Source organism: Noviherbaspirillum sp. ST9, from assembly GCF_048799745.1.
Lineage (GTDB): Bacteria > Pseudomonadota > Gammaproteobacteria > Burkholderiales > Burkholderiaceae_D > Noviherbaspirillum.
Genome location: NZ_JBLWFR010000007.1, coordinates 1 through 111,878 on the forward strand (window position 1 = coordinate 1; position 111,878 = coordinate 111,878).

Below are 111,878 nucleotides of genomic sequence, written 5' to 3' on the forward strand. Positions count from 1 at the left end.
ACGCCCGGCACATTGGCCTGGCCGCCGAGCTTGCCTTCGGTACCCACTTCGCGCGCCACGCGCGTGACTTCCGAGGCGAACGAGGAGAGCTGGTCCACCATCGTGTTCGCCGTCGATGCCGCCCGCAGGAACTGGCCCTTCAACGGCCGGCCATCCACGTCCAGCGCCATGGTCTGCGACAGGTCGCCTTTCGCTACCGCGCCGATCACGCGCGCCATCTCCGTCGTCGGGCGGACAAGATCGTCGATCAGCGTGTTGACGGATTTCACGATGGTTGCCCAGCCGCCGGCGGCGCTCGGCACGGACGCACGCTGGGTCAGGCGACCCTCGCGTCCGACCACGCGGCTGACCTCCGTGATCTCGCGGGTCAACTGTTCGTTGGCCTCCATGATGTCATTCAGCGTATCGGCGATCTTGCCGGCGAGGCCGGTCAGGTCCGAGGGCATCCTCGCTGAAAAATCGCCCTTCTTCAGCGCGGTCAGTACGCCAAGCAGCAACTTGTCGTCCAGTTCATCCCGCAGCTCTGTCCTGGTGTCCATCATGTTGTCTCCATCCGTGATTCAAAAATTCCCCGCCGGTCCTTTTCCGTTTGCATGGCCGCGCAAGATGCCCGTGCCGCAGCACGGCACCGGTCGCTCAATACAGGGTAGATGCAAACGTATGGCGAAAACCACACGCTTATTTACGCAGAAAAGGCCGCCAGGTGAAAGCGCTCGGGGCGCTATTTCCAACGAGAAATTAGAAGGCTATTGTGGTCCAAACGACATGCGCGGGCAACAAGGGAAAGCGGGGGAATTCACTTACCGAACGTACCGTTGATAATTCTCAATTCGCTTGAACCGGACGCAACATCGCATGCAAAGAACAGGGGATTGCGCCTCTTGCGCTAGTCGCGTGAGGTGTCGGCGGAGAGCGACTTCGCGCGCCGCGTTGACAGCGGACGTTTGGGCGTTGCAACGTTCTTCTTCACCGTGTCGGTCGCCCTGCGTTCCATGAGGACAGGCGTTCCGGACTCGCACTCAAGACGTACCGGCGCCCCACCCATTTCGACGAGCGGCAAGGGAACCGCAATGGTCAGCGCGGTTCCCGAATCCGGCGCTGTGTCGATGTAAAGCTCGCCACCCAGCGTGCTGATGCGCTCCTTGATGCCGACCAGCCCGAACGAATTCGCTTTGCGCCTGCATCCCGGGAAAATGCCGACACCGTTATCCGAGACCGACATGAGCAGGCGCTCGCCAGTCATCTGCAACTCGATCTTTGCCCGCGTCGCCCGGGCATGACGGAACACGTTATTGAGCGATTCCTGAAGGACGCGGAACAACGCCGTGGCGCGATTGTCGTCCACGACCACTTCTGCCTCGGGCATCAGCAGCTCGCACGCGATGCCGGTACGGCGCTGGAATTCCTTGACTTGCCATTCAATCGCGGCATTCAGACCGAGATCGAGCACCGTGGGGCGCAGGTTATTGATGATTGCCCGCATCGCCTTCATCGTGCTGTCGATATGCTCGAGCACGGCTTGCACCTTCTTGTTGAGCTTGGGATGCGAGGTACCGGTGCGCGCATGCAGCATCGCGATGTCGATGCGCAGCGCAAGGAGGTTTTGCCCGAGCTCGTCGTGGATTTCCCGAGCGATGCGTTTGCGCTCGTCCTCCTTGATGCGCTCCTGGTAGCTGGCGAGCTGGCGCAATTCTTCCTGCGACTGCCGCAGCGCTTCTTCCGCCTGGCGGCGTTCGTTGATGTGATCCAGATCCTGCTTGCGCTGTTCCTGCAAGTCGTGATTCAGCTTTTCCAGTTCCAGTTTCTGACGCTGCAGCTGGAGATTGTTGCGTGCAAGTTCCACGAACACCGAGACCTTGGTCTGCAGGATCTGCGGGATGATGGGTGTAAAGAGATAATCCACCGCGCCCTTCTGGTACGCCTTGAGTCGGTTCATCTCATCGGCGTAATGCGCGGTAATGAAAATGATCGGAACCGATGCCGAACGCGGGTGGGAGTGAATCGCCTCGGCCGTCTCGAAGCCGTCCATGCCCGGCATGCTGACATCGAGCAGGATGACGGCGAAATCGTTGTTGAGCACCTGGCGCAATGCCTCTTCACCGGAGCGCGCGGTCATGACCCGATAACCTGTTCCATCCGTGTCGAGCAGGCTCGCCAAGGCCAGCAGGCTCGCGGCATCGTCGTTGACGAGCAGGACTTTTGGAGTAAACACAGTGCTGTATAAAGACTTTACTGAAAGAAAAGCGGCCCGGTTGCCGCTCCCCGCGCCGCTTGCTTTTCCCGAAGCGCGCTACCGGAGCCCGAAGGCCGCTTTGAGTTATCAATGTACTACTGGATGACCCATCCTGCTAACGGAGGCTTCTTGCCGTGAAGCAGCGTCGGATTACGGGTGTTTCCCAAACCAATGTAACACAGAAAAATAAAGCCGGCTGCGCAGTACTTGCACAGCCGGCATGCATACAACGTTGGCCCTGCCCGACAGCAACATCTGGGTGTCAAGGCCGTCTGTTTTCAGTTGCGTGGTATCAACCCTCGCGGGCGGCCAGCGGCGTCGCCGCCTGGGGTCGTGCAACCTCGAGCCACTTGCGCACACGGCCGGCATCGGCCAGGCGCGTGTCCTTGCCCTTTGAGTCCAGGAAGACCATCACGACTGGCCGGCCTTCGATCCGGGCCTGCATGACGAGGCAGCGCCCCGCTTCCGCGATGTAGCCGGTCTTCTGCAGTCCGATCTCCCAGCCGGGATTCTTTACGAGGCGGTTGGAATTCATGTAGTTCAGGTGGTATCTGCCCGCGCTGACCTCATATTCCGGATCGGTGGAGTAGTCGCGAATGACCGGGTGCTGATACGCCGCTACCACAAGCTTTGCCAGGTCGCGCGCACTGGCTACGTTCTGGCTGGACAATCCGGTCGAGTCGACAAAATGCGCATCCTTCATGCCCAGCACCCTCGCCTTGGCATTCATTGCGGCAACGAATGCCGGCAGGCCGCCCGGGTAATTCCGGCCGAGCGCGGATGCCGCCCGGTTCTCGGAGCTCATCAGCGCGATATGCAGCATGTTGGCGCGCGTCATCTGGGAGCCGACGCGCAGGCGCGAGCTGCTGTTCTTCTCGCGGTCGATGTCGTCGGAAGTCACTTCGAGGACTTCATCCATACTCTGGCGCGCCTCGACCACGACCAGGGCCGTCATCAGCTTCGTCAGGGAAGCGATAGGCAGCGCGAAACCGGCATTCTTTTCAAACAGCACCTTCGAGGAGGCCTGGTCGATGACAAAGGCGGCATTGGATTTGAGTGAGAGCGCATCGCGCGTCTGGTGCAGGCCCGCCATATCGCCGGCAGTCAGCACCGAAGCGGAATCATGAGGGGACGGAGTGAAGGCGACGCGCTGGACAGCTGCTTTTTGTTTCGCGACCACCGCTTTCCGGGAAGCGGTGCTTCGCTTGGCGACCGCCGGAGCTTTGGCGGCTTTCGAGACTTTCGACGCTTTGGCCGGGGTCGATGCAGACCGGCGCGCTGAAGATGTTTTCGCCTTGGCCGCCGACTTCTTGACGACCGACTTCTTCGTCGACGACTTGCTTGTGCTTGCCGCCTGCACCGCAGGGGCGGCCACGGCCAACGCCAAACATGTCACGACGATTCCCAGCGCTGACCTGAGCATCTGCACCCCTCCCTAATTCTTGCGAGCCGGAATTATATCTTGCAGTCTAGCAAAATAGTGAAAATCGGCAAGCGAATTAAGTAGTTAGCGCAGAAATTTAAACAATTTTCTTACTGATAATTGAGGTTGCACAACTGCCATGCCTCCTTGCAACCCGAACCGCGTTTAAAGGTGACATGGCTGGCAAGCTTATCCAAGGAATTTCGCGAATTGGCCGGCCGGGACGCGCTCGGTAACCAAGGTGTTTTCAATCTTGCTCATGTCGGCAAACCCGAGCGACATGCCACATACCACCATTTCACTTTCCGGCAATCCCAGTTCCTTCGCGATGATCTTGTGGAACTGGGTGAATGCCGCCTGCGGGCAGGTATCCAACCCGCGCCCGCGCGCCGCAACCATGATGTTCTGGAGGAACATGCCGTAGTCCAGCCACGACCCCTGCTCCATGATTCGGTCGATAGTGAAGATCATGCCGACTGGCGCATCGAAGAAGCGGTAATTGCGTCCGTGCTGGGCATGCATGCCGGCCTTGTTTTCCCGCGAGAGGCCGAGCAACGAATACAGGTCCCAGCCTACCTTGCGGCGCCGGTCGATGTAGGGCGACACCCATTCTCGCGGGTAATACGCGTATTCCTCGCTGTGCTCCTTGCCGAGCGCCGGATCGTTATGGGCGCGCAGGACTTCCGCCGACAGCCTGTCCTTGGCGTCGCCGGTCAGCACATAAACTTTCCATGGCTGGGTGTTAGTCCCCGATGGGGCGCGCGCCGCAACTTCAAGGATCGCCTCGATGTCCTCACGTGCGACGGGTGTCGGCAGGTAGGCGCGGATCGAGCGGCGCGACGTGATCGCCGCGTCGACCATTTTCTGTTCGTTGGATTCAATCATTCTGGCACCGTGATGGTTTGCAAAAGGGCACGCATGGGTTCGGGGATCGCACTGGGGCGACGCGATTCGCGGTCTACATAGACGTGGACGAAGTGGCCTTGCGCTGAAGCCGACTCCTCGTCCTCGCGGAAGATGCCGACCTCGTAGCGCACGCTGGAATTGCCGAGCTTGGACACGCGCACGCCGGCCGTGACGCGCTCCGGGAAGGCAACCGAGGCAAAATAATTGCACTGCGTCTCGATCACCAGGCCAATGACGTTACTGTGCTCGATGTCGAGCACGCCGTTGGCAATCAGGAACTGGTTGACCACCGTGTCGAACCAGCTGTAATAAACCACATTGTTGACGTGCCCATAGGCATCGTTATCCATCCATCGCGTCGTGATGGTATGGAAGTGCTTGAAGTCACTGCGTTTCTTCGCTTCCGGTCGCATTGTTCACTTTCTCACAACAAGAGCCACTCCAATGACGGCCAGCACCATGCCAAGCATGCCCACGATGCTGAACGCCTCCCCAAACATCCCCCACGCCATGACTGCCGTCGTCGGCGGGGTCAGATAAAGCAGACTGGTCACCTGCGTCGCCGCACTCTTGCGAATAAGCGCGAACAGCAGGAAGATCGCGCCGATCGACAGCGCAAGGATGGACCAGAGCAAGGCGCCGATGAAGTTCGGCGTCCATTGCACATTGCGCAGGCCTGCATCAAGGTGTTCGAACGCCACCGCGAACGGCAGCAGGACCGCAATGGATGCAGCGAACTGAATAATCGTCCCGGTGCGCAAGTCGAAGCTGGGACAATAGCGCTTCTGGTACAGCGTCCCCACCGTGATCGACATCAGCGCGAACACGGTCAGCGCAATGCTTTGCCATGATAAGCCGGCTACTGAAATCTTGTTGGCCACGACCAGCGCGACGCCGCACAGCCCGAACATCAGCCCGACCCACTGCCTTCCTCGCACCCTTTCGCCCACCAGTGGCGCGGCGAACGCAGTCAGGATGGGCTGCAGGCCGACGATAAGCGCCGACAGTCCGGCTGGCATGCCCAGCTTGATCGCACACCACACGCCGGCCAAATATCCCGCCTGCACCAGCATTCCCGCCACCGCAATATGGCGCATCCGTCCAACCGGCCATGGCGCTTTCATCAGCCATACCAAGGGAAGCAGGACGACCAGCACGCCGGTAAATCGCAGCAGGAGAAAGGTGAGCGGATCGGCATACGGCAGGCCGAACTTGGCCACGATGAATCCGGTGCTCCAGATGAGCACAAAGATAAAGGGCATGGAGGAGATCCATGGGCTTTGCGGCCGCTGATCGGCGGCGAGCGAGCCGGATAGGGAGGATCGGGTGGCGACGGTCATGCGTGGTCTCGACAATATGCGGATGCAATGCCGATAGTCTGGATGTGCACGTCCACCGTGTCTTGGATGTTTTTGCCATAGCCGCCCGCCATGGTGACCGCCACCGGAATGCCGCGCGACCTCGCCTGGTCAAATACCATCCGGTCGCGCGCGGCCAGCCCCGCCATGGACAGTTTCAGTCTGCCGAGCCGGTCTCCTTCATGCGGATCCGCGCCCGCAAGATAAATGATGAGGTCAGGATCGATACGCGCGAACATCGTCGCCAGCGCCTCCTGCAAGGCAGCGAGATAGACCGCGTCATCCGTTCCATCGGGAAGCGGCACATCCAGGTCGCTGCACTCCTTCGAAAACGGAAAGTTGTTTTCCGCATGGAGCGAAAGCGTGAAGACAGAATCGTCGCGCGCGAGGATGGAGGCCGTGCCATTCCCCTGGTGGACATCCAGGTCGACGATCGCCACGTGGCGCGCGCGGCGTTCTGCCTGCATCAGGCGAGCGGCGACCACGGAATCGTTGAATACGCAAAATCCTTCGCCGCGGTCCGCATATGCATGATGCGTTCCCCCTGCCAGATTGGCCGCCACGCCCGACACGAGGGCAGCGCGGCAAGCCGCAATCGTTGCACCGGCCGAACGCCGGGAGCGCTCCACCATTTGCGTCGACCAGGGGAATCCGACCGCCTTCTGCTCCGCCGGCGCAAGCAGGCCGGCGGAGACGCGATGAATGTAATCCGGATGATGGGCCAGGGCCAGCACCCCGTCCGTCGCCGGCGGCGCTTCATGCACTTCCAAGGCCGGAACCGCGCGCAGGGCGCCTTCCCTGACGAGGCGGTATTTCTGCATCGGAAACCGGTGTCCTTCCGGGAGCGGCAGCACGAAATGGTCGCTGTAGAAGGCTTTCACGTTGACGTTTACGTAAAGGGCGGGACAGCGCAGTTTAGCATGCGCTGCGGCGCGGCATGGTACGGCACAACTTCGGCCCATAACTTGCTGAAAATCAATAACTTGACGCAGATGCTGATTTTTGACGCTCCGCAACAAAACTTATTGACACAGCAAAATTTCTCCTTAAAATACGATTTGTTGCGACGCACAAAAGAAGTCTGATGGTTGCGTCCCACGCATTTACTTGACCAATCATTGCCCTCTTGAGGAGCCGAACATGTTTGCAATCCCCGAGCAATTCTCCGCCGCTTCCAAAGCCAACTTCGAAGCCCAACTGTCCCTGATCTCCGCCCTGACCAACAAGGCATTCGAAGGCGTCGAGAAGGTCGTCGACCTGAACCTGAACGTTGCCAAGGCATCCCTGGAAGAGTCCAGCGCCGCTGCCAAGCAGTTCCTGGCTGTCAAGGACGCACAAGAATTCCTGAGCCTGGCCGCTGCACAAGCACAGCCGAACGCCGAGAAGGCACTGGCCTACGGCCGTCACCTGGCAAGCATCGCTTCCGGCGTGCAAGCTGAATTCACCAAGGCCGCAGAAGCCCAGATCGCCGAAACCAGCCGCAAGGTCCTGGAACTGGTTGAAGAAGTTTCGAAGAACGCACCGGCCGGTTCCGAGAACGCCGTTGCCATCCTGAAGACCGCGATCGGCAACGCCAACGCAGGTTACGAGCAACTGAGCAAGACCACCAAGCAAGCCGTCGAAACCATCGAAGCCAACCTGAACAACGCCGTTGGCCAGTTCACCCAGGCTGCTCCGAAGGCAGCACGCGCAGCAAAGAAGTAATTCAGCTCCGGCTACCCGGATTCGATCCGGGGTAGCCAACAGCGATCAAATCGGTACCCAAGCCTCCTCCTCTACAGGTACCGCTTCGAATGCCCTGGTTTCCAGGGCATTTTTTTCGTCCGTACTATTTATTTGCTTCCCTTGGCAATCGCCCGCGCCAGTACGATCACGGGGATAAAGGCGATCATCACGATGGTGAACGCCGGCAGGGCTGCCTCGCCCAAGCGCTCATCGGAAGCAAGCTGGTGCGTAATCACCGCCAGCGTATCGAAATTGAAGGGGCGCACCGTCAGTGTCGCGGGCAATTCCTTCACCACGTCCACGAATACCAGCAGACCCGCCGTCAGTACGCTTCGCCACAGCAGAGGCGCGTGCACGCGCAGCAGCATCGCACCCAGGCCATGGCCGAGGATGCGTGCACTCGCATCCATGCTCGGCGTGATCTTGACCAGGCCCGCCTGCACGCTCTGGTAGGACACCGCGAGGAAGCGCACGAGATAGGCGTACACCAAAGCCGCGACGCTGCCAGTCAACACAACGCCGAAACCGCGATCGGCGCTCCAGGTGTCAAGACGGGACAGCGGAATCAGAATACCTACAGCAATGACGGCGCCCGGCACCGCGTATCCCATGCTGACCACCCGGTTGCACGCAGCCTGCAATTGGCTCTTCGTCACCCGGGCGGCGTAGGCGAGCAGGATACAGATCAGCACGGCAATGAACGCGGTGACGCCGGCCAGAAGCACGCTGTTCTTCAGCCACTCCAGGTAGCGCGTGCCAAAAACGACAGACTCTTCCCGCAGAATCAAGCGCAACAGGATCGCCAGCGGAATCACGAACCCGAGCAGTACAGGAACGAGACAAAACAGCGTCGATCCCCAGCCGCGCAGGCCACGCAGCGGCATCGGCAACTGCATCTTTGTCCGGCTGCCCACCGCGTAATAACGGGCGCGTCCACGGCTTTTCTGTTCCAGAAGCATCAACACGGTGACCGCGATCAGCAGCACCGCGGCGAGCTGCGCGGCTGCCGTCCGGTCTGAAAACGTGTACCAGGATTTATAGATGCCGGTCGTCAGCGTCGGCACGCCGAAATAGGCGACCGCGCCGTAATCGGCCAGGGTTTCCATCAGCGCAAGCGCAATGCCCGCCACCGCAGCTGGTCGGGCGAGCGGCAGGCTGACCTTCACGAAGGCGTGCCATGGCCCCATGCCCAACGTGCGCGCCGCATCCCACATGCGCGGGCTGCGTTCAAGAAAAGCATTCCGAGCGAGCAGGTAGACATACGGATAGAGAACCATCGCGAACAGGATGCCCGCACCACCCACGGAGCGGATTTGCGGGAACCAGTAATCGCTCGCCTGCCAGCCGAAGCTGGCGCGCAACGCCGATTGCACCGGACCGGAATACTGCAGGAAATCGGTATAGGCGTAGGCGACCACGTAGGCCGGCATGGCCAGCGGCAGGACCAGTGCCCATTCAAACAGGCGCTTGCCGGGAAAGTCGAACACGGCGACCAGCCATGCACACCCCACCCCGCCCGCACCCGCGAGCACGGCGACGATGGCCGCAATCGCAAGGCTGTTGAACACATATTCGGGAAGCACGGTGGACGCCAGGTGGGCGAAGGTCGAGCTGGTTTCCGCACTTTGGCCGGCGAGCAGGTTGGATAGGACGCCAAGAATCGGCACGCCCACCAGGATGGCGACCGCAAGCGACGCGACCAGCAACACCTGGCTGCTGCCCTTGCACAAATGGCAAGGGCGCAAGGGGGGATTACGCATGGAATTCCACTATGAAGTGTACGGTTTCTCTGAATGAGAATTATAATCAATATCGAATTACGCCCATGCAATTATTCGCCACGGTCCATGAACGCTCCATTCCCGCTCCGCAGCCATCTCAAAGTCGACGCCATCAAGGTGGGATATCCGGTCGGCCGGCAGATTCAGGAAATCGTGCACGGCCTGACGTTCGCTTTGGCGCGAGGCGAGATCGGATGCCTGCTCGGTCCCTCCGGCTGCGGAAAGACAACCGTGCTGCGCGCCATCGCGGGCTTCGAATCGCTGCTGGCCGGCCAGATTTCACTTGGCGGCCGGGAGTTGAGCCGTGAGGGCTTTACCGCTTCCCCGGAAACCCGCCATGTCGGCGTTGTCTTCCAGGACTATGCGCTGTTTCCGCACCTCTCGGTCTGGGACAATATTGCATTCGGCCTGCGCAAGCTCACGATGGGAGAACGCAAGGCACGCGTCGACAAGCTTCTCTCTCTGGTTGGCCTCGGCACGCATGCTCGCCTGTACCCGCACGAACTTTCCGGCGGCCAGCAACAGCGCGTGGCCCTTGCCCGAGCCCTGGCGCCGCAACCCGACCTGCTCCTCCTCGACGAGCCCTTCTCCAACCTCGACGTCGACCTGCGCGAGCGCCTGGCGCTCGAAGTGCGCGATATCCTGAAGGAACTGGGCACGACCGGAGTGCTGGTCACGCACGACCAGCACGAAGCGTTCGCCATTGCGGACCATATCGGCGTCATGCAGAACGGCCAGATCGTGCAGTGGGACACCGCCTACAACCTCTATCACAAGCCGGACAATCGCTTTGTCGCGGATTTCATTGGCCAGGGAGTATTCACGCCCGGCACCATCGACCTGCCCAACCAGCAGGTCAATATTGAGCTGGGCAGCCTGCCCCTCTGGCAGGGCGTCGACGTCTGTGCGACCGACGAGAAGAATGCCCACCAGGTCGACGTGCTGCTGCGCGCGGATGACGTGATCCACGATGACGGCAGCCCCCTGCAGGCAGAGGTCGTGCGCAAGGCATTTCGCGGCGCGGAGTTCCTGTATACATTGAAGCTTCCAAGCGGGCAGATGCTGCTTGCGCTCGTACCCTCCCACCATAATCACGCGATCGGCGAGAAGATCGGCATCCGCCTGGGTGCCGACCACGTAGTGACCTTCCCTGCCGACCGCTAACGCCGGCTCACTGCCATCGAACGACCCGCCGTATCCCTCCAGCAGCGAGAGGCGTACGCATGCCCGCCGGCACGCACACATAAAGTGCCTCTCAGCAGATAAACGCACCGTCTTTCAGCGCGCCCGCCCAAATGCGGCGCGCGTCATTCACCACACTTGCGCAGACCGCACCAGAACAGTACGACCGGACGAAAAAAGGACGTCATCTCGTCCGCAAGTTGATTGGCATACAACCTGCTAAAGATTGCCCGCGAGCCATCGCACTCCGATTAAACCCATAACCGTAGGAGTTACACATGTCCCGTCGCACAATCCTGAAAGCGACCGCTGCTGGCGCTTTGACTCTCGTTGCTTCGGCCTGGATGCCTCAGGCACTGGCCGCCGACACCATCAAGGTCGGTATTCTTCATTCGCTGTCGGGCACGATGGCGATCTCCGAAACCTCGCTCAAAGACGTGGCCTTGATGACGATCGAAGAGATCAATGCAAAAGGTGGCGTGATGGGCAAGAAGCTCGAACCCGTGGTTGTGGACCCCGCTTCCAATTGGCCGCTGTTTGCCGAAAAGGCGCGCCAGCTGGTCACCCAGGACAAGGTTGCCGTCGTATTCGGCTGCTGGACCTCCGTATCGCGCAAGTCCGTGCTTCCGGTCTTCAAGGAACTGAACAGCCTGCTGTTCTACCCGGTCCAGTATGAGGGCGAAGAGCTCGAGAAGAACGTGTTCTATACCGGCGCCGCGCCGAACCAGCAGGCAATCCCGGCGGTGGAGTACCTGATGTCCAAGGATGGCGGCGGCGCCAAGCGCTTCGTCCTGCTGGGCACCGACTACGTCTACCCGCGCACCACCAACAAGATCCTGCGCGCCTTCCTGAAGTCCAAGGGCGTGAAAGAATCCGATATCGACGAGGTCTACACCCCGTTCGGTCACTCCGATTACCAGACCATTGTCGCCAACATCAAGAAGTTCTCGGCGGGCGGCAAGACGGCCGTGATCTCGACCATCAACGGCGACTCCAACGTCCCCTTCTACAAGGAACTGGGCAACGCCGGCCTGAAGGCCACCGATGTGCCGGTCGTCGCCTTCTCCGTGGGTGAAGAAGAGCTGCGCGGCGTCGACACCAAGCCGCTGGTCGGCCACCTCGCCGCATGGAACTACTTTCAGTCCGTGAAGAACCCGGCCAACACCGAGTTCATCAAGAAGTGGAAGGACTACGCCAAGGCCAAGAAACTGCCGAATGCTGATACCGTCGTCACCAACGACCCGATGGAAGCGACTTACGTCGGCATCCATATGTGGAAACAAGCCGTCGAAAAGGCCAAGTCCACCGACACCGACAAGGTCATCGCGGCGATGGGCGGCCAGACCTTCAAGGCACCGTCAGGGTATGACCTCGTGATGGACAAAACCAACCATCACCTGCACAAGCCCGTGATGATCGGCGAGATCAAGCCGGATGGCCAGTTCAACGTCGTCTGGAAGACCAAGGGCCCGATCCGCGCGCAACCGTGGAGCCCGTTCATTCCGGGTAACGAGAGCAAGCAAAGCATGTAATGCCCTCCCCTCCGCTTGACCGCGGAGGAACAGGATGAAGCTTCCTTGCAGTACGAGCCGGAGCGTGGCTCCTCCTTCCACACTCCGGCTTTTTTGCGTCCGCAGTTTTGCCTTGGCAGGAATCGCCATGACCTTATTCAGACAACTGCTCGTCATCGGGATGCTGTGCGTCCAGCCGCTTGCGCATGCGGCCATCGATGCCGAACTGCTCAAGCCGATTGCGGGGGACGATCCCGATGCGCGCATCGAATCCGTCAACAAAATCGCTACACTCGCCAATGAAGACGCGCTAAGGTTGCTGAATTCCCTGAAGAACGAAACGCTATTTGCGACGCCTGAAGGCCAGGTAGTCATCATCGAAGGCGACACGGCCTTCGATCCCGCAACCGATTCCACTGTTCCCGTTCCGGATGGCGTGGACGGCATCACCATCAACAACCGCCTGCGCGGTGCAATCGACGGCGCACTGTCCGGCTTCCGGTTGCTTTCCGAGAATCGCAACGAACGCCTCGCGGCCGCGCTGGAGATGCAAAAGAGCGCCGATCCGGGCCAACTACCCCTGATCAACAAGGCACTGGACAAGGAAACGGACGCCGAGATCAAATCCATCCTGAGACTCGTCGCCGCCACTGCAAACCTGCAATCTCCCGATCCCGCAGTGCGCAAGGACGCGGTCATCGCGCTTGCCGAAAGCAGTAACGCCAGCCTGAAGCCGATGCTGATGCAAATGGTCGAGAAGAACGCGGAAGGCCAGTACAACGAACCGGACGAGGCCGTACGCATCGCCGCCGTCGGCACCATCAGTGCCATCAATGCCCGTCTCGCCCGCACCGAGTTCATCGGCAACCTGTTTTACGGTGCGTCGCTGGGCAGCGTGCTGCTGCTGGCCGCGCTCGGCCTTGCCATCACTTTCGGCCTGATGGGAATCATCAACATGGCGCACGGCGAACTGCTGATGATCGGCGCCTATACCACCTACGTCTGCCAGACACTGTTCCGCGCTTACCTGCCGGGCGCCGTCGATCTCTATCTTGTCGCCGCTCTGCCGGCCGCCTTCCTCGTTGCCGCCGCCGTCGGCATTGCATTGGAACGCACCGTCATCCGCTGGCTCTACGGCCGCCCGCTCGAAACCCTCCTGTGCACTTGGGGCATCAGCCTCGTGCTGATGCAGCTCGTGCGCTCCATCTTCGGCGCACAGAATGTCGAGGTCGCCAATCCCTCCTGGATGTCGGGCGGCGTCACCGTGATGGGCTCGCTGGTACTGTCGTACAACCGCATCGTGATCATTTTCTTCGCGCTGTTCGTGGTTGCCGCCGTCTGGGTGATTCTGAACAAGACACGCCTCGGCCTGTTCGTCCGCGCGGTCACGCAGAACCGGCGCATGGCCGATTGCGTCGGCGTGTCGACCGGCAAGATCGACATGATGACCTTCGGCCTCGGCTCCGGCATCGCCGGCCTCGGCGGTGTCGCACTGTCCCAGTTAGGCAACGTTGGCCCCGACCTCGGACAGGGCTATATCGTTGACTCCTTCATGGTCGTCGTTCTTGGTGGCGTCGGCCAGCTCGCGGGCACCGTGATCGCAGCAATCGGGCTCGGCGAAGTCAACAAATTCCTGGAACCGGTTGCCGGCGCTGTGCTGGCGAAGATCGCGATCCTCGTCTTCATCATCGTCTTTATCCAGAAACGGCCGCAGGGCTTGTTCGCCATGAAAGGCAGGAGTGCAGAATGACGCCGTCCCTCTTCTCCCGTCCGGCCTGGACCGGCATCCTGGTCTGTGCCGCGATCCTCGCCTTGCTGCCGGCGCTGAACCTTGCCTTCGAACCCGCCCATGCACTGCATGTGTCGAGTTACACGGTGGCGCTAATTGGCAAGTTCATGTGCTACGCCATCGCCGCCCTGGCGCTCGATCTCGTCTGGGGCTATACCGGCATCCTGTCGCTCGGCCACGGCCTGTTCTTCGCGCTGGGCGGCTATGCACATGGCATGTACCTGATGCGGTCGATCGGCAAGGACGGCGTGTACCAGAGCCATCTGCCTGACTTCATGGTCTTCCTCGACTGGAAGGAATACCCGTGGTACTGGTCGTTCACCGACAACTTCTGGTTTGCAATGCTGCTGGTTGTCCTGGTGCCAGGCGCTTTGGCCTTCGTGTTCGGCTACTTCGCTTTCCGCTCGCGGATCAAGGGCGTGTACTTCTCAATCATTACCCAGGCCATGACCTTCGCCTTCATGCTGCTGTTCTTCCGCAACAACACCGGCTTCGGTGGAAACAACGGCTTCACGGATTTCAAGCGCATCCTCGGTTTCACCATCACCGCGCCAGGTACCAAGGCGGCGCTCTACCTGCTCACGCTGGCGGTGCTGGTCGGCTCACTCTTCCTCTGTCGCTGGATCGTCACCTCCAAACTCGGACGCGTGCTGCAGGCGGTGCGGGATTCGGAATCGCGCCTGATGTTCATCGGCTACAACCCGCTGTGGTTCAAGCTGTTCGTCTGGACGCTCTCCGCCATCCTGTGCGGCGTGGCCGGCGCACTCTATGTGCCGCAGGTCGGCATCATCAACCCGTCTGAAATGTCCCCGGGAAATTCGATCGAAATGGTGATTTGGGCCGCCGTCGGTGGGCGCGGCTCCCTGCTCGGTCCGATCATCGGCGCATTCTCGGTCAACGGGCTGAAGAGCTGGTTCACGGCAGCCTTCCCGGACCTGTGGCTATATGCGCTTGGGGCAATTTTCATTCTGGTGACCCTGTTCATGCCGCAGGGCATCCTGGGTCTCGCTGCCCGTTTCCGCCAGACGAAGGAGCCAGCATGAACGACACGACGAAGGCCTACCAGTTTGTCGAGGAAAACAAGCATGCCGAATACGGCACCTCCTACGGCAAGGTCAAGCCGGAAGGCGTCGACACGTCGCACGGGGCAATCCTCTACCTGGAAGACATTACGGTTTCCTTCGACGGCTTCAAGGCCATCAACAAGCTGACCCTCGACATCTCCGTCGGCGAACTGCGCTGCATCATCGGGCCCAACGGCGCCGGCAAGACCACGATGATGGACGTCATCACCGGCAAGACGCGCCCGACTTCCGGCACGGCCTTTTTCGGCCAGACGATCGACCTGACGAAGATGACCGAGTATGAAATCGCCCATGCCGGCATCGGCCGCAAGTTCCAGCGGCCGACCGTGTTCGAGCAGCACACCGTGTTCGAAAACCTGGAACTGGCAATGAAGATGGACAAGCGCGTCAAGCCGACGCTGTTCTTCCGTCTGACCTCGGAGCAGAAAGGCAAGATCGACGAGATCCTGAAACTGATCCGCCTGAACGGCCAGGAAACGCGACTTGCCGGCCTGCTATCGCATGGCCAGAAGCAGTGGCTGGAGATCGGCATGCTGCTGATGCAGGAACCGCAATTGCTGCTGCTGGATGAACCGGTCGCGGGCATGTCCGATGCGGAAACCGCGCGCACTGCCGAGCTGCTGAATGAATTGCGCGGCAAGCATTCGATCATGGTGGTCGAACATGACATGGCATTCGTTACCGAGATTGCGCAGGACGGCAAGGTCACGGTGCTGCATGAAGGGTCGGTGCTTGCGGAAGGCACAATGCAGCAGGTGCAATCCGACGAGCGCGTCATCGAAGTCTACCTGGGGCGCTGACATGCTGAACGTCGAACAACTGAACCAGTATTACGGTGCGGCGCATACACTGCGCGGCGTCTCGCTCTCGCTGCAGAAAGGCGAATGCCTGGCCCTGCTCGGCCGCAACGGCGTCGGCAAGACGACCCTGCTCAAATGCCTGATGGGCGTGCTGCCCGTTGCCAAGGGCCATGTGCAGCTGGACGGGAAGGACATCACCAGGCTCAAGCCGCATGAACGGGCCGCACTCGGTATTGCCTACGTGCCGCAGGGCCGTGAAATTTTTGCGCGCCTGACGGTCGAGGAAAACCTGATGATGGGCATGGCCGTCAAATCCGGCAGGCAAGCCGCGAAAATCAAGGGCGAAGTCTTCGAACTCTTCCCGGTGCTGAAGGAGATGCTGCACCGGCGCGGTGGCGACCTCTCGGGCGGCCAGCAGCAGCAACTCGCCATCGCCCGCGCCCTGCTGGCGGATCCCAAACTGATCATCCTTGACGAGCCCACCGAAGGCATCCAGCCGTCCATCATCAAGGACATCGGCAACGTCATCCGGCTACTGCGCCAGCGAGGCGACATCGCGATCCTCCTGTGCGAGCAGTACTTCGACTTTGCCCATGAACTGGCGGACCGGTTCGTCGTGCTGTCGCGCGGTGAAGTGGTTGCATCCGGAACGCAGGACCGGATGAATGGCGAGGACGTGAAAAGACACTTGGCGGTATAGTTTCCCGATGCGACTCGTCGACGCTCCCGTACTGAAAGCAGGAAATGCCACCGAGCCGTGGGAGGCATGGCTTGCCCTCGGTTTTGCCCGGCACAGCGACGCAACACGTCTGGTCGAACGTTCTCACTACGGCCCGCTTCGGGTGCAGAAACCGCTCTATCCCGAGGGCAGCGATATTTGTCACGCCATCGTGGTTCACCCTCCCGGCGGCGTGGTGGGCGGCGACCAACTCGACATCCATGCCTGCGTCGGCCAGCAGGCCAGGGCGTTTATCACCACGCCCGGCGCGGCAAAGTGGTACAAGGCAAACGGCCGTATCTCCCGCCAAAGCATTCACCTGAATGTCGGCGATGCCGGCGCGCTGGAATGGCTGCCGCAGGAAACCATCTTCTTCGATGCGGCCGACGTGCAACTGGACACCACCGTCGAACTCGGCAGCGAGGCAAGCTATCTCGGGAGTGAAATCCTTTGCTTTGGACGGACCGCATCCGGCGAGCGGTTTTCTTCTGGCCGCGTCGCACAGAGAACGAGCATCAGGCTGGACGGCAAGCTGGTCTGGTTCGAACAAGGCGAACTTATCGCCGGCGCGGCGACGGAAAATCCATTGGGACTGGCCGGAAAAACGGTATGCGCAACGCTGATCGGTGTCGGCAAGCCTCTTCCTTCCGGTGCCATCCAACACCTTCGTGAAAGCTGCAGCGCCGGCCTGAGTGACACCGGCTCGTTCGGCGCCACGCAGATGAAATCAGTCGTTGTCGTCCGCTACCTCGGCGATTCCAGCGAAGTAGCCAGACAGATCATGGCTGCGGCATGGCGCACGCTGCGTCCGTTTCTGATCGGACGAGAAGCCATCGTCCCCCGTATCTGGAACACATGAACAAGGAGAATCCATGGAGCTGACGCCAAGAGAAAAAGACAAACTCCTGATCTTCACCGCCGCGCTTTTGGCCGAGCGGCGCAAGGCACGCGGGCTGAAGCTGAACTATCCGGAAGCGGTGGCCCTGATCACCGCCGCAATCATGGAGGGCGCGCGCGATGGTAAAACCGTTGCCGAGCTGATGTCTGAAGGCACAAAGATCCTCGCGCGAGAAGACGTCATGGATGGCATACCGGAAATGATCCCGGAGATCCAGGTGGAAGCCACCTTTCCCGACGGCACCAAGCTCGTCACCGTCCATCATCCGATTCCCTAGGAGGGCCGCCATGATTCCAGGTGAAATGCTAGTCGAGGCAGGGGAAATCGAACTGAACGTGGGGCGTACGACGGTCACGGTGACGGTGGCCAACAGCGGCGACCGCCCCATCCAGGTCGGTTCCCATTTCCATTTTTTCGAAGTCAACCCGGCGCTGCAATTCGACCGCCAGCTTGCCTATGGCATGCGCCTCAATATCGCGGCAGGCACCGCGGTCCGTTTCGAGCCCGGACAGGAGCGCACCGTCGAACTGGTTGCGCTCGCAGGGGACCGGAAGGTCTACGGCTTCAACGGCAAGGTCATGGGAGAACTCAAATGACAAGAATTTCCCGGCAAGCCTACGCCGAAATGTTCGGCCCCACCATTGGCGACCGCGTGCGGCTGGCCGACACCGAACTGTTCATCGAGGTCGAAAAAGATTTCACTGTCTACGGCGAGGAAGTGAAGTTCGGCGGCGGCAAGGTAATCCGCGACGGCATGGGCCAGTCACAGCGCAACCATGCGGACGTGATGGACACGGTGATCACCAATGCGCTGATCCTCGACCACTGGGGCATCGTCAAGGCCGACATCGGCATCAAGGCCGGACGGATCGCCGGCATCGGTAAGGCCGGCAATCCGGACATCCAGCCGAATGTGACCATGGCCATCGGCGGCGCGACCGAAATCATCGCAGGGGAAGGCATGATCGTGACGGCGGGCGGCATCGACTCGCACATCCACTTCATCTGCCCGCAGCAGATCGAGGAGGCGCTGATGTCGGGCGTCACCACCATGCTCGGCGGCGGTACCGGACCCGCCGTGGGTACGGCCGCAACGACTTGCACGCCGGGGCCGTGGCACATCCATTCCATGCTGTCCGCGGCCGATGCCTTCCCGATGAACCTCGGCTTTCTTGGCAAGGGCAACGTCAGCCTGCCCACGCCGCTGGAAGAACAGATCCGCGCCGGCGCGATCGGGCTGAAGCTGCACGAAGACTGGGGAACGACACCGGCAGCGATCGACAACTGCCTGTCGGTCGCGGACCGCATGGACATCCAGGTGGCGATTCACACCGACACGCTCAACGAGGGCGGCTTCCTTGAACACACACTGGCCGCGTTCAAGGACCGCACCATCCACACCTTCCACACTGAAGGCGCCGGCGGCGGGCATGCGCCGGACATCATCGCGGCCGTGGGACAGGGCAATGTGCTGCCCTCGTCGACCAACCCGACACGGCCGTACACCGTCAACACGCTGGACGAGCATCTGGACATGCTGATGGTCTGCCATCACCTCGATCCCGCCATCGCGGAGGACATCGCCTTTGCCGAATCCCGCATCCGGCGCGAGACGATCGCCGCGGAAGACATCCTCCACGACATCGGCGCGATTTCCATGATGTCGTCGGACTCGCAGGCAATGGGCCGCGTCGGCGAAGTCGTGATGCGGACATGGCAGACGGCGCACAAGATGAAAGTGCAACGTGGTGCGCTGCCGGAAGATTCGTCCCGCAACGACAATTTCCGCGCGAAACGTTACATCGCCAAGTACACCATCAACCCGGCAATCACCCATGGCATTTCGCACGTGGTCGGCTCGCTGGAAGTGGGCAAGATCGCCGATATCGTCATCTGGAAGCCGGCCTTCTTCGGCGTCAAACCCTCGATGATCCTCAAGAGCGGCATGATCGCCGCGGCGCAGATGGGTGATCCGAACGCATCCATTCCGACGCCGCAGCCGGTGCACTACCGGATGATGTTCGGCGCGTATGGCGGCGGGTTGAAGACCTCGTTTACCTTTGTGTCGCAGCTTGCCTTTGACGCCGGCATTGGCGACACCCTCAGGCTGAACAAGCCCTTGATCGCCGTGAAGAATACGCGCAACGTGCGCAAGTCCGACATGATCCACAACGGCCTGGCGCCAAAGATGGAAGTCGATCCGGAAACCTACGAAGTGCGCGCGGACGGCGAACTGCTTGTCTGCGAGCCGGCCAGGGTCCTGCCAATGGCGCAACGCTATTTCCTGTTCTGAAAACATGCTGACACTCCATACGAAAATCGACAGCGCCGAAAAAATCGACGGTGAACTCATCCTTCCTTACGAACTGCGCGAGAAAAGTCGACTGCGCGCCCTGCTGCTTTCCGGTGAAGAAGTGGCGGTATTCACGGTGCGGGGAACTGTGCTCCGCAACGGCGACCTCCTCAAGGGCGACGACGGTCGCGTCGTGAAAATTGTCGCCGCCAAGGAAGCCACCTACCGGGTCGAATGCACGACTCCGCGTGACCTGTTGCGATGCGCCTTCCATCTCGGCAATCGTCATACACAGGCCCAGGTCGACGGCACGCAGGAAAAAGGCTTCCTGCGCATCCGCAAGGACACGGTCCTGAAGGAGATGCTGGAAGGACTCGGTGCGAACGTGACGGAAGAACAGGCGGCCTTCGAGCCTGAATCGGGCGCGTACGGAGGCGGCCATCACCATCACGGCGATGACCATCACCATCCGCTCGCGCCAATCCCGCTGCGGCAGAAAATCCATCGTCCGTCGGACAAATCCTGATGCAGGCCACCGCCCTTCTCCACTTGCTCCAGCTTGCCAGCCCATCGCTGCCGATCGGCGCGTACAGCTATTCGCAGGGCCTGGAAGCGGCAATGGAAAAAGGGCTGGTGAGCGACGAGGCATCTGCCCGGAAATGGATTACCGCCACCCTGCACCACGTCGTCGCAAGATTCGAGGCGCCTGTCCTGTGGCGCCTGCTGCACGCTTTCGCCGCACGCGATCTTGCCGCAGTCACGCTGTGGACCGAACGTTTCGTTGCCGCGCGCGACACGGCGGAATTCCGTGCCGAGACAATACAGATGGGCTACTCGCTCGCAAAGCTTGCCAACGAACTCGACGTGGCGGATGGCACACTGCTCAGCTTGCTCGAAGCGCAGCCGGAAGTACCGCTGCCCACCGCTCTCGCCTATGCCGCGGTTGGACTGGACGTGCCGCACGAAGCCGCCCTGCTCGGCATGCTGTTTTCCTGGGCCGAGAATCAGGTGCTGGTCTGCGTGAAATCCGTACCGCTCGGCCAGGTCTCCGGACAGCGCCTGCTGCTGTCCCTGCAACCCGAGCTGGAACGTGCGGCGCAAACCGCCATGTACCTCAGCGACGAAGAATTATCCAACTGGTCCCCCGGACTGTCCCTGCTCTCCATGCAGCATGAAGTGCAGTACAGCCGTTTGTATCGATCCTGAACCCAACAATTATGACTACCACTTCCAATCCCCTGCGCGTCGGCATCGGCGGCCCCGTCGGTTCCGGCAAGACGGCCTTGTGCGAAATGCTGTGCAAGGCCATGCGCGACCATTACGACATGGCCGTCATCACAAACGACATCTACACCAAGGAAGACATGGAAATCCTGCTGCGCGCCGATGCGCTGCCGGCAGAGCGGTTGATGGGTGTCGAGACCGGCGGGTGCCCGCATACCGCCATCCGCGAAGACGCGTCGATCAACCTGGAAGCCATTGCTCGCATGAGCGCCGATTTCCCCGACCTCGACCTCATCCTGGTCGAATCGGGAGGCGACAACCTTGCCGCCACCTTCAGCCCGGAACTATCCGATCTCACGATCTACGTCATCGACGTGGCGGGCGGCGAAAAGATTCCGCGCAAAGGTGGACCGGGCATTACGCGCTCCGACCTGCTGATCATCAACAAGACGGATCTCGCGCCGTATGTCGGCGCCAATCTCGACGTGATGGCGAGCGATGCGAAAAAGATGCGCGGCGACAGGCCGTTCATTTTCACGAACCTGCGCAGCGGCGACGGCGTGGAGAAGGTGGTCGATTTCATCCGCAAGCAAGGCCTGCTGGACGAGGTAAAGAAAAAGTAATCAGATGCGCTGGATCTCGGCCTTGAACCGGTCCAGCCCCTCCATCAACCTGCCGAAGGCCGCTTCGACCTGCGCCGGATCGCCCTTCACTCCCAGCTCGATATGACGGCGTATCGTCGCATCGCCGACGCTGGGCAGGCTGAATACTTTCACCAGCGGGAATTCGGCCTCGATCGCTTCCATCATTGGCGTCAACGTCGACTCGGCCTGCCCGAACACCAGCACCGCCTTCTCCAGGCGGGCCACCTTGCTGAAGAGATGCGCGTAATGCGTATCGAGCACCCACTCGATCATCGGCCACGCCATCACAGGAAATCCCGGCACGAAGTAATGCGCGCCCTTGCCATGCCGAATGGCGAAGCCGGGAATCTTGTTGTAGGGATTCGGGATGATGGAAGCGCCTTGCGGAAACTCGCCCATCCTCAGGCGATGCGCGTTTTCCGGGGCGTCAAGGTGCGGCTCTCGCCCCTCTTCCCGCGCCACGTCGGAGATACGCTCCTGGATCTTTGCCTTCGCCTCCGGATGCAGTTCCAGCGGCACGCCCAATGCGGCCGCTGCACACTGCCGCGTATGGTCGTCCGGCGTGGCGCCGATGCCGCCGCACGAAAAAACGATGTCGTCGCTGGTGAAGGTGCGCTTCAAAATGCCGGTGATGCGGTCGCGGTCATCGCCAGCGTATTCCGCCCAGGACAATTGCAAGCCGCGCGCGGCAAGCAGTTCGACCACCTTGGGAAAGTGCTTGTCGGTCCGCTTTCCGGACAGGATTTCGTCGCCGATGATGATGAGTCCGATGGCCATGGATGCGTCCGTTTTGGCAAAAGGACATTATGCCGCAGCGCGCGGAATCCTACTTTTCAGTTGATATCCTTCATCTGCGGTGCGTCTGTGACGACGGCCCGGCCGACCGCGCGATGGGCGGCAAGCGCGCCAAGGCAATAGTGCTGGAACCACAGTCCGGTAAACACGAAGACCAGCACATAGAGCCAGATCGCCCCCGCTGCCAGCAGCGGAAAGAGAATCACCGACAGTGCTCCACCGAGCCACAGCAACGTCGGTGCTGCACCCATTGCGCCGCCAATGGCACCGATCAACAGCAAGGGCCAGCGATGGATGCGCATGATGTCCCGGATTTCCTGGCGATCCGCATGCTCGGCAAGCGCGTCGTAGGCCATCACCTTGTAAGTCAGCCATCCCCACAACACGGGCTGGATGACAAAGGTCAGCGGCGGAAACAATGAGAGCGGCAGCGTCACCAACCACAGCACGGCAAAGACGATGAAGGAGTAGGTCGCAATCCACAGGCTCCCCGCGATACTGCCGCCGCGGCGCTTGTCCAGGTCCGGATAATGCCGGCCGCCGACATGCCGCACGATCATCGGCATGGCCAGCACGCCGACGAAGACGAGGGCGGTCAGGATCATCAGCGGCAGGAGGACCCACATGGCAATAAGCGGCACGAGCACCGAGGTAATGGCCCCAAGGTTGAACCAGCCGAGCACGTTGGCGGCGACGCCGAATCCGTCGTTCGCCGTGAACCATGCGTGCAGCCAGTCGATCATTGGCTGCAGGCCCAGCCACAGCAGCACGCCCCAGATGACGAGGGACACAACAAATGGCATGACTGTCAGCAACAGCATCCTGAAATGCAGTTGCGACAAGAGCGCGCGTCCAAAGGCGATCAGTACGGGCCGCATGGGGTCGCGTTCCTTGCAAGATTATTCATCCGTTTCATTTCCGTTCATTACCTGATTGCCAACCGTGACCGCGATGATAACGCGATGGGCGCTTTTGAGACTGCACGCTGTCTAATCGAGCAGTTAACATTTCTGCCATGCCATGCAGCTCATCCAGCTCTTCCTGCCCCTGTACGACAACGACGGCGCGGCCCTTCCGCATGCCCTGTTCCGACAGGTGCGCGATGAATTGGTTGAACGCTTCGGCGGACTCACCGCCCATTCCCGCGCACCGTTGAGCGGGCTATGGCAGGAACCGGAAGGGGAAACCGTACGGGACGATCTCGTCGCGTACGAGGTCATGGCGGACACCGTCGACGAGGTCTGGTGGCGCAATTACCGCCAGATGCTTGAGCAACAATTCCGCCAGGAATCGATCGTCATCCGCGCGCAGCCCATACGCTTGCTGTAGCGGGTACGGGAAGCGCGCTGCCACTGCTACAATGCCGCTCGGATCAACCAGACAACAAAGGAAAACCATGTCCACCATCATGACGGCCTCCGGCCTCCAATACGAAGACGTCACCGTCGGCTCCGGCGAAGAAGCGAAAGCCGGCCAGCATGTCACCGTGCATTACACCGGCTGGCTGCAGAACCCCGATGGCACCGCAGGCAGCAAGTTCGATTCGAGCAAGGATCGCAACGACCCGTTCGATTTCCCGCTGGGTGCTGGCCATGTGATCAAGGGCTGGGATGAAGGCGTGCAAGGCATGAAGGTCGGCGGCGTGCGCAAACTGATCATTCCGTCATCGCTGGGCTACGGCGCGCGTGGCGCGGGCGGCGTCATTCCGCCGAATGCCACCTTGATTTTCGAAGTGGAACTGTTGGGCGTCTGAGCTTTATTTTTCCCTCGGGAATCCTTCCCGGCTGGAGCAGTGTTACGATGAACACCGATGCCGCTTTCCTCGCGGCATCGGCATGTTCAACACCCGGGATGCCGACGCATCCGCTCCAAGCTTCATGTTCAAGAAACAATTCTCCCTCGCTGCCCTTTGCGCAGCCATCCTTGTCTCGACTTCCGGTTGTGCAGTGATCAGTGTGGCGGGCGCCGCAGTGACGGTTGCCAGCACCGCCGTCAGCGTCGGTGTCACCGCGGGTTCGGTTGCCGTCAAAGGCGTGACCGCCGTCGGCGGCGCGGTGCTGGGCGGCGATGACGACGACTGATTACCACGCCGACATCAACGCAAGCAGCACCAGCTTTTCAAATTCCGGCGCAAAGCGCTGGATGATTTCGTGCGGATCGGTGGCAATCGCATCGTCCGTCACCAGTCCGAACTGGACACCGCCGTTGTAGCTCAAGATCGACACGCCCACGCCGATGTCACCTGACTGGGGCACCCAGAACATGATCTGGTCCAACTGGCTCCCCGCCAGGTAGAGCGGCGACTGCGGGCCCGGCACATTGCTCATGACCGCCGTCGCCTTGCGCGCGAAGTAATTCTGGATTTCATTCTGCATCTGCTTCGGCGTTGCGCCGAGCACGCCCAGCACCGCCATGGCCACCAGCGCCTGGTACCCGCCCTTCAGCTCATCCATGCGGTGCCGCACCTCGTCCAGGCGAGCGATCGGATCTTCGATGCCGACGGGCAGCACCAGGGGCACCAGGCCGAAGGCATTGCCGAGTTTCTGCTCGTTGCCGGCCTTGCGCAGGTTGACCGGCACCATGGCGCGCAGTTCGGTGTCGTGCGGCACTTCGTCGCCTTTGGCGCGCAGGTAGGCGCCGATGGCGCCAGCGACGCTGGCCATGAGCACATCGTTCACCGACCCGCCCAGCGCCTTGCCCACTGCCTTGATCTCGTCCAGCGGCAGCGGTTCGCTCCAGGCCACGTGCTTGGTGCCGTGCGGCGTTCCCTTCAGACGTGTACGTGAATCGTCCGGCATGGCCAACAGCTTGACGGCGTCCATGGTCAGCCGGCCCGCCATGCCTCCCATGTCGGCGATGCGGCCGGGGAGCTTGTTGGAATCGGCCAGCATCCATATGTATTTCGTCCACAGTGCCGTGGACACGTTGATCGCGGAAATCGTGGCCTTGGTCACCGGCTGCATCAGGTCCAGCCATGGGTTGCCCTCTTCCAGGACAAAGGGATCGGCCGGTGCGTCCGCCGTGCCTTCGGGAGTAGTGTCGAACATCGACAGCAACACGCCCACCAGCGCCATGCCATCAGCGATGCAGTGGTGAATGCGGATGATCACCGCCTGGCGTGTCTTGCCGTCCTCGCCGACGCAGTTGTCGACGACATGCATTTGCCAAAGCGGCTTGGAGAAATCGAGCGGTGTGCCCGACAGCTCGCTGACCATGCGCTCGAGCGCCTTCTTGTTCCCCCGCTTGCCCGGCGCCGGAAGGTCGCGATGGACGATGTGATGGTCGAGATCGATTTCCTCCGGCTGCCACCATGCGCTGCCGGTCATGTCCTGCGTGACGCGGCTGCGGAAGCGGCTGAATTTCAGAAAACGCGTTTCCATCGCGCGCCGGAAGCGCGGCATGTCCATCGGCTTGTCGAACATCAGCACGGCCACGATCATCATCAGGTTGCCGTCCGAATCCATCCGCAACCAGGCGGTATCGACGGTGGACATTTTTTCGCGGTGCAGCGCCGGCGCAGCTTCGGACAACATCGAGCATCCCCTCTAGAGCTTTTCTTTTGTGGCTGTTTTTTCTATGTTATTTTGGGTGTCATCGTGTGCATGGGATGCACATTTTCACGACACTATCACAGCATCTGACAGGAGAAAAGCATGAGCCTGCAAAGTCAATTCAACCAGGCGGTCGCCGATTCGAAGAACCTTCCGGAGCGTCCGGACAACATGACCCTGTTGAAGATCTATGCGCTGTTCAAGCAGGCGAGCGCCGGCGATGTCGATGGCAAGCGCCCCGGCTTCACCGACATGGTCGGCCGCGCCAAGTACGATGCATGGGATGCGCTCAAGGGCACATCGAAGGACGACGCCATGCAGCAGTACGTCGACCTGGTCAATGGGTTGAAGGGCTGATCGCGCCGAGGCCGGCGAGAGCCGGCAAGTAACGGGTGTTCAAGCTTTTGCGCTGAACACCTTTTTCATTTTTGCGGCGACCTTTTCCTCGATGGTCGAGGAGAAAGCCTTAAAGAGGAAACCGAGGCTGATCTCGAGATGCGCCTCCTTCTCCAGGACGACCAGCTTGCCGGACACGCCGCTACGCTTGAACTTCAGCACGTCGCCGTCCCATTCCGAACTCATCTCGTATTCCTCGGCCATCTGGTCGGCGACCTTTTGCGCGGCGGCCTTTGCTTTCTTGTGCGGCAACTTGTGCGCCTGTGTGATTCTGATATCGGCCATGCCCTATCCCTTGATGACGCCAGGATTAAGGATATTCGGTGGATTGCCGCCGGTCAACGCCGCGATCAGATTGTCCGCGGCGCAGTTCGCCATCGCGCGGCGAGTCGGTTCAGACGCGCTGGCGATGTGCGGGGTCAGCACCACGTTGGAAAGCGACAGGAAGGCAGGATCGAAGGCAGGCTCATTTTCGAACACGTCAAGGCCGGCGGCCGCGAGCCGGTTCGCACGCAAGGCAACGATCAGCGCGGCGTCATCGACAATGCCGCCGCGCGCGATGTTCACCAGCGTCGCCGTCGGTTTCATCATCGCCAGTTCGACGGCGCCGATGATGTGATGGACCTGCGGGGAATACGGCAGCGCCAGCATCACGTGGTCTGCCGTTTTCAGCAATTCTTCCTTGCCCACGTAGCGGGCGTTATTGGCACGCGCTTCCAGCTCCGGCGCCACGCGCGACCGGTTGTGGTAGATCACCTTCATGTCGAACCCCATCGACCGGCGCGCGATCGCCTGTCCGATGCGGCCCATGCCGATGATGCCCAGCGTCGAACCATGCACGTCCGCGCCAAGGAACGTATCGAATCGCCACTTGTTCCATTTTCCCGCCCGCAGCCAGTGCTCCGATTCGGTCACGCGGCGCGCGGTCGCCAGCAATAGCGCCCAGGCAAAATCGGCCGTGGTTTCATTCAGCACGTCGGGGGTATTGGTCACCATGATTCCCGCCTTGGTGGCGGCATCGACGTCGATGTTGTTGAATCCGACCGCCATGTTGCACACCGCCTTGAGGGACGGATTGGCGGCCAGCATGTCGGCGGTGATGCGCTCGCTGGGAGTGGTAAAGATGCCGCCCTTGCCCTTTACCTTCTCCGCCAGTTCGCTCGCGGGCAGGATGCGGTCATCCTGGTTCGACTCGACCTCGAAATATTGCTCGAGGCGTTCAATGACGTCGGGAAACACCGCCCGCGTCACGAGTATCCTGGCTTTTGTCATCGCACATCACCGAAAGAAGATGAAGGTCATCACGATAAACAGCGGGACGAGCACCGCACAGGACCAGGCCATGTAGCCGAAGAAGGACGGCATCTTGATGCCGCGTTCTTCCGCGATCGCTTTCACCATCATGTTCGGCGCGTTGCCGATGTAGCTGTTCGCGCCCATGAACACGGAGCCGCAGGAAATCGCGGCCAGCGTGCTCGCGAGTGTGGTCATCAGTACGGCCGGGTCGCCGCCGGCTGTATTAAAGAATACCAGATAGGTCGGCGCGTTATCGAGGAAGGAGGAAAGCAGGCCAGACGCCCAGAAGTACATGGCATTGATGGGCTGGCCGCTCTCGTCGGTGACAGCGCGGATCACGGCCGAAAACGCCCCCGCCTCGCCGGCGCGCAGCATTGCAATGACGGGGATGATGGTGATGAAGATGCCGGCGAACAGCTTCGCCACTTCCTGGATCGGTCCCCACGAAAATTCATTGCCCTGGCGCGCGGCCTTCGGGGTAGCCCACAGCGAAATGAAAATCACGGCAACAAGCAATACGTCGCGCACCATGTTCTGCAGCTCGACCTCGGTACCGAATACATCGAACTCGACGCCCGGTTTCCACAGCCCGCTCATCAGCACCAGGCCGACGATCGCGGCGAGCAGGAAGAAATTGAACTGCCCTTCGAAACGGATCGCCGAATCAGGCGTGGGATCCGATGACGGCTGGAATTCCTCTTCCTTGTTGTTGTAATAGTGCCGGTCGAGGAGATAGAAGATGATGAGCAGCGCCGCGCACAGGAAGAGCGTCTCGGGGAAGATGTTCTTCATCGTCCAGGAGAAATCGACTCCCTTGAGGAACCCGAGGAAGAGCGGCGGATCGCCGAGCGGCGTTAGGGAGCCGCCGGCATTCGACACCAGGAAAATGAAGAACACAACGATATGCACGGCGTGCTTGCGATTATCGTTGGCGCGAATGAGCGGTCGAATCATCAGCATCGAAGCCCCAGTCGTGCCCATGATGCTGGCCAGCGCGGTTCCGAGCGCAAGCAGGCCGGTATTGAGGGCTGGCGTCCCGTGCAGATTGCCGCGGACGCAAATGCCGCCGGCCACGACGAACAGCGATGTCACGAGGATGATGAAGGGGATGAATTCGGCGACGAAAGCATGCACGGCGCCGCCAGCCGCCGACCCTGCCCCGAAGTACACGGCGCATGGCAGCAGGAACGCTAGCGACCATGCGATCGATACTTTCCCGAAGTGGTGGTGCCAGAAGGCCGGAGTGAGCAGCGGGCACAGTGCAATCGAGAGCAGCAGGCCGGCGAAGGGGACGCCCCACCATGCCGACATCAGGCTGCCGTCAATCGTCGCGGCGTGGGAAATCGCTGGAAGAAGTGCAGGCACGACGCCGGCCAGCGCAGCCAGGATTCTTGTTCTCAATTCCGGTCTCCGATTTTTTTGATCGGCCGCCATTGTAGCGTGGAACAATGGCGGCGCTTTATAAAGCGCGTACGTATTACTACGGCGGAAAGCGGTCAGGCGCCGCGTACCAGGATCACGTGGACGCGGTACGGGCCATGCGCGCCGAGGACGATCGTCTGCTCGATGTCGCCCGTGCGCGAAGGCCCGGAGATGAAGTTGATCGCGCGCGGCATGTCGACGCCCTCCGCGCGTGCAAGGGCGAAGGCATCTTCCATGTGCGCGACGATGCGCGATGCAGGCACGATGGCGATATGCGTTTCCGGAAGCAGGCTGGCGGAGGACCAGGTCTCGGGGCTGGACATCAGCATCAGGCTGCCCGTTTCCGCGACAGCACAGAAGACACCGGTAATGCCGACCATATCTTCATTGCGCGGACGGCGGAATTCCACCTGCACGCCGGCCTCGTTCCAGTGCATTTCGCCGAGCGTTTTCCAGGCGATCGCATTGCGCGCCACGCCGATCTCGTCGAGGTAACGCGCGACGGCAGCCGGCACCGCCGCCATGTCCGCGACAGCCGCGACGGTGTCGGACATGCGCACCGCCTGGTCCCTGAAGTGAGTCACAAGGTCGTCGCCGACGGCGGGACGCGGTCCCTGCGCATGCTGCGCGATGTAGTCCTTCACGGCACCCCGTTCGGCCTGTGTCGGCTCGGCCGGGCGATTCTGCGCCTTGCGAATGCGGTTGAAGATGGCTTGGCGAGCGGCGGACGTATCCATATTGACCCCTTGATGACTGGCTTCGCAGTCTACCGGAATTGATTTGCATGATAGCCACGCGAGCGCTTGATTTAATTTCAAACGCGCGGCGCAAATTATTCATGCTGTACGGACGGAGCATTGCCAATTCGTCCACAAACAGCGCAATACGGCGCGGCGATCGTATTCCGGCGCATTTGCTTATTCATAAACTGTATAAGTTTGGTTTGTTAGAAACAACCAATTATCTTAAAATACAAGGCTTTGCAGCGGGTTGTCCGGTTCGGTTGCGCCCCGCAGCCACCGCCCTCTCGGCTCCAAATCAGACCAGTTTCACAAAAATCCATAGATAGGACTGTTATGACTCACGTTGTGACCGAATCCTGCATCCGCTGCAAGTACACCGACTGCGTGGATGTATGCCCGGTAGATTGCTTCAGGGAAGGCCCGAATTTTCTTACGATCGATCCGGACGAGTGCATCGATTGCGCCGTTTGCGTGGCCGAATGCCCGGTCAACGCGATTTATGCCGAAGAAGACGTGCCGGCGGACCAGCAGCATTTCATCAAGCTGAACGTCGATCTCGCGCGCAAGTGGCCCTCGATCACCAAGACCAAGGATCCGCTGCCTGACGCTGATGAGTGGAAGGACGTCAAGGAAAAGCTGGACGAACTCGCCAAGTAAGCATTCCCGCCGGACGGTGCGCCGTCCGGCGCTGCAGCACCAACACTCCCCCAGCCCCCCTCCCCCGCTTCAGCCTCCGCTCCTCTTTCCTCCACCGAGGCTGCATCGCATCCGCCTGCGGATCACGCATTCGTCTACGGAATGCAATGAAACCGTCTGTTGGAGGCTTGCCGACTTCGCTGTCTTCAACTGTTTGTCTCAATCGCACAGGATGTCAAACACCGGCCTGACAAATTGCGTCAATGCGGGTTTGTACCTGGCCAAATTCGCTGAGAATGTTGTTCGTTCTGTACGAACACCTCTTCCCATGAAGTTTTCACCCGCGTCCCGGTGGCATAAACGCGTAAAAATTACACATCGTTCTCTTGCTCCGTGTAAAGGTGGGAATGCGAAACCTGCCTTTTACGCTGCACAGCACCATTCCTGACTAAAAAGGCGCCCCGAAAAAGAATCCATCCCAAGCCCGGCACACTTTATGCTGCTTTTCTTTCGAGACAGGCAGGCGAACAACGAGCAATAAGTCCGGAGTGTTTTAACGATCCAGTTATTTGGACGCACTCCAAGGCCAGCACAATCGCACGCCATCCCCAAGGTGATACATCGTCGTTGGCAATGCCTGCGCCGGGGGATTTTAGCGTGTCGGAGAAGTGGCGATGCCTCGACTAAGGCATAGGTGAAACAACGTGATAAACGGCTCTTTTTTCTCAGGAAAAACAAAATTGCAGATTGTGTTATGTTGTTAATGGGTTTGATCTAGAGCAAACCTGTTGCAGAGTGGAAACGATAGAAGTTCCTCGGAAAAGTGTTGCGAACGAACGATTTATTTTTTCGCGGAAAGATCAAAAATTGTCTATGATGCATTGCAGCAAGAAATATTTATCTGCAGAATCTAGCGACACCGGTACCACTTGAAAGAGGCCATCATGCTTTACCAATTTCACGAGCTGAACCGCACCTTCCTGAACCCGCTCATCCAATGGGCGGAAGCTTCTGCAAAGCTGTTCACGAACCCGGTCTCGCCACTCGCACACACGCCGTTCGCGCAACGTATCGCGGCCGGCTACGAATTGATGTACCGGCTCGGCAAGGATTATGAAAAACCCGAGTTCGGTATCAAAACCGTTCCCGTCGAAGGCAAGTCCGTCGGCGTGTTCGAAGAAGTCGCCGTGCAGAAACCGTTCTGCCGCCTGATCCACTTCAAGAAGGACATGAGCGACAAGAAGCTCGCCGACCTGAAGCAACCGACCGTCCTGCTGGTCGCCCCGCTGTCGGGCCACCACTCCACCCTGCTGCGCGACACCGTCCGCGCACTGCTGTCGAACCATGACGTGTACATCACCGACTGGACCGATGCCCGCATGGTGCCGACGACCGAAGGCGCGTTCCACCTGCACGACTACATCTACTACGTCCAGGAATTCATCCGCAAGCTCGGCCCGGACCTGCATGTGATCTCCGTCTGCCAGCCGACCGTTCCCGTCCTCGCCGCCATCTCGCTGATGGCTTCGGACAACGATCCGATGCTGCCGAAGACCATGACCATGATGGGCGGCCCGATCGACCCGCGCAAATCGCCGACCGAAGTGAACGACCTTGCGATCAAGCGCCCGTTCTCGTGGTTCGAGGACAAGGTCATTTACAGCGTTCCGCCGAACTATCCGGGTTTCGGCCGCAAGGTCTATCCGGGCTTCCTGCAGCACGCCGGCTTCATCGCCATGAATCCGGGCCGCCATGCGCAGAGCCACTGGGATTTCTACATGCACCTGCGTGCAGGCGACCAGGAATCGGCCGAAGAGCATCGCAAGTTTTACGACGAGTACAACGCCGTCCTCGACATGCCGGCCGAGTACTACCTCGAGACGATCAAGATGGTGTTCCAGGAATTCCGCCTGCCGCTCGGCACATGGGAAGTCGAGGGCAAGCTGGTACGTCCGCAGGACATCAAGAACGTCGCGCTATTCACCATCGAAGGCGAGCTGGACGATATCTCCGGCACGGGCCAGACTGAAGCCGCGCATGATCTCTGCAAGGGCATTCCGAAGGCCAAGAAGCAACACTTCACCGTGCCGAAGGCCGGCCACTACGGCATCTTCTCCGGTCGCCGCTGGCGCGAAATGGTGTGCCCGAAGATCGGCGAATTCATTCGCGCGCATTCCTGATTTAACTACCGGTGTAGGCGAAAGCCGTTCCCTCGAAAGGGGAACGGCTTTTTTGTTTGAAGAAGACGCCCTTTGCCCGGATAATGCTGTTTTTTATTGCAAAACCCCCGCTGTGTCCTCCACTCCCGCCCCCACCCTGGCCGACCGCATCGAAAACCTCCTGCCGCAGACCCAATGCACGAAGTGCGGTTATCCGGCATGCCGCCCTTATGCGGAGGCGGTCGCCGACGGCACCGCCGGCTATAACCAGTGCCCGCCCGGCGGCGCAGAAGGTGTCGCGCGGATTGCTGCGGTACTCGGCAAGCCGGTCATCCCGCTCAATCCAGTTAACGGCGTGGAGCGTCCGAGACCGCTCGCCGTCATCGACGAAACCCTCTGCATCGGATGCACGTTGTGCATCCAGGCCTGCCCCGTCGATGCAATCGTTGGCGCTGCCAAGCAGATGCACACCGTCATCAACGACCTGTGCACCGGCTGCGATCTGTGCGTCGCACCCTGTCCCGTCGACTGCATTGCCATGGTCGACGTTACACCGGGCAAAACCGGCTGGGATGCGTGGTCGCAGCCGCAGGCGGATGCCGCACGCGAGCGCCACCAGTTCCGGGTAGCACGCTTGCGCCGCGAGAAAGAGGAAAACGACGCTCGCCTCGCAGCGAAAGCTGCCGCCAAGTTGAAAGCGGTCGAAGCCGAGTCCACGCTATCGCCGGAGGAAAAAGCGGCAGCGGACCGCAAGAAGGCCATCATCCAGGCGGCCATGGAGCGCGCCCGCCTGAAGAAGGAGCAGATGGCGGCGCAGGCTGCTGGAACAACCGGAATCGACGATGTTTCGCGCTCCGTGAAGAAGCAGATCGAAGAAATCAGCGAGAAGCTCGAACAGCAAAAAGACCCGCAATGAACGCCGAAAAACGTCTCGAGATCTTCCGCCGCTTCCGCCAGGCCAATCCCCATCCGACCACCGAACTCGAATACACCACGCCCTTCGAATTGCTGATCGCCGTCATCCTGTCGGCGCAGGCGACCGACGTCTCGGTGAACAAGGCGACGCGGCGCCTATATCCCGTTGCGAATACACCGGCAAAGATGCGCGCGCTCGGTACCGAGGGGCTGGAAGAATACATCCGCACCATCGGCCTGTACCGGACCAAGGCGAAGAATGTGATCGAAACCTGCCGCATCCTGCTGGAGCAGCATGGCGGCGAGGTGCCGCGTTCACGGGAGGCATTGCAGGCACTGCCAGGCGTCGGCCGCAAGACGGCGAATGTGGTCCTGAATACCGCCTTCGGCGAACCGACGATTGCGGTCGACACGCACATCTTCCGCGTTTCCAACCGTACTGGCATTGCGCCGGGCAAGGATGTGGACGCTGTTGAGCAGAAGTTGCTCAAGACGGTGCCGCAGGAATTCCGCCATGACGCTCACCACTGGCTGATCCTGCATGGCCGTTACACCTGTATCGCACGCAAGCCGCAATGCTGGAACTGCATCATCAACGACTTGTGCGAATTCAGGGACAAAACGCCCTTGCCTGAGAAGGGCGTCTAACTCATTCGATCCGGCAGGCTTCGTCGAACGACAGGCGCGGGCCGCGCGGATGCAGCTTGCTGGTGTCGCCGTAGCCGATACTGCACACGAAATTTGCCTTCACGGACGTGCCCTTGAAGAACGTTTCGTTCATCTTGTCGGCATTGAAGCCCGACATTGGCGCACAGTCGAGACCAAGCGCGCGCGCAGCCATGATGAAATAACCGCCCTGCAGCGACGAATTGCGCATGGCCGTCGCGTCGATGTTCGGCTGATTGCCGGCGAACCAGGACCGCGCATCCAGGTTATGCGGGAAGAGCTGCGGCAGCTTCTCGTAGAACTCCATGTCCATGCCGATGATGGCCGTCACCGGGGCAGATTTCGTCTTGTCGATATTGCCCGGGTTCATGCACGCCAGCAGCTTCTCTTTCGCTTCAGGCGATTTCACGAACACGATACGCGCAGGCGAGCAATTCGCCGAGGTAGGGCCCCATTTCAGCAGGTCGTAGAGCTGCTTCAGTTGTTCGTCAGTGACAGGCTTGTCGCGCCATCCGTTGTGCGTGCGCGCATCGGTGAAAAGCGTCTGGAGTGCGGTGTCGTTCAGCATGTGGAATTCCATTTTTGATGGGTGTCAGGAGCATTCGGCGCTTGTGGTGCCGGCAAACGGAACATATGGTAAACGAATCCGTTCCTGCGGGCGGTAGAATAGACGTTTCTCCGCCTTTCCGTCCGATCCGATGTTCAATCCCTCACAGCACGACGTGCGCCGCTTTTTCTGCGAGACTTTCCGCAAGGTCCGTGCCAATGAAATCCTCACGCCGCTGGAAGCCATCGCGCGCGACTGGATCGTTCAGCACGAGGAGTATGCGGACGCGCTGAAGGACGTCAACGAAGCGCTGGCGGCGGACTACTCGGTCGAACGCGGCCAAAGCAATCCCTTCCTCCACCTGTCGATGCACCTGTCCATCGCGGAACAGATTTCCATCGATCAGCCGCCTGGAATTCGCGCCGCGTTCCTCTCGCTGGCACAGCGGCTCGGCTCCGAGCACGATGCGCATCACCAGATGATGGAATGCCTGGGTGAGATGATCTGGAATTCCCAGCGCAGCGGTCTGCCGCCCGATGGCGCGGCTTATATCGAATGCGTACGTCGACGCTGAGCTTCAACGACACCGCAGCCGCCGAAGCCCAGCGCTTGCTTTATCAAACGACCTTCACCTCGATCTTGCGCGGCTGGACATGCTCGGTCTTCGGAATGCGCAGGCGCAGCACGCCATTCTTGAACTCTGCCGTCGTTTTCTCGCTGTCCAGTTCCTTGGAAAGCGTGAAGACGCGGCGATAGCGCGGCAGCCGCACTTCCGCATGGCCGGATTCCATGCCTTCGGGTGTACTGAGGCTCACTTCGCCTTCGATGGTCAGGCTGCCTGCTTCAAGCTGCAGGTTCAGCTTTTCCTTCGGCACGCCGGGCAGGTCGGCCAGCAGCGTGATGCCGGAAGCGTCCTCGATCACATCGACCGGCGGCAGCAAGGCAGCCTCGGGCCGGACATTCTCATTCGTGCGTTGCGTCACATTGGTATTTGCGCTCATGTTCGTTCCTCCTTCTTACTGAATGGCGATGCGGCGCGGTGCCGGTGCCTGGCGGCGTTTGACGGAAACATGCAGTACGCCGTCACGATATTCGGCGCTTACACCGCTCGGGTTCACGTCGTCTTCAGGCAGGCTGACCACGCGGCGGAAGCGGCCAGCGAATCGCTCGTTGATATGCAGCGCGGCCTTTTCATCCTGCCCCGGCAAGTCGGCAGCGCGGTCTCCGGCGATGGTGAGCACGCCGCGCTCCAGGTTGACTTCTATCGTTGCCGGATCCAGGCCCGGCGCGAACGCATACAGCTCAAGCGACTGCGGCGTCGTTCCCACATTCACCGCGGGAAAGCCGCCACGTCCTACGCCACGAATGCTGGGGCCCGTTTCAAAGACTTCCTGCATCTCGCGCTGCAGGCGATCGAGTTCGGCGAAGACATCGCGGGGAAACAAGGCTCTGTACATCATTTTGTCCTCCTGACTGGTTAGGTGCGGCCGTCAAATCGGCTTACATCCCCAAAATAGGAGCACCGGGAGGATTTTCAATACCTTGATTTTGTGTGTCGCCGCCACCATGTTGGAGGAAATTGCGGGACATCCGGAAATAAAAAAAGCCACGGAGTCCGTGGCTTTCTTCGTCGAATTGCCGGGGGCGCTTACTTGCGCAGTACCAGCGTTCCCGGCAGGCCGTGCAGGTAGGCCGCAATGTCCTTGATGTCCTGGCCGGACAGCGGCTTGACCTGTGCGCCCATGATCGCGTTACCGCGGCCATTGGCGCCGTCTCCGCCTCGCTTGTACGCCGTCAGTGCTGCGACGAGGTAATCCTCATGCTGGCCGGCCAGCTTCGGGTAGCTCGGGTCGATCGGGGTGTTGTAGTCCTTGCCGTGGCAGGAGAAGCAGTTGTACTTTTCGGCGGCGGCCTTGCCCGCTTCGGCGTTGCCGCCGGCGAAGGCGTTGAACGAAACCAGCACGGCTGCGGCTGCGAGAATCTTCTTCATTGCGTTGTCCCCTCTTATTTCTGCTGTGCGTAGTAGGCGGCGACGTCGGAGATGTCCTGGTCCGACAGTCCGGCAGCGATGCCGCGCATGCTGGGGTGCTTGCGCTCGCCCTTCTTGTAGGCCTGCAGGGCGTTTTCAATGTACTTGGCGGACTGGCCGCCGAGCTTGGGCACCTGGTACACCTCGGGGAAGGTTGCCTTGTAGCCGGGGATGCCGTGGCAGCCGATGCACATCGCCACCTTGTTTTCAGCTGCCTTGGCGTTGCCTTCCGCTGCGGCAGCGAAACCGGCGACACCCGCGAGCGCGACAAACGCAATTAGTTTTTTCATGATAGCTCGGGAGGTTTAAGACGAAATTTCAAAATACATCCGGAAAGAATTCAGCCAGGCAGAGAATCATTTACGGATAAATTCTCGGGACATCGGCGGATTTGACCATGAAGCTTGTAGGTGTTTCTCCGACGCACCAAAACCGTCTCATTCTACCTGAAGACTGACAAGCAGTCCACGAACCGGGACACCGGGCGAAAACCGTCTGGAGGAAGGCCTCCAACCCCGGATTTCCAACTCGCTTATACTTGTTTTTTCCCCTTTCTCTGACGAACGGTACCATGCGCCCAGAAACTCGCTTTGAAGGTTCACAGAACTATGTCGCGACCCATGACCTGAAACTTGCCGTCAACGCCGCGCTGACACTGCAGCGCCCCCTCCTGATCAAGGGCGAACCGGGTACCGGCAAGACCATGCTGGCCGAGGAAGTTGCCGCCGCGCTAGGCATGCCGCTGCTGCAATGGCACATCAAGTCCACCACCAAGGCGCAGCAGGGCCTGTACGAATACGACGCGGTTTCCCGACTGCGCGACTCGCAGCTGGGCGACGAGCGGGTGAAGGACATCCACAACTACATCGTCAAGGGCGTGCTGTGGCAGGCCTTCAACTCCGACCAGCAGGTCGTGCTGCTGATCGACGAGATCGACAAGGCCGACATCGAATTCCCGAACGACCTGCTGCGCGAACTCGACCGCATGGAGTTCTACGTCTACGAGACGCGCGAGCTGGTGAAGGCCAAGACGCGCCCGCTGGTGATCATCACCTCCAACAACGAGAAGGAACTGCCGGACGCCTTCCTGCGCCGCTGCTTCTTCCATTACATCAAGTTCCCCGACAAGGACACGATGGAGCAGATCGTCGATGTCCATTTCCCGCAGCTCAAGAAGGATCTGCTGGCGCAGGCGCTGCAGACCTTCTACGAAGTGCGCGAAGTCGCCGGACTGAAGAAGAAGCCGTCTACGTCCGAGCTGCTCGACTGGCTGAAATTGCTGCTGGCGGAAGACATTCCCGCGGAAGCCCTCCGCAGCAAGGATGCAAAGGCCGTCGTGCCGCCGCTGCACGGCGCGCTGCTCAAGAACGAGCAGGACGTGCACCTGTTCGAGCGCCTGGTCTTCATGTCGCGGACCAACCGCTAGCACGCCATGACCTTCGTCACGCCGCTCACGCTCAAGGGCGAACACGTCACGCTGGAGCCCCTGCAGATCTCCCATACCGCCGGCTTGGCTGAGGCGGTCAGGGATGGGGAGTTGTGGAAGCTCTGGTACACATCCATTCCGGCGCCCGAAGGCATGGGTACCGAAATCGACCGGCGCCTCGGCCTGCAGGCGTCGGGCAGCATGATGCCCTTCGCCATCCGCCGCAATGACACCGGCGCCCTGTGCGGCATGACGACCTACATGCATATCGATGCGGTCCATCGTCGCGTTGAAATCGGCTCGACGTGGTACGCGAAGAGCGTCCAGCGCACCGCGGTCAACACGGAAGCCAAGCTGATGCTGCTGACGCACGCTTTCGAAGAACTGCGCTGCATCGCCGTGGAATTCCGCACGCACTGGATGAACCAGCAGTCGCGCGCCGCCATTGCCCGGCTGGGCGCGAAGCAGGACGGCATCCTGCGCAACCACCAGCGCATGCCGGACGGCTCGTTCCGCGATACGGTCGTGTTCTCGATCATCGAATCGGAGTGGCCGACCATCAAGCGTCACCTGCAGTTCAAGCTGGGGCGCTGAGGAGACAGTATGCTCATCGATTTTTTCTTCACCCTGAAAGACGCGAAGATTCCGGTCTCGATCAAGGAATTCCTGATCCTCCTGGAAGCAATGCAGAAGAGCGTCATCAGCCCGTCACTGGACGACTTCTATTACCTGTCGCGCACGACGCTGGTGAAGGATGAGGCGCATTACGACAAGTTCGATAAAGCATTCGGCCTGTATTTCCGCGGCATCGACGCTATCTTCGAGAAACATCCCGAGATCCCGCTCGAATGGCTGCAGAAGCGCATGGAGCGTGAACTGACGCCCGAGCAGAAGGCGGCAATCGAGAAGTTCGGCTATGACAAGCTGATGGACCGCCTGAAGGAATTGCTCAAGGAGCAGAAAGAACGTCACGAGGGCGGCAACCGCTGGATTGGCACCGGTGGCACCTCCCCGTTCGGCAATGGCGGGACGAATCCTGAAGGCATCCGCATTGGCGGCGAAGGCGGGAACCGCACTGCCGTCAAGGTCTGGGAAGCGCGCAGCTACCGCGATTACGACGACGAGCGCGAGCTCGGCACGCGCAACATCAAGGTTGCGTTGCGCCGCCTGCGCAAGTTCGCGCGCGAAGGCGCCGAGGAAGAGCTGGCCCTCGACGACACCATCCGCGCCACCGCCAACAATGCCGGCTACCTCGACATCAAGATGCAGCCGGAACGCAAGAACAACATCAAGGTACTGATGCTGCTCGACGTCGGCGGCACGATGGACGACCACATCGCCCGCACCGAGGAATTGTTCTCGGCAGCGAAGACCGAGTTCAAGAACATGGAGTTCTTCTACTTCCACAATTGCGTCTACGACTACCTGTGGAAGAACAACCGCCGCCGCCACGCCGAGAAGTTCCATACCTGGGATGTGCTGCGCAAGTACACGCCGGACACCAAGCTGATCTTCGTCGGCGATGCGACGATGAGCCCGTATGAAATTCTTCAGCCGGGCGGGTCGGTCGAATACAACAACGAGGAAGCCGGGGCCGAGTGGCTGCAACGCTTCACCAGCACCTTCCCGAAGTTCATCTGGCTCAATCCCGAGCCGGAGGGTTTGTGGCAGTACCGTCAATCGATTTCTGTCATCCGGCAGATCATGAACAACCGGATGTTCCCCGTCACCATCGAGGGACTGGAACGCGGGATGCGCGTGTTGAGCAAGTAGTCCGCTTGTCAGGCGAACGGCAGGAATTTCTTCAGTACGGTCACCAGATGATGACTCGCGAGCGGCTTGTTCAGGAAGCCGTCGGCACCGACGTAACGGGCCTGCTGCACGTCGTACACGAAGGGTTTGCTGACCAGGAAAACGACGGCGATGCGGACCAGCGAGTCCTTCTCCTTGATCGCCCAGCAAAGACGGTAAGGATCGAGGCCGGGTGTTGACGTATTGATCATGACGAAGGCGACCGGCTCGCGCTTGCAGACTTCAACTGCTTCAACCTCGTCACTCACCCATGCGACGGGCACTTTCTGACGGGCCAGCAGGTCGGAGAGGTAGTCCCGCAGGGCCGGCGCCTTGTCCACGACAAGAACGATCCCGTTTTCCGGCACCTTGGCGCGCATTTTCTCGTACTCGGCGGGATCGGTAAGATCGAGGTCGATGCGGTCACGGCGACGCCTTTCGGGGACGGTGACAATATCGGACGCTTCCAGCCGCGACAATGCGTCCGCACGCCGCTCCACGAGTTCATCCAGCGTTTCGAACAACTGGTCCCAGCGAATCGGATCGTCGACCGCGGGATACGGCAAGGGTACGTCCGGCGTGCCGACCAGCATCGCCGGGCGGACCTCGCTGGGGCGCACGTCTGCAAGCGTCACCAGCGCCTTGAGCTGGCTTGCCTTCGCGACGTAGAGGTCAGGATCCTGCAGATTGTCGTCCTCAAGTCTGAAATAGCCGTACCCCCAGGTCTGCCTGATCGAGAAATTTTCGTCAAAGCAGGCCTCCTCCTCGGACGTAAAGCCGATGAGTCGAACGGCAAAGGGGAAGGTCTGGCTGATCATGGCGTTTCATTTTATAAATATTTTTATATGTTTCATTAAATAAATTTTCGGGAATGGCATTTACGCCACGGCGCCGCGTTTTCGTTCCTTAACCGCTTGCAGGGCCGAAACCAATGCCCGACGAGCGCCGATTTTCATTAGAATGCTGGGACTTATGCGTTAATGCATACCCTATAGCAACTCCGCTTCCCATTGAATGGCAACCAGAAAATCTTCCGATTACAGCGAATCGTCAATCCGCGTCCTGAAAGGACTCGAACCCGTCAAGCAGCGTCCGGGCATGTACACCCGCACCGAAAACCCGCTGCACATCATCCAGGAAGTGATTGACAATGCCTCCGACGAAGCGCTCGGCGGCTTTTGCAAGAACGTCATCGTTACCCTGAATCCCGACGGCAGTGTCAGCGTCGAGGATGACGGCCGCGGCATTCCGGTCGGCCTGCACCCCGAAGAGAAAGTGCCGACCGTCGAGATCGTCTTCACGCGCCTGCACGCGGGTGGCAAATTCGACAAGGGTTCGGGCGGCGCCTACTCCTTCTCCGGCGGCTTGCACGGTGTCGGCGTGTCGGTCACGAATGCCCTCTCCACTCGCCTCGAAATCACCGTCTGGCGCGAAGGCGGCGTGCACCAGATCGCTTTCGCCGAAGGCGACGTGATCGAGAAACTGAAATCGCGTCCGCAAGGCAAGGAAGACAAGAAGTCCGGCACGCGCGTAACCGTCTGGCCGAACGCCAAGTACTTCGACTCCTCCGCCATCCCCAGCGCCGAACTGCAGCGCCTGCTGCGTTCCAAGGCGGTCCTGCTTCCGGGCGTGAAAGTCACCCTGGTCAACGGCAAGACCGGCGAGACGCAGACCTGGAAATACGACCAGGGCCTGCGCGGCTACCTGGTGGAATCGCTGGCCCAAACCTCCGGCGCCGAGCCGCTCATCCCGCTTTTCGAAGGCGAGCAATACGCCGGCAACGACGCGGAAGGCTTTGCCGAAGGTGAAGGCGCCGCATGGGTCGTCGCCTGGACGGAAGATGGCAATGTCGTGCGTGAGTCCTACGTCAACCTGATCCCGACGCCTGCGGGCGGCACGCACGAAGCTGGCCTGCGTGAAGGCCTGTTCAATGCGGTCAAGAGCTTCGTTGAAATGCACGCGCTGCTGCCCAAGGGCGTCAAGCTGCTGCCGGAAGACGTGTTTGCGCGTGTCTCCTTCGTGCTGTCGGCCAAGGTGCTCGATCCGCAATTCCAGGGACAGATCAAGGAGCGCCTGAATTCCCGCGACGCGGTGCGTCTTGTGGGCTCCTTCACCCGCCCAGCCCTCGAACTCTGGCTCAACCAGCACGTCGACTACGGCAAGAAGCTGGCAGAACTGGTGATCAAGCAGGCGCAATCCCGCCTGCGCTCGGCGCAAAAGGTCGAAAAGAAAAAATCCTCCGGTGTGGCTGTGCTGCCCGGCAAGCTCACCGATTGCGAATCGGACGACATCTCCCGCAACGAGCTTTTCCTCGTCGAGGGCGATTCCGCGGGCGGCTCTGCCAAGATGGGCCGCGACAAGGAATTCCAGGCCATCCTGCCGTTGCGCGGCAAGGTACTGAACTCCTGGGAAACCGAACGTGACCGCCTGTTCGCCAACAATGAAATCCACGATATCGCTGTCGCAATCGGCGTCGACCCGCATGGACCGAACGACACCCCGGACCTCTCCGGTCTTCGCTACGGCAAGATCTGCATCCTCTCCGATGCGGACGTCGACGGCTCGCACATCCAGGTGCTGCTGCTGACGCTGTTCTTCAAGCACTTCCCGCAGTTGATCGCCCACGGCAACATCTGTGTCGCCCGTCCGCCGCTGTACCGTGTCGACGCCCCCGCGCGCGGCAAGAAGCAGGCGCAGAAGCTGTACGCACTGGACGACGGCGAACTGGCAGCCATCGAAGACAAGCTGCGCAAGGACGGCGTGAAGGAAGGCGCCTGGAGCATTTCCCGCTTCAAGGGTCTCGGTGAAATGAACGCGGAGCAGCTGTGGGAAACCACCATGAATCCGGACACGCGCCGCCTGCTGCCGGTGTCGCTCGGCGACTTCGACCTCGCCGCCTCCGAATCGCGCTTCAACATGCTGATGGGCAAAGGCGAAGCCGCCGCACGCCGCGCCTGGCTCGAAGAGCACGGCAACGAAGCCGAAGCCGATATCTGATGGCCGCGATCAATAGACAAGTGAAACAATGACTGAACAAGCCACCCTGTTTGAAGAAGCGCCGTCGGGTGACGGCGAAGCGCTCACGCTCGCGACCTTTGCCGAGCGTGCCTACCTCGACTACGCCATCTCGGTCGTCAAGGGCCGTGCATTGCCGGATGTCTGCGACGGCCAGAAACCGGTCCAGCGCCGCATCCTGTATGCGATGCACGAACTTGGCCTCGACTCCGCCGCCAAGCCGCGCAAATCCGCTGCTGTGGTCGGCGACGTGCTCGGCAAGCTGCATCCGCACGGCGATCAGTCGGTGTACGACGCGCTGGTGCGCATGGCGCAGGATTTTTCGCTGCGCTATCCGCTGATCGACGGCCAGGGCAATTTCGGCTCGCGCGACGGCGACGGCGCCGCGGCCATGCGTTACACGGAAGCGCGCCTGACCCCGATCTCGAAACTGCTGCTCGACGAGATCGACATGGGCACGGTTGATTTCCAACCGAACTATGACGGCTCGACCCAGGAGCCGAAGCTGCTGCCTGGACGCCTGCCCTTCGTGCTGCTTAACGGCGCGTCCGGCATTGCGGTCGGCCTCGCCACGGAAATCCCGTCGCACAACCTGACCGAAGTCGCCAAGGCGGCCGTGGCAATGATCCGCAACCCGAAGATCACCCACGCCGAATTGATGGAAATGGTCCCCGGTCCCGACTTCCCGGGCGGCGGCCAGATCATCACACCGGCGACGGCGATCGCGGAAATGTATGAAAACGGCCGCGGCACGCTGAAGGTGCGCGCTCGCTGGAAGATCGAGGACCTCGCGCGCGGCCAGTGGCAGGCGGTGGTCACGGAGCTGCCACCGGGCACTTCCGCGCAAAAGATCCTCGAGGAAATCGAAGAGCTCACGAATCCGAAGGTCAAGCTCGGCAAGAAATCGCTGCTGCCCGACCAGCTGGCGATGAAGCAGATGATCCTGTCGGTACTTGACACCGTGCGCGACGAATCCGGCAAGGATGCGCCGGTACGCCTCGTCTTCGAACCGAAATCGAAGAACCAGGACCAGACCGAGTTCATGAATATCCTGCTGGCGCACACCTCGCTGGAAACCGGCAGCTCGATCAACCTCGTGATGATCGGCCGCGACGGCCGTCCTCGCCAGAAGGGCCTGTCGCATATCCTGCACGAGTGGATCGAGTTCCGTTTCGATACGGTCACCCGCCGTACCCGTTTCCGCTTGCAGAAGGTCGACGACCGCATCCATATCCTGGAAGGCCGCGAAGCGGTCCTGCTGAATATCGACAAGGTCATCAAGATCATTCGGGAATCGGATGAGCCGAAGCCAGCACTGATACAGACATTCAAGCTGTCCGACCGCCAGGCCGAGGACATCCTGGAAATCCGTTTGCGCCAACTTGCGCGCCTCGAAGCGATCAAGATCCAGCAGGAACTGTCGGATCTGCGCAAGGAAAAGGAAACGCTGCATGACCTGCTCGACAACCCCTCGTCGATGAAGCGGCTGGTCATCAAGGAAATCGAAGGCGATGCCAAGCAGTTTGGCGACGCGCGCCGCACGCTCATCGAGGAAGCGGAGCGCGCCAGCGTCGAGCAGAAGGTGATCGACGAACCGGTGACCGTTGTCATCTCGCAGAAGGGTTGGGTGCGCGCGCGCACCGGCCACGGCCACGATCCGGCGCAATTCACGTTCAAGGCCGGCGACAGCCTCTACGGCACGTTCGAGTGCCGTACGATCGACACGCTGCTCGCCTTCGGCTCCAATGGCCGCATTTACTCGGTTGCAGTCTCCGCCCTGCCCGGCGCGCGCGGAGACGGCGTACCGGTCACCACGCTGATCGAGGTCGCCGGCGGCACGCGCATCCTGCATTATTTCGCCGGTCCGGCAGACACGATCCTGATGCTGGCATCCACGGCGGGCTACGGCTTTAGCGCCAAAGCGGGCGACATGGTCAGCCGCATCAAGGCCGGCAAGGCCTTCCAGACGCTGGATGACGGCGACGAGCCACTCGCACCGCGCATGGTACTTGCCGATGCCAGCGCTGTGGCGTGCCTGTCGGAAAAAGGCCGTTTGCTGGTCTTCGGCCTGGATGAACTCAAGACCCTTTCCGGAGGAGGACGTGGTGTCATCCTGATGGACCTGGAGACGAACGAGAAGCTGGTTGCTGCACAGCCGATCAGCCAGAGGGGTGTCTCAGTGTCCGGAACCGGACGCGGCGGGAAAGCTCAGGAAGTTTCCCTGTCTGCATCGGCACTTGCACCGCATATCGGCAAGCGCGCGCGCAAGGGCAAGGCGTTGGAGTCGAAGATCAAGCCGGCGGGATTGCAGGCAATTCGATAAATGCACTAAAACGGGCACATCAGGTGCCCGGAAGATGGCGGCGGCATGTCTGCCGCCGCCATTCCCCGAGAATTACAGCTTGGCAGTAATCAGCTTGCCCAGCTTCTCCACGCCTTCGCGGATCTTGGCCGGCGGCACGGTAACGAAGCTGAGGCGCAGCGTGTTCTTCTCGGGTGCGTTCGCATAGAACGGCGCACCCGGAACAAAGGCGACGTTCTGTGCGATCGCCTCGTCGAGCAGTTTCATGCTGTCGATGTGCTTCGGCAACGTGACCCAGATGAACATGCCGCCTTCCGGACGCGTCCAGGTGACGGACGACGGGAAGAACTCGGTCAGTGCGCCAAGCATGGCTTCGCACTGGTCCGCATACAGCTTGCGGATCGTGGGGATGTGCTCCTTCAGGAAACCGTCCTTGACCACTTCGTGAACAACCATTTGGGTCAGTTGTGCCGTGTGCAGGTCCGCTGCCTGCTTGGCCTGTTCCAGCTTGCGGATGAGCGGCACGGGAGCGACCACGTAACCGAGGCGGATACCCGGCGTGAGTACCTTGGAGAAGGAACCCATGTAGATGACGCCGTTGGGGTTCATCGTGAGCATCTTCGGCAGCGGGTCGCCGCGGTAGCTGAGGGCGCCGTAGGGATCGTCCTCGATCAGCGGCAGGCCGAGGCGTGCGCAGGTTTCGACCAGCGCGACGCGGCGTTCGACGGACAGGGAGCGGCCGGTCGGGTTCTGGAAATTCGGGAGTGCGTACAGCAGGCGCGCGCCCGGCGCGACATCGGCGAGTTGTTCGGGAATCAAGCCATGGTCGTCGGTGGGAACCGAGACGAATTCGGGACGGTAGACGGAAAATGCCTGCAGCGCGCCCAAGTAGCTCGGCGTCTCCACGAGCACCTTGCTGCCTTCGTCGACCAGTACTTTCGCCAGCAGATCGAGTCCTTGCTGCGACCCGGACACCATCAGCACCTGCTCGGGCACGATCTTCGCGCCGTCGGTGGACAAGGAGTCGGCAATCCATTCACGCAGCGGACCATAGCCATCCGTCGGGCCGTACTGCAGTGCCACCTTGCCCTGGTTCGACAACACCGTGTCGAAGGCAGCGCGCATGCGCTCTACGGGGAAGGTCTCGGGCGACGGCAGGCCACCCGCAAAAGAAATCACGTCGGGACGCACCGTCACCTTGAGGATTTCGCGGATGACCGAGCTTTGCAGCTGCTGCGCGCGCTCGGAGAATTGCCATTGGATGGGAGTCGGGTTTTCCATTTTCATACTTGTCTCACTGGTTGAATGGCGTTGTACGCCTGTTATGTCAGCACGCTTGTGGCGCACCTGCTAAAAGACGGCATGGGATACATGCCGGCCGAAATAGTCGATTTTACCTGCGTATTGAAACAACGGCCTAAGCTGAAAACTTTTCAGACAAGCCCTTTTCCAGCTCGGCGATGCCGGCCGGGAGATCGAGGGATGCGCCCGCGTACTGCATGCTCGATCCGAACGCATGCAAGGTCCGGAACAGGTTATGCGCGCGGCTTTGCTCGCCCATCTGGCCGATACGGACAATGTTCAGGCCGAAGGAGCCGGAAATTTCGACGCGGTGCACGCGCGACATGTGCGTGCGGACGGCGTCGCCGGAAATCCCGTCAGGAATGGTGATCCCGACCACGGAATTCAGTCGCGCTTGCTCGGGCACGAGGAGCTTGAGCCCCATCGCCTCGATACCGCGCTGAAGCGCTTTGGAGCAGACTTCGTGACGCTGGAAGCGGCGCGGCAGCGTCTCTTCGCATACCAGGCGCAATGCCTCGTGCAGCGCGAGGATGCCGGAGACCGGCGCGGTGTAATGGTAGGACTTCTGGTTCCAGAATTTGTCGGCCAGCAGCGCGTCCAGGCACCAGTGGGTGATCGGTTTCTTGCGCGCCTCGATGCGTTTCCAGGCGTTCTCGGAGAAGGCAAGCAGCGATACGCCGGGAATGGACGACAAGCCCTTCTGCCCGCCGGTAATCACGGCGTCGACCTTCCAGCGGTCCATCTCCAGGGGCATGGTGCTGAGGGTGCAGACGGCATCGACAATCACCATGCACCCGTAGGAATTGGCAAGGCGCGCGATGGCTTCGAGGTTGCGGTTGAAGACGGTATTGGATGTCTCGCCCTGCACGATCGTAAGCGTCTGGTAATCGCCCTGCTTGAGGTAGTGTTCAACGGCTTCGACATCGGCCGCCTGGTTGTCGGGCACGTCGAGCGTTGTCACCTGTGCGCCAATGCGCGTCGCCATCTCGGCCATGCGGCGGCTGAAGTAGCCGTTGCATACCGCCAGCACCTTGGTGCCAGGATCGACCAGGTTGCAGATCGCCATTTCCATCGCCGCTGAACCAGGACCGGCAACGCCGAGCACATGGCGCGAGGAGGTCTGGAAGACGTAGCGTCCCATCTCCTTCACCTGCTCGATCACCTTGTTCATCGTCTCGCCGAGGTGATTGATGACGATGGAGTTGGCGTAGGCCACCTTATGCGGGATCGGCACGGGGCCGGCGCCCATCATCAGCAGCGGTTCCTGCGGGAGGATATGGTCGAGCGATGCAACGGATGGCGGTTGAAAGGTTTCCATGTAGGTGTCTGTCGAAATGAAAAGTTGGCGGGTCAGGCGCTAATGTATCCCTCGATGCAGTTTACTGCCAAGCCGCCGAGCCAGATCACATCATTTTCGTAGGTAATTTCTATTTGACCATCGCTGCCGATACAACGCCCCTGCCGTGCGCGATAATCGACCGGCCCGCGTCGTTCGCGGAGGTAATAGGCGACTGCGCCATTGCCGCTGCCGCAGACCGGGTCTTCCGGCGTGCCTTCGGTCGGCGCGAAAGAGCGCACTTCGACAGTCGCCTCATCGAGGCCAAAGATGTTCAGCCCGCTCGCCACCGCCCGTGTCGTGGCCATGCCGATACGATTCATGTCGGGGCGCAGGCTGCGCAGCAGTTCGCCGCTTGCAACCTGCCCCGTCAGCCAGGCGACGCCGAGATCAACGACGACAGGGTCTTCCACTAGCGATGCGCCCAATGCTTCTTCCACCAGCGCTCGGGTTTCCTTGTCCACGGTCTTGAACTGCGCGCGGGGAAGTGCAATCCGGATGCCGGTATCGTCAATCCGCATCTGCACCAGTCCGACGCCGCATTCCTGCACCAGCGCGCCGTCGCGCTTCGGGATGAACCCCGACGACAGCATTGCGTGTGCGCTGCCTATCGTCGGGTGCCCTGCAAAGCGCATTTCGTTCGCCGGATTGAAAATGCGCAGCCGGTAGTCCGCATCCGGATGCTCCGGCGAGCAAACGAACGTCGTTTCGGACAAGTTGGTCCAGCGCGCAATCGCCTGCATCTGCGCCGTCTCCAGGCCGTCGCCATCAAGCACGACAGCAACGGGATTGCCCTTGTACGGTTCGGCGGTAAATACATCGACCTGGCGGAAGCGGCGCTGCTGCATGGCGATTGTCCTTGTATCGGATCAGGAAAGTTCGGCGATCAGTTCGATCTCGACGCAGGCGCCGAGCGGAACCTGGGCGACGCCAAAGGCGGAACGGGCATGCTTGCCCTTCTCGCCGAAGACTTCACCGATCAGGTCGGAAGCGCCGTTGGTGACGAGGTGCTGTTCAGTGAATTCGGAGGTCGAGTTCACCAGGCTCATCACCTTGACGATGCGGTTCACGCGATTGAGGTCGCCGCCGCAGGCTGCCTGCAGGGTCGCCATCAGATCGACGGCCACGGCGCGTGCAGCCAGCTTGCCTTCTTCGGTCGTCATGTTCTTGCCGAGCTGGCCGACCCAGGGCTTGCCGTCCTTCTTGGCGATGTGGCCGGACAGGAACACCGTATTGCCGGTCTGGGCGAACATGACGTAGGACGCGGCCGGTGCGGCCACTGCCGGCAGTTCGATGTTGAGTGCTTTCAGTTTTTCGTAGACGGACAAGATGCTCTCCTGATGGATGGGGAATAAGGGATGACGATTTTAACGCTTCACCGCCGTGCGCCGTCCGATTGCCACGACGGCGATGACGGCCATGGCGAACAGGAAGTTGCGCGGATCGAGCGCTTCGCCGAGGATCAGGGCCGCACCGACCAGCGTCAGGAAAGGTTGCAGCAACTGCACCTGCCCGACGCGTGCGATACCGCCCAACGCCAGCCCTTTATACCAAAAGAAGAACCCAATAAACATCGAAAATAGGGAGACATAGCCGAATCCTATCCAGGCCTTGGCGGAGGCCGTCATGCCATAGTTCCAGCCGAGCCAGACCGTGATCGGCAGCAACACCGGCATCGACAGCACCAGCGCCCAGGAAATGACCTGCTGACCGCCCATGGATTGTGACAATCTGCCGCCTTCGGCATAGCCCATCGCAGCCGCAATCGTCGCGGCAAACAGGGCAAAGTCCGCGGGATGCAAACTCCCGCCGCCTTGCCAGAGAGCAAACCCGACGACGAGGCCGCTGCCGGCAAGCGCGGCAATCCAGAAGCCGGGCGAAGGCCGCTCGCCGAAGCGCAATGCACCGAACAAGGCGGTCGCCAGCGGGAGTATGCCCACCACGATGGCGCCGTGCGAAGCCGGGACATAGCGCATCGCAATCGATGAGAACACCGGGAAGCCGACCACAACGCCGAGCGAGGTGATGATGAGCGCCCGGAACTGCGAACGCGTCGGCCGCGGCGCGCCGATCCACCATAGCAAAGCGGCGGAAGCAGCCGCCGCCACGACCGCCCTTCCAAGCGCAACCAGCACCGGATTCAATTCCTCCACTGCCATGCGGGTGAACGGCAGCGTCAGGCTGAAGATCGCAACACCGACCGTCCCCAGCCACATGCCCCGCGTTTCCTGCGTCACACTTGTGCTCATCTGCCGCTCCTACATCCAGATTGCAATGGCGGAATACACGGTCAACGCCATCATCACGCCGCAAAACATCCGTTGCCATAGCGGCTGCGCCAAATAGCGCCGCAGCACCGCGCTCGTTCCCGCCCACACGCTAACGCATGGCAGGTTGATCGCGCAGAACACGAGGCAGAACAGGGCAATCGCAAACCACACCGGTTGCACCAAAGGTAGGAAGGCGGACGCGCCGGTCACGGCCATCACCCATGCTTTCGGGTTGGCGAATTGAAAAAGCGCCGCGCCGAGGAATGACATCGGCTTGGCAGACGTATCGGCGTCCTGACGGAATGCCATGCTGCGCAACTGCCAGGCCAGGTACAGCAGGTAAGCGGAGCCGAGCGACTTGAGCACGACATGGATCGCGGGAACAGCCAGCACCAGGCTTCCAATGCCCGCAGCGCACAGCACCAGCATCACACCGAAGCCGAAGGTGATGCCAAGCATATGCGGAATCGAACGGACGAAGCCGAACAGGATGCCCGACGACGTCAGCATGATGTTGTTCGGCCCCGGTGTGATCGAGGACACGAAGGCGAAGGTGGCGAGCGGAAGCAGGGTTTCCATGGTTATCCACCCAGCGCGTATTCGGCCGCCTTGCGCGCATGCAGGGCGGTGGTGTCGAACACCGGGACGGGCGAATCTTCCGGCGAAATCAGCATGGAGATCTCCGTGCAGCCGAGGATGATGCCTTCCGCGCCCTGCTCCACCAGGCGCCGGATGATCCGGCGGTAGGCCTCGCGCGACTCGTCGCGCACCACGCCGCGGCACAGTTCCTCGTAAATCACCCTGTGCACCACGGCGCGATCGGCCTCGTCCGGCACGATCGTCTCGATGCCATGGCGCTCGCGCATGCGCTGCTTGTAAAAATCCTTTTCCATCGTGAAGCCGGTCGCGATCAGCCCGACTTTCTTCAGTCCACTGCGGCGGATTTCCTGCGCCGTCGGCTCGACGATATGGAACAGCGGAATATCGGCTTCCGATGCGATCTTGTCGGCGACGATGTGCATGGTGTTGGTACAAATGACCAGGAAGTCGGCACCGGCAGCCCGCATCGACTTCGCTGCGCGCGCCAGCCGGCTGGCGGCCTCGTCCCACTCGCCGGCACGCTGCAGCTGCGCGATCTCCTCGAAATCGCAGCTATACAGGAACAGCTTCGCCGAATGCAGTCCGCCCAGCTTTTCCTGCACGGTCCGGTTGATGATGCGGTAGTAGGGAACGGTGGATTCCCAGCTCATGCCGCCCAGCAGGCCGATTGTTTTCATGACGTCTCCATGCGATTGAAGTTTTTCAGGTGTTGAACTATCCTAAACGACTATACCGGTACAGTACCAGTACACCTTTTCAAATAATCCCAACCACTGTCACGGCAAAATGACCAATACAGCCAGCATGCGTAAAGGCGTCACCGCGGAATTCAGCGTCGCGGCGCCGCAGGTCCTGTCGCGCGAAGGCGGCGAATCACTCGTCGACCAGATCGTGCGCTCCATCGAGGCGCGCGTGGACGACAAGCTGCTGCGCAGCGGAGCACGCATGCCGTCGATCCGGCAGTACGCGGAAACCTACGGCGTGTCGCGATTCACGGTCGTCGAAGCCTACGACCGGCTGGTGGCAAAGGGCTACCTCGAGTCGCGCCGGGGCTCGGGTTTCTATGTGCGGGAACGCTCGCCGATGGTGGCAAGCAATGCGCCGCGCGCAGTGGACGCCATGCCCCAGCACCTCGACGTGGTCTGGCTGGTCCGCAACATGTTCCGCCAGCATCCGCAGGAAAAGATGCCGGGTTCCGGCCTGCTGCCCGCCGACTGGCTGGACGGCGAACTGGTCGCCAACGCCCTGCGCGCGATCAGCCGGCAAAACCAGAGCCTGCTCCTGCAGTACGGCAATCCCCAAGGCTCCCTGCTGCTGCGCCAGCAGCTCCAGCTGAAGCTGGCCGAGCTGGAAATCGCCGCTTCGCCCGAGCAATTCGTGACCACCTCCGGCATTACGCAGGGACTGGACCTCATCGCGCGTCATTTCACGCAGCCGGGGGATACAATTTTCGTCGACGATCCCGCGTGGTTCCTGATGTTCGGCTCCTTCGCCACACTGGGCGCCAAGGTCGTCGGCATCCCGCGCCTGCCCGACGGCCCGGATATCGCCAAGCTGGCGGAGCTGGCCGAACTGCACAAGCCCAAGCTGTACGTCATCAATTCGGTGCTGCACAACCCCACGTCCACCTCCCTGTCGGCAGCGAAGGCCTTCCAGATCCTGAAGATCGCCGAGCAGCACAACATCACCATCGTCGAAGACGACATCTACTGCGACCTGCACCCCGGCAGCAGCGTTCAGCCGGCAACGCGCATCGCTTCGCTGGATCAGTTGAACCGGGTGATCTACCTCGGCGGTTTTTCCAAGACGCTGGCGGCCAACCTGCGTGTCGGCTTCATTGCCACCTCACCGGAAATGGCGCAGCGGCTGGCCGACCGCAAGATGCTGACTACCCTCACGACGTCCGACATCGGCGAACGCACGGTGTACAAGATCCTGTCCGAAGGCCATTACCGGAAGCACGTCGACCGGCTGCGCGGCAAGCTCGATTCAGTCCGAGACAAGACGATCAAGCAGCTGGAGCGCGTCGGACTGAAGGCCGACATCACGACGCCGGCCGGGATGTTTGTCTGGATCGATACCGGCGTGGATACCAACGTTCTGGCGGAAAAAGCGGTCCAGGAAGGCTATCTGCTGGCGCCCGGCAGCCTGTTCTCGCCCAGCCAGCTGCCATCGACGCGGATGCGGATGAATGTGGCGAGTGCCGGGGAAATCGGTCTGCTGCGCTTCCTCGAACGCGAAATCGGGAATATCGCACGCTAAACCGGCCTTGAAATCCGCCCGGCCATCCCCATATCGCTAGAGTTGTCTTCCAGACATGGTCCGGAAGGCGTGCAATCGCAACCTTTCAACAGACTCTAGAGGTAAAAATGGTCGTAGCCGAAAAGCAAACCCTGGGTTTTCAGGCAGAAGTCAAACAGCTCCTGCAATTGATGATTCACTCCTTGTACTCCAACAAGGAAATCTTCCTGCGCGAACTGATCTCCAACGCGTCCGACGCGGCCGACAAGCTACGCTTCGAGGCGATCAACAACGCCGCGCTGTTCGAGAACGACCCTGAACTAAAGATCAAGGTGACCTTCGACAAGGCGGCCCGCACCGTCACCATTTCCGACAACGGCATCGGCATGAGCCGCGAGGAAGCCATTGAGCACCTCGGCACCATCGCCAAGTCGGGCACCAAGGAATTCTTCTCCCGCCTGTCGGGCGACCAGCAGAAGGACGCGGCGCTGATCGGCCAGTTCGGCGTGGGCTTTTACTCTGGCTTCATCGTCGCCGACAAGATCACCGTCGAGACCCGCCGCGCGGGTCTGACGGCTGAGCAAGGCGTGCGCTGGGAATCGGGCGGCGAAGGCGACTTCACCGTCGAGCCGATCGACAAGCCGGCGCGCGGCACCGACATCACGCTGCACCTGCGCGAAGGCGAGGACGAGCTGCTCTCCGTGTGGAAGCTGAAGTCCATCATCCGCAAGTATTCCGACCACATCTCGCTGCCCATCCTGATGAAGAAGGAAGAATGGGACGACGAGAAAAAGGAAACCGTCGTCAAGGACGAGTTCGAGACGGTGAACCAGGCCAGCGCGCTCTGGACCCGCAGCAAGAACGACATCACCTCCGAGCAGTACGAGGAGTTCTACAAGCACGTCTCGCACGATTTCGAAGGCCCGCTCGCATTCACCCACAACCGCGTTGAAGGCCGCAGCGAATACACCCAGCTGCTGTATGTGCCGAAGCGTGCCCCGTTCGACCTGTGGGACCGCAACAAGCGCGGCGGCATCAAGCTTTACGTCAAGCGCGTCTTCATCATGGACGACGCCGAGCAGCTCATGCCGGTCTACCTGCGCTTCGTCAAGGGCGTAATCGACTCGGCCGACCTGCCGCTGAACGTGTCCCGTGAAATCCTGCAGGAATCGCGCGACGTGAAGGTCATCCGCGAAGGTTCGACCAAGCGCGTGCTGGGCCTGCTGGAAGAACTGGCCAACAGCGAGGAGCAGGAACAGAAGGACAAGTACGCCACCTTCTGGAAGGAATTCGGCCAGGTGCTCAAGGAAGGCATCGGCGAGGACCACGCCAACAAGGAACGCATCGCCAAGCTGCTGCGCTTCGCCTCCACGCACAATGACAACGATGCGCAGAACGTTTCCTTCGACGACTACATCGGTCGCATGAAGGAAGGCCAGGACAAGATCTACTACGTCACGGCCGACAACTACGCCGCCGCGAAGAACAGCCCGCACCTCGAAATCTTCCGCAAGAAAGGCGTCGAAGTCCTGCTGCTGACCGACCGCGTCGACGAATGGATGCTGTCCTTCCTGCACGAAGTGGAAAGCAAGGAACTGGTCTCGGTAGCCAAGGGTGACCTCGACCTCGGCAAGCTGGAAGACGAGGCCGAGAAGAAGGAGCACGAAAAGACCGAGAGCGAGTACAAGGACCTGGTCGAGAAGATGAAGACCGCGCTGGCCGACAAGGCCAAGGAAGTGCGCGTCACCTTCCGCCTGACCGACTCGCCGGCCTGCCTGGTGGCGGACGAGCATGAACTGTCCGGCAACCTGATTCGCATGCTCAAGGCCGCCGGCCAGAACGCACCGGAGAGCAAGCCCATCCTCGAGATCAACCCGAACCATCCGCTCGTGCAGCGCCTGAAGTATGAAGAGGCGAAGTTCGACGACTGGTCCCACATCCTGTATGACCAGGCCACGCTAGCGGAAGGCGGCACGCTCGCCGACCCGGCAGGATTTGTGAAGCGTTTGAACGAGATGCTGCTGGCGGTAAAGTAACGCCGCATGCAACGAAAAAACGGGCTGCAATCGCAGCCCGTTTTTCATTTTCCCGTCAATGCTTCACACCCTGCCACCCGCGCGAAGCATGCCCGACGTCACGGGGATCGCCCTGGCCTGGGCGCGCTGCTCCATCCACTCCAGCGCCTGCTGCCACAGCGTTTCCCTGAACTCCGGCCGGAAGAAGCCGAAGTGGCCGACCCGCCTGGCCTGCACATCCTGAGGCGAAATGTAGCGGCGATCGACCGGTGCATTGCGGTACTTGTCGTGCATGCTGTCGATGCTCCAGCGGCTCATCATTTCGTCGTCGGTAAAACTTAGCGCCAGGATGGGCGCCCGGATCTCGTCGTAGCCGGCGCGGATCGGATTGCCCTTGCGATCGACGACATAATGCGGACTCTTGCACCACTGCGCCCATTGGGTGGCGACGCCCCTGGGCAGGTCGCCGACTTTCTTCACCTTCTTACCTGGGAAGTAGCCGAACAGGCGCGAGTAGAGCGGCACAGCGAAGTACCACATGAACCAGACGAAGCGCCGTACTTGCGGCGCGTTGCGCTTCCAGTAGCCGCTGCCGGAAGCCACGGTGACGAGGCCGTCGATCAGCTGGCGGTCTGGCAGCAAGCCCGGCAGCTGCCCGCCAAGCGAGTGTCCGACCACCAGCAGAGGTACATCCGGCTGCCAGGTCTTCGCCGCCCGCAACGCGGCGTTATAGTCCCGCCCCGCCCAGATGAACAGGTCGGCCTCGAAACCGCGCAGTGAGCGTTTGAAGCGCGCCGGAGTCGAGGCGCCGGACCCGCGGTAGTCGAAGGTCAAGGCGGCATACCCCTGCTCTGCGAGGAATTGCGCGAACGGGATGTAAAAGTCCTGTTTCACCCCCATGGCATTGGACAGCACGACGACGCCGCGTGCTTTTCCCGCAGGTGTGAAACGGCGCCCTGCGAGCTCGAAGCCGTCATCGGCACGAATGGTGATCGTTTCCATCTTCGTCTCCTTTACTAATCGACCGCGCGGATCACTTCGGCCGGATTCACCACACCTTCGCGGGACCGGATCACGGCCTTCGAGGTGCCCTCGGCGACAACGCGATCGCCCGAGGTAAAGGTATGTGTCATATAGAAAAACTTCTCGTCCCAATGGGTGACTGCCAGGGACACCCGGAAACGCTCGAGCACCTTCAACGGCTTCTTGTATGTCATCGTGTGGTCCGCAATCATCGGCATCCACTTTTTCTTCAGCATGACTTTCAGCAGGCCGGTGCGAATGAAGAGATCGACACGGTTCAGGTCACAGATCGTGAGGTAGCGGCCGTTGTTCATGTGCAGGTTGACGTCGAGGTCATTGGGCAGGGTGCGCAGGGTCAGCGTACTCTGCAGCGCCGTCGCCGGCAGCCGTTCGCGGAACAGCGACAGAACGAGCACATACATCATGCGCAGGACAAGGTTCATGGCCGGCTCACTTCAGGTTCATCGTGATCTTGGCGGTGAAGACTTTCCTGCCTTCCGCATCGAACGCATCGACCGGCACTTGCACGTCGCCGGTCTGCTCCCAGTCGACGGAAGCGCCGTCGGCGACGACGCGCATGTCGGTCCGCGCCTTGGCGAGGTATTGCACGGTCATCCCGACCGGGATCCACTGGCGGCCGTCAGGGATGGAAACGGTGGTCATCGTGCCGGCGGCGAGTTCGGCGGCGTTGCACAGGGCGATCGCGTGAACCGTACCCAGATGGTTGTGCACTTCGCGTCGGTTGGCGAACTTCACTTCGGCATAGCCTGGGCGAAGCTCGGTGAAGGTCGGGTCGATCGTTGCGAAGTACGGCGCGAAGTTGGTGACAGCCTTGCTGAATGCCTCGTTGCCCATCTGCTTGTACATGCCGAGGGTCTGGTTCATTGTCTTCTCCTTTGCTTGATCGTGGATTGTTGTTAAGGTGCACAGGTAGTGCAGACCGCACTAGAATACTATTCTAGAATAAAATTCTAGTCAAACGACTGGATGCCATGACCACGACCAGGAAAAACAGAAAACAGGAAATCCTCGACGCCGCCCTCGCCTGCTTCACCGAAAACGGCGTGGAGGCGACGACCATCGACATGATCCGCGAGCGTTCGCAGGCAAGTGTCGGGAGCATGTACCACCACTTCGGCAACAAGGAGGCGATCGCCGCCTCGCTCTATGTCGAAGCGCTGGCAGAACACCATGAATACCAGCAGTCGCTGCTGCAGAAGGCGCGTACCGCAGAGGACGGCGTCAAAGCAATTACTTACGCCTACATTGACTGGGTATCGGCCAATCCGGACAAGGCGCGCTTCATCCTGTACAACCGCAGCGTGCTGGCCAAGACGGAAAAGGCTGCTGAACTGAAGGAACGGACGCGCAAGCAGTACACAGAAATCCTTGCCTGGTTCCAGCCCTTTGTTGCACGTGGCGAACTGAAGCAGGTGCCGCAGGAGCTGTATGCCTCCTTGATCACCGGACCGGCGCACGACTATGCCCGGCTGTGGCTGTCAGGACGAGCGAAGACGGATATCAAGGCATACCGCGACGTGTTCGCCGAAGCGGCCTGGAGTTCGGTCAAGCCTTAGCCAGCGCTTTTTCAAGTGCCGGTGTGCTCAGCAAGTGGTAAAGGACGGCACCGTCCATGTCCTTGCCTTTGCCGGCTTCCGCGCGGCGGATGAGTTCAACCACCCGTTCGTTCGCCGGCGCACCACGCCCGGACGCGTGCGCCAGCGCGACTACCGCGCCGTTCAGGTAATCGACTTCGGTCCGGCGTCCTGCCTGCAGGTCTTCCCACATCGAGGAGCGCGCTTCGGGATCGATCCGCAGCATGGCTCCCGCCAGTCGCTTGAAGAGCCAGTCAGGCAGGCGCAGGATGCGCGGCAGCATGGCGGGCGCAACCCGCGCCACCTTCGCCGGGACAATGCCTGCCGCGCGCAGCGCGTCGAGCGCTTCTTCAATCAGGAGCGCGAGGCAGCGGCGGTAGGCACGCTGCGACAACTCCGCCTTCAATGGCAGGCCTGACAGGGCATTGACGGAATTGTTCAGGTTGAGCAGCAGCTTGCCCCACAGCACGCTGGCGAAATCCGTGCGCTCGACCAGCGGCAGGCGCGCGGCTTCAAAGGGTCCGAGCCAATGCACGATGCCCGGCGCCGCTTCCACCATCAACTCCCCTTCCGTGCCGCGATGAAAGCGGCCATCCGCCATTTGCACAACGTTGAACGGCACCATGCCGCCCACGATGCGCATGTCCTTGAGCCTGTTACGCAGCGTCGCCACATTGCCTACGCCGTTCTGCAGGCTCAGGACGAGTGCGGACGGCTTGGCATACGCATGGATGGCATCGGCGGCGGCAGCGGTATCGGCACTCTTGACGGTAACGAGGATGAGGTCGGCCTCGGCAAGCCGGCCAGGATCTTCCGACCACGGAATCCGTGGGCCGTCGAAGACGATACGCTTGCCCTGCAGGTCGGTCAGGACGACACCCTGCCGCGCAATCCGTTCGCCCATCCGGGCGCGGCCGATCAACAGGACGTCGGCGCCCGCCGCAAGCAGCGAGCACCCCACGTAGACGCCGATGGAACCGGCGCCGAAGACGACGATCTTCATGCGCCGGTCAGTAGGCAATGCGGAATCGGCGATACAGGAAGCTGAGGACGAACAAGGGTCCGATCAGCAGGAAGCGCAGGTCTTCAAAAAAGGACGGTTTCTTGCCCTCGATCTTGTGGCCGATGAACTGGCCAATCCAGGCAACGACGAAAACGCCGAGCGAGATCTCCAGCATCCACGCTTGCGGCAGGATGGACAGGATCCACAGCATCACGCCGGACATGAGCAGCATGCCGAAGGCGAACGGCACGGACAGGCGGATGTAATAAATGAGGCTGGCGACGGTCACAGCGAGCGCGGCCATCGGATGCACGGCCCACAGCATGCCAAGGAAGGAGAAAACAATCAGTGGAATGCAGACGAAGTGAATGATTTCGTTCGTCGGGTTCAGATGACTCTCGGAATATTTCGCGAGCAATGCTTCGATTTGTCGCTGTGCAACACCTTGCATGACGGTCTCCTGTGATGAATCGGCGGCTGCAAATGTCCGCTCTGTGAATTCATATTAGATCGTCAACCCGCTTTCTGCTTGAACGCAATCGTCATCTTGTGCAGCTCGGACGGCACGACGCCGAAGGTGCTGCGGAAGGTGCGGCTCATATGGGCCAGGTCGGAAAAACCGGCGCGGTGCGCGGCGGCCGTCATGTTATCCCCGCGCGCAACGGCCGCCACACCCTCGAACAGCCGCAGCCAGAGCAAGTAACGCGACAGCGACAAGCCGGTCTGCTGCCGGAACAGATGAGTGAATCGGCTTTCAGACAAGTGGACCTGCGCGGCGAGCAATTCGCCGCTGGGCGTTACGCCGGGATTGGCGGCAATCCATTCCAGTGCACGGGAAATGCGCGCGTCGGAGCCGTAGTGAGAAAGCGCAGACGGCAGCGCGCAGCATAACCATTGCTGTGCCGCATTCTCTGCGGTGTCGAGATCGAGCATTCCGTTTCGCGCTGCCTCGATTGCCGCGTTGACTGGCTGAAAATCGGGCAATGTGTTGTAGGCGGCGTTGACCTCGGTCGCGACAGCATGTTGCCGCTGCGGCAGTTCGACGAAAAGATGGGCAAGCATGCTGCCGCCGCAGTCAAGCTGGTGCTGCTGGTTCGGCGCGAAGACCGCAGCCTGTGTTTCCACCCAAGGTGCATCGGCACCGAGACGCACCCGAAAGGGCCGATCGAGGCCCAGGGTGATCTGCGCCGCGAAATGCGCGTGCGGCGTCGAATCGATGCCCGGTCCGACGATCAGGGCACGGCCATGCCACAGGAACAGGCTCGCCGGCTCCGCCATCAACGCCCGCCCGTGACGTCGACGAACGTGCCCGTTACATAAGACGCCTCGTCTGACAGCAGCCAAAGAATCGCCTGCGCCACTTCCTCCGGATCGCCACCGCGCTTCATCGGGACGGCGTCCTTGACACGTTCGACGCGTCCCGGCTCGCCGCCGCTGGCATGGATGTCCGTGTAGATGACGCCCGGGCGCACGCCGTTGACACGGATTCCTTCCTCCGCCAGCTCCTTCGCCAGCCCGATGGTCAGCGAATCGATCGCGCCCTTGGACGCGGCGTAGTCCACGTATTCGTTCGGCGCACCCAGCCGGGCGGCGATCGAAGACAGATTGACGATCGCGCCCCCGGAGCCGCCACGCCGGGTCGACATGCGCTTGACGGCTTCGCGCGCACACATGAAGCTGCCGGTCACATTCGTGGCGAAGATCCGCGCCAGCCTGGCGCTATCCATCTCGTCGACGCGGGCCTGCCGCTCCAGGATGCCGGCATTGTTGACGAGTGCCTGCAGTGTTCCGAGCCCGCGATCCACTTCCTCGAACATGCGTACCACGTCAGCCTCCACAGCCACGTCAGCCTGCACCGCGAGCGCTTCGCCCCCCGCCGCACGGATGGCCGACACGATCTCGTCGGCCGCGGCACGGTTGTGCACGTAATTCACTGCGACAGCATAGCCTCGCTGCGCGCCAATCCGCGCGGTAGCCGCACCGATGCCTCGACTGCCCCCCGTAATCACCATGACCTTTCGTTGCATCCGTCCCTCCCTCGCCAAATTCTCGCTGATAACCCTTGATAAATATTGAAAGCTTGTCTAAGTGCTCTTCACACAACCATCTTATCAACTTCGCGGCAAGGTCATCGCTGCGCATCGCAGAAAGTCGGGATCATGGTTTCTGCAGTCAGTTCCAACCCAGCCGCCGATGCCCACGCCGCGAAAAGCAACCCGGCTTCCAGCACGCCGATCCCGAAGCCCAGGCCGGCGATCAAGGACCAGATTGAGCGGACGCCCCACGCACTCGCGCAATCGCTGAAACATGAAGTTGGATCACTGCCTGGAAAATGCGCGAAGCGCGTGCCCGATCCAAAGGCCGGCGTATCGAAGGATGTTCCGAAGGCCGCTCCAAAGTGGACTACCTTCGACCGTGCGAAGGATGCACCGAGAGAGCATCCCAAGGGTGCGCCTTTCGGCACACCGGCAAGTGCGCCGAAAGCTCTGTTACGGGATACTCCTGCAGGCATTCCAAAGGAAGCGTCGAAGGCCCCGTTCCAGGGCACTCCTGCCGGTCAGTTGAAGAATGTACCTGCGGGTGCCCCACCCGGCAGGCTGAAGGATACGCCTTCATGCACCCCGGCCGGCAATCCAAAGAATGCCTCGCAGGACAAACCCGGGGATATTCCTTCCAGCCTGCCGAAGGACGCGCGCAAGGAAACGCCTTCTGGCAGACCGAAGGACGTGGCGAAGGATGTACCCAGGAGTGCGCCATCCTGCGGACCCAAACATGCGGCGAAAGACACGCCCAAGGCTGCAACGGCCGACAAACCGGCAAATGGACGGCCGCACGCGTCCGGCGACCGCCCAGCCGGCATTCCTGCGCCTGCATCAAACGATTTCCTGCCGGCCGCATGCACCAAACCGGCCAGTCCAGGCAATCACGCGCCGAAACAGGAAGAAACCAGGGACCCATTCATGCGGGCATTGAACGGCCTCTATGAAAGAGCGCTGTGTCGGGCGAAAGAAGCGAAGACGCCGGCGGAAAAGGCGCACGCGGAAGAAGAAGCATCGCAGGTCAGGCGGACCATCGATTCCCTCGCCAAGTCTGCCGGAGGCAACGCGCCCGATAAACGAGGCGAAAGGAAGCGACAGGATGACGGTGCGGCCCGCGAACGTGCGTCTTGCCTGCACGGACATGATGGCGAACCGTTTGAAGAAGGACTGGATATCTATGGTCCTGGCAATGCGAATCCTGGCCCCCCGTTGCCGGAGCGCACTGCACAGGGCAACTCCGCGCCAGGAGGAAGCGCCACCGGGCTACCGGTCGGCGCGTACTGGGTCGTCTGGCAGCCTGCCAGCTGGCAACCCTACTCCCGGCAGCACGACGGCCGGAGCGATGTCCAGCACGCAGGCACCGGGCGAACCGGCGCCCGCCGCACTTGCCCCAGGCGGAACTGCACGTGGTGGGCGTGCCCCGGCGAGACTTGCATCTGGCGGACTTGAATCGGGCAGCGCAGATCAACGGCAACCGCGACTGATGCCCGAAGAACGCGCCAACCGCCGCAAACTTTCATCGTCGCCATTGAAAATGCCCGCCGCTTCTCCTATCTGAGATCAGGGCCCCGCAAAAAGCAACGACATTATTCCAACGGGCTCCTCAACGCCACTCCACAGCCTTGTTTGAGGAAGGGACAGAATAATGGTTACTCGAATCAGCCCGAAACCGCCATCACGACCTGCACCCACTGCGGGCTCATCTCCGGCAGCCAGGCCGGCTCCCCCGGGCCAGCCTCCGTTGAAAGACAAGTTGCCCGAAAAACCGGACGCGCTCGCCAATTCGCTGAAAGGCGCCTTCGGCCGGGCTCCAGGTACCGGCGAGAAGCCCGGGGAAGGGAATGCCAAGCCGAAGGACGCCAAGTCCGGCGAGGCCAAAGACCCGGTGGCCCAAGTCTGGAAGAGCAAATACGAAGAGGCAATGAAGCGCGCGACCGAAGCCAAGGACCCGGCGCTGAAGGCGCATGCGGAAGCCGAAGCGAAACAGATCAAGCTGACGCTGGACGCCATGGAAGGCAAGGCGCCGGGAGGAGCCGAAAGCGGCGGCGCTCCCGGCCAAGCGCCTGGCGCACCCGGTGCGGCAGATCCAGGTGCCGCCGGCGCCTCGGGCGAAGGCGGGCCGACCAGCAAGAAGATCGACGAGTTCATGCCGCTGATCGAAGCCGCTGCGGAAAAAGCCGGCGTGCCCGCCGACATCCTTGGCGGCATGCTCTGGCAGGAGTCGCGAGGCAAGATCGATGCCGGCTCCGTCAACGGCGGCAACGGCCTGAACGACACCGGCCTCATGCAGGTCAATCCGAACAAGTTTGCCGAGTTGCAGGCAAAATATCCCGATCTCCAAGGGAAGAACCTCTCGGATCCGGAGACCAACATCCAGGCTGCCGCATACTTCCTGGCCGAACTGAAGGACAAGTTCGGCACCTGGGAACTGGCACTCCGCGGTTACAACTCGGGCGAGAACGGTGTCGATGTCAACAATCCCGATGCCACTCCTGCCGGGACCGGCGACCAGACCTACATTCCGAAAGTGCTGCATTTCGCGCAATCCATATCCAACGGAGAGCCGCTTCCGGCATGACCGCAACAGGGCTGCGAACAGGCGTCTACAATAATGCATGTCCGCAGCCGCTCCCTCCCCGTTGCTGTCCGGCTTTCCGCCGGTGATCAATGATGCAACGCGCATCCTCATCCTCGGCAGCTTTCCCGGAGAGGCTTCGCTGGCCGCCCAGCAGTACTACGCCCATCCGCGCAACCAGTTCTGGCGCCTGTTGTCTGCCGTTCTCGGCGATGCACTCGCCGGCTTGCCCTATGAACAACGCCTGCAGCGGCTGCTCGCCCACGGTATCGGACTGTGGGACGTGATCGCGGCATGTGCGCGGCAAGGCAGCCTGGACACCGCGATCCGCGCGGCGCAGGCGAACGAATTCGACATGCTGAAACAGCAATGTCCGCACCTGGCCAAGGTTTGCTTCAACGGCAAGACCTCCGGCCGCTTCGAAGCCGTCTTCGCCGCCGCGGGTTTCCGCACGCTTGTCCTTCCGTCATCGTCGCCGGCCAACGCCCAGCTCTCCTTTGAGGAAAAACTGGCGCAATGGAAGAACATCATTCTGTAGAATGGAAGAAACAGTTTTTATGTCCACCATGCTTATCAAACGCAATTCCATGGAAGCCCAGGGCAACACCAAGGCCGGCCCGGGCAAGAAACCGCGCAAGCCCAAGTTCGCGCCCATCACCCTGTCCGAGGAAGCGGGCGTCGTCTTCCTCCATTTCGGCAATGAATGGATTCAGGGGGCGATGCGCATTCGCAAGCCCGACTGGATCGAACTCACGTATGCGCAGCACATGATGGCGTGGATGCTGTTCGACAAAGATCCGCAGCACCTTGTCCAGCTTGGTTTAGGTTCGGCAGCGCTGACCAAATTCTGCTACCGCCAGTTTCCGCAAGCGCAGGTGACGGCAGTCGACCTCAATCCGCAAGTGATTTCCGTCTGCCGCTCGATGTTCCGCCTGCCGCCGGACGACGACCGGCTCTCCGTGCTGGAAATGGACGCGATGGATTTCGTCACCGATCCCAATAACCATGGCAAGTTCGACGCGCTGCAGATCGATCTGTACGATGCCTTGGTCCAGGGCCCGGTGCTCGACACGCCCGAGTTCTACGAAGCCTGCGCCGCTTGCGTGACGCCGGACGGCGTGGTCAGCGTCAACCTGTTCGGCGACCATCCCAGCTACCCGAAGAACTTCAAGGCGATGAAGCACGCGTTCGCCGAAGTGATCTGCCTGCCGCCCTGCCACGAAGGCAATGTCGTGGCGCTCGGTTTCAACAAGCGGCCCGAGCTCGATTACGAGGCGCTGTACGAACGCGCGGACGAGATCGCCACCGCGACCAAGCTGCCTGCCAAGTCCTGGGTCAACGGTATCAAGGCCTGGATGGATAAGGACAAACCCCGGAGGAGCAAGACATCTTGAACGCACGCGCCGAACATTCCGCCGCCCAGGTCGCCGCGCATAAACCCGCGCACAAGGCACTCGATCTCCACCAGGTCTTCAGCTGGCTGCTGGCCGACGGCATGATCACGAAGGCGGAAGCCAAGGCGCGCTACAACGAGGCGCAAGCCCTGCTCCGCAACGCATCGGCCAACATGCATCCGCTCACAGCGGTCGCGCAGATCAAGCTGACGTCGTGCACGCCACCGCACAAATTACTGACGCTCGACGTACTCTCGGAATGGCTTGCGGGCAAGGCAAGAGTCCCCTTCTTCCGCATCGACCCGCTGAAGATCGACTTTACCCGCGTGGCGGACGTCATGTCGGCCACCTATGCCGCACGCTTTAACATCCTGCCGGTGGAGCTGACGCAGACCGATGTCGTGATCGCAACCGCAGAACCCTTCGCCATCGAATGGGAAGCCGAGATCTCCAAGATCACGCGACGCAACGTCAAGATCGTTGTCTCCAATCCGCTCGACATCGCGCAGTACACGGCGCAGTTCTTCACGCTCGCCAAGTCGATCAAGGGCGCCAGCAAGCACGGCCAGCACGACACCGCGCTGCGCAACAACTTCGAGCAGCTGGTCGAACTGGGCAAAGCCAACAAATCGCTCGACGCCAACGACCAGCACATCGTCAATATTGTCGACTGGCTGTGGCAGTACGCGTTCGAACAGCGCGCCTCCGACATCCACCTCGAGCCCAAGCGCGACCTTGGCGCCATCCGTTTCCGCATTGACGGCATCCTGCACCAGGTCTACCAGGTACCCGCGACCGTGATGATTGCGATGACGGCGCGCATCAAGCTGCTCGGACGCATGGACGTGGTCGAGAAGCGCCGCCCACAGGACGGTCGCATCAAGACGCGCACGGCCGGCGGCCAGGAAATCGAACTACGCCTGTCAACGCTGCCCACCGCCTTCGGTGAAAAGCTCGTGATGCGTATCTTCGATCCCGACGTCGTGGTGAAGACACTGCCCGAACTCGGCTTCCCGCCCGATGACGCCAAACGCTGGGACAGCCTGACCTCCCGCCCGAACGGCATCATCCTCGTCACCGGCCCCACCGGTTCCGGCAAGACGACGACGCTGTACACGACCCTCAAGGCGCTCGCCACCGCCGAGGTCAATGTCTGCACGGTGGAAGACCCGATCGAAATGGTGGAGGGTTCGTTCAACCAGATGCAGGTGCAGCACGGCATCGACCTGTCCTTCGCCGACGGCGTGCGCGCCCTGATGCGCCAGGACCCGGACATCATCATGGTCGGCGAAATCCGTGACCTCGAAACCGCCGAGATGGCGATCCAGGCCGCCCTCACCGGCCACCTCGTCCTCTCGACACTGCACACCAACGACGCGCCATCGGCAGTGATGCGCCTGCTGGAACTCGGCGTGCCCTACTACCTGCTGGAAGCCACGCTGATCGGCATCATGGCGCAGCGCCTGGTGCGCACGCTCTGCCCCGACTGCAAGAAGGTGGAAGGCGAAATCTCGGACGATGTCTGGGACGGCCTGGTCGAAGGCTGGAAAATCCCGAAGCCGGCGTCGGTCTATCGTCCGGTAGGCTGCCCCGAGTGCCGCCAGACCGGTTACCGCGGCCGTACCGGCCTGTACGAATTGCTCACGATCACCCAGCCTTTCTCGCGCCTGATCAAGGAAGAGACTGATATCCACGCGTTGCGGAACCAGAGCATCAAGGATGGCATGAAGCCGCTACGCGTTGCCGGCGCGCTGAAGGTGGCCGAAGGTGCGACGACGGTGGATGAAGTATTGAAGGTCACTTCCGCGTTGACCTGATCGCGACATTTTTGCGCCCGGCAATTTGACTCCTTCCGGAAAGTACTGCTATAATTTTTGTCTTCGTTGGGTCGTTAGCTCAGCTGGTAGAGCAGCGGACTCTTAATCCGTTGGTCGTAGGTTCGATCCCTACACGGCCTACCAACAGTTTCAAACATCTAGCCCGGTCTCCTGACCGGGCTTTTTGTTGCCCCGCCTTTCAGGGTGTCATTTTGCAATGGCCCCGGATCGTGCCCATGTAGCTCAGTGGCAGAGCACTCCCTTGGTAAGGGAGAGGTCGGCAGTTCAATCCTGCCCATGGGCACCATCGCTCCCCTCCCCCGGAATACCTTTTCGGAAGTTTGATCCAAGTGCTTGACCTTCCCACGGTGGATAGCTTCACAATGCGTTCCACTAACCCAACCGGAGAACATCATGTACGAACTGAAAGTTGAAGGAATGAGCTGCGGCCATTGCGTCAGTGCCGTGACGAAGTCGGTACAGGCCGTGGACGCCGGCGCGAAAGTCGAAGTGGATTTGCCGACGCAGATGGTGCTTGTCAATTCGAGCGCAAGCCTCGAGAACATCAAGGCTGCCGTCGTGGATGCAGGTTACGACGTCCTTGCCAGCACCGAGCGTTGAATCGGCGTCGAGGGAGCAACTCCGCTCCCTCGCGTTTTAATGACACGAAGCCTTTTCACCCATCGTTTCCAGGCTGTGCAGAATCGGGCAATCGGGCCGGTGGTCGCCCGAACATGCATGCTCAAGATGCTTCAACGTATCCCGCATCTCCGTCAATTCCCTGATACGCGTCTCCAGCTCTTCCAGGTGTGAACGTGCAATCGCCTTCACGTCTGCACTCGCGCGATGCGGGTCCTGCCAGAGCGACAGCAGGTCCTTGATCTGCTCCAGTGAAAACCCCAGTGTGCGCGCCCGCTTGATGAAGCGCAGCGTATGCACATCGTTCTCACCGTAAATGCGATATCCCGAATCCGTTCGTTTGCCGGCCTTGATCAGGTCAATGCTCTCGTAATAGCGGATCATCTTGGCGGTCACGCCAGACGCCTTGGAAGCCTCGCCGATATTCATGTTTCCCTCTCTTACGATGCCGCTTTCCAGCGGCGCAGCAATAGTGCGTTTGTAATCACGCTGACCGAACTGAAGGCCATTGCCGCTCCGGCGATCACCGGATTGAGCAGGCCGAACGCCGCGAGCGGAATGCCGACCAGGTTGTAGATGAATGCCCAGAACAAGTTCTGCCGGATCTTGCTGTACGTGCGGCGCGAGATGTCGATCGCATCCGGAACCAGTGCCGGCTCGCCCCGCATCAAGGTAACGCCCGCAGCATGCATCGCAACGTCAGTGCCGGTCGCCATCGCAATTCCCACATCCGCGGCGGCAAGCGCGGGCGCATCGTTGATGCCGTCGCCCACCATCGCCACGACCTGCCCTTGCTGCTTCAGGCTGTTGACCTTTTCCGCCTTGTCGGCGGGCAGCACTTCCGCGATCACCTGGTCGATGCCAAGTGCATCGCCCACCGCGGCTGCGCTGCCCTTGTTGTCGCCCGTGAGCAGGACGGTTTTCACGCCCAGTGCATGCAGTCTCGAGACTGTGCGCGCCGCGGACGGTTTCACCCTGTCGCCAAACGCCAGCAGGCCCAGCAGGCTGCCATCATCGGTCATCAACCAAGACACGGTGTTGCCCTTCTGCTGCAATGCCTCCGCAGCCGCCGCAAGCGATCCCGCTTCGATGCCGGATTCCTGCAGCAGGCGGCTACTGCCCAGCTTCAATGGACGCCCCTCGATCACTGCCGAAACACCGCGTCCCGGCAGTGCCGTCACTTGCGATGCAGGCGGAACGGCAATGCCCTTCGCCTTGGCCGCCTCCACCACGGCACGGGCCAAGGGATGCTCGCTGCCCTGTTGGACTGCAGCGGCGAGCCGGACCAGTTCATCCTTGCCGATGCCGTTGGGCACCGCCTCGGCCAGCACGGGCCTCCCCTCCGTCAGCGTGCCTGTCTTGTCGAAGACAACCGTGGTGACGGAGTGCGCAAGTTCGAGCGCCTCTGCATCCTTGATGAGGATGCCATGCGTCGCACCGACGCCCGTGCCCGCCATGATGGCAGCAGGCGTTGCGAGGCCAAGCGCGCAGGGACAAGCGATGACCAGCACCGCAACCGCGTTGATGATGGCTGTTTCAAGGTTGCCGGCGGCCATCCACCATCCGGCGAACGTGACCAATGCAATCAGCAGCACAACCGGCACGAACACGGCGCTGACCTTGTCGACCAGATGCTGGATCGGCGCCTTTGCCGCTTGCGCGTTTTCAACGAGACGGATGATGCGCGAAAGCGTCGTCTCGCCGCCGACGGCAGTCGTGCGCACGAGGAGCAAGCCCTCGGCATTGATCGATCCGCCGGTCACCTTGTCGCCGGGCTGCTTGGCAACAGGCAGGCTTTCGCCAGTGATCAGCGATTCATCGATATGGCTGCGCCCTTCCTCCACCAGGCCATCGACCGCCACGCGCTCACCCGGCCGCACGACCACGAGGTCGCTCACATTCACCTGTGAAATCGGAACTTCGATCTCGTCCACCCCGCGTCGTACACGGGCGACTTCCGGACGCAACACCTGCAGCGCCCGAATCGCCGCGCTGGTCTGCCGCTTGGCGCGTGCCTCGAGCCACTTGCCGAGCAACACCAGCGTGATGACGACAGCAGCCGCTTCGAAGTACAGGTGCGGCATGTCATCCCCGTACGCCAGCAATTGATACACGCTCAATCCGTACGCCGCGCTCGTCCCGAGCGCGACCAGCAAGTCCATGTTGCCCGCCCCCGCCTTGACCGCTTTCCAGCCCGCGCGATAGAAGCGCCCGCCCAGCCAGAACTGCACCGGTGTTGCCAGCACAAGCTGCAGCCATCCGGGCAGCATCCAATGCACGCCGGCCAGCTCCAGCAACATGGGAACGATCAGGGGCAGCGACAACAGAGCGGCGATGATGACCTTGGCGTACTCCGTGTCGCGCCGCGCATCCTGCGGCCCTGCTTGCTCTGCCACATGCGGCCTGGCGTGATATCCCGCCGTTTCGATTGCGCGCGCCAATACATCTGCTGCGACGCCGGCGGCGACGCGCACATGCGCGCTCTCCGTAGCAAGGTTCACGCTGGCGTCGAGCACGCCGTCAATTTTCCGCAGCGCCTTTTCCACGCGCCCGACGCAGGAAGCGCAGGTCATTCCTTCAATATCGAGATCGATTTCCTGGTGGGCAACCTGGTAGCCGGCTTTCTCGACGGCCTGCCGGACGGTTCCGAAGTCGACGGTCTTATCGACGGTGACGCGGGCACGCTCGGTACCGAGATTGACATCGGCGCCGCTCACGCCAGGGATGGCGCGCAGCGCCTTCTCGACGCGGCGGACACAGGACGCGCAGGTCATGCCCTCGATGGGCACGTCCAGCTCCCGGCCAGCGGGCGGAATGGTGGTTGTCGATAGTGACGTTGCGTTGCTCATGATCCAGTCCTAGTTCGTTCAGGATGGTTTCATTATTGACCTTACCATGATGGGAAGGTCAAGCACGCAGATCAAGGTGCGGGATAAATCCGTTCCAGGGCGTCCTGGACGCGCGGAAACTGGAGGCGTACGGCAAGTTCGGCACGCAGGCGACGGTTGCTCAACCGTCGCGATTCCGACATGAACGACAGCATCATCGGCGATACGGCGGCCGACAATTGCTCTTTCGGCAAGCGTGGCGGACGCGGGAGTCCGGCCTTCTCGGCAACCGCATCGAAGTAGTCGCCCATCCGCATGTCCGAATCATCCACAGCGTGATAGATACGGTTCGGCTGGCCACGATACAGGGCGGCAGCAATGATCCGGGCAAGATCGTCGGCGTGGATATGGTTGGTATACACGTCGTCCTCGGCGCGCAGGGCCGGCGTCCCCTTCCGCAGCCGCTCGATGGGCAGCCGGTCGGCGGCGTAAATGCCGGGCACGCGCAGAATGGCCAGGTGCGATCCGGAACGCTTCGCCCACTTGCGCAGCACCTGCTCCGCGTCGACGCGGCGTTTCGCCCGCGCATTCTGCGGATTCACGGCGCGCGTCTCGTCGACCATTTCACCGCGGCAGTCACCGTATACCCCCGTTGTGCTCACATAAACCATGTTCGCCCGCTCGGGTAAAATGGCGGTCAAATTTCGGGAGCGCCGGTCTGTCACGCCCTCTGCCTGTGGCGGCGCGAGATGCACGATGCACTGTGCGAGGCGCGCCAGGCGCGCGAGGCTTTGCGGCTTGTCGAGGTCGGCAACAACAGGAACAGCACCTGCGGCACGCAACTCCTCGCGGCGCTCGGGCTGGCTGGTGACGGCAAACACGCGGAAGCGGTCGCGGACAAGGGGCAGCAGGCGCATGCCGACATCGCCGCAGCCAAGGACCAGCAATCGCGGCCGGCCGAATCCCGGGGCAGTCAGGTTTTCTTTATTTTTCATCATCAGGATTGTATGACTTTCCAAGTAACTGTTCAGCCAAGCGGACGCCAGTTCACCTGCGATGACGGCGAGACCGTATTGAGCGCGGCCATCCGCGCCGGCGTAGGACTGCCGTATGGCTGCAAGAACGGCGCATGCGGTACCTGCAAGGGCAAGCTGGTCGAGGGCAATGTGACACACAAGGCGCACCAGGAAAAGGCCCTGCCCGTGGCGGAAGAGGAAAAGGGTTTCTCGCTGTTCTGCTGCGCGACGCCGCATTCCGACATCGTCATCGAAGCGCGTGAAGTGCTGGGCGCCGGCGAATTCCCCATCAAGAAGCTGCCGACCCGCGTCGCCAAGCTGGACAAGGTCGCCGACGACGTGATCGTCCTATCGCTGCAGCTGCCGGCCAACGAGCGCCTGCAGTACAAGGCCGGCCAGTACATCGAATTCCTGCTGAAAGACGGCAAGCGCCGCAGCTACAGCATGGCCAACGCGCCGCACCTCGACGAGCACCTGACGCTGCACATCCGCCACATGCACGGTGGCGTGTTCACTGACCACGTGTTCAACAACATGAAGGAGCGCGACATCCTCCGCTTCGAAGGTCCGCTCGGCACCTTCTTCCTGCGCGAGGATTCGGACAAGCCCATGGTGCTGCTCGCCTCGGGCACCGGTTTTGCGCCGATCAAGGCCATCATCGAGCATGCCATCCACCAGAAGACCGGCCGCGAAATGATCCTGTACTGGGGCGGCCGCCGTCCGAAGGATCTCTACATGCACGCTTTGTGCGAGGAGTGGGCGCGCACCGTACCCAACTTCAAGTACGTGCCGGTGATTTCCGATGCCCAGGCCGAGGATGGCTCGACCGGCCGCAGCGGCTTCGTCCACCGCGCGGTAATGGAAGACCTGCCCGACATGTCCGGCTACCAGGTGTACGCCTGCGGCGCGCCAATCATGGTGGATTCGGCCAAGCGGGATTTCGTCGCCCAATGCAAGCTGCCGGAGGCGGAGTTCTATGCCGACGCGTTCACGTCGGAAGCGGATCTTGCTGTCGATATGGCAACAAAATAATGCTTTGACGCATTGCGGAAAAATGCCTTACCATCTTTGGTATGAACACAACAGCCAAACTCTTGCGACGCCGTACCCAGCTGCCTCAGCCTGGGAAGCCGTGCATGTAAGCGTTTGATGCTCACAAAGCCACAGGCCCGCCCTGTGGCTTTTTTTTTGATCTCTCAGTAACCCCCAGTCAGGAGCCCCGAAATGGAATTCAGCCAATACGACGTCAACGCCCTCATGCAGATCACCAACCGGCCTTCGCTTGTGTTTACCGAAGGCCGCGGCATGTGGCTGACGGATAACAATGGCAAGCGCTACCTCGACTACCTGCAGGGCTGGGCGGTCAACTGCCTCGGCCATTCGCCGCAGTGCATCGTCGATGCGGTGACCGCGCAGGTCGGCAAGCTGATCAACCCCTCGCCGGCCTTCTACAATGAACCGTCGATCGTCCTCGCGAACATGCTCACCAAGAACTCGTGCTTCGACCGCGTGTTCTTCGCCAACAGCGGCGCGGAAGCGAACGAAGGCGCGATCAAGCTGGCGCGCAAGTGGGGCAAGCTGAACAAGAACGCCGCCGGTGAAAACCGCTACGAGATCATTACCTTCAACCACGGCTTCCACGGCCGTACGCTGGCCACCATGTCAGCGAGCGGCAAGGCAGGTTGGGACACGATGTTCGCACCGCAGGTGCCAGGCTTCCACAAGGCCGAGCTGAACGACATCGCCAGCGTGGAGAAGCTGATCACCGACAAGACTGTCGCCGTAATGCTCGAGCCGGTACAAGGCGAGAGCGGCGTCATCCCCGCCACCCGCGAATTCATGCAGGCGCTGCGCGCGTTGACCAAGCAGCGCAACCTGCTGCTGATCGTGGATGAAGTGCAGGCCGGCATGGGCCGCACCGGCGAACTGTTCGCCTACCAGCTCTCCGGCATCGAGCCCGACATCATGACCCTGGGCAAAGGCATCGGCGGCGGCGTTCCTCTCTCCGCACTGCTGGCGCGCGAAGAGATCGCCTGCTTCGAACCGGGCGAGCAAGGCGGCACCTACAACGGCAACCCGGTAATGACCGCTGTAGGCATCGCCGTGCTGAGCGAACTGCTCAAGCCCGGCTTCCTGCAATCCGTGAAGGACAAGGGCGCCTACATGAGCGCGGCGCTGAACAAGCTGAGCGCGAAGCACGGCCTCGAAGGCGAGCGCGGGGAAGGCCTGCTGCGCGCACTGAAGCTCGGCAAGGATATCGGCCCGAAGATCGTAGAAACCGCGCGCGACATGGAACCGGTCGGCCTGCTGCTCAACTCGCCGCGCCCCGACCTGCTGCGCTTCATGCCCTCGCTGAACCTGACGACAGATGAAATCGACCAGATGATTTCCATGCTGTCCGACATCCTGACCAAACTCGGTCACTGATCTTTCACCGGAGATGCGTCAATTTGGCGCATCTCCCGGCATTTCCCGGAAAACCCATTTCCAGATCAAGGACGTTTGCAACTAGGCAACCTAGAATAGCCCGCCATTAGCCCTGACCGGAGGCTGCTGATGGTCGACCAGTCCAAACCCTTCCAACGCTTGCGCATCTCGCGTCTGACACCGCACACGGGATACGCACGTCCGCACTTCTATATCCAGAACCCGGTGAAGGCATCGTCCTCGGCGCTCGAGGTGATGACGGACCTGCGCTTCATTCCCGCGGCAACGGTGTCGTCCGACCTCGACCTGGATACCGCCACGCAAAAAATGATCGCGCGCGGCGTGCGTTCGCTGCTCGTGACCAACGCGCTCGAGGATGTCATCGGCATCATCACATCGCGCGACCTCCTCGGCGAGCGTCCGCAGGCGGCCATGCATGCCCGCGGCATCCCGTTCGGCGAAGTCCGCGTGAGCGACGTCATGACGAGCGATGAACACATCGAAGTGCTGCACCTCGACGATGTATTGCACGCGCATGTCGGCGATGTCGTGGAAACGCTGAAGCATTCCGGCCGCCAGCACGCGCTTGTCGTGGAAGAGGATTCCTCCACGGGCAAAACCACTATCCGCGGAATATTTTCCGCTTCGCAGATTGCGCGCCAGCTTGGCGTACATGCGCAACCCCACGCCCTTTCCGACACCTTTGAAGGCATCGAGCGAGCGATGGCTGCGCAGTACTGAACCATTTGGCGCACAGTTCCATGATCAGGAGTAAACACATGCGATTCCGCCTGGTTCGCTATTTCACCTTTGCCAGCCTCGGCATGTTCATCGTCGTGACGATTGCCCTGGTATTTTTCGAGCGCCAGCAAGCGGCCTTTTTCCAGGAAGTCCAGTCCGCTGAAAGCGAATTCGTCAAGCGCGTGCAGGCAAGCTTTGCCAGGCAGCAGGAAGAAGCGGCTCGTCACGACCTGCTCGCCATTCATGAGCGCGCAAACATGGACCTGACGCGCCTGTTCGCCAACATGCTGTGGGAGAGGGACTTCGCGCCGTTCGTCGCCAAGGTGCAGGCGATCCCCGTGGAACACTGCCGCGCCATTGCCGACATCACCGGCGAGGACGGAAAGAAAAGGCAGCCGGACAGCAAGAAAGCCTGCTACCAGGAACTGGGGGCAAAGATCCGCGCCCTTGCGGAATACAAGGCGCTGGATGCCAAGGTGTTCAGCACCATGAAGAAGAGTTCCGTCTTCAAGGTCAAGGTATTCGACATGCGCGGCATCACCGCATATTCCTCTGAAGCGGCACAGGTCGGCGACGACAAGAGCGGCAACGCAGGATGGAAGAATGCGATGGAAGGCAAGCCGGTCAGCGAGCTCACGCACCGGGATAAATTCAGCGCGTTCGAGGGTGTCGTGGAAAACCGTGACCTCATCTCGAGCTACCTGCCTGTGAATGCGCAGGATGGCGAAAAAGTCATCGGCGTATTTGAAGTCTATACGGACGTGACGGGCTTCCTCGACCAGATCAAGCAAACCTCGGCCAAGATTGCGACGACCGCGCGCGACAACGAAAACCAGATGGTGAATGTCGCCGAGTACAACCTGGACGAAGTGAACAAGATGTCCAACAACGGAATTGCAATCGTCGCCGGGCTGTTGTTGCTCCTCTTCGCATCGCTGTTTGCCATTGTGCGCCGTGCGGAAAAGACCATCCGCCAGCAGGAACTGGACCGCGAGCACGCCCACCAGCAGCTGGCCCAGGCTGAAAAAATGGCCCTGCTTGGCCAGATGGTCGCCGGTGTAGCGCACCAGCTCAATACGCCCCTGGCATTCTCGCGCAGCAACATCAGCATGGTGATCGACGGGCTCAAGAGCTTCGAGCTGCCGCTCAAGGTTGCGCACGCTTTTGCCCGCGCCGTGCGCAAGACGGAAGGCGATCGCGTGACGCTGAACATTTCCCGCTCGCGCGGACAACTGCAGCAGATCGAGTCGCACGATGACGACGTACTCATGCTCTCGCAAATGCTCGGCGACACGCTGCAGGGCCTGGAGCAGATGCGCGAGCTGGTGGAGAACCTGCGCGACTTCACGCGCCTCGATCGCGAGAAGGTCACGCACTTCGACATCAACAAGGGGCTGCATACCGTTGTCTATATTGCCAAGAGCGTGATCCCGCATCGCATCGAGGTCGTCGAGGAGTACAACGATGTGCCTGAAGTCGAATGCAACCCGTCGCAACTCAACCAGGTCTTCCTCAACCTGATCAACAATGCGGCGCAGGCGATTCCGGACAACGGAAAGATTACCGTGCGCACGTCCGTGGAAGACCTGCGGGTGCGGATTGACATCATTGACACGGGCAGCGGCATTCCCGCCGATGTCCAGCCGAACATCTTCGACACCTATTTCACGACCAAGCCTCCAGGCGAAGGCACAGGACTCGGCCTGCCCATCGTAAAGAACATCGTCGAAGAGCACGGCGGCACGGTCACATTCACCACACAGGCGGGGACCGGCACGACATTTACCGTCTACCTGCCGGCAGCGTTTCCCGAAACCCTGCTCGAAGCAGCCTGAAGGAGGCGATGATGAGGGACAAGAAAGGTCTGGTGCTGTGCGTCGATGACGAGCCCAATATCCTTCGCTCGCTGCACTGGATGCTGCACAAGGATTTCGACGTAATGACCGCGCCTGACGGACTGAGCGGGCTGGAGATGCTGCGCAAGCACGATTTCGACGTGATCGTGAGCGACCAGCGCATGCCCGGGATGATGGGTTCGGAGTTCCTGCGCGAGGCCTGCAAGATCGCACCACGCGCCATGCGCATCCTGCTCACCGGCTACTCCGATTTGCAGGCGATCCTGCGGTCGGTGAATGAAGGTGAAGTCTTCCGCTTCGTCAACAAGCCGTGGTCCAATGAAGAACTGACGAAGACCGTCGCCGAGGCGGCAACGATCGCCAAGACGCAACCGCTTCCCGCTCCCGTTGAAGACGCGGGGCCCGGCGGCGAAAGCATCCTGCTGATCGATGATGACAAGGAAATGATCGAACTCGTCAGGCAAGCCGTCGGCCCGGACACGCAGTTCAGGCATGCAAGCACCCTGTCGGAAGCGGTGACGATCCTGAGTGCTCAACCGGTCGGCGTATTGATGAGCGAAACGCGTGTCGGCCGCATGGATACAACGCCGCTGGTCAAACTGCTCAAGCAGAAGCATCCGGAGATCGTTTCGATGGTGTTCACCGTGAATAGCGACGTCGATGCCATCATCAAGCTGATCAACCAGGGACAGATCTACCGCTTCATTCCGAAACCGGTCAAGCCCGGTTTCCTGAAACTCATGCTGAGCTCCGCAGTGAACAAGCATCGCGAGCTCAAGCGCAGTCCGGGCGCGGTTCGGCGCCATGCAGTCGAAAAGACGCCGGAAGGTTTGGAGCAAAAGCTCGAGCAGGATATCCAGCTTGAAGCCGTGCGCAACGCCGCGCCCGCCGCCTCGGCCGGGCAGGCAATGAACGATGGCTCGTTCATGCATCGGATCGGAATCGGATTCCGGCGCATCTTCGGCACCGCCTGATTGTCTCGCCCAAAGAAAATGGGGGCCGCCCTGTGACAGGCGGCCCCCATTTTCTTTTGCAACGAATTTACTTCTTGCGCGCGGGAGGCAGGTCCGTGCACACACCTTCGAATGCTTCCGCGGCCATGCCGATCGATTCACCGAGCGTCGGGTGCGGGTGGATCGTCTTGCCGATATCCACTGCGTCCGCGCCCATCTCGATGGCCAGCGCGATCTCGCCGATCATGTCGCCCGCGTGGGTGCCCACGATGCCGCCGCCGACGATGCGATGTGTTTCCGCATCGAACAGCAGCTTGGTGAAGCCTTCATCGCGGCCATTGGCCGTCGCACGACCGCTGGCTGCCCATGGGAACAGGCCCTTCTCCAGCTTGACGCCCTTGGCCTTCGCCTCGTCTTCCGTCATGCCGACCCATGCCACTTCCGGATCGGTGTAAGCCACGGACGGAATCACGCGCGCGTCGAAGAAGGACTTCTGGCCTGCGGCCGCTTCGGCGGCCACGTGCGCTTCATGCACCGCCTTGTGCGCCAGCATCGGCTGGCCGACGACGTCGCCGATCGCAAAGATGTGCGGAACGTTGGTGCGCATCTGTGAATCGACATTGATGAAGCCACGATCCATGACGGCAACACCAGCCTTGTCGGCGGAGATCTTCTTGCCGTTCGGGCTGCGGCCGACAGCGACCAGCACCATGTCGTAGAGTTGCGGCTCCGGTGCGGCAACCGACGGGTCGGCACTTTCAAAAGTGACCTTGATGCCTTCCTTCAATGCCTCGACCGCGACCGTCTTGGTCTTGGTCATGACCTTGTCGAAGCGCTTGTCGTTGAACTTCTGCCAGACCTTGACCAGATCGCGGTCGGCACCCTGCATCAGGCCGTCCATCATTTCGACCACGTCGATGCGTGCGCCGAGCGTGGAGTAGACGGTGGCCATTTCCAGGCCGATGATGCCGCCGCCGATGACCAGCATCTTCTTCGGCACCTGGCGCAGTTCCAGCGCGCCGGTGGAATCAACGATGCGCGGATCTTCCGGTACGAAAGGCAGCTTCACGACGGCGGAGCCGGCGGCGATGATCGCCTGCTTGAACTGCACCGTTTTCTTGGTGCCGTCGGCAGCAGTGACTTCCATGTGGTTCGGGCTGATGAACTGGCCGACACCCTGCACCACGTTCACCTTGCGCGACTTCGCCATGCCGGCCAGACCGGTGGTCATCTTCTTGATGACCTTTTCCTTGTAACCGCGCAGCTTGTCGATGTCGATTTCCGGCTTGCCGAAGGTGACGCCGTGTGCGGCCATCGTGGCGGTTTCGTCGATGACGGCAGCAACATGCAGCAGGGCCTTTGACGGGATGCAACCGACGTTCAGGCACACGCCACCGAGGGTCGAATACTTTTCGACGAGCACAGTGCTCATGCCGAGGTCGGCGGAACGGAATGCCGCCGAATAGCCGCCGGGGCCTGCGCCCAGGACGAGCATGTCGCACTCGATATCGACCTTGCCGCCGTAGCTGCTGGCGATCGGTGCGGGTGCCGGAGCCGCGGCGGCAGGGGCAGGGGCAGGGGCAGGCGCTGCGGCTGCGGGTGCCGGAGCGGGCGCCGCTGCAGCTGCGCCGGCGGCTGCTTCCACGAGGAGCAGCAGCGAGCCTTCGGAAACCTTGTCGCCCATCTTGACCTTCAGCTCCTTGACCACGCCGGCGTGGCTCGACGGAATCTCCATGCTGGCCTTGTCGGATTCCACCGTGACCAGGGACTGGTCGACGGCGATGGTATCGCCCGGCTTGACCAGCAGTTCAATGACTTCGACTTCCTTGAAATCGCCGATATCGGGAACCTTGACTTCCACAATGCTCATAGCGTTTGCTCCATTCTCTCCCGCCGCTTGAGTGGGCGGGAATTTATTAATCTCTCATCGGAAAACTGAAAATCCGGAACGGTCCCGATGTGCTCTTATCGAATTCCTCACCTGCGCGTACACCGATCTCCGCAATCTCCCTGGCCGACAGCTTGCTGTCGTACACGGCATACATGGCGCCCAGCGCAAAGTTGCGGCCGCTGCCGATTCCCCAGAAGCGTTCAAAGCTGAATACTTCGCGATAGGAATACACACCGAAGATGCCATTCGGGTTGGCGATCAACGCCGTAATCTGCGATGACTCGTACGGATCGTCTTCATCTTCCTTCGTGTTCAGGAAATACTTCTCCTTCAGTATTTCGTGCACCTTGGAAAACGTCTCAAACACTTCGTCGCGCGTGCCCAGCCTGCACTCCTCACCCATTCCGGTCAACAGCTTGCGCATGACAGGAAAGTGGGCGGCGGTGCCGGCAAGCGTCACATACGAATCACCGACAGGAAAAACCTTTTCATTGAGTTCGTACGCATGCGAAAGACGGGTGTCGCCGAAGGTGACGAGCGAATCCGACGCAATGGCGACTTCGTTGTCCTTCTTGACGACGACGCAGGTGGTCATTGTTGATCTCCTTGAATGGGGAAGCCGGCGCGGCGCGCAGCGGGAAAAGTGAGAAATTTTCTCATTTTCCCGGATCGGCAGCGCCCGCTTCCCACGTCCGGAATCACAGCAATGTCTTGCGCATGTCGCCGAGGACGTCCGCCAGGTAGGCCGCGAAGCGCGCCCCCATCGCGCCGTCGATGACGCGATGGTCGTAGGACAGCGACAGCGGCAGCATCAGGCGCGGCGCGAACTGCTTGCCGTCCCATACCGGCTTGATCGAGGACTTGGACAGGCCGAGGATCGCGACTTCCGGTGCATTGACGATCGGCGTGAACGCCGTGCCGCCGATGCCGCCCAGCGAAGAAATCGTGAACGTCGCCCCCTGCATGTCGGCCGGCTTCAGCTTGCCGTCGCGTGCAGCCGCGGAGAGGTCGCCCATTTCCTTGGCGATCTCGGAAAGGCTCTTCTTGTCGGCGTTCTTGATCACCGGCACCACCAGGCCTTGCGGCGTGTCGGCGGCGAAGCCGACGTTGTAGTACTTCTTGAGGATCAGGTTCTCGCCCTTTTCGTCCAGCGAGGAATTGAACGCCGGGAACTTCTTCAGCGCCGAGACGCTGGCCTTGATCACGAATGCCAGCATCGTCAGCTTGACGCCGGACTTGGCCATCGCGTTGTTGGAATCCTTGCGGAATTCTTCCAGATCCGTAATGTCCGCTTCGTCGAACTGCGTGACGTGCGGGATCATGACCCAGTTGCGGTGCAGGTTCGGGCCGCTGATCTTCTTGATGCGCGACAGCGGCTGCAGCTCGGTTTCGCCGAACTTGGAGAAGTCGAGCGACGGCCACGGCAGCAGGTCGAGGCCTGCTCCGCTGCCGCCCTTGGCCGCTGCTGCGGCCGGAGCGGATGCGGCACCTGCCATGACGGATTTCACGAAGTTCTGCACGTCGGTATGCAGGATGCGGGCCTTCGGACCCGTACCGGTGACGCGACCGAGGTCGACGCCCAGTTCGCGTGCGAACTTGCGTACGGACGGCGATGCGTGTGCCTTGGTATTGGACGGCGCTGCGGGTTCCAGTGCAGCGGTCGGCGCTGCCTTCGGAGCAGGCGCGGATGCCATGGCGGCGGCGGGAGCGCTGGCTGCCGCTGCGGCCGGTGCCGGCGCGGGTGCAGCGGCGCCGCCTTGCGTTTCGACCTTCAGGACCAGCGAGCCCTTGGATACCTTGTCGCCCACCTTGACGACGATTTCCTTCACGACGCCGGCGTGGCTGGAGGGAATCTCCATGCTCGCCTTGTCGGATTCGACGGTGATCAGCGACTGGTCAACCTTGACGCTATCGCCCGGCTTGACCATCAGCTCGATGACTTCCACATCCTTGAAGTCGCCGATGTCCGGAACGAACACATCGACGACGGCGGGGCCTGCTGCGGGAGCAGGTGACGCAGCGGGTGCGGGGGCGGCTGCAGCCGGCGCGGGAGCCGCGGCTTGTGTTGCCGGGGCAGCAGCGCCTGCGCCTTCTTCCAGCAGGAGAACCAGGGTGCCTTCCGACACCTTGTCACCTACCTTGACTTTGATTTCCTTCACGACGCCGGCGTGGCTGGAGGGAATCTCCATGCTCGCCTTGTCGGATTCGACGGTGATCAGCGACTGGTCAACCTTGATTGTGTCGCCCGGCTTGACCATCAGCTCGATGACTTCCACTTCCTTGAAATCGCCGATATCCGGGACTTTGACTTCCGTTAAGCTCATAGCGTTAGCTCCGTTCTCACCCTCCCTTTCAAGGGGAGGGCCGGGGTGGGGATGGGTTTCCGTCGCAAGCAAAGGACAAAACCCACCCCCACCCTAACCCTCCCCCTGAAGGGGAGGGAATTGTTAGTCTTATTGATCTGAGTTACAACGTCACCGGATTCGGCTTGTTCGGATCGATGCCGTATTTTGCGATCGCCTGTGCAACCACCGATGCCTCGATCGTACCGTCTTCCGCCAGTGCCTTGAGCGCCGCGACCGTTACGTAGTAGCGGTTGACTTCAAAGAACTCGCGCAGTTTCGCGCGGCTGTCGGAACGGCCGAAACCGTCAGTACCGAGCACCTTGTAATTGCGGCCCTTCGGAATGAAGGCGCGGATCTGTTCGGCAAACAGGCGCATGTAGTCGCTCGTCGCAACGACCGGGCCAGTCGTGCCTTCCAGCAGCTTGGTCACGTGCGGCACGCGCGGCGCTTCGGTCGGATGCACGAGGTTCCAACGGTCCGCATCCTGACCGTCACGGGCCAGCAGCGTGAAGGACGGTGCGGACCAGATGTCAGCAGCAACGCCCCAGTCTTCCTTGAGCAGGTCCGCCGCGGCGATGGCTTCGCGCAGGATGGTGCCGGAGCCCATCAGCTGGACACGCTTCTTCGACTTCTTGTCGCCTTCCTGCAGCAGGTACATACCCTTCAGCAGGTCTTGCTCAGTGCCCGGCTTCAGGCCCGGATGCGCGTAGTTCTCGTTCATCAGGGTGATGTAGTAGAACACGTCTTCCTGCTTTTCGACCATGCGCTTCAGGCCGTCGTGGATGATCACGGCGACTTCGTGCGCGAAGGTCGGGTCGTACGGAACGCAGTTCGGGATCGTCGCTGCCATCAGGTGGCTGTGGCCGTCTTCATGCTGCAGGCCTTCACCGTTCAGCGTCGTGCGGCCGGCGGTGCCGCCGAGCAGGAAACCGCGAGCACGCATGTCGCCCGCCGCCCATGCGAGGTCGCCCACGCGCTGGAGACCGAACATCGAGTAATAGATGTAGAACGGGATCATCACGCGGTTGTTCGTCGAGTACGACGTCGCCGCGGCGATCCAGGAGCTCATGCCGCCCGCTTCGTTGATGCCTTCCTGCAGGATCTGGCCGGCCTTGTCTTCGCGGTAGTACATCACCTGGTCCTTGTCGACCGGCTCGTACAACTGGCCCTGCTGGTTGAAGATACCGATCTGGCGGAACAGGCCTTCCATGCCGAAGGTACGCGCTTCATCGACGAGGATGGGCACGACGCGCTTGCCGAGGCTCTGGTCGCGCAGCAATGCGGTAATGATGCGAACGTAGGCCTGGGTCGTCGAAATCTCGCGGCCTTCCGGCGTTGCATCGAGCACTGCCTGGAATGCGGAGATATCCGGAACGGTCAGCGCTTCGTCTGCCTTCACGCGGCGCTGCGGCAGGTAGCCGCCGAGTGCCTTCCGGCGCTCGTGCAGGTACTTCATTTCCGGTGCGTCATCGGACGGCTTGAAGAACGGGATTTCCGGCAGCTTGTCGTCCGGAATCGGGATGTTGAAGCGGTCGCGCATTTCGCGCACGGCGGCATCGTCCAGCTTCTTGGTCTGGTGGGCGGTGTTGCGCGCCTCGCCGGACTTGCCCATGCCGAAGCCCTTGATGGTCTTGACCAGCAGCACGGTCGGCTGACCCTTGTGTTCCTGGGCGTTCTTGAATGCGGCGTAAATCTTGTGCGGATCGTGGCCGCCACGATTGAGGCGCCAGATGTCGTCGTCGGACATCTTGGACACCATTTCCAGCAGCTTCGGATGCTTGCCGAAGAAGTGCTTGCGCACGTACGCGCCGTCCTTGGCCTTGTAGTTCTGGTACTCGCCGTCGCAGGTTTCCATCATCACGCGCTGCAGGATACCTTCCTTGTCGCGTGCCAGCAGTTCATCCCAGTAGCCACCCCAAATGACCTTGACCACGTTCCAGCCGGCGCCGCGGAAATCGGCTTCCAGTTCCTGGATGATCTTGCCGTTGCCGCGCACCGGGCCGTCGAGACGCTGGAGGTTGCAGTTGACGACGATGACGAGGTTATCGAGCTTTTCGCGGCCGGCCATGCCGATCGCGCCCATCGATTCCGGCTCGTCCATTTCGCCGTCGCCGCAGAAGGCCCAGACCTTGCGGTTGTCGGTCTTGGCGATGTCGCGTGCGTGCAGGTACTTCAGGAAGCGCGCCTGGTAGATCGCCATCAGCGGGCCGAGGCCCATGGACACCGTCGGGAATTGCCAGAACTCCGGCATCAGTTTCGGGTGAGGATAGGAAGACAGGCCCTTGCCGTCGACTTCGCGGCGGAAATTCAGGAGCTGGTCTTCGGTGAGGCGGCCTTCGAGATAGGCGCGGGCATAAATGCCGGGGGAGGAATGGCCCTGGATGTACAGCAGGTCGCCGCCGTGCTCTTCGGTCGGGGCGTGCCAGAAATGGTTGAAGCCGATGCCCAGCATGTTGGCCAGCGAGGCAAAGGAAGAAATGTGACCACCCAGGTCGCCATCTGCGCGGTTGGTCTTGACGACCATCGCCATCGCGTTCCAGCGCATCCAGGAGCGCAGGCGCTCTTCGTATTCAAGGTTGCCGGGGCAATGCTCGCCGACGTGGGCGGGGATGGTGTTGACGTACGCGGTATTGGCGGAGAACGGAATGTGGGCACCGCGGCGGCGGGCCAGGTCGACCATGCGCTCCATGAGGTAATGCGCGCGTTCAGGGCCTTCGGTTTCGATCACGGCTTCGAGCGCGTCAAGCCACTCTTGCGTTTCCATGACATCGGGATCATTGGCGGCTTGCGCCAACACTTGGTCGAGCTGGGCGGACATTGGTGTGTCTCCTTGGTTAAGTGCCGTTCCGGCCGGGTAGCGGCTGGAGGATTTTTTGACAAGAAACAGCTGGGATGGTGCGCGGTGAAAAGATTCTAACAGTACTTTTATAACTTTTCAAATTACGGGATCGCGTTTTATATTATGAAATTTCGTGCGGCATCGCAGCAATCGTTCGCACCTTTCCTTACAGCCCGACAAGGCTCGCGGACTTATAATCTTGTTTTAATCCGTACTCACCCTAACCACAACCATGCCTGCACAACTCATCGACGGAAACCTCCTCTCCCAGCAACTGCGCGCCGATGTCGCCAAGCGCGCCGCCGCCCTGACCGCCAAGGGCAAACAGCCCGGACTTGCCGTGATCCTGGTCGGCGACAATCCCGCGTCACAGGTCTATGTCCGCAACAAGGTCAAGGCGTGCGAGGACAACGGTATCCATTCGGTGATGGAGAAGTACGATGCCGACATGACGGAAGCAGCGCTGCTGGCGCGTATCGACGCCCTCAACAAGGATCCGAAAATTAACGGCATCCTCGTGCAACTTCCCTTGCCGGCCCATATCAATTCCCACAAGGTGATTGAAGCGATCGCTGCGGAGAAGGATGTGGATGGCTTCCACGTCAGCAACGCCGGCCTGCTGATGACCGGCCAGCCGCTGTTCCGCCCCTGCACGCCCTACGGCGTCATGAAGATGCTGGAATCGATCGACTATCCGGTGCGCGGCGCTAATGCCGTTGTCGTCGGGGCATCCAACATCGTTGGCAAACCGCAAGCCATGCTGCTCTTGCAGGCGGGCGCGACCGTCACCATTTGCAATTCGAAGACCCGGGATCTCGGCCATCACACGCGGCAGGCCGACATCCTCGTGGTTGCAACCGGCAAGCGTAATATCGTCACTGCCGACATGGTCAAGCCTGGCGCGGTCGTGATCGATGTCGGAATGAACCGCGACGATAACGGCAAGTTGTGCGGCGATGTCGATTTCGCCAATGCCAAGGAAGTCGCGGGCTACATCACTCCCGTCCCGGGCGGTGTCGGTCCGATGACGATTACGATGCTGCTCGTCAACACTATTGAGGCCGCAGAAAGAACCTGAACATAATGACTTCCGCCCTGAATCCCCTGCTCGATTTTTCCGACCTGCCCCGTTTTGCGGACATCAAACCGGAGCATGTCACGCCGGCGGTTTCCGCCCTGCTCGATGAAAACCGCGCCGTCGTCGCGCGGCTGGAAGCGCCAGCGGACACGGTCACATGGGACAACTTCGTCGAACCGCTCGAGAACGCGACCGAAAAGTTGGGCCGGGCTTGGGGCGTGGTCGGCCATTTGAATTCGGTCGTCGATACACCGGAGCTGCGCGCCGCGTACAACGAGAACCTGCCCAAGGTGACCGAGTTCTGGACAGCGCTGGGACAGAACCTGGCGCTGTTCGACAAGTACAGGTCGCTCAAGGCGGGCAGCGCGTACGCGTCGCTGTCGCCGGCGCGCAAGAAAATCATCGAGAATGCCTTGCGCGATTTTCGTCTCGGCGGCGCCGAACTGCCGGACGACAAGAAGGTGCGATTTGCCGAGATCCAGGAACAACAGGCAGCACTGTCGACGAAGTTTTCCGAGAACGTGCTGGATGCCACCAACGACTATGGCCTGTTCGTCGAAAACGAGGCCGAACTGGCCGGGCTGCCGGACGATGTGAAGCACGCCGCGCGCGCCGCCGCCGAGAAGGACGGCAAGCCCGGCTTCAAGTTCACCCTGCATTTCCCCTCCTACTTCCCGATCCTGCAGTACGCGGACAAGCGCGAGCTGCGCGAGCAGATCTATCGCGCCAATGCAACCAAGGCGTCCGAGCTCGGCGTGAAACCGGAATGGGACAACACGCAGAACATCGTCGAGATCCTGAAGCTGCGCGACGAAGAATCGAAGCTGCTCGGCTTCCCGAACTTCGCCGAAGTGTCGCTGGTTCCCAAGATGGCGGAAACGCCGCAGCAAGTGATTTCCTTCCTGGAAGACCTGGCAAAACGCGCCCGGCCGTTTGCCGAGAACGATCTCGCCGAACTGCGTGCCTTCGCGAAGAAGGAACTGGGTCTCGACAAGCTGGAGGCCTGGGATGTCACCTACGCGTCGGAAAAGCTGCGCCAGCAGCGCTACGCATTCTCGGAACAGGAAGTGAAGCAGTACTTCCCCGAGCACAAGGTTGTCGAGGGACTGTTCCGCGTGATCCAGACCCTGTTCGCCGTCGATGTGAAGCCGGACAGCGCGCCGACCTGGCACAAGGATGTGAAGTTCTTCCGCATCGAAAAGAACGGCCATCTGATCGGCCAGTTCTACCTTGACCTGTACGCGCGCCACGGCAAGCGCGGCGGCGCCTGGATGGACGATGCACGCGGCCGGCGCAAGCAAGCCGCGGGCGTGCAAACCCCGGTCGCTTACCTGACCTGCAACTTTTCCGAACCGACGGTCATCGACGGCAAGGCGAAACCCGCCCTGTTCACCCATGACGAAGTGATCACCCTGTTCCACGAATTCGGCCACGGCCTGCACCACATGCTGACGCAGGTTGATGAACTCGGTGTATCGGGCATCGCGGGTGTGGAATGGGACGCGGTGGAACTGCCCTCGCAGTTCATGGAAAACTTCTGCTGGGAATGGGACGTGCTGCAGCACATGACTTCGCATGTCGATACCGGTGCGCCGCTGCCCCGTGAACTGTTTGACAAGATGATCGCCGCAAAGAACTTCCAGTCCGGCCTGCAGACGCTGCGACAGGTGGAATTCGCGCTGTTCGACATGCACCTCCACTTCGACCATGACCCATACGGAAGCAAATCCGTGCAGGACGTGCTCAACGAAGTGCGCCAGAAGGTGGCCGTCATGATCCCGCCCGCGTTCAACCGTTTCCAGAATTCCTTCGGACATATCTTCGCAGGCGGTTATGCCGCAGGTTACTATAGCTATAAATGGGCTGAAGTCCTGTCCGCCGATGCCTACAGCGCCTTCGAAGAAGCCGCTGCGGCCGGTGGAAACGTCCTTTCCGCGGAAATCGGCCAGAAATTCCAGCGCGAAGTACTCGCCATGGGCGGATCGCGCCCGGCACTGGAATCCTTCAAGGCCTTCCGCGGTCGTGAACCGAGCATCGACGCGTTGCTGCGGCACAACGGGATGACAGCCTGATCATCAGGGAAGAAAACAATGAAACGCATACTGCAATCCTGCTCCATCCTCATGCTGCTGTGCGTCGGTTCTGCAAATGCCCAGTTGTACAAATGGGTCGGTCCGGACGGCAAAGTGACGTACAGTGACGCCCCGCCGCCGGCGGTGGCGACCAAGGTCGAAACTAAGTCGCTCGCCACATCGGGCGTCAACACCGCGGATCTTCCCTACGAAGTCGCCGAAGCGACGAAGTCGCACCCCGTCACGCTGTACACCACGAAGGACTGCCAGCCGTGCGACGAAGGCCGCAAACTGCTTACTGCGCGCGGCATTCCGTTCATTGAAAAAACCGTCAATTCCAACGCCGACATTGCGCAGTACAAGCAGGCCGGCGGTGAGGGCCAGCTTCCCCTCCTGACCGTCGGGAAGTTCCGGGAACGCGCCTTCGAAGCAGCCGCCTGGAACAACGTACTGACCACGGCGGGCTACCCGGAAAGCAGCAAGCTGCCGAAAAGCTACCGCAATCCGTCGCCACAGGCAGCAGCCCCGGCAGTACCGGCGGAGGAAAAGCGCGCGTCGGCCAATGCAGGCGCAGGCAATGCAGGAGCAAAGCCAGCGGCCACCGACCTGCCCCCCGCCATCGGCAATGCGCCTCCCGGCTTCCGCTTCTGATGCGCGGCATGACTGACATGACACGTATCGATTTTCACAGCAACGTTCCCGACAGGATCGCGTATGCCTGCCGTCTGACGCGCAAAGCGCGTGCGGCGAACTGCCAGGTCGTTCTGCTGGCAAAAGACCGGCAGGAACTGATGACGCTCGACGAGGCGCTGTGGACGTTTGCCGAACAGGAATTCCTGGCGCACGTGATGGCAGGCGATCCGCTTGCCGCGCAGACCCCGATCATCCTGACGGACCGGGATGACGCCGCATTGCCGCATTACCATGTGCTGGTCAATCTGACATCGGCCACCCCCGCGCACTTTGCACGTTTCGAACGCATGATCGAGGTCATTTCCTCCGACGAGTCGGAGAAAATCGCAGGGCGTGAGCGCTTTCGCTTCTACAAGCAGCGCGGATATCCATTGACACACTTCGAAGCAGACAAGGCATGAGCTCGACCACCTCGGACGCCGGCATTCCCCTCCTGACGGAAGTCATCCCCGGCCCGGCGCCCGCCGACAGCAAACATGCAGTAACGACGCAAGCAACCATCGAGGGCGTCAAGGAGGACATCTCCACGCTGGAGGCGCGCGCCGCAGCGATCCTGGAAGAGGAAGAATGGGACCGCCTCGAACGTGAGATCCGTGAACGCGTGCTGTACCAGATCATCGAACGTATCGACTTCGTCCTTGAACAGCGCGTCCGCGACAGCCTGGCCGACGTGCTGCAGACAGCGGTCGAAGGCCTTGCGGCGGACATCAAGGGCGGCTTGCATGCTTCCATGCGCGACGTCGTCACGCGCGCGGTGACCCATGAAATCACCAAGCTGAAGTCCGCAAAAAAGTAAGAAGCGACACGATTCATGAAAGTCATCGTACTTGGCGCCGGTATCCTGGGAACCGCCTCTGCATGGTTCCTGAACAAGGCAGGCCACGAGGTAACGGTCATCGAGCGCCAGCCCGGTGTTGCACTCGAAACCAGCTTTGCCAATGGCTGCCAGATTTCCGTGTCCCATGCCGAACCGTGGGCCAATCCCTCGGCGCCCCTCAAGATCGTGAAATGGCTGGGACGCGAAGACGCACCACTGCTGTACCGATTCCGCCCTGAATGGTTGCAATGGAAATGGGGCATGCACTTCCTGCGTGAATGCCTGCCATCAAGGACAGCGGCAAATATGCGGCAGATCGTCGCCATGGCCGAGTACAGCCGTCAGACGCTGCAAGCGGTGCGAGCGGAAACCGGCATTGCCTACGATCAGCTTACGCGCGGCATCCTGCACTTCTACACGGATCAGCATGAATTCGACCACGCGCAGGCGACAGCGGCACTGATGCGAGAACTGGGCTGCCCGCGCAATTCCGTGGATGCCGATGATGTGGTGCGCATCGAGCCTGCGCTCGCCGGCATCCGCAGCAAGATTGTCGGCGGCGACTATACCGCCACGGACGAGTCGGGCGACGTGTACAAGTTCACGAGCAGCCTGGCGCAAAAATCTGCCGAAGGCGGGGTGACATTCCAGTTCAATGCCAGCGTGACGCGACTGATCACCGAAGGAACCGGCGCGTCGGCACGCGTGACCGGCGTCGAGGTCATCGACGGCGAAGGCCGGCACAAGGTTTTGTGCGCGGACGCCTTCGTCGTTGCCCTCGGCAGCTTCTCCACTCCCCTGCTCAAACCGCTCGGCCTGGATTTGATGATCTATCCCGGCAAGGGCTATTCGGCGACTTACCGGATCACCAATCCCGACCTTGCGCCCACCGTCTCATTGACGGATGACGGACACAAGCTCGTGCTGTCGCGGCTCGGCGACCGTCTCCGGGTGGCAGGAACCTGCGAGTTCAATGGGTACACGCGGGAACTCAATCCGATTCGCTGCGAAGCCATCACACGTCGCACGCGCGAACTCTTTCCCGGGGCATGCGACTACGAAAATCCCGTCTACTGGACCGGCCTGCGGCCGCTGACACCATCGAACGTGCCCTATATCGGCAGGACGCGCTACGGCAACCTGTTCCTGAACACCGGGCACGGCACACTGGGCTGGACAATGGGCTGCGGTTCCGGCCGCGCCATTGCGGACATTATTTCCGGCCGCCACCCGGACGTGGACTTCGCATTCACGGGGATGCAATCGGACGGGCATCACAGCATGAAGGCGGCCCGGCCCGCTCGCGCCTGAATCTCGCGCTCAAATAAAAAACCGCCGCTTCTTCGAACCGGCGGTTTTTTTATCGACCTGTCATCCTCTTCGACAGACAGGCGTTATAGGACAACAGGCTATTTCGCCACACGTACCTGCACTTCCGCCGCCTTCTCGTCGAAGGCGACGCGCGTGGCGAACTTGGCCCGCTTCATGGGAAAGCGCGACTGGAAATGGCGCACGTTGCCCGAGCCGGATATCACCTTGCGCACGAACTGGTAGTAAGCATCCATATCGATGACATGCACCACGAGGAAGTAGTCATATTCGCCGGACACGAAATAGCACTGCATGACCTCCGTCTCCTTCGCCATGCGCGCCTCGAACTCCTGCATGTGCTCGTCGGACTGGTTGTTCAGCGACACTTCGAGGAAGGCAAGCATGCCATAGCCAAGGGCAAAGGGGTCGACCAGGGCCACGTCCGCACTGATGATTCCTGCGTCGCGCAGGTCACGGAGCCGGCGCAGGCAGGTCGGCTGGGAGATATGCACCTTCTCGGCCAAGGTGCGTGTCGGCATCTGGTTATCCTTCTGAAGCAGGTTCAGCAGCTTGCGGTCGACCTTGTCCAGTGCACGAAATTTAGGCATATAAAAATTGATGATTTTTGCAAAAAACCGCAGAAAAACTCTTTTCGAACCGTTTTTTCTGTTGTACCGTCTGCCTGTTCAGAAATCTGAATGGTAACAGTATGTCATGGGGCCGCCTTTTCCCACCCGGACAAACGGCCCCTGATAGATAAGCTACGGCTCTTCTCATCAAGGTGAAGACGAGTAGAAAACAAGTGAGTCTTGCAGCAACCTTGTGTTTTATCAATCCTTAGGAGGATATTTTATGCAGTTCACTACAAAAATGATTCCGTTGGCTGGCGCAATCGCATTTGCTTTCGCAGGTGCGGCATCGGCACAGGAACAAGTCGTCAAGATCGGCCACGTCGGCCCGATCTCCGGCGCCATCGCACACCTGGGCAAGGACAATGAAAACGGCGCCCGCATGGCGATCGACGAACTCAACGCCAAGGGCGTGACCATCGGCGGCAAGAAGGTCAAGTTCGAACTGCTGGCTGAAGACGACGGCGCCGATCCGAAGCAAGGGACTGCAGCTGCACAGAAACTGGTCGACGCCAAGGTCAACGGCGTGATCGGCCACCTGAACTCTGGCACCACCATCCCGGCCTCCAAGATCTATCACGACGCTGGCATCCCGCAGATTTCCCCGTCCGCGACCAACCCCAAGTACACGCAGCAAGGCTTCAAGAGCGCCTTCCGCGTGGTGGCCAACGACGGCCAGCTGGGCGGCACGCTGGGCCGTTACGCCGTGCAGATCAACAAGGCCAAGCGCATCGCCGTCATCGACGACCGCACCGCTTATGGCCAGGGCGTGGCTGAAGAATTCATCAAGGGCGTCAAGTCCAAGGGTGGCGGCGCCGAGATCGTGGCGCAGCAATACACCAACGACAAGGCGACCGACTTCAACGCGATTCTGACCGCCATCAAGGCCAAGAATCCGGACACCGTGTTCTTCGGCGGCATGGACGCTGTGGCCGGCCCGATGCTGCGCCAGATGAAGGCACTGGGCATCAACGCCAAGTTCATGGGCGGCGACGGCATCTGCTCCGAGCAGCTGGCCAAGCTGGCAGGCGACTCGATGGGCGACGGCCAGGTGGTGTGCGCCGAGGCAGGCGGTGTGGAAGAAGCGCAGAAGAAGGGCATGGAAGATTTCCGCGCTGCCTTCAAGAAGAAGTTCAACACCGACGTGCAGATCTACGCACCGTATGTCTATGACGCGGTGATGGTGATGGTCGAAGCCATGAAGAAGGCGAACTCCGCCGAGCCGGCGAAGTACCTGCCGGAACTGGCGAAGATCAACTACAAGGGCGTGACCGGCAACATCGCTTTCGATGCCAAGGGCGACATCAAGGAAGGCACGCTGACCCTGTACACCTACAAGGGTGGCCAGCGCCAGCAACTGGCCGTGACGAAGTAATTCGCCTCGCCATATGAAAACCCCGGCCATGCGCCGGGGTTTTTTATTTGCGCCGCTTGGCGTGCAATAAAAAAGCGCTCACGAGGAGCGCTTTTCTTCTGTCAGGCCGCGCAGATTATTTCTGCGAGAGGACCCACTTCACCAGAGTGTGTGCTTCCGCCTCGTTGACCTGGGCGTTTGCGGGCATCGGAACCGCGCCCCAGACACCGCTGCTGCCCTTCAGGACCTTCTGGACCAGCTTGTCTTCCGCATCCTTCTGACCAGCGTACTTCGCGGCCACATCCTTGAATGCCGGACCGACAACCTTGTTGGCAACTGCGTGGCAGGCCATGCAGTTCTTGGCCTTGGCCAGATCAGCGTTTGCCATTGCGGCACCGGAAGCCAAAGCAGCTACAGCGAAAACCAGCAAAGAACGTTTCATTACTCTCTCTCCAAAAGAAAAAAACCCGCGTCATTTTACAGCGTAAGTGGCGGTTACAAATGCGGCTTACCACCCCGAAACGCACTATACGCCAAACCGGTTGACCCTGCGAATTGACCGTTACAAACTTTAGCAATATCCTGCAGGAAAGGGAGATGTCATGCCACTGATTATTGCCATTGTATTATTGTCCGCGCTCCGCTATTTCGAAGTCGGTCCGTTTGCCGAACTGTCATGGTGGTGGATTATCGGCCTGTTCGGCGTTGCCTTCGCCTGGTTCGAGTTTGGAGAACGCATGCTCGGCCTCGACAAGCGCAAGGCCCACGAAGAGCTTGAACGCGCCCGCAAGGAGCGGGTGACAAAGACCTTCAAGAAATAATCCCGTTCAGAAAGTAAAACGGGGCAGCCTTGGCCGCCCCGCTCTTCCTTCCTTACCGCTCCAACGTTAGCGCTTCAGCTGCGACAGGTCGCGCACCGCGCCCCGGTCGGCGGACGTCGCCAATGCTGCATATGCCTGCAACGCCTGCGAAACGACGCGTTCGCGGTTCTCCGGCTTCCATGCCTTGTCACCCTTCGCATCCATCGCGACGCGGCGCTTTGTCAGTTCTTCGTCGCTGACCTTCAAGTTGATTCGGCGCTCCGGGATATCGATCTCGATCGTGTCGCCGTCATTCACCAGCCCGATCGCGCCACCTTCGGCTGCTTCCGGCGAAGCATGGCCAATGACGAGGCCGGAAGAGCCGCCGGAGAAACGTCCGTCGGTAAACAGTGCGCACACCTTGCCCAGGTCCTTCGACTTGATATAGGAAGTCGGGTACAGCATTTCCTGCATGCCGGGGCCGCCCTTCGGCCCTTCGTAACGGATGATCACGACATCGCCCGGCTGCACCACGTCGCCGAGGATACCTTCGACGGCCGCGTCCTGGCTCTCGAATACACGCGCCTTGCCGGTGAACTTGAGGATGCTCTCGTCGACACCCGCAGTCTTCACAATGCAGCCTTTTTCCGCGATGTTGCCATACAGGACGGCAAGTCCGCCGTCCTTCGAATAGGCGTGCTCCTTGTTGCGGATGCAGCCGTGTTCGCGGTCGGTATCGAGCTTGTCGAAGCGCTTGTCTTGCGAGAACGCGACCTGGGTCGGCACGCCGCCGGGTGCGGCGAGGAAGCGCTGCCGCACCGCATCGTCCTTGTTCAGCATGACGTCGTTGTTGGCGATCGATTCGGCCATGGTCTTGCTATGAACCGTCGGGACAGTGGTGTCGAGCAGGCCAGCGCGATCGAGCTCGCCGAGGATGCCGACGATGCCGCCGGCGCGGTGCACGTCTTCAATGTGATAGTCCTGGGTCGCCGGCGCCACCTTGCACAGGCAAGGCACCTTGCGCGAGATGCGGTCGATGTCCGCCATGGTGAAGTCCACGCCCGCTTCCTGCGCCGCAGCCAGCAGGTGCAGCACGGTGTTGGTGGAGCCGCCCATGGAGACATCCAGCGCCATCGCATTCTCGAAGGCGGCCTTGGTGGCGATGTTGCGCGGCAGGACGGATGCGTCTTCCTGCTCGTAGTAACGCTTGGCGAGCTCGACGACCAGGCGGCCGGCGCGCAGAAAGAGCTGCTTGCGGTCCGCATGGGTAGCGACGATGGTGCCGTTGCCTGGCAGGGACAGGCCCAGCGCCTCGGTCAGGCAGTTCATGGAATTGGCGGTGAACATGCCGGAGCAGGAACCGCAGGTCGGGCAGGCGGAACGCTCGATGTTGGCGACCTGCTCATCGGAGACCTTCGGATCGCCGGCCTGGATCATGGCGTCGATCAGGTCGACCTTGATGATCTTCTGCGTGCCTTCCTGCTTGCCGTGCAGCGCCTCGATGACCTTTCCGGCTTCCATCGGGCCGCCGGAAACGAACACGACCGGAATGTTGAGGCGCATCGCGGCCATCAGCATGCCGGGGGTGATCTTGTCGCAGTTCGAAATGCAGACCATCGCATCGGCGCAGTGCGCGTTGACCATGTACTCGACCGAATCGGCGATCAGTTCGCGCGACGGCAGCGAATACAGCATGCCGCCGTGGCCCATGGCGATACCGTCATCCACGGCGATGGTGTTGAATTCCTTGGCCACGCCGCCGGCCGCTTCGATCTCGCGCGCCACCATCTGGCCGAGGTCCTTCAGATGGACGTGGCCCGGCACGAACTGGGTAAAGGAATTGACCACGGCGATGATCGGCTTGCCGAAGTCGCCGTCCTTCATGCCGGTCGCGCGCCAGAGGGCGCGGGCGCCGGCCATGTTGCGGCCGTGGGTGGTGGTGCGGGAGCGGTATTGAGGCATGTTCAGTCTCCGGATTGATCTGTTTAGGCAAGCCGATTCCGTGCGGAACCGGGGAAAGACGGCTAGTGTCCCTTGCCCTTAGCTGCGTGTCAAATATATGATTCCTTCCCTATTAAGACGAAATGCATATGAATATTGAACTGCGGCAATTGCGGTATTTTGTGGCGGTGGCCGAGGAGCGCCACTTCGGCCGAGCCGCGGTGCGCCTCCACATGACCCAGCCGCCGCTGTCCCAAACCATCCAGTCCCTGGAAGCAGCGCTCGGCACGCCGCTCTTTGCGCGCACCAAACGCAGCGTCACCCTGACGCCCGCCGGCACGGCACTGCTGCCCGAGGCACGCCGCATTCTCCAGCAGGTGGCTGCCCTGCCCGATCTTGCCCGCCGCGCCGCGTCAGGTGAATCCGGCCTGCTTTCGCTCTCCTTCGTCTCCACCGCCGACTACAGCGTGCTTCCGCCGCTACTGCGCGAGTTCCGCGAGCGCTTCCCGCAAGTCCAGATCGACCTGCGCGAAGCAACCACCGACGTGCAGCTCGAAGACCTGATGCAGGGACGCATCGACGCCGGTCTGCTGATCCCGCCACTGCACGAGAAAGCCAGGACAGAGCTGGACTACCTCACCGTGCTCTCCGAGCCCTTGGTCCTCGCCGCGCCCCATGGACTGAAAGGATTGCGCGGCAGGAACGCCGTCTCGCTCAAGGCGGTGGCCGACATGCCCCTCATTATTTTCCCGCGCCGCATTTCACCGGCCTTCCATGATGCGATCGTCGGCTGCTTCCGCGACGCAGGATTGACGCCACGCATCGGCCAGGAAGCCATCCAGATGCAGACTATTGTTGGCCTCGTGTCTGCCGGCATGGGTATTGCGCTTGTGCCACAATCCGTGTCGAACCTGAAGCGGCCCGGCGTGGAATACAGGCCGCTGACAGACCGCACGGCGACATTCGAAACCGGCCTTGCCTGGCGCCGTGACAATGCCTCGCCCGTGTTGCACACCTTCCTCGAACTATTGCGAAAGAAACGATAGATGCTGATCCACCCCCTCCCCGACCCGATTGCCTTTTCGCTCGGCCCCGTGTCCGTGCACTGGTACGGCCTGATGTACCTGGTCGCCTTCGTGCAGTTCCTGCTGCTGGGTCGGGCTCGCATCCGGCAGCCGCATATCGGGGCAGCAGGCTGGAAGGCGGAGGACCTGGACGACATGCTGTTCTACGGTGTACTCGGGGTCGTGGTCGGCGGGCGACTGGGCGAAGTCCTGTTCTACAACCCTGCCTATTACTTTTCGCACCCTCTCGAGATCTTCGCGGTCTGGAAAGGCGGCATGTCCTTCCACGGCGGTTTTCTCGGAGTGATGATCGCCATGGCACTCTGGGCCCGCAAGAGGGGCCGGGCCTTCTGGGAAGTCATGGATTTCATCGCGCCCCTGGTGCCGCTCGGGTATGCCGCAGGGCGAATCGGCAACTTCATCAATGCCGAACTGCCAGGCCGGGTTGCCGATGCCTCGCTTCCCTGGGCAATGATCTGGCCGAACGTCGACAACCTGCCGCGCCACCCTTCGCCCTTTTACCAGGCACTCGTCGATGGCGTACTGCTGTTCATCGTGCTGTGGCTGTATGCGCGCAAGGCCCGGCCGGTGATGGCTGTCAGTGGCGTCTTCGCGCTTGGCTACGGCTGTGCGCGCTTCTTCACCGAATACTTCCGTACGCCCGATTACGTCGTCTCCATCGGGCCGGTCAGCATCTCCGCCGGCCAAATGCTCTCGCTGCCGATGGTCGCCCTCGGACTCGTTCTATTGCTGGTAGCATACAAAAACAAAGGAGCCATTAGAGCCAACTGAAGTACAACAACATCAAGGAGACATCGCCATGAAACTCGCACGTGTGTTGCTGTTTGCCGCAGGTCTGCTTCTGTCCTTCAACGCCGGCGCGCAAGCCTGGCCCAACAAGCCCATCACCTTCATCGTTCCCTTCCCCGCCGGCGGCGGCACCGATGCCTTTGCCCGCCCGCTCGCCGCCCAGCTCACGAAGCAGCTGGGCAAGCAGGTCATCATCGACAATCGCGGCGGCGCCGGGGGAACGCTTGGGGCCGGCATCGCAGCGCGGTCGGCACCCGATGGCTACACCTTCTTCATCGGCGGCGCCCACCACGCAATCGCACCGTCGATCTACCCCAAGCTGGACTATGACATCCAGAAGGATTTCGTCCCCGTCGCGCTGGTTGCCACGCCGCCGCAGGTCATTGTCGTGAACCCGCAGAAGGTGCCGGTGAACGACTTGAAATCCTTGCTGGAATACGTGCGCAACAATCCCGGCAAGCTCAATTACGCCTCCGCCGGCAACGGCACGTCGCATCATCTTGCCGGTGAGTTGTTCAAACTGCAGACCAAGACCTTCATCACCCATATCCCGTACCGCGGCGCAGGCCCCGCCCTTCAGGACCTGATCGCCGGGCAGGTCGACATGATGTTCGACGGCCTCGGCTCGTCGGCCGCACACCTGAAAGGCGGCCGCATCAAAGCACTTGCCGTCGCCGCCCCTGCCCGTGCTCCGGGCTTCCCCGACTTGCCCACTGCGGCGGAAGCCGGCGTCCCCGGCTACGAGGTTTCGACCTGGTACGGCATGTGGGCGCCCAAGGGAACGCCCGCTGAAATTGTGGAGCGCATGGCCTCAGAAGTACAGAAAGCGTTTGCGACACCGGAGCTGAAGAACACCTGGCACAACATCGGCTCGGACACGCCCAACCTGGTCCAGGCGCAATTCGGTGCGATGGTGACCTCCGAAATCGCCCGCTGGGGACAAGTCGTCAAGGAAGCGGGCGTGAAGCTCGACTGAACATCATGGAAAAAATCCGCATCGACAAGGACGGTGTCATCGCGATGGTGACGCTGTCGAACCCCGGCAAACTGAATGCCATCGACATCTCCATGTGGCATGGGCTTGCCGAAACCTTTCACGCCCTGTCTGCGGATGAATCCCTGCGGTGCATCATCGTCACAGGCGCCGAAGGCAATTTCGCGGCCGGGGCCGACATCGAGGAATTCTCCTCGGTGCGCAGCAGCTATGCGCAAGGCGTCGACTATCACACGAAAAGCATCGCCCGCGCGCTCGATGCGATCGCCCGGTGCGTCCATCCAACCATCGCTGCGATCGAGGGTGTATGCGTGGGAGGCGGGCTTGAAATTGCCTCTGCCTGCGACCTGCGCATCGCCTCGCCCGCGTCGCGCTTCGGCATTCCGATCAACCGGCTCGGATTCCCGCTTGCACCGGGCGAGTTGCAGGGGTTGCTGCAACTCGTCGGCAAGGCCGTCGCACTGGAAATCCTTCTTGAAGGACGTGTATTCGATGCGGCGGAAGCGAAGGAGAAAGGTCTCCTGCACCGTGTCGTCGACGACGTCCCGGCAGAGGCGAGGCAGACGGCGCAGCGCATCGCCCAGGGTGCCCCACTTGCCGCGCGCATGAACAAAAAACTCGCGCGCAGGCTGTCACCCGAGGTGGCGCCGCTGACCGAGGAAGAGCTGCGCGATGCGTTTTCCTTCTTTCATTCCGGCGACTACCGCGAAGGCGTCCGTGCCTTCCTCGAAAAAAGAAAACCCGAATTCAACGGCCAATAACCTTCCATCCATGAACGCCAACCTCTACGCACTCTTCGAATCCCGATTCCCCGCTGACCGCACCGCCTGCTGCATCGAAACGCACGACGGCTTGTACTACTCCTGGAACGACCTCGACCGCGCCACGGCCAAGCTGGCCAACCTGCTTGCCGGGCTGGACCTGCCGAAGGACTCGCGCATCGCGGTGCAGGTGGAAAAGTCGCCTGAAGCGCTGATGCTGTACCTTGCAACGATCCGTGCCGGCTATGTGTACCTCCCGCTCAACACCGCCTATCGCGCCGCGGAGATCGAGTACTTCGTGGAGAATGCCGAGCCGGCAGTCGTGGTGTGCTCGCCGCAGAATTTCGGCTGGGTCTCGCAGATTGCGTTCAAGTGTGGAACAAAGCACGTATTCACACTCGGCGACGATCGGGAGGGGTCCCTGCTCAATCGGGCGGCACTGCAGTCGAACAGTTTCGAGACGGTCGAAAAGCAGCCTGACGATCTCGCCGCTATCCTGTACACCTCGGGTACCACCGGCCGCAGCAAGGGCGCGATGCTGACCCATGACAACCTGGCGTCGAATGCGAAGGTGCTGCAGGACTACTGGCACTGGCAGGAGGGCGATGTGCTGCTGCACGCGCTGCCGCTGTTCCATGTGCACGGCCTGTTCGTCGCCTCGCATGGCGCGCTGCTGAACGGCAGCAAGATGATCTTCCTGCCGAAGTTCGACGCGGCCGAGGTCATGCACCATCTGAAGCGCGCAACTGTATTCATGGGTGTGCCGACCTACTACGTCCGTCTGCTGGCGGAAGCTTCCTTCGACAAGGATGCGTGCGCGAACATGCGACTCTTTGTCTCCGGCTCCGCGCCGTTGCTGACGGAAACCTTCAATGAATTTTCCCGCCGCACCGGGCACACCATCCTGGAACGCTACGGCATGAGCGAAACGACCATGCTGGTCTCGAATCCGTATGACGGCGATCGCATCGGCGGCACGGTCGGGCTCCCGTTGCCCGGCGTGTCGGTGCGCGTGGTGAAGGGCGGCGGTTCGACCTGCGCTGCCGGCGAAGTCGGCGACATCCAGGTCAAAGGACCGAACGTGTTCAAGGGATACTGGCGCATGCCGGAAAAGACGGCTGAGGAATTCACCGCCGACGGCTACTTCAAGACGGGCGACGTCGGCAAGTTCGACGACAACGGCTACCTGTCCATCGTCGGCCGCAGCAAGGACCTGATCATCTCCGGCGGCTACAACGTCTATCCGAAGGAGATCGAATCCTTCATCGATGAAATGGATGGTGTAGTCGAGTCGGCTGTGGTCGGTGTTCCCCATCCGGACTTCGGTGAGGCTGTCACCGCCGTGGTTGTTCCTAAACCCGGAACGGCTCTGTCGGAAGCGGAAGTCATCGGCTTGCTCAAGTCCAAGATTGCCAACTTCAAGGTGCCCAAGCGGGTGTTCTTCGTTCCGGAACTGCCGCGCAATACGATGGGCAAGGTGCAGAAGAACGTGCTGCGCGACCAGTACAAGAACGGTTAGCGGAACGCCTTGTACAGCATGTAGCCTGCCAGGGTGAACAGCACAATCGCGAAGACCTTCTTGAGCGACTTCACCGGCAGGCTGTGCGCCGTCTTCGCACCGAGCGGTGCGGTGGTCACGCTTGCCAGGGAAATCACCAGCAGGGCCGGCAGGTAAATGAAGCCGAGCGAACCGGAGGGCAGGCCTGGTTCGTTGATGCCGTGATAGATGTTGGACAGCGTGCCGGCGAGTGCAATCGGAAAACCGAGCGCAGCACTGGTCGCCACCGCGTTGTGAATCTTCACGTTACACCAGGTCATGAAGGGCACGGAGACAAAGCCGCCCCCTGCCCCGACAAGACCGGACAGCGTGCCGATAACGCCGCCGGCGCCAAACATCCCCGGGGTACCGGGCAGGTCGCGCGATGCCGCAGGCTTCTTGTCGAGCAGCATTTGCACGGCGGAGAAAGTCACGAATACGGCGAACGACATCGCAAGGCTCGACGAATTGAGTTGTGCGCCGATCCACGGTCCGATCCACGATCCGACGAGAATGCCGGGGGCAAGCAGCTTCACGATGTCCCAGCGCACCGCTCCTCGCGCATGATGCGCGCGCACCGACGAGATCGAGGTGAACATGATGGTCGCGAGCGAAGTCGCGATCGCCATGTGGACGATGTGTTCCTTCGGGAACGCCTTCGCCGTCAGGATCATGGTCATGAAGGGCACCAGCAGCATGCCGCCGCCGATGCCAAGCAAGCCTGCGGCAAATCCGACTGCGGCGCCGAGCGCCAGCAGTCCCGCGATCAGCGAGATATCCATCCTGTTTGTTTCCGTTCGTTATTTGATGTGCCGGATGATACACCGCCATTCGGAGGGCGTTACCGGCGTGATGGAAAGGCGGTTTCCTTTCCGCAGGATCTGCATGTCGGATAGTTCGGGAATGGCGCGCAACTCGGCAAGCGTCATCAAGCGCGTCTTTTGCGTTGCGCGCACATCGACCAGCATCCAGCGCGGGTTCTCGCGCGTGGCCTTGGGATCGTAATACTTGCTCTTCGGGTCGAACTGCGTTTCGTCCGGATACGGCGTGCTGGCCACTTCGGCAAGCCCCGCAATTCCGGGCTCGTCACAACTGGAGTGATAGAAGAGGACGCCGTCGCCCACGCGCATGGCGTCGCGCATGAAATTGCGTGCCTGGTAATTACGCACGCCGAACCATGCGACAGTGCTGTCGCGCGCGGCAAGCGCATCGTCAATGCTTACTTCATCCGGCTCGGACTTCATCAACCAGTACTGCATTGCTGTTCCAAAAGTAAGTGCCAACGTCAATGATAAATGTTGCGCGCATAAAAAAGCGGCTGCACGAATGCAGCCGCTTCTCGAATCCAGTCCCGCCTGTGCCGTCTTTGCCGGCATCCCGAACCTTACGGTTCAAGGTGGTCACAGTTAGTTCAATTTCGGGTTCATCGGACTAGCGACGAAGCTCGCCCATCGAACAAAATCCCGCGACCTATGCTCATAAATGGTTCAAGGAATATATGGCAATCGCGAACACGGCAGGAGGCTTTAGAGTATCGCCAATCCCTTTTGATGTCAAAGACTTTGCGGAAAATTTCCGATTGTTTTTGTTGATCTAAAAAAGGTTTTCCTGAGGAGCAAGAGCGGCGTCGAGCACAGTGTGCATGGCTGCGATTTTCTGCTTGACCTCCGCAAGCGTCATGTCCGCAAACGGACCTTCCGCCGATTTCGATGCAAGCAATTCCGCGGCAATGCCGAGCGCGGCCATGACGGCGATGCGGTCCGTGCCCTTCACCTTGCCCGCATCGCGGATGTTGCACATGCGGTCGTCGAGGTAGGCCACCGCCTGCTTCAGCGTCTCATCCTCGCCCTCCTTGCATGCAAGGCGGTAGGGCTGACCCATGATGGTGACGTCGAGCTGGATCATGCGGCCTCCTCATCCTGTTCGTCGGCAGCCGGGATCTTGTCGAGCAGGGCAGACACGCGCTTGTAGGCTTCCTCGATGCGCTTTGCCAGGTCTGCATTTTCTGCAGTGAGCGAAGCGAGCGACAATCGCAAGTCGGCGTTCTCGCGGCGCAATCCCTGCGCCAGTTCGGCCAGCTTGGCGATTTTTTCGGAAAGTTGATGAAAATCGGAAATCATGGCGTCACTATAGTTGGGCAATCGAATTTCCGTCAATAGATTCAACCACTTGGGGATGTTTTTTGAAGACAGCTCTCATTTGGAAACTGCAACTTCCCCTATTCATGGGAATCGCATTCCTTTGATGTTGGCCACTTGCATGCCCTTGTGCGACTCAATACAATCAATTCACATGGGGCGGTAGCTCAGCTGGGAGAGCGTCGCGTTCGCAATGCGAAGGTCGGGAGTTCGATCCTCCTCCGCTCCACCATCCTCGATGCACATCTGGCAACACACCTGCCAACCGCGCCGTCGGCCCGCCAGCATCGGAACTCATGCTTCTTCCGCAGCATCCATTCCATGAACGAACACGCGACGCCTCCAGACAGGTGCAAGGTTTGACGATGGGCGCGCCCCGCCGTTCAAGCGCGGCGCAGGCAACCTCGCGTTTCTGTATGATAAGCCGTGACCCTGCCCGATTCTCGCAGGCGAAATACCAGCGCATAACAGGCCACAGGCCGGAGAAAAAATGTTTAAAGACCTGAGCATTCAAAAAAAACTCTACGCCGGTTTCGGGGCCATCATCGTCATCCTCCTGACGCTGCTCCTTGCAAGCTACAACAGCTATTCCAATCTGGTCGACGCGAATCGGCTGGACCGCCACACGCAGCAAGTCCTCCTGGAAAGCCATGCGATCGAGACCTCGCTCCTCGACATCCAGGCCGAATACCGCGGTTTCCTGCTGACGGGCAACGAGCGCTTCCTGAGCCGGATCGATGAAAATGAACGGGACCTGAAAAGCGTCATCCAGAGCGTGCGCATGCTGACGAGCGACAACCCCAGGCAGCAGGAACGCATCAAGACCATTGAAGGGCTGACCATCAAATGGCAGGACGAAGTTGTTCATCCTCTCATTGCGAAGCGCCGCGACCTGGGGCGGAGCGGGACCGCCGCAGATCAGGTGGCACGAGAGCCGCTTGTCGGTCAAGGATTCGGCCAGGTGACAGCGATTCACACCCTGCTGACGGAATTCAACGAAGAGGAGAACCGTCTCCTCGCAGAGCGCGCCAAACACGCCAACACGTCGACCAGGAACATGCTGATCCTTCTGGTCGGCGGCGGCATTGCATGCGTTCTGTCTGCGATGCTGATTGCGTTCCTGCTGGCCCGGGCCGTGCTGCGGCCGATCGGCATCCTGACGACGACCATCGGCGAGCTCGCGCGAGGCAACCAGTCGGCGCGCGCGGAAGTGTTGAGCAAGGATGAGTTTGGCCAGGTCACCGCGGAAATCAACCGCATGGCGGCGGCGGTGCAGGAAGCGCTGCAGCGCGAACAGGCGCAGACCGATGACCTGCGGAGCAAAGTCGACTCCCTGCTTGACGTCGTCCTCAAGGCGGCCGCCGGCGACCTCACCGGCAAGATCACGGTATCGGGCAACGATGCGATCGGCAGGCTGGGCAACGGGCTGTCCACGATGTTCGACAATCTGCGTACCCTCCTCAATCGTGTGCAGAAGGCGGGCATCCAGGTCGCGACCTCGACCAACGAAATTGCCGCCTCGGCGCGTCAGCAGGAAGCGACCGGCGTCGAACAGGCGCAGACCAGCGTCGAGGTCCTGAGTACGACCAAGGAGATCTCGGCCAATACGACGCAACTCCTGAAGGCGATGGAAGAAGTGACGCGTGTTTCGGAGTACACGACGTCAGCAACGACAGACGCCCAGAACAATCTCCAGCGCATGGATACGACCATGCAGCGCATGGTGAGCGCGACGGACGCGATCAACACGAAACTCGCCGCACTCTCGGAAAAAGCCAGCAACATCAACAACGTTCTCACGACCATCACCAAGGTGGCCGACCAGACCAACATCCTGTCGTTGAACGCCGCCATCGAAGCGGAAAAGGCCGGCGAGGCGGGACGCGGATTCTCCGTCGTCGCCACCGAAATCCGCCGCCTCGCGGACCAGACATCGATCGCGACCTGGGATATCGAGCAGATGCTGAAGGAAATGCAATCCGCGGTATCGGCCAGCGTGATGGGCATGGACAAGTTCTCGGACGAGATCCGGCGCAGCGTCTCGGAGGTCAGCCAGGTCAGCGGACAGTTGACCGATGTCATCGGGCAAGTGCGCAACCTCACGCCGCGCTTCGACATGGTCCTCGAAGGCATGCAGTCGCAAGCCATCGGCGCCTCGCAAATCACTGAAACCATGACCCAGCTGAACGAAGCGACGCAGCAGGCCGTCGACGCGCTCAGGTCGACGAGTGAAGCCGTGCAGCAGTTGCAGTACGCGGCGCAGGATTTGCAGGCGGGCGTATCCAGTTTTGCTGTCAGCATGTAGCCATGCAGTTCCTTGTTTTCCATCTCGGCAAGGACCGCTACGGATTGAGCACGCGGCATGTGACGCGCGTGCTTCCGCTGATGGAACTCAAGCAGATCCCCGGCGCCCCGGGCTACGTTGCCGGGCTGATGAATTTTCACGGCGACCCGATCCCCGTTATTGATATCTGTGCGCTGGCGTCAGGAGCGCCATGCACGCCGCACTTCGATACCCGCATTCTTCTGGTCGACTACTGCGCCGAAGAGGTCTGGCATATGCTGGGGCTGATCGTTGAACGGGTGGCGGGAATAAGGAATATCGACCCGGAAATTTTTTTCGAGTCTGGCATACACACATCGGATACGCCGTTCCTGGGCAAGGTGGTGTCGGATGAAGGCGCCATTCTCCAGCTCATCAATGTCGAGCACTTGCTGACAGCCGACGCGCGCGCCATCCTGTTTCAGAACCGCCGCGAGGTGGCACGATGACGGGCGAACACATTCTACGCATGCTGCGGCACGCCACTGGACTCGACCTTTCCCTGGAGTCGGTGGAAAGCGCCGTGCGCAAGCGCATGAAGCAGCGCCATATGCGCGAGATTTCCTCTTATGAAGCGGAGGCCGCCAGAAATCGGGAAGAACTCGACGCCCTGATCGATCTGGTCGTCGTCCCCGAAAGCTGGTTTTTCCGTGATGCCGAAGCATTTTCCGTCGCTGCCCAGTTTGCACTGGACCGGCATGCGGCAACCGGCGGTCCGGTCCGCATTCTCAGTGCGCCTTGCGCAAGCGGGGAAGAGCCCTACTCGCTGGCCATCGCTCTGCATTCTGCCGGGATGCGGCAAGACAGTTTTGTGATCGACGCGATCGACGTCAGCCCGCAAGTGATCCGGCGTGCGCAAAAGGGCCACTACTGGCGCAATGCGTTTCGTACTGCCGATCTCGGATTCCGCGAGCAACACTTTATCCAACACGGTGACAATTTCGAGCTGGCGCCGGACGTCCGCAGGCTGGTCCGCTTCCGCTGCGACAATCTGCTGACGTTCGACCCGCCCGATGGAAAAACCTACGACATTATCTTCTGCCGCAACCTGCTGATCTATTTCAATGAAGAGACACAGGCTGCCGCCCTGCGCAAGCTGCGCACCCTGCTCGATGACGAGGGACTGCTGTTTTGCGGCTATGCGGAAACGACCACGTTCTGCCTGAACGATTTCTCGCGCGCCCCCTATGCGAACGCCTTCGCGGTGCAGAAGAAGAGACGCACCGTTGCATCGCAAAAACCGATTACCGGCGCCCCCTTCCAGCATCGTCGCGCGTGGCCCGTCACGGGAACGCCCACGCTCCCACGGCCGGCCGCCGTGCTTCAGCCGGAGAATCGCAGCGCGGCTGCGGAGAAGGAAGATCCCGACGCGCTGTTCAGGCGCGCCAGGCAGGCAGCCGACGTAGGCGGACTCGAGGAAGCGGCCCAGGCCTGTCGCGCGTATCTCGGACTGGTCCCTGATTCCGCGGAGGCGCACTTCATGCTCGGCCTCCTGAGTGAAAAGCATGAAGACGACAAGGAAGCGGTGGAGTTTTTACGGCGCGCGATCTATCTGGATCCCAACCACTACGAGGCGCTTTGCCACCTCGCGCTGCTGGCCGAACGCCAGGGGGACATGACGAAGGCGCAGGCCTACCGACAACGCGCGGCACGTGTGTTCGGGCGTCGATCCGGGGAGCGTGAACAATGACAGAATCGATTGGGCGGCCCGTATCGGATTGCTGGAACCGCGTGGGCGTGCGCGGCGACCGCAGCTGCGAGAAGCTCGCCACTCACACTCACTGCCGCAACTGCGACGTTCATGCAGCAGGCGCACGGTCGGTCATGCAACGTGCGCTTCCGGCGGGATACCGGGAAGAATGGGCCGAATACTTTTCCCGCGAGGAATCCGAGCAGGTTGCGCTGGACCGTTCCGCCCTGGTCTTCCGGATCGCGAGCGAGTGGCTGGCCTTTCCTGCCGCACTCGCGGTGACCGTCGCCGAGATAACGCGGCCCCATCGTCTTCCCCGCCGCAGCGGCGGCGCACTTGACGGGATCGTGAACATCAAGGGGAAGCTTTATCCCGCCATGTCGCTGGCCGCACTGCTATCGATCTCCGGCGACCATCCCATCCACGAGGACCGGCGCCGTGTTTATCCGCGCCTGGTCGTCATGGAACTGGGTGGACAGCATTTTGCGCTGCCGGTGGATGACCTTTACGGCATCCATCGCTATGCGGGTTCCGACGTGCAAGCGGTGCCCACCACGGTCAGCAAGGGACTGCAGCGTTACCTGACCGGCGTGCTCGCCGTGGGCGAAAAACGGATCGGCTGCCTGGACGCCGACCTGGTCGGGTTCAATTTTGCGAGCGCCCTCCGATGAACGGAAGCGACAACAAGGACTACAGCGGCTTCTCCCTGCTGGAACTGTTCCGCAGTGAAGCCGAGAGCCAGGTGCAGGTGCTGACCGAAGGCCTGCTCGCGCTCGACCGCAATGCACAGGACCTGGCGGCGATTGATCCTTTGATGCGCGCCGCGCATTCCCTCAAGGGGGCAGCGCGTATCGTCAACCTGGATGATGTGGAGCGCCTGGCCCACGCCATGGAAGATTGCTTCGTTGCAGCACAAAAGGGCAAGCTGAGACTGAGCAAGCAGCGCATCGACCGACTGCTTGCCGGGATCGACCTCATCAGTCGCATTTCGTCCCTGACGGAAACGGAAGCACCGGCCTGGCTGGATTCCAACGCCCTGAAAATCGGCGAGGTGCTGGTGGGCGTCTATGATGCCGCCGACCCGGCCAAGCTGAATGCCGAAGAACCCGCGGCGCAGATAGTCGTCGCGCAGTCGGCGCCGATCCGGCGCGAGGAAGTCGTGGAACCGCCAAGCGTGCGTGATGAGCAGGTGCTCAAGGTCAACGTCCGCAACTTCGACCGCCTGCTGTCTCTGGCCAGCGAGTCGCGGGTAACCGCCAATGCGCTGGAACCGTTCCTGCAAGCGATGCGGCATTTCAAGAAGAAGCAGCAGGAGATGTTTTCAGCCCTGGACCAGCTGGCTCAGGAGATGGCACTGGCAGGGGCGGACGAACTGCTCAGGGAAAAAGTCCAGTTCATCCGGCACAAAGCCGATCCCCTCAAGCATGCACTGGTCGAACGCCTGGCCGACATGGAAGCCTACGAACGCCGGCTGGTAACGGGAACGCAGGAAATTCTCGACGAAGTCCTGACGCTGCGCATGCGGCCGTTTCGCGATGGCGTGCAGGCATTCCCGCGCATGGTGCGCGATCTTGCGCGCAGCCTGGGCAAGGATGTGCGCCTGGAGATTCTGGGCGAAGACACGCTGGTTGACCGCGACATCCTTGCGCGCATGGAAAGTCCGCTCAATCACATCCTGCGGAATGCAATCGACCACGGCATGGAATTGCCGGAGGAGCGGCGTGCCGCGGGAAAACCCACGGAGGGAACGATCCGGCTGGAGGCACGGCACAGTGCCGGCATGCTCGCCATCCAGGTGAGCGACGACGGGCGAGGCGTCGCGCCGGAGCGCATCCGGGACAAGATCGTCGAGAGGAAGATGGCGACGCCGCAGATGGCAGCGGAAATGAGCACCGATGAACTGCTCGATTTCCTGTTCCTGCCCGCGTTCAGCCTGAAGGAGTCGACCAGCGAGGTATCGGGACGCGGTGTCGGCCTCGACGTGGTGCATGCGACGGTGCGCCAGCTTTATGGCGCCATCCGGCTGGAGACCGAGCCCGGCAAAGGATTCCGCACCCATATCACCCTGCCGCTGTCGCAGTCCGTCGTGCGGGTCATCGTTGTGGAGATCGCAGGCGAAGCGTATGCCGTACCGATCGCCAAGGTCGAGCGCATCGTCACGGTCCTGCCGGAAGAGATCCATGTGCTGGAAGACCGTCAATTCTTCACCATCGACAACGCGCATGTCGGCCTGGTCTCGGCCGCCCAATTGCTGGAACTCGACGCGGCGCCTCCGCCGGCTGCCACGCTTCCGGTCGTTATCATCGGGACGGCTCAGCGACGCTATGCGCTCGCCGTCGATCACATCGTTGGCGAAAAGAATCTTGCGGTGCAGCCCATCGATGCAATCTTTGGCAAGGTGCGCGACATTTCCGCCGCAGCAGTGCTCGATGACGGCACGCCCGTACTGATCCTCGATATCGCCGACTTGCTGGTCAGCATCGACAAGCTGCTCAGCGAAGGCGGACTGCATCGCCTGCCCGCAGGCGACGCAGCAACCGCAGCGTCGAGGGCGAAACGCATCCTGGTCGTTGACGACTCGCTCACCGTACGTGAAATGGAACGCAAGCTTCTGCTGTCGCGCGGCTTCGAAGTCGTCGTGGCCGTGGACGGCATGGATGGCTGGAACGCCGTGCGCAGCAGCGACTTCGACCTGGTCATCACCGATGTCGACATGCCGCGCATGGATGGCATTGAGCTGGTGACTTTGATCAAGAAGGATGGCCGCCTGCACAACCTTCCCGTCATGATCGTATCTTACAAGGATCGTCCGGAGGATCGGTCGCGCGGCGTGACGGCCGGCGCCGACTATTACCTGACCAAGGGAAGTTTCCACGACGAGACCCTGCTCGAAGCCGTGTTCGACCTGATCGGAGACCCTGGCGCATGAAATTAGCGATCGTCAATGACGTGCTGTTGATAACGGAAGCCTTGCGGCGCGTGGTCGCCAACACGCAGGAACACGAAGTGATCTGGACCGCGAGCAGTGGCGAACAGGCAGTACAGTTCTGCGCCGAGAACAGGCCGGACCTGATCCTGATGGATCTCATCATGCCAGGCATGGACGGTGTCGAAGCGACGCGGCAGATCATGCAGCAGACGCCGTGCGCAATCCTGATCGTGACCGCTTCTCCCGAGGACAACACCAGCATGGTCTTTCGCGCACTGGGCGCCGGTGCGCTGGATGTGGCGGCGACACCGGTCCTGTCCGGCAGCGCTGCGTCGGATGCGACCTTGCTGGCCAAGATCAAGACAGTCGGCAGACTGATTGCGGCGGACCTGCCGGCGAATGGCGCTGCCGCGAAAGTATCGCCTTCGTATTCCGCCGCACCAACGCAGCAGGAAATCGATACGCTGGTCGCGATCGGCGCGTCGACCGGCGGTCCGATCGCACTCGCAAAAATCCTGAGGACCTGGAAACCTCCCGCCAATGCAGCGGCGGTCATCGTGCAGCATATCGACCAGGCATTCTCCAGCAGCTTCGCCAGCTGGCTGGCTTCGCAGATCGACTTCCCGGTGGACGTCATCGAGGATGGCGGCCAGCTTCAGCCGGGACGCATCTTGCTGGCGAAGACGAATGACCACGTCATCCTGGATGACAATCAGCGGCTGCGATACCGGGCGACACCGGTCAATTATCCGTATCGCCCGTCGATCGACGTGTTCTTCCACTGCGTGGCGCAGCATTGGAAAAAGAAAGCCGTCGGCATCCTCCTGACTGGCATGGGCCGCGACGGCGCGGCAGGATTGCTCGCCATGCGGATGGCGGGCAAGCTGACGATTGCCCAGGATCAGAAGACGAGCGCCGTGTACGGCATGCCTCGCGCGGCAGCAGAAACCGGCGCGGCGGAAGTGATCCTGCCGCTGGAAAAAATTGGCACAATACTGAACACCAAGGTAAAGAAAACTGCCTGACAGCATGGCACGAGAACTGACGGGCGCCCGCGTACGTAGCGGCGGCCGGGTATCGGCCGGTTCGCAAGACAAGAAACGCAAGGGAATCATGGTCATGACTGACCAAACGCAGCCGGCCGGTCCGGCACGCATCACAACGCCGCAGAAAACACGTGTCCTCCTGGTCGATGACCAGAGGATCATCGCCGAAGCCGTGAGGCGCCTCGTCCATGCAGAGCCGGACATCGAGTTCATGTCCGTTCAGGACCCGCTCGCTGCAGTGGCAACAGCCCAGGCGTGGAAACCCACAGTGATCCTTCAGGACCTCGTCATGCCGGACGCAGACGGTTTCGCTCTGGTGAAGCAGTTCCGCAGCTCCCCGGAAACATCCGATGTGCCGATCATCATGCTGTCCTCGAAGGAAGAATCAAGCCTCAAGGCGCAGGGATTTGCCATCGGCGCCAACGATTATCTCGTCAAGCTCCCGGACCGCATTGAATTGCTGGCACGTCTGCGCTACCACTCCAGCGCCTACCTCAGCCGGCGCGAACGGGATGATGCGTTTCGTGCATTGCGCGAAAGCGAGCAGCGTCTCGCGGAAGCAAACATGACGCTGCAACGGCTCGCAGAGCTTGACGGGTTGACCGGCATCGCCAACCGGCGCCGGTTCGACGAAATTCTTTCTGCGGAGTGGCACCGCGCACAGCGTCACCAACGACCGCTCTCGCTGCTTCTGTGCGATGTGGACTACTTCAAGCTGTACAACGACACCCACGGACACCTGGCCGGCGACGAATGCCTGCGGGAAGTGGCCGCGATACTTGGCAAGAGCACGCGGCGTCCCGCTGACCTCGCCGCGCGATACGGCGGCGAGGAATTCGCGTTGATCCTGCCGGAAACGGATGCCGACGGCGCGGTGGCCGTCGCAGAGGCATGCCGCGGCACGGTGGAAGCACGGGCCATTCCCAACCAGGCCGCGCCGACCAGGATCGTTACCTTGTCCATTGGCATCGCAAGCATCGTTCCCGCCCCAGGGGCGCGCCAAGCGGATCTGATCGGCGGCGCGGACAAGGCGTTGTACAAGGCCAAGCACCTCGGCCGGAACCGGAGCGCACTCCAGTAAGGAAGTGTGTCCCGGTGAACTTTGTTCCTCGCAGGGCCTCTTATCAAGCAGTCAATCAGCCTGTTCCGGGGCAGGCTGTTGCGCGCCCGCACGTCGCGCGGGCAGGAATGCCCCGCCTGACGCCTTCGGGCAAGCCTGGACCATGGATCAACCCACCTTGCACTGGGCGCGCTATCGCGCCTTCGCGATTGTCTGCGGTTCCATCGTCGCACTCGTCGGCATCCTGATTGCGACCGGCTGGGCCGCTGACCTACCCGCGCTCACATCATTCGGCGCGGGCCACTCCCGGGTCAAGTTCAATGCCGGAGCGACCCTCATTCTGCTTGGCATCGCGCTCCTGGCTCTTCTTTTTGGCGAACGCAGCCGTGCTGCACGTACCGCGTCCCAATGGTGCGCGGGAGCAGCGTCGCTCGTTGCCTGCCTCACGCTGATCGAGTACGCCGGCAATTGGGACCTGGGCATCGACCAGCTTTTCTTCGATGAACGCAATGCGCATGAAGCCCAGTATCCGGGGCGGATGTCGGTCGTCGGCTCCGTCGTCGTCCTCTTCCTCGGCATCGGCCTGATCCTGCTTGCCCGCGAAGCACGCGCGGCGTGGATCGAATTCACCGTCTTGCTGGCGGGCGTCAACGCCTCGATCCCGCTCATCGGCTACCTGTACGGGAAGAGCGCGTTGTATCAGATTCCCTTTTACGGCACAGTCGCCTTTCCCGTCGCCCTTTCGCTGCTGCTGCTCTGCGCCGGCATCCTCGCAGCGCGCCCTGACCAGGGGACCATGGCGCTGATCACCAATCGCAGCGCGGGCG

112 protein-coding genes, 3 tRNA genes, 1 other RNA gene and 1 pseudogene (1 of these 117 running past the window's edge) are annotated in these 111,878 nt (G+C 61.1%); 67 read left to right on the forward strand and 50 right to left on the reverse strand.

Features of this window, described 5'->3' with window-relative positions; genetic code table 11:
* The 7 genes and pseudogenes from ACNOHI_RS16545 to ACNOHI_RS16575 form a co-directional block, all read right to left on the reverse strand.
* A pseudogene (locus tag ACNOHI_RS16545) lies at nt 1-542 on the reverse strand (hybrid sensor histidine kinase/response regulator); the annotation flags it as partial.
* A 344-nt stretch (nt 543-886) separates the two neighbouring features.
* Nucleotides 887-2,212, reverse strand: coding sequence for a response regulator (locus ACNOHI_RS16550; protein ID WP_420475796.1), 1,326 nt, complete (start codon nt 2,210-2,212; stop codon nt 887-889).
* A 313-nt stretch (nt 2,213-2,525) separates the two neighbouring features.
* A complete protein-coding gene (gene pbpG / locus ACNOHI_RS16555; RefSeq protein ID WP_420475797.1) occupies nt 2,526-3,656 on the reverse strand; it encodes a D-alanyl-D-alanine endopeptidase in 1,131 nt (376 codons plus the stop codon).
* 189 nt (nt 3,657-3,845) lie between these two features.
* Nucleotides 3,846-4,541, reverse strand: a complete 696-nt coding sequence (locus ACNOHI_RS16560) for a nitroreductase (RefSeq protein ID WP_420475798.1) — start codon at nt 4,539-4,541, stop codon at nt 3,846-3,848.
* The gene (locus tag ACNOHI_RS16565; RefSeq protein ID WP_420475799.1) at nt 4,538-4,975 is read right to left on the reverse strand and encodes an acyl-CoA thioesterase; all 438 of its coding nucleotides are present in this window, start codon (nt 4,973-4,975) and stop codon (nt 4,538-4,540) included. The genes ACNOHI_RS16560 and ACNOHI_RS16565 overlap by 4 nt, the downstream gene beginning before the upstream one ends.
* 3 nt (nt 4,976-4,978) lie before the next feature.
* Nucleotides 4,979-5,824 carry a DMT family transporter gene (locus ACNOHI_RS16570; protein ID WP_420476162.1) on the reverse strand — a complete coding sequence of 282 codons (846 nt, stop codon included), beginning with the start codon at nt 5,822-5,824 and terminating at the stop codon, nt 4,979-4,981.
* Nucleotides 5,825-5,898: 74 nt separating this feature from the next.
* A complete protein-coding gene (locus ACNOHI_RS16575; protein WP_420475800.1) occupies nt 5,899-6,741 on the reverse strand; it encodes a histone deacetylase in 843 nt (280 codons plus the stop codon).
* 36 nt (nt 6,742-6,777) lie between these two features.
* Between ACNOHI_RS16575 and ACNOHI_RS16580 the strand changes: the two genes are divergently transcribed.
* Together ACNOHI_RS16580 and phaP are read left to right on the forward strand one after the other, a co-directional pair.
* Nucleotides 6,778-7,005, forward strand: coding sequence for a hypothetical protein (locus ACNOHI_RS16580; protein WP_420475801.1), 228 nt, complete (start codon nt 6,778-6,780; stop codon nt 7,003-7,005).
* 55 nt (nt 7,006-7,060) lie between these two features.
* Complete coding sequence (phaP, locus tag ACNOHI_RS16585; RefSeq protein WP_420475802.1) at nt 7,061-7,624, forward strand: TIGR01841 family phasin; 564 nt, start codon at nt 7,061-7,063, stop codon at nt 7,622-7,624.
* 128 nt (nt 7,625-7,752) lie between these two features.
* Here phaP and ACNOHI_RS16590 read toward each other — a convergent pair whose 3' ends face one another.
* Entirely contained in the window at nt 7,753-9,405 is a 1,653-nt protein-coding gene (locus ACNOHI_RS16590) for an ABC transporter permease (RefSeq protein ID WP_420475803.1), read from the reverse strand.
* Between the two features lie 87 nt (nt 9,406-9,492).
* Between ACNOHI_RS16590 and ACNOHI_RS16595 the strand changes: the two genes are divergently transcribed.
* From ACNOHI_RS16595 to ureG, 13 genes are all read left to right on the forward strand, one after another.
* A complete protein-coding gene (locus ACNOHI_RS16595) occupies nt 9,493-10,590 on the forward strand; it encodes an ABC transporter ATP-binding protein (RefSeq protein WP_420475804.1) in 1,098 nt (365 codons plus the stop codon).
* 296 nt (nt 10,591-10,886) lie between these two features.
* Complete coding sequence (gene urtA / locus ACNOHI_RS16600; protein WP_420475805.1) at nt 10,887-12,140, forward strand: urea ABC transporter substrate-binding protein; 1,254 nt, start codon at nt 10,887-10,889, stop codon at nt 12,138-12,140.
* Between the two features lie 127 nt (nt 12,141-12,267).
* The gene (urtB, locus tag ACNOHI_RS16605; RefSeq protein WP_420475806.1) at nt 12,268-13,869 is read left to right on the forward strand and encodes an urea ABC transporter permease subunit UrtB; all 1,602 of its coding nucleotides are present in this window, start codon (nt 12,268-12,270) and stop codon (nt 13,867-13,869) included.
* Entirely contained in the window at nt 13,866-14,951 is a 1,086-nt protein-coding gene (urtC, locus tag ACNOHI_RS16610; RefSeq protein ID WP_420475807.1) for an urea ABC transporter permease subunit UrtC, read from the forward strand. Before urtB ends, urtC begins: the two co-directional genes overlap by 4 nt.
* Complete coding sequence (urtD, locus tag ACNOHI_RS16615; protein WP_420475808.1) at nt 14,948-15,793, forward strand: urea ABC transporter ATP-binding protein UrtD; 846 nt, start codon at nt 14,948-14,950, stop codon at nt 15,791-15,793. The genes urtC and urtD overlap by 4 nt, the downstream gene beginning before the upstream one ends.
* Before the next feature lies 1 nt (nt 15,794).
* Nucleotides 15,795-16,493 (forward strand): urea ABC transporter ATP-binding subunit UrtE, encoded by a 699-nt coding sequence (gene urtE, locus ACNOHI_RS16620; protein ID WP_420475809.1) that lies wholly within the window; start codon nt 15,795-15,797, stop codon nt 16,491-16,493.
* Nucleotides 16,494-16,500: 7 nt separating this feature from the next.
* A complete protein-coding gene (locus ACNOHI_RS16625) occupies nt 16,501-17,370 on the forward strand; it encodes an urease accessory protein UreD (RefSeq protein WP_420475810.1) in 870 nt (289 codons plus the stop codon).
* Nucleotides 17,371-17,383: 13 nt separating this feature from the next.
* Nucleotides 17,384-17,686: an urease subunit gamma gene (locus tag ACNOHI_RS16630; protein WP_420475811.1), complete on the forward strand. Its 303-nt coding sequence runs from the start codon at nt 17,384-17,386 to the stop codon at nt 17,684-17,686.
* A 10-nt stretch (nt 17,687-17,696) separates the two neighbouring features.
* A complete protein-coding gene (locus ACNOHI_RS16635; RefSeq protein WP_420475812.1) occupies nt 17,697-18,005 on the forward strand; it encodes an urease subunit beta in 309 nt (102 codons plus the stop codon).
* Entirely contained in the window at nt 18,002-19,702 is a 1,701-nt protein-coding gene (gene ureC, locus ACNOHI_RS16640; protein WP_420475813.1) for an urease subunit alpha, read from the forward strand. The genes ACNOHI_RS16635 and ureC overlap by 4 nt, the downstream gene beginning before the upstream one ends.
* Before the next feature lie 4 nt (nt 19,703-19,706).
* Nucleotides 19,707-20,228, forward strand: a complete 522-nt coding sequence (gene ureE, locus ACNOHI_RS16645) for an urease accessory protein UreE (RefSeq protein WP_420475814.1) — start codon at nt 19,707-19,709, stop codon at nt 20,226-20,228.
* Complete coding sequence (locus ACNOHI_RS16650; RefSeq protein ID WP_420475815.1) at nt 20,228-20,908, forward strand: urease accessory protein UreF; 681 nt, start codon at nt 20,228-20,230, stop codon at nt 20,906-20,908. Before ureE ends, ACNOHI_RS16650 begins: the two co-directional genes overlap by 1 nt.
* 11 nt (nt 20,909-20,919) lie before the next feature.
* Nucleotides 20,920-21,549, forward strand: coding sequence for an urease accessory protein UreG (gene ureG / locus ACNOHI_RS16655; protein WP_420475816.1), 630 nt, complete (start codon nt 20,920-20,922; stop codon nt 21,547-21,549).
* Here ureG and ACNOHI_RS16660 read toward each other — a convergent pair whose 3' ends face one another.
* Nucleotides 21,550-22,347, reverse strand: coding sequence for a competence/damage-inducible protein A (locus ACNOHI_RS16660; protein WP_420475817.1), 798 nt, complete (start codon nt 22,345-22,347; stop codon nt 21,550-21,552).
* Nucleotides 22,348-22,403: 56 nt separating this feature from the next.
* Nucleotides 22,404-23,243 (reverse strand): EI24 domain-containing protein, encoded by an 840-nt coding sequence (locus ACNOHI_RS16665; RefSeq protein WP_420475818.1) that lies wholly within the window; start codon nt 23,241-23,243, stop codon nt 22,404-22,406.
* Nucleotides 23,244-23,385: 142 nt separating this feature from the next.
* Between ACNOHI_RS16665 and ACNOHI_RS16670 the strand changes: the two genes are divergently transcribed.
* The 3 genes from ACNOHI_RS16670 (at nt 23,386) to ACNOHI_RS16680 (ending at nt 24,446) form a co-directional block, all read left to right on the forward strand.
* Nucleotides 23,386-23,694 (forward strand): hypothetical protein, encoded by a 309-nt coding sequence (locus ACNOHI_RS16670; protein ID WP_420475819.1) that lies wholly within the window; start codon nt 23,386-23,388, stop codon nt 23,692-23,694.
* A gap of 67 nt (nt 23,695-23,761) precedes the next feature.
* Nucleotides 23,762-24,118: an FKBP-type peptidyl-prolyl cis-trans isomerase gene (locus ACNOHI_RS16675; protein ID WP_420475820.1), complete on the forward strand. Its 357-nt coding sequence runs from the start codon at nt 23,762-23,764 to the stop codon at nt 24,116-24,118.
* An 82-nt stretch (nt 24,119-24,200) separates the two neighbouring features.
* The gene (locus ACNOHI_RS16680) at nt 24,201-24,446 is read left to right on the forward strand and encodes a hypothetical protein (RefSeq protein ID WP_420475821.1); all 246 of its coding nucleotides are present in this window, start codon (nt 24,201-24,203) and stop codon (nt 24,444-24,446) included.
* Here ACNOHI_RS16680 and ACNOHI_RS16685 read toward each other — a convergent pair whose 3' ends face one another.
* Nucleotides 24,447-25,898 (reverse strand): wax ester/triacylglycerol synthase family O-acyltransferase, encoded by a 1,452-nt coding sequence (locus ACNOHI_RS16685; RefSeq protein WP_420475822.1) that lies wholly within the window; start codon nt 25,896-25,898, stop codon nt 24,447-24,449.
* A gap of 120 nt (nt 25,899-26,018) precedes the next feature.
* Between ACNOHI_RS16685 and ACNOHI_RS16690 the strand changes: the two genes are divergently transcribed.
* Nucleotides 26,019-26,273, forward strand: coding sequence for an acyl-CoA-binding protein (locus ACNOHI_RS16690; RefSeq protein WP_420475823.1), 255 nt, complete (start codon nt 26,019-26,021; stop codon nt 26,271-26,273).
* A 39-nt stretch (nt 26,274-26,312) separates the two neighbouring features.
* Here the strand turns inward: ACNOHI_RS16690 and ACNOHI_RS16695 are convergent, their stop codons facing one another.
* From ACNOHI_RS16695 to ACNOHI_RS16710, 4 genes are all read right to left on the reverse strand, one after another.
* On the reverse strand, nt 26,313-26,597 hold the full coding sequence (locus ACNOHI_RS16695; protein ID WP_420475824.1) for a polyhydroxyalkanoic acid system family protein: 285 nt from the start codon (nt 26,595-26,597) through the stop codon (nt 26,313-26,315).
* A gap of 3 nt (nt 26,598-26,600) precedes the next feature.
* Nucleotides 26,601-27,584, reverse strand: coding sequence for a 2-hydroxyacid dehydrogenase (locus ACNOHI_RS16700; protein ID WP_420475825.1), 984 nt, complete (start codon nt 27,582-27,584; stop codon nt 26,601-26,603).
* Between the two features lie 6 nt (nt 27,585-27,590).
* Nucleotides 27,591-29,009: a sodium:proton antiporter gene (locus ACNOHI_RS16705; protein WP_420475826.1), complete on the reverse strand. Its 1,419-nt coding sequence runs from the start codon at nt 29,007-29,009 to the stop codon at nt 27,591-27,593.
* Nucleotides 29,010-29,104: 95 nt separating this feature from the next.
* On the reverse strand, nt 29,105-29,767 hold the full coding sequence (locus ACNOHI_RS16710) for a LutC/YkgG family protein (RefSeq protein ID WP_420475827.1): 663 nt from the start codon (nt 29,765-29,767) through the stop codon (nt 29,105-29,107).
* A gap of 339 nt (nt 29,768-30,106) precedes the next feature.
* Between ACNOHI_RS16710 and fdxA the strand changes: the two genes are divergently transcribed.
* From fdxA to nth, 4 genes are all read left to right on the forward strand, one after another.
* Nucleotides 30,107-30,430 carry a ferredoxin FdxA gene (gene fdxA, locus ACNOHI_RS16715; RefSeq protein WP_420475828.1) on the forward strand — a complete coding sequence of 108 codons (324 nt, stop codon included), beginning with the start codon at nt 30,107-30,109 and terminating at the stop codon, nt 30,428-30,430.
* Between the two features lie 923 nt (nt 30,431-31,353).
* On the forward strand, nt 31,354-32,589 hold the full coding sequence (locus ACNOHI_RS16720; RefSeq protein ID WP_420475829.1) for a polyhydroxyalkanoate depolymerase: 1,236 nt from the start codon (nt 31,354-31,356) through the stop codon (nt 32,587-32,589).
* A 112-nt stretch (nt 32,590-32,701) separates the two neighbouring features.
* Nucleotides 32,702-33,484 (forward strand): electron transport complex subunit RsxB, encoded by a 783-nt coding sequence (rsxB, locus tag ACNOHI_RS16725; protein ID WP_420475830.1) that lies wholly within the window; start codon nt 32,702-32,704, stop codon nt 33,482-33,484.
* Nucleotides 33,481-34,131, forward strand: a complete 651-nt coding sequence (nth, locus tag ACNOHI_RS16730) for an endonuclease III (protein ID WP_420475831.1) — start codon at nt 33,481-33,483, stop codon at nt 34,129-34,131. Before rsxB ends, nth begins: the two co-directional genes overlap by 4 nt.
* Nucleotide 34,132: 1 nt before the next feature.
* On the opposite strand, the gene ACNOHI_RS16735 is transcribed toward nth, so the two are convergent.
* Entirely contained in the window at nt 34,133-34,717 is a 585-nt protein-coding gene (locus tag ACNOHI_RS16735) for a malonic semialdehyde reductase (protein ID WP_420475832.1), read from the reverse strand.
* Between the two features lie 130 nt (nt 34,718-34,847).
* Between ACNOHI_RS16735 and ACNOHI_RS16740 the strand changes: the two genes are divergently transcribed.
* Nucleotides 34,848-35,270: a DUF1841 family protein gene (locus ACNOHI_RS16740; protein WP_420475833.1), complete on the forward strand. Its 423-nt coding sequence runs from the start codon at nt 34,848-34,850 to the stop codon at nt 35,268-35,270.
* Between the two features lie 43 nt (nt 35,271-35,313).
* On the opposite strand, the gene ACNOHI_RS16745 is transcribed toward ACNOHI_RS16740, so the two are convergent.
* The 4 genes from ACNOHI_RS16745 to ACNOHI_RS16760 form a co-directional block, all read right to left on the reverse strand.
* On the reverse strand, nt 35,314-35,697 hold the full coding sequence (locus ACNOHI_RS16745; protein WP_420475834.1) for an Hsp20/alpha crystallin family protein: 384 nt from the start codon (nt 35,695-35,697) through the stop codon (nt 35,314-35,316).
* A 15-nt stretch (nt 35,698-35,712) separates the two neighbouring features.
* Nucleotides 35,713-36,153 (reverse strand): Hsp20/alpha crystallin family protein, encoded by a 441-nt coding sequence (locus ACNOHI_RS16750; RefSeq protein ID WP_420476163.1) that lies wholly within the window; start codon nt 36,151-36,153, stop codon nt 35,713-35,715.
* Between the two features lie 191 nt (nt 36,154-36,344).
* On the reverse strand, nt 36,345-36,686 hold the full coding sequence (locus ACNOHI_RS16755; protein WP_420475835.1) for a c-type cytochrome: 342 nt from the start codon (nt 36,684-36,686) through the stop codon (nt 36,345-36,347).
* Between the two features lie 14 nt (nt 36,687-36,700).
* A complete protein-coding gene (locus ACNOHI_RS16760; protein ID WP_420475836.1) occupies nt 36,701-37,015 on the reverse strand; it encodes a c-type cytochrome in 315 nt (104 codons plus the stop codon).
* A 281-nt stretch (nt 37,016-37,296) separates the two neighbouring features.
* On the opposite strand from ACNOHI_RS16760, the gene ACNOHI_RS16765 reads away from it, so the two are divergent.
* From ACNOHI_RS16765 to ACNOHI_RS16775, 3 genes are read left to right on the forward strand one after another with little or no spacing between them, the layout of a single operon-like run.
* Nucleotides 37,297-38,151, forward strand: a complete 855-nt coding sequence (locus ACNOHI_RS16765; RefSeq protein WP_420475837.1) for an AAA family ATPase — start codon at nt 37,297-37,299, stop codon at nt 38,149-38,151.
* Nucleotides 38,152-38,157: 6 nt separating this feature from the next.
* Nucleotides 38,158-38,745: a GNAT family N-acetyltransferase gene (locus tag ACNOHI_RS16770; RefSeq protein ID WP_420475838.1), complete on the forward strand. Its 588-nt coding sequence runs from the start codon at nt 38,158-38,160 to the stop codon at nt 38,743-38,745.
* A gap of 9 nt (nt 38,746-38,754) precedes the next feature.
* A complete protein-coding gene (locus tag ACNOHI_RS16775) occupies nt 38,755-39,924 on the forward strand; it encodes a vWA domain-containing protein (protein ID WP_420475839.1) in 1,170 nt (389 codons plus the stop codon).
* An 8-nt stretch (nt 39,925-39,932) separates the two neighbouring features.
* On the opposite strand, the gene ACNOHI_RS16780 is transcribed toward ACNOHI_RS16775, so the two are convergent.
* Nucleotides 39,933-40,760 (reverse strand): response regulator, encoded by an 828-nt coding sequence (locus ACNOHI_RS16780; RefSeq protein ID WP_420475840.1) that lies wholly within the window; start codon nt 40,758-40,760, stop codon nt 39,933-39,935.
* Between the two features lie 196 nt (nt 40,761-40,956).
* Here ACNOHI_RS16780 and ACNOHI_RS16785 point away from each other — a divergent pair, with 196 nt between their 5' ends.
* Together ACNOHI_RS16785 and parC are read left to right on the forward strand one after the other, a co-directional pair.
* Nucleotides 40,957-42,939, forward strand: coding sequence for a DNA topoisomerase IV subunit B (locus tag ACNOHI_RS16785; RefSeq protein ID WP_420475841.1), 1,983 nt, complete (start codon nt 40,957-40,959; stop codon nt 42,937-42,939).
* A gap of 28 nt (nt 42,940-42,967) precedes the next feature.
* Nucleotides 42,968-45,280, forward strand: a complete 2,313-nt coding sequence (parC, locus tag ACNOHI_RS16790) for a DNA topoisomerase IV subunit A (RefSeq protein WP_420475842.1) — start codon at nt 42,968-42,970, stop codon at nt 45,278-45,280.
* Between the two features lie 72 nt (nt 45,281-45,352).
* On the opposite strand, the gene ACNOHI_RS16795 is transcribed toward parC, so the two are convergent.
* The 7 genes from ACNOHI_RS16795 to ACNOHI_RS16825 all read right to left on the reverse strand — a co-directional run bounded on the left by ACNOHI_RS16795 (nt 45,353) and on the right by ACNOHI_RS16825 (nt 51,444).
* Complete coding sequence (locus ACNOHI_RS16795; protein WP_420475843.1) at nt 45,353-46,546, reverse strand: PLP-dependent aminotransferase family protein; 1,194 nt, start codon at nt 46,544-46,546, stop codon at nt 45,353-45,355.
* Between the two features lie 130 nt (nt 46,547-46,676).
* Nucleotides 46,677-47,879 carry a pyridoxal-phosphate-dependent aminotransferase family protein gene (locus ACNOHI_RS16800; RefSeq protein WP_420475844.1) on the reverse strand — a complete coding sequence of 401 codons (1,203 nt, stop codon included), beginning with the start codon at nt 47,877-47,879 and terminating at the stop codon, nt 46,677-46,679.
* A gap of 32 nt (nt 47,880-47,911) precedes the next feature.
* The gene (locus ACNOHI_RS16805) at nt 47,912-48,745 is read right to left on the reverse strand and encodes a PhzF family phenazine biosynthesis protein (RefSeq protein ID WP_420475845.1); all 834 of its coding nucleotides are present in this window, start codon (nt 48,743-48,745) and stop codon (nt 47,912-47,914) included.
* A gap of 21 nt (nt 48,746-48,766) precedes the next feature.
* Nucleotides 48,767-49,225, reverse strand: coding sequence for a RidA family protein (locus tag ACNOHI_RS16810; protein WP_420475846.1), 459 nt, complete (start codon nt 49,223-49,225; stop codon nt 48,767-48,769).
* 39 nt (nt 49,226-49,264) lie between these two features.
* Entirely contained in the window at nt 49,265-50,146 is an 882-nt protein-coding gene (locus tag ACNOHI_RS16815) for a DMT family transporter (protein ID WP_420475847.1), read from the reverse strand.
* Between the two features lie 9 nt (nt 50,147-50,155).
* On the reverse strand, nt 50,156-50,746 hold the full coding sequence (locus ACNOHI_RS16820; protein ID WP_420475848.1) for a LysE family translocator: 591 nt from the start codon (nt 50,744-50,746) through the stop codon (nt 50,156-50,158).
* Nucleotides 50,747-50,748: 2 nt separating this feature from the next.
* Entirely contained in the window at nt 50,749-51,444 is a 696-nt protein-coding gene (locus ACNOHI_RS16825) for an aspartate/glutamate racemase family protein (RefSeq protein WP_420475849.1), read from the reverse strand.
* A gap of 109 nt (nt 51,445-51,553) precedes the next feature.
* Between ACNOHI_RS16825 and ACNOHI_RS16830 the strand changes: the two genes are divergently transcribed.
* Entirely contained in the window at nt 51,554-53,029 is a 1,476-nt protein-coding gene (locus ACNOHI_RS16830) for a PLP-dependent aminotransferase family protein (protein ID WP_420475850.1), read from the forward strand.
* Between the two features lie 107 nt (nt 53,030-53,136).
* Entirely contained in the window at nt 53,137-55,044 is a 1,908-nt protein-coding gene (gene htpG, locus ACNOHI_RS16835) for a molecular chaperone HtpG (protein ID WP_420475851.1), read from the forward strand.
* A gap of 63 nt (nt 55,045-55,107) precedes the next feature.
* Here htpG and ACNOHI_RS16840 read toward each other — a convergent pair whose 3' ends face one another.
* From ACNOHI_RS16840 to ACNOHI_RS16850, 3 genes are read right to left on the reverse strand one after another with little or no spacing between them, the layout of a single operon-like run.
* Entirely contained in the window at nt 55,108-56,025 is a 918-nt protein-coding gene (locus ACNOHI_RS16840) for an alpha/beta fold hydrolase (protein ID WP_420475852.1), read from the reverse strand.
* A gap of 14 nt (nt 56,026-56,039) precedes the next feature.
* Nucleotides 56,040-56,489: an acyl-CoA thioesterase gene (locus tag ACNOHI_RS16845; protein WP_420475853.1), complete on the reverse strand. Its 450-nt coding sequence runs from the start codon at nt 56,487-56,489 to the stop codon at nt 56,040-56,042.
* Nucleotides 56,490-56,496: 7 nt separating this feature from the next.
* Nucleotides 56,497-56,931, reverse strand: coding sequence for a hotdog fold domain-containing protein (locus ACNOHI_RS16850; protein WP_420475854.1), 435 nt, complete (start codon nt 56,929-56,931; stop codon nt 56,497-56,499).
* Between the two features lie 107 nt (nt 56,932-57,038).
* On the opposite strand from ACNOHI_RS16850, the gene ACNOHI_RS16855 reads away from it, so the two are divergent.
* Entirely contained in the window at nt 57,039-57,623 is a 585-nt protein-coding gene (locus ACNOHI_RS16855; RefSeq protein WP_420475855.1) for a TetR/AcrR family transcriptional regulator, read from the forward strand.
* Here ACNOHI_RS16855 and ACNOHI_RS16860 read toward each other — a convergent pair.
* From ACNOHI_RS16860 to ACNOHI_RS16875, 4 genes are all read right to left on the reverse strand, one after another.
* Nucleotides 57,613-58,644, reverse strand: a complete 1,032-nt coding sequence (locus ACNOHI_RS16860) for a 2-dehydropantoate 2-reductase (RefSeq protein WP_420475856.1) — start codon at nt 58,642-58,644, stop codon at nt 57,613-57,615. The genes ACNOHI_RS16855 and ACNOHI_RS16860 overlap by 11 nt on opposite strands.
* 7 nt (nt 58,645-58,651) lie before the next feature.
* Complete coding sequence (locus ACNOHI_RS16865; RefSeq protein ID WP_420475857.1) at nt 58,652-59,095, reverse strand: DUF962 domain-containing protein; 444 nt, start codon at nt 59,093-59,095, stop codon at nt 58,652-58,654.
* 62 nt (nt 59,096-59,157) lie between these two features.
* Nucleotides 59,158-59,922, reverse strand: coding sequence for a helix-turn-helix domain-containing protein (locus tag ACNOHI_RS16870; protein WP_420475858.1), 765 nt, complete (start codon nt 59,920-59,922; stop codon nt 59,158-59,160).
* Entirely contained in the window at nt 59,922-60,671 is a 750-nt protein-coding gene (locus tag ACNOHI_RS16875) for an SDR family oxidoreductase (protein WP_420475859.1), read from the reverse strand. Before ACNOHI_RS16875 ends, ACNOHI_RS16870 begins: the two co-directional genes overlap by 1 nt.
* A gap of 132 nt (nt 60,672-60,803) precedes the next feature.
* Here ACNOHI_RS16875 and ACNOHI_RS16880 point away from each other — a divergent pair, with 132 nt between their 5' ends.
* The 8 genes from ACNOHI_RS16880 to ACNOHI_RS16915 all read left to right on the forward strand — a co-directional run bounded on the left by ACNOHI_RS16880 (nt 60,804) and on the right by ACNOHI_RS16915 (nt 67,090).
* Entirely contained in the window at nt 60,804-62,132 is a 1,329-nt protein-coding gene (locus ACNOHI_RS16880; protein ID WP_420475860.1) for a hypothetical protein, read from the forward strand.
* A 292-nt stretch (nt 62,133-62,424) separates the two neighbouring features.
* Nucleotides 62,425-63,261 (forward strand): lytic transglycosylase domain-containing protein, encoded by an 837-nt coding sequence (locus ACNOHI_RS16885; protein WP_420475861.1) that lies wholly within the window; start codon nt 62,425-62,427, stop codon nt 63,259-63,261.
* Nucleotides 63,262-63,322: 61 nt separating this feature from the next.
* Nucleotides 63,323-63,796, forward strand: coding sequence for a DNA-deoxyinosine glycosylase (locus ACNOHI_RS16890; protein ID WP_420476164.1), 474 nt, complete (start codon nt 63,323-63,325; stop codon nt 63,794-63,796).
* Nucleotides 63,797-63,824: 28 nt separating this feature from the next.
* Nucleotides 63,825-64,652, forward strand: coding sequence for a spermidine synthase (locus ACNOHI_RS16895; protein WP_420476165.1), 828 nt, complete (start codon nt 63,825-63,827; stop codon nt 64,650-64,652).
* Between the two features lie 101 nt (nt 64,653-64,753).
* Nucleotides 64,754-66,469, forward strand: a complete 1,716-nt coding sequence (locus ACNOHI_RS16900) for a GspE/PulE family protein (RefSeq protein ID WP_420476166.1) — start codon at nt 64,754-64,756, stop codon at nt 66,467-66,469.
* Between the two features lie 68 nt (nt 66,470-66,537).
* A tRNA-Lys gene (locus ACNOHI_RS16905) sits at nt 66,538-66,613 on the forward strand.
* An 88-nt stretch (nt 66,614-66,701) separates the two neighbouring features.
* Nucleotides 66,702-66,776, forward strand: a tRNA-Thr gene (locus ACNOHI_RS16910).
* 107 nt (nt 66,777-66,883) lie between these two features.
* Nucleotides 66,884-67,090, forward strand: coding sequence for a heavy-metal-associated domain-containing protein (locus ACNOHI_RS16915; protein ID WP_420475862.1), 207 nt, complete (start codon nt 66,884-66,886; stop codon nt 67,088-67,090).
* Nucleotides 67,091-67,126: 36 nt separating this feature from the next.
* On the opposite strand, the gene cueR is transcribed toward ACNOHI_RS16915, so the two are convergent.
* The 3 genes from cueR to ACNOHI_RS16930 all read right to left on the reverse strand — a co-directional run bounded on the left by cueR (nt 67,127) and on the right by ACNOHI_RS16930 (nt 70,931).
* Complete coding sequence (gene cueR, locus ACNOHI_RS16920) at nt 67,127-67,537, reverse strand: Cu(I)-responsive transcriptional regulator (RefSeq protein WP_420475863.1); 411 nt, start codon at nt 67,535-67,537, stop codon at nt 67,127-67,129.
* A gap of 11 nt (nt 67,538-67,548) precedes the next feature.
* Nucleotides 67,549-69,957 (reverse strand): heavy metal translocating P-type ATPase, encoded by a 2,409-nt coding sequence (locus tag ACNOHI_RS16925; RefSeq protein WP_420475864.1) that lies wholly within the window; start codon nt 69,955-69,957, stop codon nt 67,549-67,551.
* Nucleotides 69,958-70,028: 71 nt separating this feature from the next.
* Nucleotides 70,029-70,931: an SDR family oxidoreductase gene (locus tag ACNOHI_RS16930; RefSeq protein ID WP_420476167.1), complete on the reverse strand. Its 903-nt coding sequence runs from the start codon at nt 70,929-70,931 to the stop codon at nt 70,029-70,031.
* A 12-nt stretch (nt 70,932-70,943) separates the two neighbouring features.
* On the opposite strand from ACNOHI_RS16930, the gene ACNOHI_RS16935 reads away from it, so the two are divergent.
* From ACNOHI_RS16935 to ACNOHI_RS16955, 5 genes are all read left to right on the forward strand, one after another.
* Nucleotides 70,944-71,984 carry a CDP-6-deoxy-delta-3,4-glucoseen reductase gene (locus ACNOHI_RS16935; RefSeq protein ID WP_420475865.1) on the forward strand — a complete coding sequence of 347 codons (1,041 nt, stop codon included), beginning with the start codon at nt 70,944-70,946 and terminating at the stop codon, nt 71,982-71,984.
* A 192-nt stretch (nt 71,985-72,176) separates the two neighbouring features.
* A complete protein-coding gene (locus tag ACNOHI_RS16940) occupies nt 72,177-73,379 on the forward strand; it encodes an acetylornithine transaminase (protein WP_420475866.1) in 1,203 nt (400 codons plus the stop codon).
* A 129-nt stretch (nt 73,380-73,508) separates the two neighbouring features.
* Complete coding sequence (locus ACNOHI_RS16945) at nt 73,509-74,120, forward strand: CBS domain-containing protein (RefSeq protein ID WP_420475867.1); 612 nt, start codon at nt 73,509-73,511, stop codon at nt 74,118-74,120.
* A 38-nt stretch (nt 74,121-74,158) separates the two neighbouring features.
* Nucleotides 74,159-75,955, forward strand: coding sequence for a sensor histidine kinase (locus ACNOHI_RS16950; RefSeq protein WP_420475868.1), 1,797 nt, complete (start codon nt 74,159-74,161; stop codon nt 75,953-75,955).
* Nucleotides 75,956-75,966: 11 nt separating this feature from the next.
* Nucleotides 75,967-76,950 (forward strand): response regulator, encoded by a 984-nt coding sequence (locus ACNOHI_RS16955; protein ID WP_420475869.1) that lies wholly within the window; start codon nt 75,967-75,969, stop codon nt 76,948-76,950.
* Between the two features lie 67 nt (nt 76,951-77,017).
* Here the strand turns inward: ACNOHI_RS16955 and lpdA are convergent, their stop codons facing one another.
* The 4 genes from lpdA to aceE all read right to left on the reverse strand — a co-directional run bounded on the left by lpdA (nt 77,018) and on the right by aceE (nt 83,983).
* Nucleotides 77,018-78,799, reverse strand: coding sequence for a dihydrolipoyl dehydrogenase (gene lpdA, locus ACNOHI_RS16960; RefSeq protein WP_420475870.1), 1,782 nt, complete (start codon nt 78,797-78,799; stop codon nt 77,018-77,020).
* 46 nt (nt 78,800-78,845) lie between these two features.
* Nucleotides 78,846-79,415 (reverse strand): MFS transporter, encoded by a 570-nt coding sequence (locus ACNOHI_RS16965; protein WP_420475871.1) that lies wholly within the window; start codon nt 79,413-79,415, stop codon nt 78,846-78,848.
* Nucleotides 79,416-79,518: 103 nt separating this feature from the next.
* On the reverse strand, nt 79,519-81,216 hold the full coding sequence (gene aceF / locus ACNOHI_RS16970) for a dihydrolipoyllysine-residue acetyltransferase (RefSeq protein WP_420475872.1): 1,698 nt from the start codon (nt 81,214-81,216) through the stop codon (nt 79,519-79,521).
* Between the two features lie 70 nt (nt 81,217-81,286).
* Nucleotides 81,287-83,983 carry a pyruvate dehydrogenase (acetyl-transferring), homodimeric type gene (gene aceE, locus ACNOHI_RS16975; RefSeq protein ID WP_420475873.1) on the reverse strand — a complete coding sequence of 899 codons (2,697 nt, stop codon included), beginning with the start codon at nt 83,981-83,983 and terminating at the stop codon, nt 81,287-81,289.
* 253 nt (nt 83,984-84,236) lie between these two features.
* Between aceE and folD the strand changes: the two genes are divergently transcribed.
* The 6 genes from folD to ACNOHI_RS17005 are packed head-to-tail and all read left to right on the forward strand — an operon-like array spanning nt 84,237 to nt 89,975.
* Nucleotides 84,237-85,082: a bifunctional methylenetetrahydrofolate dehydrogenase/methenyltetrahydrofolate cyclohydrolase FolD gene (gene folD / locus ACNOHI_RS16980; RefSeq protein WP_420475874.1), complete on the forward strand. Its 846-nt coding sequence runs from the start codon at nt 84,237-84,239 to the stop codon at nt 85,080-85,082.
* Nucleotides 85,083-85,087: 5 nt separating this feature from the next.
* Nucleotides 85,088-87,154 (forward strand): M3 family metallopeptidase, encoded by a 2,067-nt coding sequence (locus ACNOHI_RS16985; RefSeq protein ID WP_420475875.1) that lies wholly within the window; start codon nt 85,088-85,090, stop codon nt 87,152-87,154.
* A gap of 18 nt (nt 87,155-87,172) precedes the next feature.
* Nucleotides 87,173-87,805, forward strand: a complete 633-nt coding sequence (locus ACNOHI_RS16990; protein WP_420475876.1) for a glutaredoxin family protein — start codon at nt 87,173-87,175, stop codon at nt 87,803-87,805.
* Nucleotides 87,806-87,822: 17 nt separating this feature from the next.
* Nucleotides 87,823-88,248: a DNA polymerase III subunit chi gene (locus ACNOHI_RS16995; RefSeq protein WP_420476168.1), complete on the forward strand. Its 426-nt coding sequence runs from the start codon at nt 87,823-87,825 to the stop codon at nt 88,246-88,248.
* The gene (locus tag ACNOHI_RS17000; RefSeq protein ID WP_420475877.1) at nt 88,245-88,643 is read left to right on the forward strand and encodes a hypothetical protein; all 399 of its coding nucleotides are present in this window, start codon (nt 88,245-88,247) and stop codon (nt 88,641-88,643) included. The genes ACNOHI_RS16995 and ACNOHI_RS17000 overlap by 4 nt, the downstream gene beginning before the upstream one ends.
* Before the next feature lie 15 nt (nt 88,644-88,658).
* Nucleotides 88,659-89,975: a D-amino acid dehydrogenase gene (locus ACNOHI_RS17005; protein WP_420475878.1), complete on the forward strand. Its 1,317-nt coding sequence runs from the start codon at nt 88,659-88,661 to the stop codon at nt 89,973-89,975.
* 98 nt (nt 89,976-90,073) lie between these two features.
* On the opposite strand, the gene ACNOHI_RS17010 is transcribed toward ACNOHI_RS17005, so the two are convergent.
* Nucleotides 90,074-90,583: an Lrp/AsnC family transcriptional regulator gene (locus tag ACNOHI_RS17010; RefSeq protein WP_420475879.1), complete on the reverse strand. Its 510-nt coding sequence runs from the start codon at nt 90,581-90,583 to the stop codon at nt 90,074-90,076.
* Nucleotides 90,584-90,827: 244 nt separating this feature from the next.
* Between ACNOHI_RS17010 and ACNOHI_RS17015 the strand changes: the two genes are divergently transcribed.
* Nucleotides 90,828-91,979 carry a branched-chain amino acid ABC transporter substrate-binding protein gene (locus ACNOHI_RS17015; protein ID WP_420475880.1) on the forward strand — a complete coding sequence of 384 codons (1,152 nt, stop codon included), beginning with the start codon at nt 90,828-90,830 and terminating at the stop codon, nt 91,977-91,979.
* 115 nt (nt 91,980-92,094) lie between these two features.
* On the opposite strand, the gene ACNOHI_RS17020 is transcribed toward ACNOHI_RS17015, so the two are convergent.
* On the reverse strand, nt 92,095-92,400 hold the full coding sequence (locus tag ACNOHI_RS17020; RefSeq protein WP_420475881.1) for a c-type cytochrome: 306 nt from the start codon (nt 92,398-92,400) through the stop codon (nt 92,095-92,097).
* A gap of 160 nt (nt 92,401-92,560) precedes the next feature.
* Here ACNOHI_RS17020 and ACNOHI_RS17025 point away from each other — a divergent pair, with 160 nt between their 5' ends.
* Nucleotides 92,561-92,779, forward strand: coding sequence for a TIGR04438 family Trp-rich protein (locus ACNOHI_RS17025; RefSeq protein WP_420475882.1), 219 nt, complete (start codon nt 92,561-92,563; stop codon nt 92,777-92,779).
* Between the two features lie 66 nt (nt 92,780-92,845).
* Here the strand turns inward: ACNOHI_RS17025 and ilvD are convergent, their stop codons facing one another.
* Nucleotides 92,846-94,720 carry a dihydroxy-acid dehydratase gene (gene ilvD, locus ACNOHI_RS17030; RefSeq protein ID WP_420475883.1) on the reverse strand — a complete coding sequence of 625 codons (1,875 nt, stop codon included), beginning with the start codon at nt 94,718-94,720 and terminating at the stop codon, nt 92,846-92,848.
* 128 nt (nt 94,721-94,848) lie between these two features.
* Here ilvD and ACNOHI_RS17035 point away from each other — a divergent pair, with 128 nt between their 5' ends.
* From ACNOHI_RS17035 to ACNOHI_RS17055, 5 genes are read left to right on the forward strand one after another with little or no spacing between them, the layout of a single operon-like run.
* On the forward strand, nt 94,849-95,745 hold the full coding sequence (locus ACNOHI_RS17035; RefSeq protein WP_420475884.1) for a LysR substrate-binding domain-containing protein: 897 nt from the start codon (nt 94,849-94,851) through the stop codon (nt 95,743-95,745).
* Complete coding sequence (gene lgt, locus ACNOHI_RS17040; protein ID WP_420475885.1) at nt 95,746-96,555, forward strand: prolipoprotein diacylglyceryl transferase; 810 nt, start codon at nt 95,746-95,748, stop codon at nt 96,553-96,555. It begins immediately after the preceding gene.
* Between the two features lie 28 nt (nt 96,556-96,583).
* Nucleotides 96,584-97,549 (forward strand): Bug family tripartite tricarboxylate transporter substrate binding protein, encoded by a 966-nt coding sequence (locus ACNOHI_RS17045; protein ID WP_420475886.1) that lies wholly within the window; start codon nt 96,584-96,586, stop codon nt 97,547-97,549.
* Between the two features lie 5 nt (nt 97,550-97,554).
* A complete protein-coding gene (locus tag ACNOHI_RS17050; protein ID WP_420475887.1) occupies nt 97,555-98,328 on the forward strand; it encodes an enoyl-CoA hydratase/isomerase family protein in 774 nt (257 codons plus the stop codon).
* A gap of 10 nt (nt 98,329-98,338) precedes the next feature.
* Nucleotides 98,339-99,847: a malonate--CoA ligase gene (locus ACNOHI_RS17055; RefSeq protein ID WP_420475888.1), complete on the forward strand. Its 1,509-nt coding sequence runs from the start codon at nt 98,339-98,341 to the stop codon at nt 99,845-99,847.
* Here the strand turns inward: ACNOHI_RS17055 and ACNOHI_RS17060 are convergent.
* From ACNOHI_RS17060 to ACNOHI_RS17080, 5 genes are all read right to left on the reverse strand, one after another.
* Complete coding sequence (locus ACNOHI_RS17060; RefSeq protein ID WP_420475889.1) at nt 99,844-100,647, reverse strand: sulfite exporter TauE/SafE family protein; 804 nt, start codon at nt 100,645-100,647, stop codon at nt 99,844-99,846. The genes ACNOHI_RS17055 and ACNOHI_RS17060 overlap by 4 nt on opposite strands.
* 18 nt (nt 100,648-100,665) lie before the next feature.
* Entirely contained in the window at nt 100,666-101,124 is a 459-nt protein-coding gene (locus ACNOHI_RS17065; protein WP_420475890.1) for an EVE domain-containing protein, read from the reverse strand.
* Nucleotides 101,125-101,209: 85 nt separating this feature from the next.
* A non-coding RNA gene (gene ssrS / locus ACNOHI_RS17070) (6S RNA) lies at nt 101,210-101,391 on the reverse strand.
* A gap of 67 nt (nt 101,392-101,458) precedes the next feature.
* The gene (locus ACNOHI_RS17075) at nt 101,459-101,770 is read right to left on the reverse strand and encodes a cell division protein ZapA (RefSeq protein ID WP_420475891.1); all 312 of its coding nucleotides are present in this window, start codon (nt 101,768-101,770) and stop codon (nt 101,459-101,461) included.
* The gene (locus ACNOHI_RS17080) at nt 101,767-102,006 is read right to left on the reverse strand and encodes a DUF904 domain-containing protein (RefSeq protein WP_420475892.1); all 240 of its coding nucleotides are present in this window, start codon (nt 102,004-102,006) and stop codon (nt 101,767-101,769) included. Before ACNOHI_RS17080 ends, ACNOHI_RS17075 begins: the two co-directional genes overlap by 4 nt.
* Before the next feature lie 153 nt (nt 102,007-102,159).
* On the opposite strand from ACNOHI_RS17080, the gene ACNOHI_RS17085 reads away from it, so the two are divergent.
* From ACNOHI_RS17085 to ACNOHI_RS17125, 9 genes are all read left to right on the forward strand, one after another.
* Nucleotides 102,160-102,235, forward strand: a tRNA-Ala gene (locus ACNOHI_RS17085).
* Nucleotides 102,236-102,493: 258 nt separating this feature from the next.
* Nucleotides 102,494-104,308 carry a methyl-accepting chemotaxis protein gene (locus ACNOHI_RS17090; protein WP_420475893.1) on the forward strand — a complete coding sequence of 605 codons (1,815 nt, stop codon included), beginning with the start codon at nt 102,494-102,496 and terminating at the stop codon, nt 104,306-104,308.
* 2 nt (nt 104,309-104,310) lie between these two features.
* The gene (locus ACNOHI_RS17095; protein WP_420475894.1) at nt 104,311-104,775 is read left to right on the forward strand and encodes a chemotaxis protein CheW; all 465 of its coding nucleotides are present in this window, start codon (nt 104,311-104,313) and stop codon (nt 104,773-104,775) included.
* Nucleotides 104,772-106,016, forward strand: a complete 1,245-nt coding sequence (locus tag ACNOHI_RS17100; protein ID WP_420475895.1) for a CheR family methyltransferase — start codon at nt 104,772-104,774, stop codon at nt 106,014-106,016. The genes ACNOHI_RS17095 and ACNOHI_RS17100 overlap by 4 nt, the downstream gene beginning before the upstream one ends.
* A complete protein-coding gene (locus ACNOHI_RS17105; RefSeq protein WP_420475896.1) occupies nt 106,013-106,687 on the forward strand; it encodes a chemotaxis protein CheW in 675 nt (224 codons plus the stop codon). The genes ACNOHI_RS17100 and ACNOHI_RS17105 overlap by 4 nt, the downstream gene beginning before the upstream one ends.
* Nucleotides 106,684-108,945: a hybrid sensor histidine kinase/response regulator gene (locus ACNOHI_RS17110; protein ID WP_420475897.1), complete on the forward strand. Its 2,262-nt coding sequence runs from the start codon at nt 106,684-106,686 to the stop codon at nt 108,943-108,945. Before ACNOHI_RS17105 ends, ACNOHI_RS17110 begins: the two co-directional genes overlap by 4 nt.
* Nucleotides 108,942-109,970 carry a chemotaxis-specific protein-glutamate methyltransferase CheB gene (gene cheB / locus ACNOHI_RS17115; RefSeq protein WP_420475898.1) on the forward strand — a complete coding sequence of 343 codons (1,029 nt, stop codon included), beginning with the start codon at nt 108,942-108,944 and terminating at the stop codon, nt 109,968-109,970. Before ACNOHI_RS17110 ends, cheB begins: the two co-directional genes overlap by 4 nt.
* A gap of 94 nt (nt 109,971-110,064) precedes the next feature.
* Nucleotides 110,065-111,072: a diguanylate cyclase gene (locus ACNOHI_RS17120; protein WP_420475899.1), complete on the forward strand. Its 1,008-nt coding sequence runs from the start codon at nt 110,065-110,067 to the stop codon at nt 111,070-111,072.
* A gap of 142 nt (nt 111,073-111,214) precedes the next feature.
* Nucleotides 111,215-111,878: the 5' end (the start) of a putative bifunctional diguanylate cyclase/phosphodiesterase gene (locus tag ACNOHI_RS17125; RefSeq protein WP_420475900.1), read on the forward strand. Its footprint extends 2,021 nt past the window's final position; the window shows 664 of its 2,685 coding nt (coding positions 1-664); it begins with the start codon at nt 111,215-111,217; its stop codon lies beyond the right edge, outside the window.

Excerpts from the sequence above, each read along its gene's own strand:
- pbpG (WP_420475797.1), bottom strand. The coding sequence starts at position 3,656 with ATGCTCAGGTCAGCGCTGGGAATCGTCGTGACATGTTTGGCGTTGGCC.
- ACNOHI_RS16560 (WP_420475798.1), bottom strand. The coding sequence starts at position 4,541 with ATGATTGAATCCAACGAACAGAAAATGGTCGACGCGGCGATCACGTCG.
- ACNOHI_RS16565 (WP_420475799.1), bottom strand. The coding sequence starts at position 4,975 with ATGCGACCGGAAGCGAAGAAACGCAGTGACTTCAAGCACTTCCATACC.
- ACNOHI_RS16570 (WP_420476162.1), bottom strand. The coding sequence starts at position 5,824 with ATGCCCTTTATCTTTGTGCTCATCTGGAGCACCGGATTCATCGTGGCC.
- ACNOHI_RS16575 (WP_420475800.1), bottom strand. The coding sequence starts at position 6,741 with ATGCAGAAATACCGCCTCGTCAGGGAAGGCGCCCTGCGCGCGGTTCCG.
- ACNOHI_RS16580 (WP_420475801.1), top strand. The coding sequence starts at position 6,778 with ATGGTCGCTGTAGAAGGCTTTCACGTTGACGTTTACGTAAAGGGCGGG.
- phaP (WP_420475802.1), top strand. The coding sequence starts at position 7,061 with ATGTTTGCAATCCCCGAGCAATTCTCCGCCGCTTCCAAAGCCAACTTC.
- ACNOHI_RS16590 (WP_420475803.1), bottom strand. The coding sequence starts at position 9,405 with ATGCGTAATCCCCCCTTGCGCCCTTGCCATTTGTGCAAGGGCAGCAGC.
- ACNOHI_RS16595 (WP_420475804.1), top strand. The coding sequence starts at position 9,493 with ATGAACGCTCCATTCCCGCTCCGCAGCCATCTCAAAGTCGACGCCATC.
- urtA (WP_420475805.1), top strand. The coding sequence starts at position 10,887 with ATGTCCCGTCGCACAATCCTGAAAGCGACCGCTGCTGGCGCTTTGACT.
- urtB (WP_420475806.1), top strand. The coding sequence starts at position 12,268 with ATGACCTTATTCAGACAACTGCTCGTCATCGGGATGCTGTGCGTCCAG.
- urtC (WP_420475807.1), top strand. The coding sequence starts at position 13,866 with ATGACGCCGTCCCTCTTCTCCCGTCCGGCCTGGACCGGCATCCTGGTC.
- urtD (WP_420475808.1), top strand. The coding sequence starts at position 14,948 with ATGAACGACACGACGAAGGCCTACCAGTTTGTCGAGGAAAACAAGCAT.
- urtE (WP_420475809.1), top strand. The coding sequence starts at position 15,795 with ATGCTGAACGTCGAACAACTGAACCAGTATTACGGTGCGGCGCATACA.
- ACNOHI_RS16625 (WP_420475810.1), top strand. The coding sequence starts at position 16,501 with ATGCGACTCGTCGACGCTCCCGTACTGAAAGCAGGAAATGCCACCGAG.
- ACNOHI_RS16630 (WP_420475811.1), top strand. The coding sequence starts at position 17,384 with ATGGAGCTGACGCCAAGAGAAAAAGACAAACTCCTGATCTTCACCGCC.
- ACNOHI_RS16635 (WP_420475812.1), top strand. The coding sequence starts at position 17,697 with ATGATTCCAGGTGAAATGCTAGTCGAGGCAGGGGAAATCGAACTGAAC.
- ureC (WP_420475813.1), top strand. The coding sequence starts at position 18,002 with ATGACAAGAATTTCCCGGCAAGCCTACGCCGAAATGTTCGGCCCCACC.
- ureE (WP_420475814.1), top strand. The coding sequence starts at position 19,707 with ATGCTGACACTCCATACGAAAATCGACAGCGCCGAAAAAATCGACGGT.
- ACNOHI_RS16650 (WP_420475815.1), top strand. The coding sequence starts at position 20,228 with ATGCAGGCCACCGCCCTTCTCCACTTGCTCCAGCTTGCCAGCCCATCG.
- ureG (WP_420475816.1), top strand. The coding sequence starts at position 20,920 with ATGACTACCACTTCCAATCCCCTGCGCGTCGGCATCGGCGGCCCCGTC.
- ACNOHI_RS16660 (WP_420475817.1), bottom strand. The coding sequence starts at position 22,347 with ATGGCCATCGGACTCATCATCATCGGCGACGAAATCCTGTCCGGAAAG.
- ACNOHI_RS16665 (WP_420475818.1), bottom strand. The coding sequence starts at position 23,243 with ATGCGGCCCGTACTGATCGCCTTTGGACGCGCGCTCTTGTCGCAACTG.
- ACNOHI_RS16670 (WP_420475819.1), top strand. The coding sequence starts at position 23,386 with ATGCAGCTCATCCAGCTCTTCCTGCCCCTGTACGACAACGACGGCGCG.
- ACNOHI_RS16675 (WP_420475820.1), top strand. The coding sequence starts at position 23,762 with ATGTCCACCATCATGACGGCCTCCGGCCTCCAATACGAAGACGTCACC.
- ACNOHI_RS16680 (WP_420475821.1), top strand. The coding sequence starts at position 24,201 with ATGTTCAACACCCGGGATGCCGACGCATCCGCTCCAAGCTTCATGTTC.
- ACNOHI_RS16685 (WP_420475822.1), bottom strand. The coding sequence starts at position 25,898 with ATGTTGTCCGAAGCTGCGCCGGCGCTGCACCGCGAAAAAATGTCCACC.
- ACNOHI_RS16690 (WP_420475823.1), top strand. The coding sequence starts at position 26,019 with ATGAGCCTGCAAAGTCAATTCAACCAGGCGGTCGCCGATTCGAAGAAC.
- ACNOHI_RS16695 (WP_420475824.1), bottom strand. The coding sequence starts at position 26,597 with ATGGCCGATATCAGAATCACACAGGCGCACAAGTTGCCGCACAAGAAA.
- ACNOHI_RS16700 (WP_420475825.1), bottom strand. The coding sequence starts at position 27,584 with ATGACAAAAGCCAGGATACTCGTGACGCGGGCGGTGTTTCCCGACGTC.
- ACNOHI_RS16710 (WP_420475827.1), bottom strand. The coding sequence starts at position 29,767 with ATGGATACGTCCGCCGCTCGCCAAGCCATCTTCAACCGCATTCGCAAG.
- fdxA (WP_420475828.1), top strand. The coding sequence starts at position 30,107 with ATGACTCACGTTGTGACCGAATCCTGCATCCGCTGCAAGTACACCGAC.
- ACNOHI_RS16720 (WP_420475829.1), top strand. The coding sequence starts at position 31,354 with ATGCTTTACCAATTTCACGAGCTGAACCGCACCTTCCTGAACCCGCTC.
- nth (WP_420475831.1), top strand. The coding sequence starts at position 33,481 with ATGAACGCCGAAAAACGTCTCGAGATCTTCCGCCGCTTCCGCCAGGCC.
- ACNOHI_RS16735 (WP_420475832.1), bottom strand. The coding sequence starts at position 34,717 with ATGCTGAACGACACCGCACTCCAGACGCTTTTCACCGATGCGCGCACG.
- ACNOHI_RS16740 (WP_420475833.1), top strand. The coding sequence starts at position 34,848 with ATGTTCAATCCCTCACAGCACGACGTGCGCCGCTTTTTCTGCGAGACT.
- ACNOHI_RS16745 (WP_420475834.1), bottom strand. The coding sequence starts at position 35,697 with ATGAGCGCAAATACCAATGTGACGCAACGCACGAATGAGAATGTCCGG.
- ACNOHI_RS16750 (WP_420476163.1), bottom strand. The coding sequence starts at position 36,153 with ATGTACAGAGCCTTGTTTCCCCGCGATGTCTTCGCCGAACTCGATCGC.
- ACNOHI_RS16755 (WP_420475835.1), bottom strand. The coding sequence starts at position 36,686 with ATGAAGAAGATTCTCGCAGCCGCAGCCGTGCTGGTTTCGTTCAACGCC.
- ACNOHI_RS16760 (WP_420475836.1), bottom strand. The coding sequence starts at position 37,015 with ATGAAAAAACTAATTGCGTTTGTCGCGCTCGCGGGTGTCGCCGGTTTC.
- ACNOHI_RS16765 (WP_420475837.1), top strand. The coding sequence starts at position 37,297 with ATGCGCCCAGAAACTCGCTTTGAAGGTTCACAGAACTATGTCGCGACC.
- ACNOHI_RS16770 (WP_420475838.1), top strand. The coding sequence starts at position 38,158 with ATGACCTTCGTCACGCCGCTCACGCTCAAGGGCGAACACGTCACGCTG.
- ACNOHI_RS16775 (WP_420475839.1), top strand. The coding sequence starts at position 38,755 with ATGCTCATCGATTTTTTCTTCACCCTGAAAGACGCGAAGATTCCGGTC.
- ACNOHI_RS16780 (WP_420475840.1), bottom strand. The coding sequence starts at position 40,760 with ATGATCAGCCAGACCTTCCCCTTTGCCGTTCGACTCATCGGCTTTACG.
- ACNOHI_RS16785 (WP_420475841.1), top strand. The coding sequence starts at position 40,957 with ATGGCAACCAGAAAATCTTCCGATTACAGCGAATCGTCAATCCGCGTC.
- parC (WP_420475842.1), top strand. The coding sequence starts at position 42,968 with ATGACTGAACAAGCCACCCTGTTTGAAGAAGCGCCGTCGGGTGACGGC.
- ACNOHI_RS16795 (WP_420475843.1), bottom strand. The coding sequence starts at position 46,546 with ATGAAAATGGAAAACCCGACTCCCATCCAATGGCAATTCTCCGAGCGC.
- ACNOHI_RS16800 (WP_420475844.1), bottom strand. The coding sequence starts at position 47,879 with ATGGAAACCTTTCAACCGCCATCCGTTGCATCGCTCGACCATATCCTC.
- ACNOHI_RS16805 (WP_420475845.1), bottom strand. The coding sequence starts at position 48,745 with ATGCAGCAGCGCCGCTTCCGCCAGGTCGATGTATTTACCGCCGAACCG.
- ACNOHI_RS16815 (WP_420475847.1), bottom strand. The coding sequence starts at position 50,146 with ATGAGCACAAGTGTGACGCAGGAAACGCGGGGCATGTGGCTGGGGACG.
- ACNOHI_RS16820 (WP_420475848.1), bottom strand. The coding sequence starts at position 50,746 with ATGGAAACCCTGCTTCCGCTCGCCACCTTCGCCTTCGTGTCCTCGATC.
- ACNOHI_RS16825 (WP_420475849.1), bottom strand. The coding sequence starts at position 51,444 with ATGAAAACAATCGGCCTGCTGGGCGGCATGAGCTGGGAATCCACCGTT.
- ACNOHI_RS16830 (WP_420475850.1), top strand. The coding sequence starts at position 51,554 with ATGACCAATACAGCCAGCATGCGTAAAGGCGTCACCGCGGAATTCAGC.
- htpG (WP_420475851.1), top strand. The coding sequence starts at position 53,137 with ATGGTCGTAGCCGAAAAGCAAACCCTGGGTTTTCAGGCAGAAGTCAAA.
- ACNOHI_RS16840 (WP_420475852.1), bottom strand. The coding sequence starts at position 56,025 with ATGGAAACGATCACCATTCGTGCCGATGACGGCTTCGAGCTCGCAGGG.
- ACNOHI_RS16845 (WP_420475853.1), bottom strand. The coding sequence starts at position 56,489 with ATGAACCTTGTCCTGCGCATGATGTATGTGCTCGTTCTGTCGCTGTTC.
- ACNOHI_RS16850 (WP_420475854.1), bottom strand. The coding sequence starts at position 56,931 with ATGAACCAGACCCTCGGCATGTACAAGCAGATGGGCAACGAGGCATTC.
- ACNOHI_RS16855 (WP_420475855.1), top strand. The coding sequence starts at position 57,039 with ATGACCACGACCAGGAAAAACAGAAAACAGGAAATCCTCGACGCCGCC.
- ACNOHI_RS16860 (WP_420475856.1), bottom strand. The coding sequence starts at position 58,644 with ATGAAGATCGTCGTCTTCGGCGCCGGTTCCATCGGCGTCTACGTGGGG.
- ACNOHI_RS16865 (WP_420475857.1), bottom strand. The coding sequence starts at position 59,095 with ATGCAAGGTGTTGCACAGCGACAAATCGAAGCATTGCTCGCGAAATAT.
- ACNOHI_RS16870 (WP_420475858.1), bottom strand. The coding sequence starts at position 59,922 with ATGGCGGAGCCGGCGAGCCTGTTCCTGTGGCATGGCCGTGCCCTGATC.
- ACNOHI_RS16875 (WP_420475859.1), bottom strand. The coding sequence starts at position 60,671 with ATGCAACGAAAGGTCATGGTGATTACGGGGGGCAGTCGAGGCATCGGT.
- ACNOHI_RS16880 (WP_420475860.1), top strand. The coding sequence starts at position 60,804 with ATGGTTTCTGCAGTCAGTTCCAACCCAGCCGCCGATGCCCACGCCGCG.
- ACNOHI_RS16895 (WP_420476165.1), top strand. The coding sequence starts at position 63,825 with ATGCTTATCAAACGCAATTCCATGGAAGCCCAGGGCAACACCAAGGCC.
- ACNOHI_RS16900 (WP_420476166.1), top strand. The coding sequence starts at position 64,754 with ATGATCACGAAGGCGGAAGCCAAGGCGCGCTACAACGAGGCGCAAGCC.
- ACNOHI_RS16915 (WP_420475862.1), top strand. The coding sequence starts at position 66,884 with ATGTACGAACTGAAAGTTGAAGGAATGAGCTGCGGCCATTGCGTCAGT.
- cueR (WP_420475863.1), bottom strand. The coding sequence starts at position 67,537 with ATGAATATCGGCGAGGCTTCCAAGGCGTCTGGCGTGACCGCCAAGATG.
- ACNOHI_RS16925 (WP_420475864.1), bottom strand. The coding sequence starts at position 69,957 with ATGAGCAACGCAACGTCACTATCGACAACCACCATTCCGCCCGCTGGC.
- ACNOHI_RS16930 (WP_420476167.1), bottom strand. The coding sequence starts at position 70,931 with ATGAAAAATAAAGAAAACCTGACTGCCCCGGGATTCGGCCGGCCGCGA.
- ACNOHI_RS16935 (WP_420475865.1), top strand. The coding sequence starts at position 70,944 with ATGACTTTCCAAGTAACTGTTCAGCCAAGCGGACGCCAGTTCACCTGC.
- ACNOHI_RS16940 (WP_420475866.1), top strand. The coding sequence starts at position 72,177 with ATGGAATTCAGCCAATACGACGTCAACGCCCTCATGCAGATCACCAAC.
- ACNOHI_RS16945 (WP_420475867.1), top strand. The coding sequence starts at position 73,509 with ATGGTCGACCAGTCCAAACCCTTCCAACGCTTGCGCATCTCGCGTCTG.
- ACNOHI_RS16950 (WP_420475868.1), top strand. The coding sequence starts at position 74,159 with ATGCGATTCCGCCTGGTTCGCTATTTCACCTTTGCCAGCCTCGGCATG.
- ACNOHI_RS16955 (WP_420475869.1), top strand. The coding sequence starts at position 75,967 with ATGAGGGACAAGAAAGGTCTGGTGCTGTGCGTCGATGACGAGCCCAAT.
- lpdA (WP_420475870.1), bottom strand. The coding sequence starts at position 78,799 with ATGAGCATTGTGGAAGTCAAGGTTCCCGATATCGGCGATTTCAAGGAA.
- ACNOHI_RS16965 (WP_420475871.1), bottom strand. The coding sequence starts at position 79,415 with ATGACCACCTGCGTCGTCGTCAAGAAGGACAACGAAGTCGCCATTGCG.
- aceE (WP_420475873.1), bottom strand. The coding sequence starts at position 83,983 with ATGTCCGCCCAGCTCGACCAAGTGTTGGCGCAAGCCGCCAATGATCCC.
- folD (WP_420475874.1), top strand. The coding sequence starts at position 84,237 with ATGCCTGCACAACTCATCGACGGAAACCTCCTCTCCCAGCAACTGCGC.
- ACNOHI_RS16985 (WP_420475875.1), top strand. The coding sequence starts at position 85,088 with ATGACTTCCGCCCTGAATCCCCTGCTCGATTTTTCCGACCTGCCCCGT.
- ACNOHI_RS16990 (WP_420475876.1), top strand. The coding sequence starts at position 87,173 with ATGAAACGCATACTGCAATCCTGCTCCATCCTCATGCTGCTGTGCGTC.
- ACNOHI_RS16995 (WP_420476168.1), top strand. The coding sequence starts at position 87,823 with ATGACACGTATCGATTTTCACAGCAACGTTCCCGACAGGATCGCGTAT.
- ACNOHI_RS17000 (WP_420475877.1), top strand. The coding sequence starts at position 88,245 with ATGAGCTCGACCACCTCGGACGCCGGCATTCCCCTCCTGACGGAAGTC.
- ACNOHI_RS17005 (WP_420475878.1), top strand. The coding sequence starts at position 88,659 with ATGAAAGTCATCGTACTTGGCGCCGGTATCCTGGGAACCGCCTCTGCA.
- ACNOHI_RS17010 (WP_420475879.1), bottom strand. The coding sequence starts at position 90,583 with ATGCCTAAATTTCGTGCACTGGACAAGGTCGACCGCAAGCTGCTGAAC.
- ACNOHI_RS17015 (WP_420475880.1), top strand. The coding sequence starts at position 90,828 with ATGCAGTTCACTACAAAAATGATTCCGTTGGCTGGCGCAATCGCATTT.
- ACNOHI_RS17020 (WP_420475881.1), bottom strand. The coding sequence starts at position 92,400 with ATGAAACGTTCTTTGCTGGTTTTCGCTGTAGCTGCTTTGGCTTCCGGT.
- ACNOHI_RS17025 (WP_420475882.1), top strand. The coding sequence starts at position 92,561 with ATGCCACTGATTATTGCCATTGTATTATTGTCCGCGCTCCGCTATTTC.
- ilvD (WP_420475883.1), bottom strand. The coding sequence starts at position 94,720 with ATGCCTCAATACCGCTCCCGCACCACCACCCACGGCCGCAACATGGCC.
- ACNOHI_RS17035 (WP_420475884.1), top strand. The coding sequence starts at position 94,849 with ATGAATATTGAACTGCGGCAATTGCGGTATTTTGTGGCGGTGGCCGAG.
- lgt (WP_420475885.1), top strand. The coding sequence starts at position 95,746 with ATGCTGATCCACCCCCTCCCCGACCCGATTGCCTTTTCGCTCGGCCCC.
- ACNOHI_RS17045 (WP_420475886.1), top strand. The coding sequence starts at position 96,584 with ATGAAACTCGCACGTGTGTTGCTGTTTGCCGCAGGTCTGCTTCTGTCC.
- ACNOHI_RS17050 (WP_420475887.1), top strand. The coding sequence starts at position 97,555 with ATGGAAAAAATCCGCATCGACAAGGACGGTGTCATCGCGATGGTGACG.
- ACNOHI_RS17055 (WP_420475888.1), top strand. The coding sequence starts at position 98,339 with ATGAACGCCAACCTCTACGCACTCTTCGAATCCCGATTCCCCGCTGAC.
- ACNOHI_RS17060 (WP_420475889.1), bottom strand. The coding sequence starts at position 100,647 with ATGGATATCTCGCTGATCGCGGGACTGCTGGCGCTCGGCGCCGCAGTC.
- ACNOHI_RS17065 (WP_420475890.1), bottom strand. The coding sequence starts at position 101,124 with ATGCAGTACTGGTTGATGAAGTCCGAGCCGGATGAAGTAAGCATTGAC.
- ACNOHI_RS17075 (WP_420475891.1), bottom strand. The coding sequence starts at position 101,770 with ATGATCCAGCTCGACGTCACCATCATGGGTCAGCCCTACCGCCTTGCA.
- ACNOHI_RS17090 (WP_420475893.1), top strand. The coding sequence starts at position 102,494 with ATGTTTAAAGACCTGAGCATTCAAAAAAAACTCTACGCCGGTTTCGGG.
- ACNOHI_RS17095 (WP_420475894.1), top strand. The coding sequence starts at position 104,311 with ATGCAGTTCCTTGTTTTCCATCTCGGCAAGGACCGCTACGGATTGAGC.
- ACNOHI_RS17100 (WP_420475895.1), top strand. The coding sequence starts at position 104,772 with ATGACGGGCGAACACATTCTACGCATGCTGCGGCACGCCACTGGACTC.
- ACNOHI_RS17105 (WP_420475896.1), top strand. The coding sequence starts at position 106,013 with ATGACAGAATCGATTGGGCGGCCCGTATCGGATTGCTGGAACCGCGTG.
- ACNOHI_RS17110 (WP_420475897.1), top strand. The coding sequence starts at position 106,684 with ATGAACGGAAGCGACAACAAGGACTACAGCGGCTTCTCCCTGCTGGAA.
- cheB (WP_420475898.1), top strand. The coding sequence starts at position 108,942 with ATGAAATTAGCGATCGTCAATGACGTGCTGTTGATAACGGAAGCCTTG.
- ACNOHI_RS17120 (WP_420475899.1), top strand. The coding sequence starts at position 110,065 with ATGACTGACCAAACGCAGCCGGCCGGTCCGGCACGCATCACAACGCCG.